At 60.0% G+C, this 115,343-nt stretch carries 100 protein-coding genes, 4 tRNA genes and 1 riboswitch (1 of these 105 only partly in view); of the genes, 39 read left to right on the top strand and 65 right to left on the bottom strand.

Going from position 1 to position 115,343, the window contains the following annotated elements; translation table 11 throughout:
* Nucleotides 1–252: 252 nt before the first annotated feature.
* From ACN0SO_RS17575 to ACN0SO_RS17560, 4 genes are all read right to left on the bottom strand, one after another.
* Entirely contained in the window at nt 253–888 is a 636-nt protein-coding gene (locus tag ACN0SO_RS17575; RefSeq protein WP_417680021.1) for an ATP-dependent Clp protease proteolytic subunit, read from the bottom strand.
* A gap of 200 nt (nt 889–1,088) precedes the next feature.
* On the bottom strand, nt 1,089–2,438 hold the full coding sequence (tig, locus tag ACN0SO_RS17570) for a trigger factor (RefSeq protein WP_417680020.1): 1,350 nt from the start codon (nt 2,436–2,438) through the stop codon (nt 1,089–1,091).
* A 123-nt stretch (nt 2,439–2,561) separates the two neighbouring features.
* Nucleotides 2,562–2,646, bottom strand: a tRNA-Leu gene (locus ACN0SO_RS17565).
* Nucleotides 2,647–2,704: 58 nt separating this feature from the next.
* Nucleotides 2,705–4,261: an NAD(P)H-hydrate dehydratase gene (locus ACN0SO_RS17560; protein WP_417680068.1), complete on the bottom strand. Its 1,557-nt coding sequence runs from the start codon at nt 4,259–4,261 to the stop codon at nt 2,705–2,707.
* Nucleotides 4,262–4,721: 460 nt separating this feature from the next.
* Here ACN0SO_RS17560 and ACN0SO_RS17555 point away from each other — a divergent pair, with 460 nt between their 5' ends.
* Together ACN0SO_RS17555 and glnA are read left to right on the top strand one after the other, a co-directional pair.
* The gene (locus tag ACN0SO_RS17555; protein WP_190293598.1) at nt 4,722–5,060 is read left to right on the top strand and encodes a P-II family nitrogen regulator; all 339 of its coding nucleotides are present in this window, start codon (nt 4,722–4,724) and stop codon (nt 5,058–5,060) included.
* Between the two features lie 123 nt (nt 5,061–5,183).
* Complete coding sequence (glnA, locus tag ACN0SO_RS17550; protein ID WP_417680019.1) at nt 5,184–6,593, top strand: type I glutamate--ammonia ligase; 1,410 nt, start codon at nt 5,184–5,186, stop codon at nt 6,591–6,593.
* Nucleotides 6,594–6,689: 96 nt separating this feature from the next.
* On the opposite strand, the gene ACN0SO_RS17545 is transcribed toward glnA, so the two are convergent.
* Nucleotides 6,690–7,901: a hypothetical protein gene (locus ACN0SO_RS17545; protein WP_417680018.1), complete on the bottom strand. Its 1,212-nt coding sequence runs from the start codon at nt 7,899–7,901 to the stop codon at nt 6,690–6,692.
* Between the two features lie 210 nt (nt 7,902–8,111).
* On the opposite strand from ACN0SO_RS17545, the gene tyrS reads away from it, so the two are divergent.
* Nucleotides 8,112–9,365, top strand: coding sequence for a tyrosine--tRNA ligase (tyrS, locus tag ACN0SO_RS17540; protein WP_417680017.1), 1,254 nt, complete (start codon nt 8,112–8,114; stop codon nt 9,363–9,365).
* 59 nt (nt 9,366–9,424) lie between these two features.
* Here tyrS and ACN0SO_RS17535 read toward each other — a convergent pair whose 3' ends face one another.
* The gene (locus ACN0SO_RS17535; RefSeq protein ID WP_417680016.1) at nt 9,425–12,622 is read right to left on the bottom strand and encodes an AsmA-like C-terminal domain-containing protein; all 3,198 of its coding nucleotides are present in this window, start codon (nt 12,620–12,622) and stop codon (nt 9,425–9,427) included.
* Nucleotides 12,623–12,932: 310 nt separating this feature from the next.
* Between ACN0SO_RS17535 and bcp the strand changes: the two genes are divergently transcribed.
* The 3 genes from bcp to ACN0SO_RS17520 all read left to right on the top strand — a co-directional run bounded on the left by bcp (nt 12,933) and on the right by ACN0SO_RS17520 (nt 15,688).
* Complete coding sequence (gene bcp / locus ACN0SO_RS17530; RefSeq protein WP_417680015.1) at nt 12,933–13,400, top strand: thioredoxin-dependent thiol peroxidase; 468 nt, start codon at nt 12,933–12,935, stop codon at nt 13,398–13,400.
* Between the two features lie 44 nt (nt 13,401–13,444).
* Nucleotides 13,445–14,281 carry a ferritin-like domain-containing protein gene (locus ACN0SO_RS17525; protein WP_417680014.1) on the top strand — a complete coding sequence of 279 codons (837 nt, stop codon included), beginning with the start codon at nt 13,445–13,447 and terminating at the stop codon, nt 14,279–14,281.
* A gap of 204 nt (nt 14,282–14,485) precedes the next feature.
* Nucleotides 14,486–15,688 (top strand): M23 family metallopeptidase, encoded by a 1,203-nt coding sequence (locus tag ACN0SO_RS17520; RefSeq protein ID WP_417680013.1) that lies wholly within the window; start codon nt 14,486–14,488, stop codon nt 15,686–15,688.
* A gap of 86 nt (nt 15,689–15,774) precedes the next feature.
* On the opposite strand, the gene prfB is transcribed toward ACN0SO_RS17520, so the two are convergent.
* The 3 genes from prfB to ACN0SO_RS17505 form a co-directional block, all read right to left on the bottom strand.
* Nucleotides 15,775–16,906 (bottom strand): peptide chain release factor 2 gene (prfB, locus tag ACN0SO_RS17515; RefSeq protein ID WP_417680012.1). Its coding sequence is split into 2 segments (ribosomal slippage): nt 15,775–16,836 and nt 16,838–16,906, totalling 1,131 coding nucleotides; the frame shifts between segments, so codons are not numbered across the junction.
* A 129-nt stretch (nt 16,907–17,035) separates the two neighbouring features.
* A complete protein-coding gene (locus tag ACN0SO_RS17510; RefSeq protein WP_417680011.1) occupies nt 17,036–19,489 on the bottom strand; it encodes a penicillin-binding protein 1A in 2,454 nt (817 codons plus the stop codon).
* Between the two features lie 225 nt (nt 19,490–19,714).
* Entirely contained in the window at nt 19,715–20,950 is a 1,236-nt protein-coding gene (locus ACN0SO_RS17505) for an N-acetylmuramoyl-L-alanine amidase (RefSeq protein ID WP_417680010.1), read from the bottom strand.
* 735 nt (nt 20,951–21,685) lie between these two features.
* On the opposite strand from ACN0SO_RS17505, the gene ACN0SO_RS17500 reads away from it, so the two are divergent.
* A complete protein-coding gene (locus tag ACN0SO_RS17500; protein WP_417680009.1) occupies nt 21,686–24,280 on the top strand; it encodes an Rne/Rng family ribonuclease in 2,595 nt (864 codons plus the stop codon).
* Between the two features lie 99 nt (nt 24,281–24,379).
* On the opposite strand, the gene ACN0SO_RS17495 is transcribed toward ACN0SO_RS17500, so the two are convergent.
* On the bottom strand, nt 24,380–25,486 hold the full coding sequence (locus ACN0SO_RS17495) for a pyridoxal phosphate-dependent aminotransferase (protein ID WP_417680067.1): 1,107 nt from the start codon (nt 25,484–25,486) through the stop codon (nt 24,380–24,382).
* A 337-nt stretch (nt 25,487–25,823) separates the two neighbouring features.
* Between ACN0SO_RS17495 and ACN0SO_RS17490 the strand changes: the two genes are divergently transcribed.
* The 7 genes from ACN0SO_RS17490 to ACN0SO_RS17460 all read left to right on the top strand — a co-directional run bounded on the left by ACN0SO_RS17490 (nt 25,824) and on the right by ACN0SO_RS17460 (nt 32,466).
* Nucleotides 25,824–27,167: a M48 family metalloprotease gene (locus ACN0SO_RS17490; protein WP_417680008.1), complete on the top strand. Its 1,344-nt coding sequence runs from the start codon at nt 25,824–25,826 to the stop codon at nt 27,165–27,167.
* A gap of 76 nt (nt 27,168–27,243) precedes the next feature.
* The gene (locus ACN0SO_RS17485; protein WP_417680007.1) at nt 27,244–28,044 is read left to right on the top strand and encodes a DsbA family protein; all 801 of its coding nucleotides are present in this window, start codon (nt 27,244–27,246) and stop codon (nt 28,042–28,044) included.
* A gap of 224 nt (nt 28,045–28,268) precedes the next feature.
* Entirely contained in the window at nt 28,269–28,736 is a 468-nt protein-coding gene (gene accB / locus ACN0SO_RS17480; RefSeq protein ID WP_417680006.1) for an acetyl-CoA carboxylase biotin carboxyl carrier protein, read from the top strand.
* Nucleotides 28,737–28,749: 13 nt separating this feature from the next.
* A complete protein-coding gene (gene accC, locus ACN0SO_RS17475; RefSeq protein WP_417680005.1) occupies nt 28,750–30,096 on the top strand; it encodes an acetyl-CoA carboxylase biotin carboxylase subunit in 1,347 nt (448 codons plus the stop codon).
* Nucleotides 30,097–30,132: 36 nt separating this feature from the next.
* Nucleotides 30,133–30,819 (top strand): leucyl/phenylalanyl-tRNA--protein transferase, encoded by a 687-nt coding sequence (aat, locus tag ACN0SO_RS17470; protein ID WP_417680004.1) that lies wholly within the window; start codon nt 30,133–30,135, stop codon nt 30,817–30,819.
* Between the two features lie 238 nt (nt 30,820–31,057).
* Nucleotides 31,058–31,597: a TetR/AcrR family transcriptional regulator gene (locus tag ACN0SO_RS17465; RefSeq protein ID WP_417680066.1), complete on the top strand. Its 540-nt coding sequence runs from the start codon at nt 31,058–31,060 to the stop codon at nt 31,595–31,597.
* Nucleotides 31,598–31,656: 59 nt separating this feature from the next.
* Complete coding sequence (locus tag ACN0SO_RS17460) at nt 31,657–32,466, top strand: DUF6920 family protein (protein ID WP_417680003.1); 810 nt, start codon at nt 31,657–31,659, stop codon at nt 32,464–32,466.
* Nucleotides 32,467–32,528: 62 nt separating this feature from the next.
* Here ACN0SO_RS17460 and ACN0SO_RS17455 read toward each other — a convergent pair whose 3' ends face one another.
* From ACN0SO_RS17455 to ACN0SO_RS17435, 5 genes are all read right to left on the bottom strand, one after another.
* Nucleotides 32,529–33,056, bottom strand: a complete 528-nt coding sequence (locus ACN0SO_RS17455; protein WP_417680065.1) for a DUF2155 domain-containing protein — start codon at nt 33,054–33,056, stop codon at nt 32,529–32,531.
* Between the two features lie 165 nt (nt 33,057–33,221).
* Complete coding sequence (locus ACN0SO_RS17450) at nt 33,222–36,077, bottom strand: valine--tRNA ligase (protein ID WP_417680002.1); 2,856 nt, start codon at nt 36,075–36,077, stop codon at nt 33,222–33,224.
* Nucleotides 36,078–36,254: 177 nt separating this feature from the next.
* A complete protein-coding gene (locus tag ACN0SO_RS17445) occupies nt 36,255–37,028 on the bottom strand; it encodes a PopZ family protein (RefSeq protein ID WP_417680001.1) in 774 nt (257 codons plus the stop codon).
* 274 nt (nt 37,029–37,302) lie between these two features.
* Entirely contained in the window at nt 37,303–38,613 is a 1,311-nt protein-coding gene (locus tag ACN0SO_RS17440; protein ID WP_417680000.1) for a TolC family outer membrane protein, read from the bottom strand.
* 593 nt (nt 38,614–39,206) lie between these two features.
* A complete protein-coding gene (locus tag ACN0SO_RS17435; RefSeq protein ID WP_417679999.1) occupies nt 39,207–39,869 on the bottom strand; it encodes a protein-L-isoaspartate O-methyltransferase family protein in 663 nt (220 codons plus the stop codon).
* Nucleotides 39,870–40,138: 269 nt separating this feature from the next.
* Here ACN0SO_RS17435 and ACN0SO_RS17430 point away from each other — a divergent pair.
* The 5 genes from ACN0SO_RS17430 (at nt 40,139) to ACN0SO_RS17410 (ending at nt 43,649) form a co-directional block, all read left to right on the top strand.
* Nucleotides 40,139–40,212, top strand: a tRNA-Cys gene (locus ACN0SO_RS17430).
* A gap of 223 nt (nt 40,213–40,435) precedes the next feature.
* Nucleotides 40,436–41,437, top strand: coding sequence for a threonine-phosphate decarboxylase CobD (cobD, locus tag ACN0SO_RS17425; protein ID WP_417679998.1), 1,002 nt, complete (start codon nt 40,436–40,438; stop codon nt 41,435–41,437).
* A 9-nt stretch (nt 41,438–41,446) separates the two neighbouring features.
* Nucleotides 41,447–42,445 carry an adenosylcobinamide-phosphate synthase CbiB gene (gene cbiB, locus ACN0SO_RS17420; RefSeq protein ID WP_417679997.1) on the top strand — a complete coding sequence of 333 codons (999 nt, stop codon included), beginning with the start codon at nt 41,447–41,449 and terminating at the stop codon, nt 42,443–42,445.
* A 13-nt stretch (nt 42,446–42,458) separates the two neighbouring features.
* Nucleotides 42,459–43,073, top strand: a complete 615-nt coding sequence (locus tag ACN0SO_RS17415; RefSeq protein ID WP_417679996.1) for a DUF938 domain-containing protein — start codon at nt 42,459–42,461, stop codon at nt 43,071–43,073.
* Nucleotides 43,074–43,121: 48 nt separating this feature from the next.
* A complete protein-coding gene (locus ACN0SO_RS17410; RefSeq protein ID WP_417679995.1) occupies nt 43,122–43,649 on the top strand; it encodes a hypothetical protein in 528 nt (175 codons plus the stop codon).
* On the opposite strand, the gene ACN0SO_RS17405 is transcribed toward ACN0SO_RS17410, so the two are convergent.
* The 12 genes from ACN0SO_RS17405 to ACN0SO_RS17350 all read right to left on the bottom strand — a co-directional run bounded on the left by ACN0SO_RS17405 (nt 43,580) and on the right by ACN0SO_RS17350 (nt 58,541).
* The gene (locus ACN0SO_RS17405) at nt 43,580–46,657 is read right to left on the bottom strand and encodes an autotransporter outer membrane beta-barrel domain-containing protein (RefSeq protein WP_417679994.1); all 3,078 of its coding nucleotides are present in this window, start codon (nt 46,655–46,657) and stop codon (nt 43,580–43,582) included. The two genes, ACN0SO_RS17410 and ACN0SO_RS17405, sit on opposite strands and share 70 nt — an antisense overlap.
* Before the next feature lie 360 nt (nt 46,658–47,017).
* On the bottom strand, nt 47,018–48,079 hold the full coding sequence (locus ACN0SO_RS17400) for a helix-turn-helix domain-containing protein (RefSeq protein ID WP_417679993.1): 1,062 nt from the start codon (nt 48,077–48,079) through the stop codon (nt 47,018–47,020).
* 153 nt (nt 48,080–48,232) lie between these two features.
* Nucleotides 48,233–48,670 carry a protein-tyrosine phosphatase family protein gene (locus tag ACN0SO_RS17395; RefSeq protein WP_417679992.1) on the bottom strand — a complete coding sequence of 146 codons (438 nt, stop codon included), beginning with the start codon at nt 48,668–48,670 and terminating at the stop codon, nt 48,233–48,235.
* A 168-nt stretch (nt 48,671–48,838) separates the two neighbouring features.
* On the bottom strand, nt 48,839–49,363 hold the full coding sequence (locus tag ACN0SO_RS17390) for a hypothetical protein (protein ID WP_417679991.1): 525 nt from the start codon (nt 49,361–49,363) through the stop codon (nt 48,839–48,841).
* A gap of 75 nt (nt 49,364–49,438) precedes the next feature.
* Nucleotides 49,439–50,890: a cobyric acid synthase gene (locus tag ACN0SO_RS17385; protein WP_417680064.1), complete on the bottom strand. Its 1,452-nt coding sequence runs from the start codon at nt 50,888–50,890 to the stop codon at nt 49,439–49,441.
* A 29-nt stretch (nt 50,891–50,919) separates the two neighbouring features.
* Nucleotides 50,920–51,222 (bottom strand): YrhK family protein, encoded by a 303-nt coding sequence (locus ACN0SO_RS17380; RefSeq protein WP_417679990.1) that lies wholly within the window; start codon nt 51,220–51,222, stop codon nt 50,920–50,922.
* A gap of 24 nt (nt 51,223–51,246) precedes the next feature.
* Nucleotides 51,247–51,939: a cob(I)yrinic acid a,c-diamide adenosyltransferase gene (gene cobO, locus ACN0SO_RS17375; protein ID WP_417679989.1), complete on the bottom strand. Its 693-nt coding sequence runs from the start codon at nt 51,937–51,939 to the stop codon at nt 51,247–51,249.
* Nucleotides 51,893–55,645, bottom strand: coding sequence for a cobaltochelatase subunit CobN (gene cobN / locus ACN0SO_RS17370; RefSeq protein WP_417679988.1), 3,753 nt, complete (start codon nt 55,643–55,645; stop codon nt 51,893–51,895). The genes cobO and cobN overlap by 47 nt, the downstream gene beginning before the upstream one ends.
* A 263-nt stretch (nt 55,646–55,908) precedes the next feature.
* A complete protein-coding gene (gene cobW, locus ACN0SO_RS17365; protein ID WP_417679987.1) occupies nt 55,909–57,012 on the bottom strand; it encodes a cobalamin biosynthesis protein CobW in 1,104 nt (367 codons plus the stop codon).
* Nucleotides 57,009–57,581 (bottom strand): bifunctional adenosylcobinamide kinase/adenosylcobinamide-phosphate guanylyltransferase, encoded by a 573-nt coding sequence (gene cobU, locus ACN0SO_RS17360; RefSeq protein ID WP_417679986.1) that lies wholly within the window; start codon nt 57,579–57,581, stop codon nt 57,009–57,011. Before cobU ends, cobW begins: the two co-directional genes overlap by 4 nt.
* The gene (locus ACN0SO_RS17355; RefSeq protein WP_417679985.1) at nt 57,559–58,311 is read right to left on the bottom strand and encodes a CbtA family protein; all 753 of its coding nucleotides are present in this window, start codon (nt 58,309–58,311) and stop codon (nt 57,559–57,561) included. Before ACN0SO_RS17355 ends, cobU begins: the two co-directional genes overlap by 23 nt.
* Nucleotides 58,312–58,337: 26 nt before the next feature.
* Complete coding sequence (locus ACN0SO_RS17350; protein ID WP_417679984.1) at nt 58,338–58,541, bottom strand: CbtB domain-containing protein; 204 nt, start codon at nt 58,539–58,541, stop codon at nt 58,338–58,340.
* Nucleotides 58,542–58,579: 38 nt separating this feature from the next.
* Nucleotides 58,580–58,810: riboswitch (cobalamin riboswitch) on the bottom strand.
* Between the two features lie 298 nt (nt 58,811–59,108).
* On the opposite strand from ACN0SO_RS17350, the gene ACN0SO_RS17345 reads away from it, so the two are divergent.
* Nucleotides 59,109–59,184: transfer RNA gene (locus ACN0SO_RS17345), tRNA-Asn, on the top strand.
* Nucleotides 59,185–59,389: 205 nt separating this feature from the next.
* Here the strand turns inward: ACN0SO_RS17345 and ACN0SO_RS17340 are convergent.
* The 12 genes from ACN0SO_RS17340 to ACN0SO_RS17285 are packed head-to-tail and all read right to left on the bottom strand — an operon-like array spanning nt 59,390 to nt 73,937.
* Nucleotides 59,390–60,943, bottom strand: a complete 1,554-nt coding sequence (locus tag ACN0SO_RS17340) for an SRPBCC family protein (RefSeq protein ID WP_417679983.1) — start codon at nt 60,941–60,943, stop codon at nt 59,390–59,392.
* 45 nt (nt 60,944–60,988) lie between these two features.
* Nucleotides 60,989–61,429: an SRPBCC family protein gene (locus ACN0SO_RS17335; RefSeq protein ID WP_417679982.1), complete on the bottom strand. Its 441-nt coding sequence runs from the start codon at nt 61,427–61,429 to the stop codon at nt 60,989–60,991.
* Between the two features lie 36 nt (nt 61,430–61,465).
* Nucleotides 61,466–63,679 (bottom strand): flotillin domain-containing protein, encoded by a 2,214-nt coding sequence (locus tag ACN0SO_RS17330; protein WP_417679981.1) that lies wholly within the window; start codon nt 63,677–63,679, stop codon nt 61,466–61,468.
* 40 nt (nt 63,680–63,719) lie between these two features.
* Entirely contained in the window at nt 63,720–64,550 is an 831-nt protein-coding gene (locus ACN0SO_RS17325; protein ID WP_417679980.1) for a phosphoenolpyruvate hydrolase family protein, read from the bottom strand.
* On the bottom strand, nt 64,550–66,778 hold the full coding sequence (locus tag ACN0SO_RS17320; RefSeq protein WP_417679979.1) for an ABC transporter permease: 2,229 nt from the start codon (nt 66,776–66,778) through the stop codon (nt 64,550–64,552). The genes ACN0SO_RS17325 and ACN0SO_RS17320 overlap by 1 nt, the downstream gene beginning before the upstream one ends.
* Nucleotides 66,771–67,556 carry an ABC transporter ATP-binding protein gene (locus ACN0SO_RS17315; RefSeq protein WP_346896347.1) on the bottom strand — a complete coding sequence of 262 codons (786 nt, stop codon included), beginning with the start codon at nt 67,554–67,556 and terminating at the stop codon, nt 66,771–66,773. The genes ACN0SO_RS17320 and ACN0SO_RS17315 overlap by 8 nt, the downstream gene beginning before the upstream one ends.
* Nucleotides 67,557–67,583: 27 nt before the next feature.
* Nucleotides 67,584–68,831, bottom strand: a complete 1,248-nt coding sequence (locus ACN0SO_RS17310) for an ABC transporter substrate-binding protein (protein ID WP_417679978.1) — start codon at nt 68,829–68,831, stop codon at nt 67,584–67,586.
* Nucleotides 68,828–69,901 (bottom strand): branched-chain amino acid ABC transporter permease, encoded by a 1,074-nt coding sequence (locus ACN0SO_RS17305; RefSeq protein WP_417679977.1) that lies wholly within the window; start codon nt 69,899–69,901, stop codon nt 68,828–68,830. The genes ACN0SO_RS17310 and ACN0SO_RS17305 overlap by 4 nt, the downstream gene beginning before the upstream one ends.
* Entirely contained in the window at nt 69,898–70,950 is a 1,053-nt protein-coding gene (locus ACN0SO_RS17300; protein WP_417679976.1) for a branched-chain amino acid ABC transporter permease, read from the bottom strand. Before ACN0SO_RS17300 ends, ACN0SO_RS17305 begins: the two co-directional genes overlap by 4 nt.
* Nucleotides 70,951–70,956: 6 nt before the next feature.
* Nucleotides 70,957–72,279, bottom strand: a complete 1,323-nt coding sequence (locus tag ACN0SO_RS17295; RefSeq protein WP_417679975.1) for an amidohydrolase family protein — start codon at nt 72,277–72,279, stop codon at nt 70,957–70,959.
* A 60-nt stretch (nt 72,280–72,339) separates the two neighbouring features.
* Nucleotides 72,340–73,113, bottom strand: coding sequence for an alpha/beta fold hydrolase (locus tag ACN0SO_RS17290; RefSeq protein WP_417679974.1), 774 nt, complete (start codon nt 73,111–73,113; stop codon nt 72,340–72,342).
* Nucleotides 73,110–73,937: a fumarylacetoacetate hydrolase family protein gene (locus ACN0SO_RS17285; protein ID WP_417679973.1), complete on the bottom strand. Its 828-nt coding sequence runs from the start codon at nt 73,935–73,937 to the stop codon at nt 73,110–73,112. Before ACN0SO_RS17285 ends, ACN0SO_RS17290 begins: the two co-directional genes overlap by 4 nt.
* Before the next feature lie 231 nt (nt 73,938–74,168).
* Here ACN0SO_RS17285 and ACN0SO_RS17280 point away from each other — a divergent pair, with 231 nt between their 5' ends.
* Together ACN0SO_RS17280 and ACN0SO_RS17275 are read left to right on the top strand one after the other, a co-directional pair.
* The gene (locus ACN0SO_RS17280; protein WP_417679972.1) at nt 74,169–74,840 is read left to right on the top strand and encodes a FadR/GntR family transcriptional regulator; all 672 of its coding nucleotides are present in this window, start codon (nt 74,169–74,171) and stop codon (nt 74,838–74,840) included.
* A 23-nt stretch (nt 74,841–74,863) separates the two neighbouring features.
* Nucleotides 74,864–75,367, top strand: coding sequence for a FadR/GntR family transcriptional regulator (locus ACN0SO_RS17275; protein WP_417679971.1), 504 nt, complete (start codon nt 74,864–74,866; stop codon nt 75,365–75,367).
* 291 nt (nt 75,368–75,658) lie between these two features.
* Here ACN0SO_RS17275 and ACN0SO_RS17270 read toward each other — a convergent pair whose 3' ends face one another.
* The 7 genes from ACN0SO_RS17270 to ACN0SO_RS17240 form a co-directional block, all read right to left on the bottom strand.
* Nucleotides 75,659–76,927, bottom strand: coding sequence for a DUF4041 domain-containing protein (locus tag ACN0SO_RS17270; RefSeq protein WP_417679970.1), 1,269 nt, complete (start codon nt 76,925–76,927; stop codon nt 75,659–75,661).
* 540 nt (nt 76,928–77,467) lie between these two features.
* Nucleotides 77,468–78,280: a phosphodiesterase gene (locus ACN0SO_RS17265; RefSeq protein ID WP_417679969.1), complete on the bottom strand. Its 813-nt coding sequence runs from the start codon at nt 78,278–78,280 to the stop codon at nt 77,468–77,470.
* A gap of 41 nt (nt 78,281–78,321) precedes the next feature.
* Nucleotides 78,322–79,209: a carbohydrate ABC transporter permease gene (locus ACN0SO_RS17260; protein WP_417679968.1), complete on the bottom strand. Its 888-nt coding sequence runs from the start codon at nt 79,207–79,209 to the stop codon at nt 78,322–78,324.
* The gene (locus ACN0SO_RS17255; protein ID WP_417679967.1) at nt 79,206–80,105 is read right to left on the bottom strand and encodes a carbohydrate ABC transporter permease; all 900 of its coding nucleotides are present in this window, start codon (nt 80,103–80,105) and stop codon (nt 79,206–79,208) included. The genes ACN0SO_RS17260 and ACN0SO_RS17255 overlap by 4 nt, the downstream gene beginning before the upstream one ends.
* Nucleotides 80,102–81,277 (bottom strand): ABC transporter ATP-binding protein, encoded by a 1,176-nt coding sequence (locus ACN0SO_RS17250; RefSeq protein WP_417679966.1) that lies wholly within the window; start codon nt 81,275–81,277, stop codon nt 80,102–80,104. Before ACN0SO_RS17250 ends, ACN0SO_RS17255 begins: the two co-directional genes overlap by 4 nt.
* Nucleotides 81,278–81,354: 77 nt before the next feature.
* Entirely contained in the window at nt 81,355–82,629 is a 1,275-nt protein-coding gene (locus ACN0SO_RS17245; protein WP_417679965.1) for an ABC transporter substrate-binding protein, read from the bottom strand.
* 191 nt (nt 82,630–82,820) lie between these two features.
* Nucleotides 82,821–83,513, bottom strand: coding sequence for a GntR family transcriptional regulator (locus ACN0SO_RS17240; RefSeq protein ID WP_417679963.1), 693 nt, complete (start codon nt 83,511–83,513; stop codon nt 82,821–82,823).
* A 1,323-nt stretch (nt 83,514–84,836) separates the two neighbouring features.
* On the opposite strand from ACN0SO_RS17240, the gene ACN0SO_RS17235 reads away from it, so the two are divergent.
* From ACN0SO_RS17235 to sseA, 7 genes are all read left to right on the top strand, one after another.
* The gene (locus tag ACN0SO_RS17235) at nt 84,837–85,430 is read left to right on the top strand and encodes a hypothetical protein (protein WP_417679961.1); all 594 of its coding nucleotides are present in this window, start codon (nt 84,837–84,839) and stop codon (nt 85,428–85,430) included.
* 302 nt (nt 85,431–85,732) lie between these two features.
* The gene (locus ACN0SO_RS17230) at nt 85,733–86,767 is read left to right on the top strand and encodes a cysteine synthase A (protein WP_417679959.1); all 1,035 of its coding nucleotides are present in this window, start codon (nt 85,733–85,735) and stop codon (nt 86,765–86,767) included.
* Nucleotides 86,768–86,790: 23 nt separating this feature from the next.
* Entirely contained in the window at nt 86,791–88,278 is a 1,488-nt protein-coding gene (gene cls, locus ACN0SO_RS17225) for a cardiolipin synthase (RefSeq protein WP_417679957.1), read from the top strand.
* Nucleotides 88,279–88,315: 37 nt separating this feature from the next.
* Complete coding sequence (locus ACN0SO_RS17220) at nt 88,316–88,963, top strand: LysE family translocator (protein WP_417679955.1); 648 nt, start codon at nt 88,316–88,318, stop codon at nt 88,961–88,963.
* A 114-nt stretch (nt 88,964–89,077) separates the two neighbouring features.
* Entirely contained in the window at nt 89,078–89,794 is a 717-nt protein-coding gene (locus tag ACN0SO_RS17215) for an alanyl-tRNA editing protein (protein WP_417679953.1), read from the top strand.
* A gap of 171 nt (nt 89,795–89,965) precedes the next feature.
* Nucleotides 89,966–90,088: a hypothetical protein gene (locus tag ACN0SO_RS17210; RefSeq protein ID WP_417679951.1), complete on the top strand. Its 123-nt coding sequence runs from the start codon at nt 89,966–89,968 to the stop codon at nt 90,086–90,088.
* A 15-nt stretch (nt 90,089–90,103) separates the two neighbouring features.
* Nucleotides 90,104–90,946, top strand: coding sequence for a 3-mercaptopyruvate sulfurtransferase (sseA, locus tag ACN0SO_RS17205; RefSeq protein WP_417679949.1), 843 nt, complete (start codon nt 90,104–90,106; stop codon nt 90,944–90,946).
* Nucleotides 90,947–90,977: 31 nt separating this feature from the next.
* Here the strand turns inward: sseA and ACN0SO_RS17200 are convergent, their stop codons facing one another.
* From ACN0SO_RS17200 to ACN0SO_RS17175, 6 genes are all read right to left on the bottom strand, one after another.
* Nucleotides 90,978–91,418 (bottom strand): META domain-containing protein, encoded by a 441-nt coding sequence (locus ACN0SO_RS17200; RefSeq protein WP_417679947.1) that lies wholly within the window; start codon nt 91,416–91,418, stop codon nt 90,978–90,980.
* A 117-nt stretch (nt 91,419–91,535) separates the two neighbouring features.
* Nucleotides 91,536–92,120, bottom strand: a complete 585-nt coding sequence (locus tag ACN0SO_RS17195; RefSeq protein WP_417679945.1) for a TIGR02117 family protein — start codon at nt 92,118–92,120, stop codon at nt 91,536–91,538.
* A gap of 144 nt (nt 92,121–92,264) precedes the next feature.
* Complete coding sequence (locus ACN0SO_RS17190) at nt 92,265–93,068, bottom strand: amino acid ABC transporter ATP-binding protein (RefSeq protein WP_417679943.1); 804 nt, start codon at nt 93,066–93,068, stop codon at nt 92,265–92,267.
* Nucleotides 93,069–93,138: 70 nt separating this feature from the next.
* The gene (locus tag ACN0SO_RS17185; RefSeq protein WP_417679941.1) at nt 93,139–94,293 is read right to left on the bottom strand and encodes an amino acid ABC transporter permease; all 1,155 of its coding nucleotides are present in this window, start codon (nt 94,291–94,293) and stop codon (nt 93,139–93,141) included.
* A 9-nt stretch (nt 94,294–94,302) separates the two neighbouring features.
* A complete protein-coding gene (locus ACN0SO_RS17180) occupies nt 94,303–95,520 on the bottom strand; it encodes an amino acid ABC transporter permease (RefSeq protein ID WP_417679939.1) in 1,218 nt (405 codons plus the stop codon).
* A 225-nt stretch (nt 95,521–95,745) separates the two neighbouring features.
* The gene (locus tag ACN0SO_RS17175) at nt 95,746–96,762 is read right to left on the bottom strand and encodes an amino acid ABC transporter substrate-binding protein (protein WP_417679937.1); all 1,017 of its coding nucleotides are present in this window, start codon (nt 96,760–96,762) and stop codon (nt 95,746–95,748) included.
* A 253-nt stretch (nt 96,763–97,015) separates the two neighbouring features.
* On the opposite strand from ACN0SO_RS17175, the gene metC reads away from it, so the two are divergent.
* On the top strand, nt 97,016–98,194 hold the full coding sequence (metC, locus tag ACN0SO_RS17170) for a cystathionine beta-lyase (protein WP_417679935.1): 1,179 nt from the start codon (nt 97,016–97,018) through the stop codon (nt 98,192–98,194).
* Nucleotides 98,195–98,214: 20 nt separating this feature from the next.
* On the opposite strand, the gene ACN0SO_RS17165 is transcribed toward metC, so the two are convergent.
* From ACN0SO_RS17165 to ACN0SO_RS17150, 4 genes are read right to left on the bottom strand one after another with little or no spacing between them, the layout of a single operon-like run.
* Nucleotides 98,215–98,529, bottom strand: a complete 315-nt coding sequence (locus tag ACN0SO_RS17165; RefSeq protein WP_417679933.1) for a lipid-A-disaccharide synthase N-terminal domain-containing protein — start codon at nt 98,527–98,529, stop codon at nt 98,215–98,217.
* Nucleotides 98,530–98,547: 18 nt separating this feature from the next.
* A complete protein-coding gene (locus tag ACN0SO_RS17160) occupies nt 98,548–99,324 on the bottom strand; it encodes a glycosyltransferase family 2 protein (protein WP_417679931.1) in 777 nt (258 codons plus the stop codon).
* Complete coding sequence (locus ACN0SO_RS17155) at nt 99,321–100,217, bottom strand: phosphatase PAP2 family protein (protein WP_417679929.1); 897 nt, start codon at nt 100,215–100,217, stop codon at nt 99,321–99,323. The genes ACN0SO_RS17160 and ACN0SO_RS17155 overlap by 4 nt, the downstream gene beginning before the upstream one ends.
* Before the next feature lie 30 nt (nt 100,218–100,247).
* Complete coding sequence (locus tag ACN0SO_RS17150; protein ID WP_417679927.1) at nt 100,248–102,005, bottom strand: ArnT family glycosyltransferase; 1,758 nt, start codon at nt 102,003–102,005, stop codon at nt 100,248–100,250.
* A gap of 195 nt (nt 102,006–102,200) precedes the next feature.
* On the opposite strand from ACN0SO_RS17150, the gene ACN0SO_RS17145 reads away from it, so the two are divergent.
* Nucleotides 102,201–103,040 carry a phosphodiesterase gene (locus tag ACN0SO_RS17145; RefSeq protein WP_417679925.1) on the top strand — a complete coding sequence of 280 codons (840 nt, stop codon included), beginning with the start codon at nt 102,201–102,203 and terminating at the stop codon, nt 103,038–103,040.
* A complete protein-coding gene (locus ACN0SO_RS17140; RefSeq protein WP_417679923.1) occupies nt 103,037–103,588 on the top strand; it encodes a CAP domain-containing protein in 552 nt (183 codons plus the stop codon). The genes ACN0SO_RS17145 and ACN0SO_RS17140 overlap by 4 nt, the downstream gene beginning before the upstream one ends.
* Before the next feature lie 193 nt (nt 103,589–103,781).
* Here ACN0SO_RS17140 and ACN0SO_RS17135 read toward each other — a convergent pair whose 3' ends face one another.
* Nucleotides 103,782–105,200: a YcaO-like family protein gene (locus ACN0SO_RS17135; RefSeq protein ID WP_417679921.1), complete on the bottom strand. Its 1,419-nt coding sequence runs from the start codon at nt 105,198–105,200 to the stop codon at nt 103,782–103,784.
* 263 nt (nt 105,201–105,463) lie between these two features.
* On the opposite strand from ACN0SO_RS17135, the gene ACN0SO_RS17130 reads away from it, so the two are divergent.
* Nucleotides 105,464–105,754 carry a hypothetical protein gene (locus tag ACN0SO_RS17130; RefSeq protein ID WP_417679919.1) on the top strand — a complete coding sequence of 97 codons (291 nt, stop codon included), beginning with the start codon at nt 105,464–105,466 and terminating at the stop codon, nt 105,752–105,754.
* Nucleotides 105,755–105,828: 74 nt separating this feature from the next.
* Nucleotides 105,829–106,125: a hypothetical protein gene (locus ACN0SO_RS17125; protein ID WP_417679917.1), complete on the top strand. Its 297-nt coding sequence runs from the start codon at nt 105,829–105,831 to the stop codon at nt 106,123–106,125.
* A 21-nt stretch (nt 106,126–106,146) separates the two neighbouring features.
* Here the strand turns inward: ACN0SO_RS17125 and ACN0SO_RS17120 are convergent, their stop codons facing one another.
* Entirely contained in the window at nt 106,147–108,126 is a 1,980-nt protein-coding gene (locus tag ACN0SO_RS17120) for a BTAD domain-containing putative transcriptional regulator (protein ID WP_417679915.1), read from the bottom strand.
* A gap of 212 nt (nt 108,127–108,338) precedes the next feature.
* On the opposite strand from ACN0SO_RS17120, the gene ACN0SO_RS17115 reads away from it, so the two are divergent.
* Complete coding sequence (locus ACN0SO_RS17115; RefSeq protein WP_417679913.1) at nt 108,339–108,587, top strand: hypothetical protein; 249 nt, start codon at nt 108,339–108,341, stop codon at nt 108,585–108,587.
* A gap of 520 nt (nt 108,588–109,107) precedes the next feature.
* On the opposite strand, the gene ACN0SO_RS17110 is transcribed toward ACN0SO_RS17115, so the two are convergent.
* The 5 genes from ACN0SO_RS17110 to ACN0SO_RS17090 form a co-directional block, all read right to left on the bottom strand.
* Nucleotides 109,108–109,602, bottom strand: coding sequence for a hypothetical protein (locus ACN0SO_RS17110; protein ID WP_417679911.1), 495 nt, complete (start codon nt 109,600–109,602; stop codon nt 109,108–109,110).
* Nucleotides 109,592–110,056, bottom strand: coding sequence for a hypothetical protein (locus ACN0SO_RS17105; RefSeq protein ID WP_417679909.1), 465 nt, complete (start codon nt 110,054–110,056; stop codon nt 109,592–109,594). The genes ACN0SO_RS17110 and ACN0SO_RS17105 overlap by 11 nt, the downstream gene beginning before the upstream one ends.
* 64 nt (nt 110,057–110,120) lie before the next feature.
* On the bottom strand, nt 110,121–110,420 hold the full coding sequence (locus tag ACN0SO_RS17100; RefSeq protein ID WP_417679907.1) for a hypothetical protein: 300 nt from the start codon (nt 110,418–110,420) through the stop codon (nt 110,121–110,123).
* 51 nt (nt 110,421–110,471) lie between these two features.
* Nucleotides 110,472–110,548 (bottom strand) — tRNA-Arg (locus ACN0SO_RS17095).
* 86 nt (nt 110,549–110,634) lie between these two features.
* Nucleotides 110,635–110,940, bottom strand: a complete 306-nt coding sequence (locus tag ACN0SO_RS17090) for an ETC complex I subunit (protein ID WP_417679905.1) — start codon at nt 110,938–110,940, stop codon at nt 110,635–110,637.
* Between the two features lie 288 nt (nt 110,941–111,228).
* Here ACN0SO_RS17090 and ACN0SO_RS17085 point away from each other — a divergent pair, with 288 nt between their 5' ends.
* Together ACN0SO_RS17085 and ACN0SO_RS17080 are read left to right on the top strand one after the other, a co-directional pair.
* Nucleotides 111,229–111,465 carry a hypothetical protein gene (locus ACN0SO_RS17085; protein WP_417679903.1) on the top strand — a complete coding sequence of 79 codons (237 nt, stop codon included), beginning with the start codon at nt 111,229–111,231 and terminating at the stop codon, nt 111,463–111,465.
* A 37-nt stretch (nt 111,466–111,502) separates the two neighbouring features.
* Entirely contained in the window at nt 111,503–111,997 is a 495-nt protein-coding gene (locus ACN0SO_RS17080) for a hypothetical protein (RefSeq protein ID WP_417679901.1), read from the top strand.
* Here ACN0SO_RS17080 and ACN0SO_RS17075 read toward each other — a convergent pair.
* Nucleotides 111,972–112,673 (bottom strand): hypothetical protein, encoded by a 702-nt coding sequence (locus tag ACN0SO_RS17075; RefSeq protein WP_417679899.1) that lies wholly within the window; start codon nt 112,671–112,673, stop codon nt 111,972–111,974. The two genes, ACN0SO_RS17080 and ACN0SO_RS17075, sit on opposite strands and share 26 nt — an antisense overlap.
* Nucleotides 112,674–113,610: 937 nt before the next feature.
* On the opposite strand from ACN0SO_RS17075, the gene ACN0SO_RS17070 reads away from it, so the two are divergent.
* Nucleotides 113,611–114,195 carry a transglutaminase-like cysteine peptidase gene (locus tag ACN0SO_RS17070; protein ID WP_417679897.1) on the top strand — a complete coding sequence of 195 codons (585 nt, stop codon included), beginning with the start codon at nt 113,611–113,613 and terminating at the stop codon, nt 114,193–114,195.
* Nucleotides 114,196–114,269: 74 nt separating this feature from the next.
* Here the strand turns inward: ACN0SO_RS17070 and ACN0SO_RS17065 are convergent, their stop codons facing one another.
* Nucleotides 114,270–114,599, bottom strand: a complete 330-nt coding sequence (locus ACN0SO_RS17065) for a hypothetical protein (RefSeq protein WP_417679895.1) — start codon at nt 114,597–114,599, stop codon at nt 114,270–114,272.
* A 383-nt stretch (nt 114,600–114,982) separates the two neighbouring features.
* Between ACN0SO_RS17065 and ACN0SO_RS17060 the strand changes: the two genes are divergently transcribed.
* Nucleotides 114,983–115,343, top strand: partial view of a hypothetical protein gene (locus tag ACN0SO_RS17060; RefSeq protein WP_417679893.1) — the 5' portion only. It continues 302 nt past the right edge of the window; the window shows 361 of its 663 coding nt (coding positions 1–361); its start codon is at nt 114,983–114,985; its stop codon lies off the right edge, out of view.

The following is a 115,343-nucleotide window of genomic DNA, read 5'->3' as shown; positions in this document are numbered from 1 at the left end:
TATTCAACCCCGCGTCTCATGGGAGGAACCTTCCTCCCCAAACTGCCCAGTTGGCGCCCAATTGTGGCGAAACTGGCTCGAAATTACCGCCCGGGAGCGTTTACGTCCGTTTTTCCAGACTCCGATGTCATCATGCTTCGCCTGCAAAAATCAATATAGGTTTAAGGCGAAGGTAAAAAACGGCCTGTTTTATCATCTTTAGGTTACCGGTCCGCCGCCCGGTTGACCGGGCGGCGGCACTGGAAAACCGGCCTATTTCTCGTCTTCGCCACCCAGGCTTGTGCGATCGGTGATCACACTATCCACAATGCCGAAGCTCTTTGCGGTTTCCGCCGTCATGAAGTTGTCGCGCTCCAGCGCCTCCTCGACAGCGTCCAGGCTCTGGCCCGTGTGCTTGACGTAGATGTCGTTCAGCCGCCGCTTCATCGCCAGAATTTCCTGGGCATGGAGCATAATGTCGGCAGCCTGCCCCCGGAATCCGCCGGAAGGCTGGTGCACCATCACCCGCGCGTTCGGCAGGATGAAGCGCATCTCCTTTTCGCCAGCCGCCAGCAGCAGCGAACCCATCGAGGCTGCCTGGCCGATACAAAGGGTCGACACCGGCGGACGGATGAACTGCATGGTGTCGTAGATCGCAAGACCGGACGTCACCAGACCGCCGGGCGAATTGATGTAGAGGGCGATTTCCTTGGTCGGGTTTTCCGCTTCCAGATAAAGAAGCTGTGCGCAGACCAAGGTCGCGACATGATCCTCGACCGGACCGGTCAGGAAGATAATCCGCTCTTTGAGAAGACGCGAATAGATATCGAAGGCCCGCTCGCCCCGGTTGGTTTGTTCAACCACCATGGGCACGAGAGTATTCATGTAGATGTCAACAGGATCCTTCATACCTTGTCCATATGCTGTGTGATGGTCCCGGAGACAAGGTCACCGGGCGGATACAGGCCACACCGTACTCAGGCCTGCCTCGAAAAAAGCGACATCCCATACATAGGGGATGCCGCCCACTTCGAAAAGCCATTGCAGATGCGGCATGAAAGCAAAGTTAAAACCCTGCCGCATCCACCGATTTTTGCCTGATAAGACGCTTATGCGTCTTCCTCGTCCTCGGCCACGAGCTTTTCAAGCTCTTCCTTGGTCACCTTCTTGTCGGACACCTTGGCGAGTTCGAGCATGAAGTCGACGACTTTTTCCTCGTAGATCGGTGCACGCAGGGATGCCAGAGCCTGCTGGTTGTTCTTGTAGAACTCGAACACCTGCTGCTCCTGACCCGGGAACTGGCGCACGCGATCGTAAAGCGCACGCTGCATTTCCTCGTCGGTCACCTGGATGTTGTTCTTTTCGCCGACCTCGGAAAGGACCAGCCCGAGACGGACACGTCGCTCGGCGATCTTGCGGTAATCCGCCTTCGCCGCTTCTTCCGTCGTGCCTTCGTCCTCGAAGGTCTTCTCGTTGCGCTTCATGTCCTCTTCGACCTGGTTCCAGACCACGTCGAATTCGGAATTGAGCAGGGCTTCGGGAAGATCGAAGGAATAATGCTCGTCCAGCTTGTCCAGAAGCTGGCGCTTGACGCGCTGGCGGGTCATGGAGCCGAACTGGCTCTCGATCTGTCCGCGAACGATTTCCTTCAACTTGTCGAGGGATTCGAGGCCAAGGCCCTTGGCAAACTCGTCATCGATCTTGGCTTCGCCCGGAGCGGCGACTTCCTTGACGGTGATGTCGAAGGTCGCGGCCTTACCAGCCAGATGAGCGGCCGGGTATTCTTCCGGGAAGGTCACTTCGATCACCTTCTCGTCACCGGCCTTCACACCGATGAGCTGATCCTCGAAGCCGGGGATGAACTGACCGGAACCCAGCACCAGCTGGCCGTTTTCATCGGCACCGCCTTCGAAGGGTTCGCCGTCGATCTTGCCCAAGTAGGACATGGTCACCCGGTCGCCTTCCTTGGCCTTGCCCTTCTTTTCCTCGAACGGAACGTTGTTCTTGGCAATCTCGGCGATCTGCGCGTCGACTTCCTCGTCGGAAACGTCGACGACCGGACGCTCGATCGAAATCTTGGAGAAGTCCATGATTTCGAAATCCGGCAGCAGATCGTAGCTCATGGTGAAGGAGAGATCCGCGTCACCGGCGAGAATCTTTTCGGCTTCCTCGTCCGGAAGGTCGATATTCGGGGTCAGCGCCGGGCGTTCGGAGCGGTCTTCGATGGCCTTCTGGCTGGTTTCCTGAATGGTGTTGCTCAGGATCTCGGCCATGGCCTGACGGCCGTACATCTTCTTCAGATGCGCTACCGGCACCTTGCCCGGACGAAAGCCTTTGATTTGCGCCTTGGACTTCAAATCTTCCATATAGGCGTCGAGCTTTTCAGCCAGATCGCCGGCCGGAATGTCGATTTTCAGCTCTCGCTTGAGGCCCTCGGCGAGGGTTTCGGTTACCTGCATTGGTTCGTGCTTCGTCCTTGGTATGGAACGACCAGTTCCATTGTCGTGTTTGAAATACCTGTCCGGCGCCTTCAGGAAATCCCGGTCAGGGGCAACTCATTAAAGCGCTCTCGCCCTTGGACATGGTGCGGGCGGAGGGACTTGAACCCCCACGGCTTGCGCCACCAGAACCTAAATCTGGCGTGTCTACCAGTTCCACCACGCCCGCAACGGCCGGTCCAGCCCGAAGCCAGGGCGCGGCCTCTATAACACCGGGAATTTCCGCATCAAAGGAAAAATGACGTTTTTGCGTCGTCTTCGGGCATGGTTTTTTCCACAAGACGGGCAATCACCGGCTTCAGCGAAGGGATCAGGTCCTCTGCGGTCAATCCCGCCCCGGCCTCGTTGCCTGCTTCCGAGTGCAGCCAGACCCCCATGGCCGCCGCCTCAAAAACGGGCACCGACTGGGCAAGACAGGCACAGACGATCCCGGACAAGACATCCCCCGATCCTGCGGTCGCCAGCCAGGGGGAGGCATTGGCATTGATCGCGGCTCGGCCGTCAGGCGCAGCAATCACGGTATCCGCCCCTTTCAGAACAACGACCGCCCGGCTTCTTGTCGCTGCGACGCGGGCCGCCGTCAGCTTGTCCAGCTCCCCCAGATCGGGAAACAGCCGCGCGAATTCGCCTGCGTGCGGTGTCATGACGACAGGCCGGTCCCTTTCTCCGATCAGAAGAAACAGGTCCTGCGGCTCCTTTTCGAAACTGGTCAGCGCATCCGCGTCGAGAACCACGGCGCATTCGTGTTTCAAAATCTCACCAACAGCCGCCCTCGTCCCGGCACCGACACCATATCCCGGCCCGATCAGAACCGCGTTCAGCCGTTTGTCCGACAGAAGCTCTTCGATTTCTTCGGTCTCGCCGACGGTCCGGGTCATGACCGCCGTGAAATGAGAGGCATAGATCACCAAGGCAGACGGAGGACAGGCGACCGAAACAAGCCCTGCCCCGGCCCGCAGCGCGGCACCCGCCGAAAGCCGTGCCGCCCCTGTTGAGCGAACCGGCCCGCCGAAAACGACCGCGTGGCCGCGGCTGTACTTGTGACTTTCCGCCTGTGGTGGCTGCCAATTCGAACGCCACTGGGAGGGACAGTTTAAGAAAGTATCCGGTTTCACCGTATCCAGAACATCCGACCTGATGCCGATATCGCCGCAGAGAAGGTCGCCGCAATAGCCCCGGCCCGGATAAAGAAGGTGACCGGGTTTCAGCCGGAAAAAGGTAACCGAGCGCGCAGCCCTGACCGCCGTGCCCATGACTTCGCCGGTTGCCCCGTTGATCCCGGTCGGCAGGTCGACACTCAGCACCCTGCATCCGCTGTCATTGATTTCATTGACGATGGATCCAAGAGGACCGGTTAGGTTCCGGTCCAGTCCCGCGCCCAACAGGGCATCGATGACGAGATCGGATGCGGCAAGCCGAGAGCGGAGATCCATCTCGCCGATCAGCATGGGCACAAGCCCGCCCTGCCCTGAAATCATGTCCAGAAATGCCAGCCGCGCATCTCCGCCAAGGCCTTCCGGATCCTTCAACAGTGCAACCTCGACGGCAAATCCGGCCTGTTTCAGTAAGCGCGCGGCAACGAAGCCGTCACCGCCATTGTTTCCCGGACCGCAAAGCACCAGCACGCGCCCGCCCTCGTCCGCCATTTCGGCAGCGGCCTTCGCCACATGCTTCCCGGCATTCTCCATAAGGTCGCGGCCCGGGACGCCGGATGCTATCGTCAGCCGGTCCGCTTGGCCCATTTGAACGGGTGTCAGCAGTTCCGTGATACGGGAAGGACTCACATGGGACAACGCAGCAAAGTCTCCGTTTTCGCTTCAACACCTGAGGCGACAAACCGCAAGTACCGGCACCTTAGACAATTGAAGGCGGCCGATGGCAACAAACAAACCCCGCGGGTTTCAAAACAGCAACATGATGGAGGCACCCGCTCCATTGCGCACCCGGTGAGCTGAACCAAAAAATGCAATTTGGATTATTATATAGGCATATTGATTATTTTTTATGCATATTCAGAATGCAGTAATGGACACAAGTCGAAGCGGGCATCAAAAAATGCTCTCTTTTTTGGCGATTTCCGGTCCGGGAAACTTTTGGCCGCATAAGGAAGAAAACTGGCACACATCATGCTTTATGCGCTATGCAACGGCCCATCGGCATTCGTCGGAGGCCTGAGCGTGACGGTCCACTACAAGGACTGCGCCAGATTTTCCGGCCAATAATTTTGGAGAGAGACAGAAGCTGATGAAAAAGATCGAGGCAATCATCAAGCCCTTCAAATTGGACGAGGTGAAGGAAGCTCTCCAGGAGGTCGGTCTCCAGGGCATTACTGTTACCGAAGCCAAGGGCTTCGGCCGTCAGAAAGGCCATACCGAACTCTACCGGGGTGCGGAATATGTCGTCGATTTTTTGCCCAAGGTGAAAGTCGAGATTGTGCTTCCCTCCGATATGGTGGAAAAGGCCGTCGAAGCCATTCGCTCTGCGGCCCAGACCGGGCGCATCGGCGACGGCAAAATCTTTGTGTCCAACATCGAGGAAGCGGTCCGGATCCGGACTGGCGAATCCGGCGTGGACGCCATCTAACCAACCCAGGCCCCAGGGCCTCCCTCTTTCGGTTCCGGCGCTTTTTGAAATATCGATCATGCAAAAAGCCCGGCACCGAGATCAAGCCAACCTGTTCACACGATAAATCAAGGGATGGACATAATGACCACTGCTTCCGAGGTCCTTAAGGAAATCAAAGAAAAGGACGTGAAGTTCGTCGACCTGCGCTTTACCGACCCGCGCGGCAAGATGCAGCACGTCACAATGGATGTGGCCCTCGTCGATGAAGACATGTTCGCTGAAGGCGTTGCCTTCGACGGTTCGTCCATCGCCGGCTGGAAGGCCATCAACGAGTCCGACATGATGCTGGTCCTCGATCCGGAATCGGCTCACATGGATCCGTTCTTCGCCCAGTCCACCATGGCGATCTTCTGCGACATCGTCGACCCGATCACCGGCGAAGCCTACAACCGCGACCCGCGCATGACCGCCAAGAAGGCGGAAGCCTACGTGAAGTCCGGCGGCTTCGGCGACACCATCTTTGTCGGCCCGGAAGCTGAATTCTTCCTCTTCGACGACGTCCGTTTCACTGCCGACCCTTATGATACCGGCTTCCTGCTCGACAGCGTCGAACTGCCGTCCAACATGGGTTCCGAATACGACACCGGCAACCTCGGTCACCGTCCGCGCACCAAGGGCGGATATTTCCCGGTCCCGCCGATCGACAGCGCCCAGGACATCCGCTCCGAAATGCTCTCCGTCATGGCCGACATGGGCGTTTCGACAGAAAAGCATCACCACGAAGTGGCCGCAGCCCAGCACGAACTCGGCATGAAGTTCAACAAGCTGACCTCCTGCGCCGACCACATGCAGATCTACAAGTACGTTGTGCATCAGGTCGCCCACGCCTACGGCAAGACCTCAACCTTCATGCCGAAGCCGGTCTTCGGCGACAACGGCACCGGCATGCACTGCCACCTGTCCATCTGGAACGAAGGCAAGCCGGTCTTCGCAGGCAATCAGTATGCGGACCTCTCCGAGACCTGCCTGTATTTCATTGGCGGCATCCTGAAGCACGCCAAGGCGCTGAACGCCTTCACCAACCCGTCGACCAACTCCTACAAGCGTCTGGTCCCCGGCTACGAAGCACCGGTTCTGCTGGCTTACTCCTCGCGTAACCGCTCGGCTTCCTGCCGTATTCCGTTCTCGTCTAACCCGAAGGCAAAGCGTGTCGAAGTCCGCTTCCCGGATCCGTCCGCGAACCCGTACCTCTGCTTCTCCGCCCTGCTGATGGCCGGTCTTGACGGCATCAAGAACAAGATCCATCCGGGCGACGCGATGGACAAGAACCTCTACGACCTGCCGGCAGAAGAACTGGCCGAGATCCCGACCGTTTGCCGCACGCTCCGCGAAGCCATGGAATCCCTCGACGCCGACCGCGAGTTCCTGAAGGCTGGTGGCGTGTTCGACGACGACCAGATCGATGCTTACATCGAACTGAAGATGGAAGAAGTCGAGCGTTACGAAATGACGCCGCATCCGGTCGAATTCGACATGTACTACTCCGTCTGATCCTTCCGACGGATGGAAACGGAAAGGCCGGGCTTCAGCCCGGCCTTTTTGTTTTGGTCCGACCTGGTCGGCTGCTGGCCTTATGGCCAGCCAGGTCTATCCCTTGTGATCGGCCCATACCTGAAGCTGTCTTACGGCCGGCTCGGGACCAAGCATGAGGCTGTAGAAGTCGAAAAGGTCGGGCCGGAGTGAGGCAAGGAAGTAGCAAAAGTGCAGCCGGAAGAAACGAAAGCGCAAATACCGCAGTTTCTTCGCAGGCATCCGGTCCGGAATACAGACACTGAACCGTCTGGGCTCCCTTGCCACAGAGACCTTGTCCGGCTTCGGTGCATATCTCGCCACAGGAGACGTTCGTCCGCCGCAAACGATATCCTGAGGTCCGTAAATATCTGTCCAGTCGACCCCGGCCTTGGCGACTGCGGCCATCGCCTTGCCGAACCCGCGCTCTGCCCCGAAACCGCCAAGGCATTCGAATGCCGGTCCAAGTGTGACAAATGCGAATCCGCCGGCGCGTTTTCCGATATCCGGATTCCGGCGCAAGACCGCGGCAAGTATATAGATGGCGACGAATGTCCCGCAGCTGTGCGAAACGACGACCAGCTCTTCTTCTTCATCAGCCTGTTCGCTGAGTGCAACGATCGTGTCGGCAAATTCCTCGATACGTGCCTGCATGTCCGGATGCGCATTTCGCGCAAGCCTAGCCATGAAATACCAGCTGTTCACGAGATACCAGAAATAGGTCCAGGGTTCGATCAGGCGGGTGAAGCGATAAACACCGGCAGCCCACAGCCCGCTTCCCGCAAGCAGGATGCCCCAGGAAAGCAACCCCGCTGTCCTCGCCGGAAGGAGCGCGCCGGCACCCTCAAGGATAACGGGAGCCAAAAGGACTGGCGGAACAAGACAGGCTGCGCAAAAGAGGGCAAAGCCGACCGCAGGATAAAAACAGAAGATGCTGTGCGCCCAATTGCTTTTGAGCACCGCGCCATATCCGCCGGCACGCGCATACTGATAGAAGGACCAGAGCGCGTCGATCATCAGACGAAACCAGCCCCTTTCGAAATCGGGCCTGATCACGTCCCGCCAGCCCAGTTGGACAAACCGCGCTTCAACCGTTCCTTCCGGCCAGTCCATCCGACCGGCCCACGTCGCATCGCCACGTTCGTTATGCGATCCGACGTCGACAGGCGAAATCGTCCCTTCGACTTGTCTTATTTTCAGATAGTTTTGAAATTCCGACTTTATGAGCGCAAAGCTCTGGCTCACCGGTCGCAAATCATATCCAGGACAATAGACAACGAGCCGTTTCAACAGATGTTCCGTAGTGATCCGATTTCTCCGGATGTGGACGCGTTTTGGTCATGCATACTTCTTTTGTGGCCGAATTTCGCGGCGCAGAAAACAGGAGACCAAAATTTTTTTCTTCTTTCGTGAAATTCAACGCCACTTCCGATATAGGGGGCCCGGGAAAAGAACGGACGGCGCAAGAAGCCTCAAGCAAGCACGACACGGAACCGGAAAATGAGCGAATTCAAGTCGGAGTTTCTAAAGACCCTGTCGGAACGCGGGTTCATCCATCAGATTTCCGATCCGAAAGGTCTGGACGAACTCTGCGCAAAGGAGACGGTCACCGCCTATATCGGCTTCGACTGTACGGCTCCGAGCCTCCATGCCGGCTCACTCGTGCCGATCATGATGCTTTACTGGTTCCAGCAGACCGGTCACCGGCCGATTGCCCTCATGGGCTCCGGCACCACCCGCGTGGGCGACCCTTCCGGCAAGGACGAAAGCCGCAAGCTTTTGACCGAAGACGACATCGAGGCGAACAAGGCCGGCATCCGCAAGGTGTTCGAGAAGCTTCTCACGTTCGGCGAAGGTCCGACCGATGCCCTGATGATGGACAACGCCGACTGGCTCTTGAAGCTCAACTACGTCGAGTTTCTACGCGACATCGGCCGGCATTTCTCGGTCAACCAGATGATCCAGCGCGACAGCGTACGCCTGCGCCTTGAGCGCGAGCAGCATCTGTCCTTCCTGGAATTCAATTACATGCTCCTGCAGGGTTACGACTATCTGGAGATCCACCGGCGCACCGGCTGCCGCCTGCAGATGGGCGGCTCCGATCAGTGGGGCAATATCCTCTCCGGTGTCGACATCACCCGCCGCCTGGAAAGTGTGGAGGTCTTCGCCCTCACCTCGCCGCTGCTGACCACGGCGTCCGGCGCCAAGATGGGCAAGACCGCCGCCGGCGCCGTCTGGCTCAATGACGAGCAGCTTTCCTCCTATGACTACTGGCAGTATTGGCGAAACACCGAAGATGCCGATGTGGAACGGTTCCTGAAGCTCTTCACAGTGCTTCCGATGGACGAAATCGCGCGGCTCGCGGCCCTTCAGGGATCGGAGATCAACGAGGCGAAGAAGATCCTGGCGACGGAAGCGACCGCCCTCATTCACGGACGGGAAAAGGCGGAGGCCGCCGCGGAGACCGCCCGCAAGGCTTTCGAGGAAGGCGAAATGGCCCAGGGTCTGCCGACCGTCGAAATCCCGAAGGCCGATCTCGAAGCGGGGTTGGGCATTCTCAATGCCTTTGTGACCGCCGGACTGTGCGCCTCCAACGGCGACGTCCGACGCAATATCAAGGGCGGCGCAGTGAGGATCAACGACAAGGCCGAACAGAACGACAAGCGCCAACTCGGTTTGACCGATGTGACCGCGGATGGCGTGATCAAGCTATCGCTCGGCAAGAAGAAACACGTCCTTCTACAGCCCGTATGAGCTGACGGAAAAACGGGCGCGGAAACAAGAGAGGGCCGGACAATGTCCGGCCGTTTTCATTACTGGAACATCTTGCGGAAAATACCGGGCGCGATCGCCGAAATCGGATTGACCGACAGCTTAGGATCGGAAAGTTCGCCGGTGATCCGATAGGTCACGCCGATAAGGCCTTCCCCCGATCCCCCGCCCAAGGCAAACCCGAGAATCGGGATCTTGGAAAAGATATTGTTGAGCGCAAATATCGGAACAAACGTCCCGGTCAGGTCGAGGGCCTGGGATGCCAGATTGACGGTTCCCGACACGGTCCCCCCGAAAACCGTTCCTTTCAGCCCGCCCTTGTGGATCGTCAGAATGTCGCCGGCGCGGGTAAACAGGATATCGAGGGTCTGGAATGACGATTCGCCATTCCGGGCGGAAGCCGGCAACCTGAAGCCTCCATCGTTCCTCAGCTGCGATCGAAACACGCTGGGATCGGAACTCAGGCGCTTCAGCGCCGGATCCTGGGTGATGGAAAGTTCCCGAACCCTGAAACTGCCGTCCCAGGTTTTGGTATCGTACATGTTGACGCGCAACTTCCCCTGGCCGCCGCGCATTCGTTCATAGAGGTCGAGGAATTTGAGCGTGGCGCCCGCGTCGCCGAAATCGCCATCCGCCACCTTGCCGGCTCCTGCCGGTTGAAGGGAAAACTTGAACGGCGATCGACCGTCCAGTGAGCCACTCACATCGGCCTTGGCAATCCCATTCGTGTCAGCCTCAATCAGCCCGACAAAATCGTTCAGGCGAACGCCATTGAAGCCCGTCACCCGGCTCAGGCTGGCCGTCACAGAAAGACCCTTGATCGGGCTTTTGCTCCCCTTGCCATCGGTTCCCGTCGATGGCTTTCGGATCTCACGGATCAGCCCCCTCGCATCAAAGGAATTGCCGATCATCGCGACCTTGTACCGGCCATTCTTTGTCCTTTGAACACTGACAGAGGCCTCGTCGCCCGCCCTCAACTGGAATGTCGCAAAGGAGGCCGTCTCCAGGTCGCCGGCCTTGGACAGCGTTATGGATCCATTGACATCGACACCATCCGAGTGAAGGGCAAAATCCTGCACGTGGTAGCCCTGATCGCCGGTCTTGACCAGGAATTCCGCCGTGGCGGGAACCCCGGCGGCCTTTGTCCAGCCGAGCGCATCCAGTCGGACGACCGTCTTCGTCAAGTCGACATTGAACGTCTGGCCGCCATTGGCATCGTCGACCACCAGTGTCATGGGCCCATCGAGCAAGGACGTCAGATCAACACCGTTCTTCTTGAGCTGTTTGGCGGTCACATTGAGCACCACCCCCTGACGGCCCTCCACACCGGAATCGCCCAGTGGGAACAAAAGGTCGATATCCGCCGGCAAACCATCCAGGACACCCTTACCGGTAATAGCGACCTGCCGCCGATCCGCACTCAGCTTGATCTCCGCATCCTTTATCGTGTGTCCACGGACAGGCTTGTTCAGGCTGAAGTTCGTAGACTCCGCTTTCGCGTTCCATTGGACCGCGGCCAGGTCAATGTCCTTGCGCACCGGGAATTCCGCATGGACCCAGGATTTTCCGTCGCCCGCAATCGCACCGGGTGTCAGTCCGGTTTTCGCCAGAACACGGAAAGGTTTGCTGTTTAAGATCCGGCCGATCTCGCGAACGCCGCCCTCCAGTTCCAGATCCAGAACGCCCAACTTGTTGGTCTTTTCCCGCATACGCTGGATCTGGAAGGTCATATCCGGGACGCCAACCTGAGCACCGCTGCCCGTGTAAATAAGGCCGCCTCCCGCATGGACGGTCATCACCTCATTTTCCACGTTCATGGTGCCTGAAAGGTTGTAAGCGTCCGGCACCTCCCCGACAGGCGAAATTCTCGCATTGCTGAATTTCAGGCTGACCTTGATGTCATCGCCGGACCAACCCGGCTCCGGATCGTTCGGATCGAAAGCCGCCGGACGAAGCGAAATATCCGCGCGAGCCTCGTCGATCATGCCCGATTTGATGTGTTCGATTACCCATTGGCGCGCAGGCGGTACGACCGTGATCGGCCAGAGATGCTTGGCAAGGCCGACGGGAACGTGTTCCCCGTCGATGGCCAGCGCCATATATGGGCCGTCGTTCCGGATTTCCACCGAACCGACCATATAAGCTCTGGCCTTGCCTGCCGCGATCTGGATTTTGTCCAGAAACACTGTCTTGCTTGCGGGCTGGAAGCGCGCCGACAGGCTCATGTCGTTGACGCTGAACGGCGGTAAAGGCACATCGGACGAACCGAACCGGGCCAGATCTGTCGAGAGCTCGATCGTCCAGTCGCCGGATGGCTCGACCGGCGGCACGATTTCCCCGGTGAAGAAAATCTGGGTCTCGCCATTGATCGCATGCGAGCGGGTCACCTTGATTTTCGGATCATCGCCCTGCCAGATCAACGATAATGCCGCGTCGTCGAAATGGATCGGCGTCGGCCCTATGTGAATCACGCCTTCCGCGACCCGGCCGACGAAATTGGCATAACGGAACACGCCGTCCCCGGACAGGCCTGTTTCGAACTTCATTTGCAAGGGGATTCCGAGATCCATTCCCGCTCTGGGCACCTTGACCGGGTTGACCAGGTCGGCAAGGGAAATGCCGTCGACGACCATGGCAATCGAGCGATCTTTTCCGTCCAGCGGCGCCTTGCGCAGAAATTCGATCTTCCAGGGCTCGACCCGTCCCGCCACGTTCGCCCTGGCACGGATGGTTCGCTCCTGATCCCAGGTAATCTCCGCATCGATGCCTGAAAAATTGCGCGCTATGGCTCCCTGTACGAGAACGCTGCCATTCTGTACCGACACGTGCTCAAGCTTGCGGCGGGAGAAGGCATCCTCCACGACATCACTGACCCTGTTGACCGCCTCCATCAACAGATTCATCTTGGGCAGATTTGGCTCACCGCCTTCCCGGACCCCGATCGTGACCAGCGGCCGGTCGATTGTCAGCGATGAAAACTGGATCTTTCCACTCACGAGAGCGCCGAATTCGACAGGCGCTTCCACCAAAGGCAGCGAAACCTCGACCGGAACCTCGCCGGCCACTGTCAGCAACGCTTCCCGCACGATCACCCGGATACCGTCTCCACCGGAAACATCAATCAGGGTATCTGCGATGGTCAGCCGTGCCGGACCATTACTGGCCCTGTCGGACATGAAACCCGCAAGCAGGGGAACGTGAACCGGCCCGCTGCTCAGAAGGTAGGCAAGCCACCCCATACCAATGAGTGCCATCCCGCCAAGCAGGAGCCCGATCCGTCGGAGGAAGTTTGAACGACGTTTCGGTACTTTGCGGGGCTTGGGCTTTTTTTCCATATATTCCGAAATCTCAGGGGGCGGACCGTTTCCACGGCCGTCAGATGTTACTTGTCTTCAAGCAACCTGTCATTGAATGCGGGCTTCATCGTTGATCCGAACGATAGCCTTTCTATGATACCTACCAAACGCTGGAAAATGCGAATTCCAACGAAACATGCGCGCATAGCCGCAAAATGGCTTAAACAGCCAAGTGTGACATAAGGAAGGCATGATGAGTGAACTGACGATCGGCGAATCGGCACCTGATTTTGAACTGGACGGTGATGGGGGAGCGAAGATAACCCTGTCCGCGCTGCGCGGATCGCCTGTAGTGATTTATTTTTACCCCAAGGACGACACACCCGGGTGCACCAAGGAAGCCATTGCTTTTTCCGCACTCGATCAGGAATTCGCCAAACTCGGGGCCAGGATCATAGGCATTTCGCCCGACACGGTTGCCAAGCACGACAAGTTCAAGGCCAAGCACAACCTGACGGTCAGCCTTGCCGCCGACCCCGAAAAGACCGCCTGCGAAGCCTATGGCGTCTGGGTGGAGAAATCCATGTACGGCAAAAAATACATGGGCGTGGAACGGTCTACTTTTCTCGTGGACGCCGAGGGCAAACTCGCCCAGATCTGGCGAAAAGTGAAGGTAGCCGGACATGCAGAAGCCGTACTGGACGCCGTAAAGGCTCTCTGAAAGCGGGCCGAAGCATCTAAAGAACCGTCGACGAGCCGAAATCCATGCAATCCGAAAATTGCTCCGGCCATGCCCGTTCTCTGGTTGCCGGTGCCCGCGCCATTGTCAGTACCGGAGACACCTCCGAGAAGGTCCGCCTTGCGCATGCGACGGCCCGGGCCTGGTTCCGGCGGGAATTGTCGCTCGGCAGTCCATTCCAGGACGGCGCAATGCCCGACCGGCCCGGCCGGCCCAACAAGCCTGTTTTGCTGGCCCCCCGTGACATGCCCAAGCGGGCGCTTGGCGGCGATGCCGGCCGTCTGGCGCTGATCCACTCGCTTGCACACATAGAATTGAATGCCGTTGACCTCACATGGGACCTGATCGGACGATTCGCGAACACCCGCCTGCCCCGGTCCTATTATGACGACTGGGTCAGGGTCGGCCTGGAAGAAGCAAAGCATTTCTCCATGCTTGAGGATCGGCTAGCAAAACTGGGCGCGCGCTACGGTGATCTACCCGCTCATGACGGTCTGTGGCAGGCCGCCCAGGAAACCGGTCATGACCTCGCGGCCCGGCTTGCGATCATACCGCTGGTTCTGGAGGCCCGCGGCCTCGATATTACACCGCCGATGATCGAAAAAGCCGAATCACTGGGCGACGAGGAGACTGCCAGGGCGCTGACCGTGATCTACCGGGACGAAAAAAACCATGTCGCCTTCGGCGCCAAGTGGTTTCGATTCTTGTGCGACAGAATCGGCATCCGCCCGGAACCGGCCTTTCATGCTTACGTCCGTCGCCATTTCAAGGGCGCGTTGAAGCCGCCCTTCAATGATCGCGCCCGCTCGGAAGCCGGACTAACTCCCGGTTTTTACAAGCCTCTTGCTCGGATTATCGGATGAATACCACATCCGAAAGACGATTTATTAACCTTACCAATTTCTAATCGTGGTCACTGATCAAGCGAGCTGTAACGAGTGATATCAGCGGCCATGCAAAAGCACCGGGAATTCCGCAGCCAAGGATTTGGCACCGCCTCCACCCCCCACATCACATTTACGCGTGGGACGAAGTCGACGACGCTGTTTGTCCGGCCGGCGATACTGATGGCCGTAGCCGCCGTTTGTACTGTTCTGTCCCTCGGCTATTTCGGCGCAACGGCATACTGGTTCATGCGGGACGACATGGCCGCGTCAGCACAAGCCGAACGCCGGCAGATGGAAACGCTCTACCAGGACCGCATTGACCGTCTGAAATCAGAGATCGAACGGCTGAGCAGTCGCCAGATGGTGGAGCGCGAAAGCGTGGAACAACAGGTAACCACCCTTCTCCGCCGGCAGCAGCTGTTGAGCAAACGCCATGAGGTCGTGACCGAGCTGATGGCGCGCGCGGAAGAAAGCGGCATCCGGATTGCGACACAGAACCCTGTACCAGCCGAGAAACCTGTGCGGACAGAAGGCACGCTTGCGAATATCGATGACGACACCTCCGCAATGGGCGGCGAGCCGCAGCCGGTCAAGGATCCGGTCAAGACCCTCGGACTGAGAGGCGAACCGGACACCGAAACCGGAAAGCTGAACCTGAAGCCCGGCATCGACCCGGAGGAACAGGCGGCACTCGAAGCCGTCGGAAATAACCTCGCCGTCATGGACCGGGAAAGTGACGCCGTACTGGATGCACTTGCTGTCGCGACCGAAAAGCAGATCGACAAGATTGTTGCAGCGACAAAGCCCTTGGGCGTCACTCTTATCAAGAGGAAAAGCGGCCAATCCCATAACGCTGTCGGCGGCCCTTTCGTCCCGATTACGGGCGGCACTTTTCTTGACCGTGTCACCCGCACCGAACGTGTTCTGAAGGCCCTGCACAACGTCAAGAACCGGGCCCGTCTTCTTCCGCTCCACCGCCCGACCCGCAGCGCATCCATTTCCAGTCAATTCGGCCCGAGGACGGATCCGTTTTTGAAGCGCCTCGCCATGCACACCGGTATGGATTTCAAGGCACCGTATGGTGCGCGGGTTTTCGCTGCGGCCTCCGGCACCGTCGAACATGCAGGCTGGAGCGGCGGTTACGGCAGAATGGTCGAGATCCGCCATGCCAACGGTTTCGTGACCCGTTACGGCCACCTGAGCAAGGTTCGGGTTTCCGAAGGCGACCACATCGTTGCAGGTGACCTCATCGGCAATGTCGGGTCGACCGGCCGTTCCACCGGTCCGCACCTGCATTATGAAGTGCGCCAGAGCGACGAGGCCATCGACCCGGCTCCTTTTGTCACCGCCGGCGACCGTCTTGCCGCCCTGCTGAAGCATTAGAACATCGGGCGATAACCCTCCCTACCGGTAAACAAAAAAGGCGCCGCAATTTGTGGCGCCTTTTCTCATTTGTCCGGACGAAGGCCTTACTCCACGTCCTCGACTTCGACCTCGTCTCCGCCAAAGACACGCTGGGCAAGGGCCGCTTCCATAAAGGGATCGAGTGCCCCGTCGAGCACATCCTGTGGCGACGTGCTTTCGACGCCGGTCCTTAGATCCTTCACCAGCTGATAGGGCTGCAGAACATAGGAACGGATCTGATGCCCCCAACCGATATCTGTCTTGTTGGCCTGCTCGGCATTGGCGGCCTCCTCGCGCTTCTTCAATTCCGCCTCGTAAAGGCGGGCTTTCAGCATCGACCAGGCAGTCGCGCGGTTCTTGTGCTGTGATCGCTCGCTCTGGCACTGCACCACGATGCCGGTCGGCTGGTGCGTAATACGCACCGCGGAATCGGTCGTGTTGACGTGCTGTCCGCCCGCGCCCGACGCCCGGTAGGTATCGATACGGCAATCGCTTTCGTTGACTTCGATTTCAATCGAATCGTCGATGACCGGATAGACCCAGGCACTTGAGAAGCTGGTGTGACGGCGCGCCTGGCTGTCATAGGGCGAAATCCGCACCAGGCGATGCACGCCCGATTCGGTTTTGAGCCAGCCATAGGCGTTTTCGCCCTTGATCAGCAGGGTCGCCGACTTGATACCGGCCTCTTCGCCGTCGTGATATTCCAGCACTTCGACCTTGTAGCCGCGCCGTTCCGCCCATCGGCGGTACATGCGCAGCATCATGGATGCCCAGTCCTGGCTCTCCGTGCCGCCGGCACCGGAGTTAATCTCCAGATAGGCGTCATTGGCATCAGCTTCGCCGGACAGGAGCGACTGCAGCTGCAGCTTGTTGACCTTGTCCTTGAGCCCTTTGAGCGCATCTTCGGCCTCGGAGATGACACTGCTGTCATCCTCCATCTCGCCGAGTTCGATCAGTTCGACGTTGTCGGCAAGATCCTGTTCGAGCTCCCTGACGCCGGTAATGCCGTCGTCGAGCTGCTGACGCTCGCGCATCATTTTCTGGGCGCGAGAAGGATCGTTCCAGAGCTCCGGATCTTCCGAAGCCGCATTCAGTTCATCCAGTCGGACCAGGGCCTGATCCCAGTCAAAGATGCCTCCTCAGCAGGCTTATGGCCTGCTTGATGTCATCAACGACGGCTTCCGTCTCGGCGCGCATCGAATACCTCTTGTTGCTTATGAGAAACCTGATTCCGAAACGGAACACAGGCAATGAATTGGGCCGGGACATTAGCCCTGGCCTCGTCCAGTGTAAACACCTCGAAAATCAGGTGGGAATAGTGGCCGTCTAATACAACCCGCCGGTGCCCGACAGGACCGCCTGCCCCGCTTCGGGGGACACGTCTCGCGGCACGCCCATCTCATCCTGGAACCCGATGACCGAATAGCTGTCAGGCGGCGCCATGCCCGGCTTGAAAGCCTCCAGGATCGTGCCCGGTGTGCCCGCCTGGGCACGCAGACCGGTCCGTCGGTTGATCGGAATGAGCTGCAAGCCCTTCGGTACCCGGAATTCCACCGGCGGCTTGTCGGCCAGCGCCTGCTTCATGAAGTCGGTGAAGATCGGGGCCGCCACATGGCCGCCGGTTGCTCCCCGCCCCATAGGCTTGGGCGAATCGTAGCCGACGAACACACCGACGACCAGATCCGGCGTGAAGCCCATGAACCAGGCGTCCTTCTCGTCGTTCGTGGTACCGGTCTTGCCGGCAACGGGACGTCCGACGGCCCGCACACCGGTCGCCGTGCCCCGCTGGACGACGCCCTCCATCATGGAGGTTATCTGGTAGGCAGTCATCGGATCGAGAACCTGCTCGCGATTGTCGATCAGTTCCGGCTCGCCCTGGCCTTCCCAGACTTCCTGGCTGCACCCGTCGCAGATGCGGCTGTCATGCTTGAAAATGGTCCGGCCGTAACGATCCTGGATCCGGTCGATGAGCGTGGGACGAACCTTCCTGCCGCCATTCGCGATCGTGGCATAGGCGGTCGCCATGCGCATGACCGTGGTCTCCCCGGCGCCAAGCGCCATGGAAAGAACCGGCAGCATGTTGTCGTAGATACCGAACCGCTTCGAGTATTCCGCGACGAGCGGCATACCCATGTCCTGCGCAAGACGTACCGTCATGACGTTCCGGGACAGTTCGATCCCCGTGCGCAGGGTCGACGGACCGTAAAACTTGCCGCCGTAGTTCTGCGGCCGCCAGGTACCGAGGCCCGGACCCTGGCTGATTTCAAGCGGCGCATCCATCACCACCGATGACGGGGTGTAACCATTGTCGAGCGCTGCCGCATAGATGAACGGCTTGAACGCCGATCCGGGCTGGCGGTAAGCCTGTGTCGCGCGGTTGAACTCGCTCTGGGCGAAGCTGAAGCCACCGACCAGAGCCAGAACACGTCCGGTATAGGGATCCATCGCGACGAGCGCGCCGGACACTTTGGGAACCTGGCGCAGCTCGTAGGATCCGGGTGCCACCGGGCTTTGTTCCACATAGACCACATCGCCCGGCGACAGCACATCCGACACTGCTTTCGGTGCCTGGCCGCGCACGCGGGCCCATTTCATGGTCTCCAGGAACAGCGGACCGGTCGTGCGTTCGTCAGAAAGCTGTCCGCTCGGCAGCTTGTTCGGCTGGATACCGACTTCCGCCTGGCTGTCTCCGGTTTTCAGCACCACGGCGAGAGACCATTCGGGAATGTCGTCCAGGCCGTTGATCTTGGAGAGTTCGCTTCCCCAGTCGCCATTGATCGAAATCTTGTCGACCGGGCCGCTCCAGCTGCCACGCTCGTGGTCGAACTTGATCAGTCCGTTCATGAGCGCCTTGCGCGCCATCGCCTGAAGTTTCGGGTCGAGGGACGAGCGAATGGACAATCCGCCTTCGTAAAGACGCTTCTCGCCGAAGATATCCGCCACTTCACGGCGCACTTCTTCGGTGAAATATTCGGCTGCGAACAGACGCGTTCCGGTTTCTCGCGGCGTGACCTTGAGGGGTTCGGCCTTGGCCTCTTCCGCCTGCTCGGAGGTGATGTAGCCGTTGTCGACCATCCGGTCGATCACCCAGTTCCGGCGCTCGATCGCGGCGGCCTTGTGGCGGAAGGGGTGGTAATTGTTCGGCCCCTTCGGCAGCGCCGCCAGATAGGCCATTTCCGCAATCGAAAGTTCATGCACGGACTTGTCGAAATAGACCAGCGATGCCGCCGCCACACCATAGGCTCCGAGGCCGAAGTAAATCTCGTTGAGATAAAGCTCCAGGATCTGGTCCTTGGTATAGGCCTGCTCGATCCGCAGTGACAGGATGGCTTCCTTGATCTTGCGGTCAACGGAGAACTCGTTCGTCAGCAGGAAGTTCTTCGCAACCTGCTGGGTAATGGTCGACGCCCCCTGAGGCCGGCGCCCCGTGCCGATATTTTTCAGGTAGAACACCACCGCTCGCGCGATCCCCTCCGGATCCACACCGATGTGGTGATAGAAATTCTTGTCTTCCGCCGAAATAAAGGCGTCCTTGACGAGGTCCGGTACGGCCTGAATCGGCAGGAACAACCGGCGCTGATGCGCATATTCGGCCATCAGCTGGCCGTCGGAAGCGTGCACACGCGTCATCACCGGCGGTTCGTAGTTCTTCAGCGCCGTGTAGTCCGGCAAGTCCGCGCTCAGAGTTTCCAGATACATCCACACGCCGGCAGCCACCAGCAGGCCGAGGGCCGCACCGATGCCGAACAGATAGCCAAAAAACTTCACCAGAAACTTCATGCCAGGAGGCTCGTCTTTCTTTCCCGACCGGTGTGAGGCCTTATTCATCCAGGTGAATAAGGACCCGCCCCGAAAATACTACCGCCCGTCCCTTAACACAGGACTAGCGCATGCAACATGATGCCATTGACAGGCGTACGTTTGATTGCACTTCCTTTACCACCAATATGGCGATGCTGAGGCAGCACACGACCTGTTCCGTTCGCCGCCCGATCACGTTTCATATTACTGCGACACCTTTTCGTCCTCCCGGCTGCGATCCTGAGCCAGCCGGGGACGGAAAAAAGTATCGACAGCCTCAACCATGGCATCGGCCATGCGTTCGCGCCATTCATCGGAAACCAGGAGCTTTTCATCGTGGCTGTTCGACAGATAGCCGAGTTCCACCAGGACGGACGGCACGTCATTCGCCTTCAACACCCGAAAACCCGCCGAACGGTGCGGATTGTGGATCAGCCGGACCGCGCTCTTGAGTTCACTCACGAGAGAACGGGCGAAGAAGACGGAAAAGTTCCGGGTTTCCCGCCGGGCAAGATCGATCAGGATATCCGCCACATCGGCAGGCTCGTCGTCGAGCTGCACGCCGGCGATGACGTCGGACATGTTTTCGCTTTCGGCGATTTCCTGTGCCAATTGGTCCGATGCCCGGTCCGACAATGTATAGACCGTCGCGCCGCGTGCGAGGGTGCGTCCTCGTACGACGGAATCGGCATGGACGGAGATGAACAGATCCGCCTGCTGCTTGTGACCTATTTCCACTCGGTTTCCCAAGGGAATGAACGTGTCATCGTCACGCGTCATTTGAACCGTGTACCGGCCGGTTTCCTCCAGCTTGCGCCTCAGGATCCTTGAGAACTCGAGCACGACGGCCTTTTCCAGCGTGCCGGCAACACCTATTGCACCGGTATCGATGCCGCCGTGTCCGGGATCGAGCATAATCAGAGGCTTGTCCCGACGATCCGTCTTCGCCAGCCTGTCACCTTTCCCGTTCTCTTCCGGTTTCGCCTTGACGGCGGGCTTCTCGCTGGAGGACTGAGCGAACTTCAGGAAGCCATCGCGCGACGTTCTGACGATGTCGATCACCATTCGGGCGGGTTGATCATCCACCGCCGGCAGAACGAAGGTCTTGTCGATCGCGACCGGCTCGGACACATCCAGCACGATGCGGGATTTTCCTTTCGCAAACAGGCCATAGCGCCAGGCCTTGATCAGACCGCGCCCGTCCCTGCCGGTATCCGCCGGAAGATCAAACGTAACTTCCGGCAAATCGATGATAAGCCGGTAGGGATCGGCCAACCCCGATATGACCGGCGACAACTGCTGATCGAGATCCAGAACGAATCGGGTGCGATCATCGTCACCGGCAATCCTGGCGCCGGTGACATGAACCAGCTTTTCCTGTTCTGGCTCGGCTAGAACCGTTGACGGCATCAGGGAGACGGCCAGCATAATTGCGGACACAACCGCCCAAAAGCGCCGATGGACAGGCCGCCCGCCTTGCTCCGAACCGCGAATTTTCCAATATTCTCCGACGGAATTCATACGGATTCTTGCCATTTCCTGCGTCGAACCTGTTGCGCGGACTATTCGCCCGGCACGCCCCAAAGCACCCAAGCATACCGGGAAAAATGGTCATGCGCTTTACATTGCTTGCAAAGGCGCGTTGCGGATCGTAAAAGTACCTTACGGATTTCGGTCTGCCACCGATACCATCCTCGATGACGGATCATCTGGTCTATCCACATGTCATCGTGATTTCGGAGCGCAATTGGGTCACTTTTGAGGCCATAGGCCCAATTAGCACCAGCTCCCGGTCACACAGGAGGAGGCACGGACAGCAGACCCGGCATCGTCTCACCTTCCCAAGGCAAAATGTCAAGCCACCGGGAATGTGAACGGCCAATCCGCATGGCGGGATGCGGTTTCAGCGAACATGTTCCTGTGATTCGCGCCCCAGAGAATGACAAACGACTTTAACAACGGGCATGCGTTGCCCCGAAGGATCACGCGCGATGAACATGACGATCAACATGCCAGCAGGCCACGCTTCGGCGGCCGCTTGTATTGATCGCCCGACCGCGCCAAACGCATTGTCCGTATCTCAGCACATCATAAACAATACGGCAGTCCACCACGCTTCGGGCGTTGCGCCCTGTTACGGCGAACGACGCAGGGCTGCCGTGGAGACAAACATCAATGGCAAACAAGATGCTGATCGACGCGGCGCACCCGGAAGAGACCCGGGTCGTCGTCGTACGCGGCAATCGGGTTGAAGAATTCGACTTCGAAGCAGCTAACAGAAAACAATTACGCGGGAACATTTATCTAGCAAAAGTCACGAGAGTAGAGCCTTCCCTCCAGGCGGCATTCGTCGAATACGGTGGGAATAGGCACGGCTTCCTCGCTTTCAGCGAAATTCATCCCGACTACTATCAGATCCCGGTCGCCGACCGTCAGGCTCTTCTCGATGCCGAAAACCCGGCTGACGACAAGGACGACCTGGGTGACGAGGACGAAGCTCCCGCCCGCAAGCCCAGACGCGGCAGACGCTCGAAAGCCGCGGCCAGCCGGAAGGACGACACCGTCGCTTCTGAAGCTGTCGACACGGACGATTCCGAAGACACAGCAGAGGCAACAGCGAAAGATCCGAACGCAGAAGCCGACGCCGATGCGAACCCCGTCGAAGCCTCCCAAGGCATAACGGATGAGGCCTCGGACGAAGACGAAGCAGAGGCAAAGGCATCCGACAACGACGAGGACGACGAAGGCGAAAGCGACGAACATGTCGAATCCGTCGGTGCCGAAGATGCCCTCGAAGAACTGCCCGTGCGCCGCCCGCCGCCGCGCCGCCAGTACAAGATCCAGGAAGTCATCAAACGTCGCCAGGTCATTCTGGTGCAGGTGGTCAAGGAAGAGCGCGGCAACAAGGGCGCTGCTCTGACGACCTATCTGTCTCTCGCCGGCCGTTACTCGGTGCTGATGCCGAACACCGGTCGCGGCGGCGGCATTTCCCGCAAGATCACCCAGCCGGCCGACCGCAAGCGTCTGAAGAAGATCGCATCCGAACTGGATGTGCCGGAAGGCATGGGCGTTATCCTGCGCACAGCAGGCGCCAGCCGCACCAAGGCCGAAATCAAACGCGATTTCGAGTACCTGATGCGTCTATGGGAAAACGTGCGTGAGCTGACGCTGAAATCCAGTGCGCCAAGCCTCGTTTACGAGGAAGGCAGCCTGATCAAGCGTTCGATCCGGGATCTCTACAACAAGGACATCAATGAAGTTCTTGTCGCCGGGGACGAAGGCTACCGTGAGGCCAAGGACTTCATGCGCATGCTCATGCCGAGCCATGCCAAGAACGTCCAGCCTTACCGCGATCCGTCGCCGATCTTCATCCGCAACGGTGTTGAACCGCAACTCGACGCGATGTTCTCGCCCCAGGTGACGCTGAAATCCGGCGGCTACATCGTTATCAACCAGACGGAAGCCCTCGTCTCCATCGATGTGAACTCGGGCAAATCGACCCGCGAGCACAATATCGAGGACACGGCCCTGCAGACCAACCTGGAGGCGGCCGAAGAGGTCACCCGCCAGTTGCGCCTGCGCGATCTTGCCGGCCTCGTCGTGATCGACTTCATCGACATGGAAGAGAACAAGAACAACCGGACCGTCGAACGGCGTTTGAAGGATTGCCTGAAAAACGATCGGGCGCGCATCCAGGTCGGGCGCATTTCCCATTTCGGCCTTCTGGAGATGTCGCGCCAGCGTATCCGGACAGGCGTCCTGGAAAGTTCCACAACCCCCTGCCCGCACTGCTCGGGAACGGGGATGATCCGATCGGTGGAATCGGTCGCCCTGCATGTCCTGCGTTCGCTGGAAGACAACCTCCTGAAGGGTGCGACCCATAATCTGGTCATCCGGACCACGACACCGGTCGCCCTCTACATCCTCAATCAGAAACGGGCGAACCTGTCCGATCTCGAAGCCCGTTTCGGCGTCTGGATCGAAGTTCAGGCCGACGACATGGTCAACGGCCAGCACTATGTGCTCGATCGTGCCGACCCGATCGACCGGGATCGCCAGCCGCAGGTCGTTCCGATTGTCCAACCGGATACGATCATTCCGGAAGAGGAAGAAGAAGAAGACCTGAACGAAACGCCGGAACGCTCCGAGGACGACGGCGATCGGGATCGCCGCCGCAAGCGCCGGCGCAAACGCCGCAGGGGTGGTGCTGACAATTCTTCCGACGGTGCAGACGCCCGTGCCCCCCGCGGGGACGATGGCGAAGACGGCGAAAACGGTGATGAGGAAACCGACCGGGCCGACGGCCAGGAAGGCGAGGACGGCACGTCCGATGACGAACCGCGCCGCAAGCGCCGCCGTGGACGTCGAGGTGGACGCCGGGGACGACGTAACGGCGAAAACGGGGACGAATCCCAGGAAGCCGAAGCGGCGACCGAGGACGGAACCGAAGCCCCCGAAAACGGCGAAGCCCAGGAACAGGCGAAACCGGATGACGAACGCTCTGAAGCAGAGTCCGAACCGGTAGAAGCTGTGGCCGATGTTGAAGCAGTTGCCGACGCGGACGCCAAGGATGAGGTTTCCGAAGCAGTCGAAGAGCCGGCGGCCGCACCGGCCGAAGAGGACAACGGTGAAACGCCGGTCCAAGCTCCGGCTCCGGCAGCTGAACAGGCCGAACCTGTGGTGACCAGCGAAACGGCAACCGCCGGAGACGACGATGCTGAAAAGAAGCCGAAACGCGGCGGATGGTGGCAGCGGCGGTCTTTCTTCTGACCGTCCCTGAAATCAGGAAAATATACGACAAACAAGAAAAGCGGCCGTGTGGCCGCTTTTTTTGTCCGCGCTAAAAAGCGTTCGCGATCGCAGCTTTCGTCAGCCCAGCCAGTCCTTCAGGTGAACCAAGGCCAGTTCCATTTCCTCATACGCACCGGCGAAGGAAAAGCGCGTAAATTCGCCGCCGTGAACCGGATCGAAATCCAGCCCGGGCGTCGCCGCCACCCCCGCTTCATGAAGCATGGTCTTCGTGAACTCGAGCGAATTCGGCGAAAAGGCGCTTGTGTCGGCATAGATGTAGAAGGCGCCGTCAACCGGAAGCAGCTTGTTAAAGCCTATCTCCGGCAGGCCTTTCAAAAGCAATTTGCGGTTTCTGGCATAGCCGGCCTTCACGGCCTCCAGCTCCTCGCGGCATTCAAGAGCCGCCGTGGCGGCAATCTGGGAAAGCTCGGGTGGCGAGATATAGAGACTTTGCGCCAGCCTTTCGACGGGGCGCAGCAGGATTTCGGGAAGGATCATCCAGCCGATCCGCCAACCCGTCATGCAGAAGTACTTTGAAAAGCTGTTGATGATGATGACCTGGTCGGAATAGGCCAGAGCGGTTTCCTGCCGCCCTTCGTAGACGAGACCGTGGTAGATCTCGTCCGAGATGAACCAGATCCCCTCTTCCCCGCAGTATCTGACCAGTTCCTCCAGCTTCTCCGGAGTCATCATGGTCCCGGTCGGGTTGGCAGGGCTTGCCACAAGGACGCCTTTGACGGGACCATCGGCCTGTGCTTTCGCGATCAGCTCGGGCGTCAGGCTCCAGCGGGTTTCCGGACCGACCTCAATTTCCACCGGAACCAGCCCGAGGGCACGGATGATCCCCCTGTAGGCCGGGTACCCCGGTGCAGTCAGGACGATCCGGTCCCCCGGATCGAAAGCGGCAAGAAAGGCGAGATTGAAACCGGCCGATGAGCCGGTGGTCACCAGGAACCGATCCTTGTCGACCTCCAGTCCATAGGTCTCAAGATAATGCCGGGAGAGATTTTCGCGCAGCGGAATCACCCCCGCTGTCTCGGTATAGCCGATCAATTTCTCGTCGAGTGCCCGCTTGGCAGCGTTACGGGCTTTTTCGGGCGCGGGATCCCCGGGTTGCCCGACTTCCATGTGGACGATCTTTCTGCCTTGATCTTCCAACCGGGCTGCTTCGATCAACACTTCCATCGCCAAAAAAGGGGCAATATTACTTCGCTTCGATACCTGGCCAGGCAGAAAGGCCATTCACACCTCCATTGCATTGCACAAAAAACACATAGGTCTTTTAGCATCTGTCTTGCCGAAATGTATACGCGCGCTCCGACTTGACCTTGTATAATGGCCTCCCATACTCACATACGGATCCAGAAACCCGAATCCGCGAAGAAGGGAGAGCCTTTTGAAAGGCCGACCGGAAATGCTTGTGCCATCAGCAGAACGCAGCGGGGAACCGATTTGCGTTTATGAAAACAGACGCTTCCACCGACGCGGACAAACGGTCGGTAGCAGGGTCATCAAGGCGACCATGGCCCTTGCGGTGGCGTTTCCTTTCCTCTCGGCCCCTGCCCAGGCACAAGGCAGAAAACTTCCGCTGGTGCGCGATGCGGAGACGGAAGAGCTCCTGCGGGACTACGCATTGCCGATCTTCAAGGTCGCCGGCATCGCAGGCTCGAAGCCGGACATCATTCTTGTGAATGACAAAAGCTATAACGCTTTCGTTCCCGATTCCGGACGCATGTTCATCAATGTCGGCGTCGTGATGGAATCGGAAACGCCGAATGAGGTCATCGGCGTCATCGCCCACGAATCCGGCCATATAGCCGGTCGCCATCTGGTACAGCTGCGCAGTGCGGCCGCGAATGCCGCCATCATGTCCGTGATCGGGATGCTCCTGGGCGCAGGCGCAATCGCAGCCGGCGCGAGTTCCGGACAAGGGGGGATTTCGCAGGGCGGCATGGCCGCCGCCGCCGGCGGTGCCGCGGTCGGGCAACGCTCTTTTCTCTCCTACCGGCGCGGTCAGGAAGCCGCAGCCGACAAGGCAGCCTTGCGATACCTCAATGCCACCGGACAAAGCGCGAAGGGAATGTTGACGACCTTCAGGCGCTTCGCCGACGAACAGATGTTCTCCGCCAAATTTGTCGATCCGTACGCAGTCAGCCACCCTATGGCCAGGGATCGCTTTCGTTCGATGGAGACGGCGGCCGAGCAGAGCCCCTATTTCAACAAGAAGGATCCGGCGTCCCTTCAGTTCCGGCATGATATGGTCAAAGCGAAACTGTTCGCCTTCACCAGCCACCCAAATGCGGTCGCACGCGCTTATCCCCGCTCCGACACCAGCCTCCCCGCCCAATACGCCAGGGCCATCGCCGCCATGAAAACCCGGCGTCGGGATGCCGTCAGGGATGTCGATTCTCTGATCCGGCAACTTCCCAACAATCCGTATCTTTATGAGTTCAAGGGACAGATTCTGCTGGAGGGCGGCGATCCCCGGGCGGCCGTTGCACCGTTCCGCAAGGCCGTTTCGCTCCGACCGAACGAAGGGCTGCTCCTGATCTGGCTCGGCTATGCCCTCGTCGGTTCCAACGACCCTTCGGCGCTCCCGGAGGCTGAACGCATTCTGCGCAAAGGGATCCAGCAAGACCCGAATTCGCGGATCGGCTTCAGCCAGCTCGCCATTGCTCAGGCCCGGCAGGGCAAACAGGCGGACGCCGACCTTTCAACCGCGAAAGGGCTGATGGTCGCCGGCGATTTCGAGGCCGCGAAACGATATGCCGCCCGTGCTCAAAAGAATTTGAAGCGCGGAACGCCTGCATGGCTTCAAGCTGATGATATTGTGTCCTACAAACCGCCGAACCTCGGGAAACGCTGATCCACTTCTGAACGGCCCGATGCAGAGCACCAAACGTCTAGACAGCCGTGGAGACAAACGGCTTTAGGAGAACAAGATGCCCATTCAATCACGCGCAGTCAGCGCCCCATCTGCCGCCATTCGGCTGACCGTGCTGGCCCTGAGTGCGCTGCTGGCACTGTCCGCTGTCCTGTTCGGCGTCCGCAATGCGGCAGCCGAAGACATGGACCGCGGCGAGATCGAAAAGATCGTCCGCGAATACCTGGTCCAGAACCCGGAAGTGATTGCCGAAGCCCTGACGGAACTCGACCGTCGTCAAAAGGCGGCCGAGGAAGCGGCAAGAAAAAGCGCCTTGAACGACTCCGCCGATATCCTGTTCAATTCCGCGCGACAGGTCGTCCTCGGAAATCCGAAGGGATCTGTCACCCTGGTCGAATTCTTCGACTACAATTGCGGGTACTGCAAGCGCGCCCACGCGGATATGGTACAGCTCCTGGACGAGGAGCCTGAACTGCGCATGGTGCTGAAGGAATTTCCCGTTCTTGGAGAAGGCTCGGTTGAAGCCGCCAAGGTCGCCGTCGCGGTCAACACGCTCGCTCCGGAAAAATACGCGGACTTCCATCAGGCATTGCTCATGACCCGGGGTCGGGCGAACAAGGACAGCGCCCTCAAGGCGGCAGCAGATATCGGACTGTCTGCGGAGGAGATCGCCAATGTCATGTCCACAGACGAAACCGACCGGACGATTGAGGAATCCTACACTCTTGCCAACCGCCTGGGACTGACCGGAACGCCATCCTATGTAATTGGAAATGAAGTCATTCCCGGCGCCGTCGGCTATGCTCAACTGAAAGCGAAAGTCGATGCCTTGAAGAGCTGTGGCGAAACGACCTGCTGATTGTTGTTTCTCGATAAGGTCAGGCCCAATCAGGGCTTTTCCTTATCCTGTTGACTCCTTATAAGGTGCATGGAATTGGTCCGGCTGAAATGATGCCGGACCATCTAGTTTTTGCGCTGATGTTCCAGACACGATGGCGCACTCAATGAAGGCAGCATCGGTTTGCGGAACGAGACACCGAAACGATGCGCCCCAAACGACCCGAACCAGGAAAGTCCTGAGAAATGTCACAAGACAAGAAGAAATCTGAAACGGACCTGATCCGCGACCTTGCACTCCTTCTCGATGAGACCAACCTGTCCGAGATCGAACTGGAAAAGGCCGATTTCCGTATTCGGGTCGCCCGCCAGTTGCACATCGATGCACCGGTGACAATGGCCGCGCCCGCGGTTGCTCCGGCTCCCGCCGCCGCGCCCGCAGCCGCATCGGTTGCACCCGCCGCCGATGCCGGACCGCATCCGGGTACGATAACCTCTCCAATGGTCGGCACCGCCTATCTGGCGCCGGAACCGGGTGCCAAGAATTACGTCGAAGTCGGCGACAAGGTGTCCGAAGGCCAGACGATCTTGATCATCGAGGCCATGAAAACCATGAACCACATTCCGGCAACCAAGTCCGGGACCGTCAAGCAGGTCCTCGTGGAAGACGCCCAGCCGGTCGAATTCGGCGAACCTCTCATCATCGTCGAATAGGGGCGCATCCGCGATGTTCTCCAAGATCCTCATTGCCAATCGCGGCGAAATTGCCCTGCGTATCCTGCGTGCCTGCAAGGAACTCGGCATCTCTACCGTGGCCGTCCACTCCACAGCGGATGCGAACGCCATGCATGTGCGTCTTGCTGACGAAAGCGTGTGCATCGGCCCTCCGGCTGCCCGCGACAGCTATCTCAACATTCCGCAGCTTCTGGCCGCCTGTGAAATCACGGGCGCCGATGCGGTGCATCCGGGCTACGGCTTTCTGTCCGAGAACGCCCGCTTCGCGGAGATTCTCGAAGCGCACAACATCGTCTTCATCGGCCCGACCTCCGAACACATCCGTATCATGGGCGACAAGATCCAGGCCAAGCAAACCGCCAGGGATCTGGGTATCCCGGTGGTGCCCGGGTCGGACGGAGCGGTCACGCCTGCCGACGATGCCCATGCGATCGCACGCGAGATCGGTTATCCGGTTCTTGTGAAGGCTGCGGCCGGCGGCGGCGGCCGCGGCATGAAGGTCGCCGCCACCGAGGCCGATCTGGATTCGGCGCTGTCCACGGCAAGGGCGGAAGCCAAGGCCGCCTTCGGCGACGATGCGCTATATATGGAAAAATACCTCGGCCAGCCGCGCCACATCGAAATCCAGGTGCTGGGTGACGGCCAGGGCAATGCCATCCATCTGGGCGAACGCGACTGCTCCTTGCAGCGCCGGCACCAGAAGGTTCTGGAAGAAGCGCCCTCCCCCTGCCTCAACACCGAACAGCGCAACAAGATCGGCGAAATCGTCGCCAATGCCATGCGCAAACTGAAGTACCGGGGCGTCGGCACGGTCGAGTTCCTCTATGAAAACGGCGAGTTCTACTTCATCGAAATGAACACCCGTTTGCAGGTGGAACATCCGGTCACGGAAATGATCACCGGCATCGATCTGGTCAACGAACAGATCCGAATTGCCGCGGGTGGCAGCCTCGACATGACCCAGGACGACATCAAGTTCGTGGGCCATGCCATCGAATGTCGTATCAACGCCGAAGACCCGCGCACCTTCGCGCCCTCTCCCGGCATGATCACCTATTACCATCCGCCGGGCGGCCTCGGCGTGCGCGTCGATTCCGGCGTCTATCAGGGTTACAAGATCCCGCCCTATTACGACAGCCTGATCGGCAAACTGATCGTCCATGGCCGCAACCGGGTGGAATGCATGATGCGCCTACGCCGCTGCCTCGACGAATTCGTGGTTGACGAGGTGAAGTCCACCCTTCCGCTGTTCCGCGATTTGGTGGACAATCAGGACATCGCGAACGGTCAGTACGACATTCACTGGCTGGAAAAATATCTGGCCGGGAAAACCGACTGACCCTCCGGGACTTTGTCCTTGAAGGAAGTGCCTTGAATGGCGGGTCACAGCGACGACATCGTTATGGAAATCACGCCGCAGGTGCTGTTGAAAGCCTATGCCTGCGGCCTCTTTCCCATGGCCGAATCGGCGGAGGATGCCGGCCTGTTCTGGCTCGAGCCGGAACGCCGCGGCGTTCTTCCGCTCGACAGTTTTCACCTGCCGCGCAGGCTCCGGCGCACGATCCGCTCCGACATCTTCGAGATCCGCATCAGCACCGATTTCCAGGCAGTGATCGACGCCTGCGCAGCCCCGATGCCGGGCCGGCGAAAAACCTGGATAAACCGGGAGATCCGCCGTCTCTACGGCGAACTCTTCGACATGGGGTACTGCCATACGGTGGAGGCCTGGCAGGACGGAAAGCTGGTCGGAGGCCTCTATGGGGTCGCGCTCAACGGAGCCTTCTTCGGCGAAAGCATGTTCACCCGGTCGACCGATGCCTCCAAAGTGTGCCTGGCCCATCTGGTCGCACGGATGGTCGTCGGCGGTTACAGCCTGCTCGACACCCAGTTCGTGACCGATCACCTGAGCAAGTTCGGCGCGATCGAAGTCCCTCAGGCGGAATATAACCGCCTCTTGAACGAAGCCCTTCAGCTGGAGGGTGATTTCCTGACCTTCCCGACCAATGCAACCGGCGCGGACGTGCTGGATGTCCTGGAAAAGTGGCATCGGGAAGATCGCTAACCCGCCCCGCAAGTTTACGATCCGAAAAATCTGACAAGGCGAGCATCCTGTTCAAAGGATGCACGCCTTGACATTTTAATTAATGACGTTAATTTAACATTATTAATTTTAACCTGCTTGCCAGGTAAACAGCCACAAGCAACCGCTCACTGCTTTCCCTAGCTCGAGAGGCAATCAATTGGCCCGCCCACGCAAGCAAGATGCAATTGACATTCCCGCCAAAGCCATTCGTACGGCAGTGGAACTCATGCGCCGAAAAGGCGGAACGAACTTCTCCCTCGCCGAGCTTGCCAAGGAAATCGGCTGCAGCGCGCCTGCGCTCTACAACCATTTCACCAGCAAGGACGACCTTCTGCTTCAGGTGCGCGAGACGGCCTATCGGGAGAGCCTTGCCCAAAAGAAGCAGCGTTATGGCAGGTCCGATGGCGACCCGCTGGCGCGCCTTCGAGACGGCGGGATCGCCTATCTCGACTTTGCCCGCGACAATCCCGCTCTTTACCGGCTCCTCTACTGCCCGCCCGCCGACTTGGTGCCGCCTGGAACGGAGGATGTCATCCCGGTGGACGCCCTGAGCGCACTCACGAACGGCGTCAGCGCATGCCAGGCAAAAGGCTATGCCAAAGGGCTCGATGCGGAAGCTCTCGCTTTCACCTTGTGGTCGGCGGCTCATGGTTCGGCCTTGCTCGCCCTGGATCAAGCCGTACGAAACCAAAAGGACCCTTGGGAAAACGCCAGGCGGTCCATTCAGGTTCTCATCGATTTCATTCGAAATGTCTGAAAGGAAAGACCATGTCCTTCTTGAAAACGAGCGCTCTTGTCCTGGCTGCGGGCGGTGTATTGGCAGCCGGCTATTTGGGCTACCTGAATTATGAGACCCGTTCGAAAATACGCGCCTTCGAACAGCAGGTCATCGCGTCCGCCAGCGAGTCGAAACCTGGCAAGACCAATGAACAGACCCCTCTTCTGACCGGTTTACCCGAACCTGTCCGCGCCTATTTTCACTATGTGCTGCCGAACGGGATTCCGGAAGGCTTCAAGTGGGTGGAAGTGGAGCAGGAAGGCGACTTTCGCCGACCCCATACTGGGGATTTCAACCCGACCACGGCTCGGCAAGTTTTGGCGACCACTCTTCCAAATATCGCCTTTTCGGCAGACACTCCGGTCTTCGGAGCAGCATGGGCGACGGTCAACGACACCTACATCAACGGTCATATGGATATGCAGGCCAAGCTGCTTACGGCCATTCCGATCATGCGTGAGACCGGAAACGACACCCTAAACAGGATCTCCCTGCGCCGCTGGCTTTTGGAATCCTCACTCAATCCGGTGGCCCTTCTTCCCGGCGGGATCGTCGCCTGGGAGCCGATTGACGACTATCACGCCCGTGCATGGGCCAGGGCTGAAGGATACGAAACAAGCCTCGTCGCAACCTTCGATGACAGCGGCGCCCTGGTCAGTTTTCATGCGGAAGAAGACGGTGACCTCACCACGCCTTACCACGGCTCGGGCGAGCACGTAACAAGGGGCGACTACAGTCTGATCGACGGTGTCCGGGTTCCGATGACCTTTGAAATATCACGCATGGCACAAGGCAAGCGCTATCCCTTTTGGCGTGGCCGAATTACAAGCATCGCGTTCGGGAAATAGGTCGAACCCTCCCGCGGCCGTTCCACGAAACCTGTCTACCATTTGGGAACATCCTGAAAAAGTCATTCCTGGAACGGCTTTTTCCTTGGCACTCCGGGACCGGCGTCGACACCGTCGTCGGGACCGGCGAGCGGATCCTGGCCCTCTTCCGCACCCGCCTGGATCGGCGGACCGGAATAATCGGCCGGCGGCGGTACGGTGGAGGCAAGCTTGCACCCCGTCAGCCAGACGTCATAGACGGGATGTTCCACCGCATTGAGCCCCGGGCTGTCGGCAAACATCCAGCCGGAAAAGATCCGCCGAACCTCGTTGTTCAGCGTGATTTCGTCCACCTGGACGAAGGCCGTCGTCAGCGGGCTTTCTGTCGCCGGCCTTGTGTGGCAAACCCTGGGCGTCACCTGCAAGGCGCCGAACTGCACCGTCTCACCGATATAGACGTCGAAGGAAATGATGCGCCCGGTGATCTTGTCGAGGCCTGAAAAGACGGCAACCGGATTTTCGATCTTCTCTGCAAGGGCAGCCGAGCCTGTCGAGGCGGCCATCGCCAGGGAAAGTCCCACGAGGGCCAGATATCCGGAGAACTTCTTCATCTTCGTCCCTGATTGCCGCCTGATCCCAAATTGCCACGTCATGTCGCCGTCCGATTCCCATCGTAAGCGTTAAAACGACGAGGGCTCTAACATCGGAATAAGGCCCGGAAAAGACAAGCGTCCTTACCGGGCCTTTCCAAAGCAAATCGCGGAAGGTTGCCTGGATCAGCCGATTTCGGCCAGTCGCGTCAGAGCGACTTGAACCTTTTCCAATCGCTCCGCGAACTCCGCCATTTTCTCCCGTTCGCCGTCAACGACCTCTTCCGGCGCCTTTTCTACGAATTTCGGATTGCCGAGCTTCTTTTCGATCCGCGAAATCTCTCCACGGAGCTTGTCGGCTTCCTTGCCAAGGCGGCCACGCTCCGCGTCCAGATCGATAACACCGGCCAGCGGCAGGCAAACGGTCGCTTCCCCGACGATGATCTGCGCGGCCCCGGCGGGCGCCGTATCGGCAAGCGCAACGCTTTCCGCACGCGCAAGGCGCAGGATCGCGGCTTCGTGGGAGGCGATCCGGGCTTTCGTTTCCTCGCCCGCGCCGACGATCACCACAGGCACCTTTGCGCCTGCCGGAACGTTCATTTCCGCACGCACGGACCGGATCTCGGAGATCAGCCCGACCAGCCAGTTGATTTCACCGGCGGCCGCCTCGTCTTCCAGGGTAGCGCTCGGCCAGTTTGCCTGCATCAGCAGGCCCTCGGCCTTCACACCGGTCTCACCAAGGCGTTCCCACAGCTCCTCCGTCAGGAACGGCATGAACGGATGCAGCACCTTCAGGACCTCGTCCAGAGCCCAGGCCGCGGTTGCCCGCGTTTCCGCCTTGGCGGCCTCGTCCTCTCCATTGAACACCGGCTTGGCCAGTTCCAGGAACCAGTCGCAATAGGTGTTCCAGACGAAACGGTAGACGGCGCCGGCCGCCTCGTTGAAGCGATAGCCCACCAGAGCGTCGGTCACTTCGGAGATGCAGCGGCCGACTTCGGTCGCGATCCAGCGGTTGAGCGTCAGCCTGGCCGATGCCGGATCGAACCCCTCGATACGGGCACACCCGTTCATTTCGGCAAAGCGTGCGGCGTTCCAGAGCTTGGTCGCGAAGTTGCGGTAACCGGCGACACGGCTGGTCGCCAGCTTGATATCCCGCCCCTGGGCTGCCATCGCCGCAAGCGTGAAGCGCAGCGCATCGGCGCCGTATTCCTCGATCAGCGCCAGCGGATCGATGACGTTGCCTTTGGACTTCGACATCTTCTGCCCTTTCTCGTCACGGACGAGGGCATGGATGTAGACGTCCTTGAAGGGCTCTTCCTTCATGAAATGCAGCGAGAACATCATCATCCGGGCAACCCAGAAGAAGATGATGTCGAAACCGGTGATCAGGACCGAGGTCGGGAAATACTTTTGAAGTTCCGGCGTCTGATCCGGCCAGCCGAGGGTGGAAAACGGCCAAAGCGCGGACGAGAACCAGGTGTCGAGAACGTCCTCGTCCCGGGTCAGTGTCACCGCCTTGCCGTAATGCGCCTCGGCCAGTTCCGCGGCTTCAGCCTCGTCATGGGCAACGAAAACCTCCCCGTCCGGGCCATACCAGGCCGGGATCTGATGGCCCCACCAGAGCTGGCGCGAAATACACCAGGGCTCGATGTTCTCCATCCAGTCGAAATAGGTCTTCTCCCAGTTCTTGGGCACGAACCGGGTGCGATCCTCGCGAACGCTGGCGATCGCGGGCTCGGCCAAGGTCTTGGCGTCCGCGAACCACTGGTCGGTCAGCATCGGCTCGATGACCACATGGCTGCGATCACCGAAGGGCTGCATGATCTTCTTGTTCTCGACGAACGGAACGTCGTTGCCGTCCTCGTCCTTGACGGTCACTGCCAGTCCGTCGGCGTTGATCGCCGCGACGATCCGCTCGCGCGCCACGTAGCGGTCGAGACCGCGGTATTCGTCCGGCACCAGGTTGATGGCGTCGACTTCGGCCGCATCCGGCAACGTGCCGCTCTCGACGATGGCCTTGGCCTGGTTCGCACATTCTGCATAGGCCGGACCATCGGCGCGCATAGAGGCGGTCGTGTCCATCAGGCGATAGAGCGGAATGTTGTTGCGGCGGGCCACCTGATAGTCGTTGAAGTCGTGCGCGCCCGTGATTTTCACCGCGCCGGAGCCGAAATCCGGATCCGGATAGTCGTCGACAATGATCGGGATCTTCCGCCGGTGTTCCTTAGGCCCGACCGGGATCTCGCACAGCTTGCCGACGATCGGCTTGTAGCGCTCATCGGACGGGTGAACGGCAACCGCGCCGTCGCCAAGCATCGTTTCCGGCCGGGTCGTGGCGATGGAAATGTAGTCGCGCATTTCGCGCAGGGTCACGTTCCCGTCTTCGTCCTTCTCGACGTATTCATAGGTCTCGCCGTCGGCCAACGGATACTTGAAATGCCACATATGGCCGTCGACTTCCTTGTTCTCCACTTCGAGATCGGAAATCGCGGTTTCGAATTTCGGGTCCCAGTTGACCAGCCGCTTGCCGCGGTAAATCAGGCCGTCCCGGTAAAGCTGGACAAAAACCTTCAGAACCGCCTCCGACAGGCCCTCGTCCATGGTGAACCGTTCCCGGCTCCAGTCACAGGACGCACCGAGGCGCTTCAGTTGGTTGAAGATCATGCCGCCGGATTCTTCCTTCCAGGACCAGACCCGTTCGATGAACGCTTCCCGGCCCATTTCGCGGCGGCCGGGCTCCTGGCGCTCCATGAGCTGGCGCTCGACCACCATCTGGGTGGCTATACCGGCATGATCCATGCCCGGCTGCCAGAGAACGTCCTTGCCGCGCATGCGCTCGAACCGGACCAGAATGTCTTGCAGCGTGTTGTTCAGTGCATGGCCCATATGCAGCGAGCCGGTCACATTGGGCGGCGGAATTACGATCGTGTAGGACGGGGCTCCATCCTTGGCTCCCGCACCGGCCTTGAAGGCTCCGGCCTTTTCCCAGGTTTCGTAGATCCGCGGCTCAACGCTTGCCGCATCATAGGTCTTGTCAAGCATATGGGGTACTCATATGGATCATTCGGGACTTTTTTTGGAACGGACCGTGTAAATCGGAACAGACCGGGCAAGTCAACAGGCCAAATCGGCCAAACGGCGGAATTAGAGCGGGAAGCGTAAATCCAACGAAAAACGCCGCCCTCCAAGGCGGCGCTTGCTTCGTCATCCGATCGCGCGTCAGCGCCGCCTGGTTACCCGCTGGATTTCCTTCTGCACCATTTCCTGCACCATTCCAGGCAGGTTCTGGTCGAGCCAGGCCTTCAGCATCGGGCGCAGCATTTCGCGCACCAGCTCCTCGATCGTCTGCGCATTTCCGCCAACGAACATGTGGGACAGGTTGTCGAATGCGGCATGAACCGCTTCGCCGGTCTGGTCGGAGGTCAGCGGACCGTCCTTTTCCACGTCCGGCAGATCGAAGTCGGGAATGGAAGCCGTCTTCATTTCGGCTTTTGAGGACTGAAGCGCGGCGGCGATACCTTCGATGTCCGGTTCGTCGTCATCGTCGTCATCGCCGTCGGGTTGCTCGACGAAAGCAATGTCATTGTCGACGAGCGAATCTGCCATCGGATCGACGACGGCAATATCGCTCTCGTCCACGGCAAGTTCTTCTGTCAGTTCCAGGACGTCGTCTTCTTCCGATTCTTCGACATCGGCTTCCGCTTCGGCCATTGCCGCAGCCATATCGTCCAAATCGTCTTCGGCGGTTATATCGGTCGCCTCGTCCCCGCCATCGTCCATGTCGAAAAGCTTGTCCAGGTCGTCCTGGGACATTTCAGACCCGTCGCCCATATCGTCAGCCGCCTCGATTTCTACGGGGTTGTCTTCCAGGTTCGATGCCTGCGGCGCGTCGTTGGAGTCGTTGCCGGGCTCTTCTTCATCCGAGATGATGCGGCGGATCGATGCGAGGATTTCCTCCATCGACGGCTCTGCAGCCTGACTCGCCTTTGCCATGAATACCCCCAGATACAAATCGGCAACCACCCGAATCGCCCAGAGAATATCTGAACGATTCATTAACCGAAATTATAGAAGGCTAATAGGCTCAGCGAAAAGGAACAGTCCGTAAACTGACCGCCTTATCCCCTTTTTTGGTTCATTCCATGCGCAATTCTGCCACGTACGGCGGCTGAATTGGAGCCTTTCCACCGGCGTTGGTTAGGAAATGCTTGCAGGCAATGCCTAAAATCGGCCGCCCGGTCAGGAACCGGCGCGGCCTTGTTCTGGCTTAGCGGCCGTCCGGCGTCCGCAGACCGAACCATTTGTCGCGAACAGCCTTGTAGTGCTCCTGCGGCCGATACTGGGCGACATTCAGTCCCAGAGTGACAGCGTCGAGCTTTCCGACCGCCGAAACCAGCTGATAGCCGCCGACAATCCGGTTTCGCTGCGCGGTCACCAGTCCCACACGCTGGTTGACCAGCTCCCGCTGGGCATCCAGAACGTCCAGGGTCGTCCTCTGTCCGACGCGCTGCTCCTCGATCACACCCTCCAGCGCAAGTTGCTGGGCTTCGACCGCCGCCTTGGCGGCCTTGATCGATGCACTGGCCGCCTGATAGTTGCCCCAGGCTGAAATCACATTAGCCCGGATCTGGTCGCGCACGACGTCCAGCTGCAAGCGGGCCTGTCCCAGTTCTTCCTTCGCCTGGCGGACCCGCGAAGAAACGCCGCCCCCCTGATAGAGCGGGATACTCACCGATCCAAAGATCGCGGCCGAATTGGACTGAGACACCGTAGCCGATGGCCGCCAGTTCCTCGCGACACTGCCGTTCAGGGATACCGTCGGCAGGAGTTCGCCCTCGATCGCCTTGGTGTTGAAAATGGCTGCATCGACCAGATGCTGCGACTGCCGGATCAGTGGCTGGGACGTTTCGCTGGCCTGCAGCGCGGCCTCGATCGAACCGGGGACCAGAGCATTGATGGTGGTGTTGGCCGAAAGATTCTTGGCTTCGATCCCGACAACCTGCCGGTAGACCGCCCGGCTTGTGTTCAAGTTCGCCATGGCCGTGTTCAGGTTCGCCTGGGCTTCCGCCTGGCGCGCCACGGCCTGGGACACATCGGTCCGGGTTCCTTCCCCGACGTCGAAGCGGTCCTTCGCGGCGCGAACCTGCTCGTTCAGAAACTGCAGGTCACTGCGCTGCAGCGATACCAGCGCCGTGTCGCGGATGACATCGACATAAGCCTGTGCGGCAGAAAGCAGAACGTCCTGTTCCGTCGAACTCAGGCTTTCGCGTTGCGCCCTGACGATCGCTTCCGCCTGACGGGTGGAATTGACGGTCCGGAATCCCCGGAACAGAGCCTGGCTAACGGAAAGCGAAATGCTCGCGTTGTTGCGATAAGATTCGACACCAACCGCACTTGCGCGGGTCCATCCGGCGTCAGCCGACAGGGTTGCAGTCGGCCGCCAGCCGGATAGTGCCTGAGGCACGTTCTCATCAACACCGCGCAATTGAGCGCGCGCTGCATTAAGGGTCGGATTGTTGGAATAGGCAAAGGCCAGAGCCTCTTCGATCGTTTCGGCCATCGCGGCCGAAACCCCCATGCCAGACAACATTGTCCCCGAGACCAATGCCACCGCGAGACCAAACGCTGCGGACTTTTTGATTGAACGCAATACCACCTGTTGCTCCCTGCGCGGATACGACACCCTGTTCAGGCTGAGGACTCATATTCGGAGCGACTTCCGGCAAGCGGATCATCCGATGGTGTGCACTACCGCGTTAGAACCGTGAAACGGCAATCCCGACGCATTTCGACACGCGATCGACCTGATCGATCCATCATGCCGCACACCGAACGCACAAAATGCCTCGCGTATCCCAATCTCCAGACAACGGCTTGCGTTATCGGAACTCGGACGACGCCAGGAATTTGCCTACCGGCACCGGACGGCCTCAGAATATGAGTCCTCAGCCTGTTCTTTTGGTAAACTGCCCGGTGCAAGTTCGCAACTGCGTGAACAGGCCAAAGGCTTCTCAAAGGCGGCTGGCAGGCGATTAAAATCACCACTGAGGCCAATGGGCAACAGATGCGGGACTTACAATCCACCCTTCCCGCAAGCACTTAGCCACGGCTCCTCGGGCCGGACCGGACGCATTCCCGGCCGAAGCGCTCCAAAGAGACGTTGCGACAACCTCAGAAGACGAATTCAGGAGTCTTTTCGAAGCCGGGCAGGACGGCGGCCGACGCATTGAAGGCGAACCGACTGCTGATTGCATCGCCGGAGGAACGATAGAGCCGTGCGGCCGCAGCCCCGCCCCTGCCTTCGATCACGACCAGGCGACCGCCGGTTTTCAATTGATTCAGCAGGCCTTCGGGCAGCTGATCGACGGCCCCGTCCACCACGATCACGTCGTAAGGCCCTTCGGAGGCGTAGCCCGCGGCAAGAACGCCTTCCACGACAGCCGCGTTTTCGATACCGAGTTCCACGAGGGTTTCGCCCGCGGCACTTGCCAGATCGCTATCTTCCTCGACGGCCACCACCGATGCCGCCAGTTTGGACAGGACGGCCGCGCTGTAGCCGGACCCGGTTCCGATCACCAGAACCACATCATCGGGCCGGACTTCGGCCAGCTGGACCAGCTTGCCGAACACATGCGGTTTCATCAGGTAACGGCCGAATCCTTCCGAAACCATCGGCAGGTCTTCGTCGATATAGGCAATCGCACGCTTGGAAGCCGGCAGGAAGCGTTCCCGAGGCACTTCCTCCATTGCATCCAGAATGCGATGATCCGTGACATCGTTGGTACGCAGCTGGTTGTCGACCATACGCCTGCGGGACTGTTCAAAGTCAGTCATATCGACCCTCATCTAGATTGCCGGCCTCTCTCCTTTGGTTCATTAACGATCCGGAACCGGGCTGACAAGCATCTGTTGGCATCAATGCACGGCAAGAGGCGCGCCACATGCTCCCGTGCGGTGACTAAAATCCGGACTGTGCGGCCCGACAGCCCGCATGCCTCCGTTCAGGAACGACAATGCAACTGTGCCGACCCTTCAGCATTTTGGATAAACCCCGAACACCGGCTTGACACGAGGCGCCAAGTGATTGATACAGCGCGTCTCACGGCCTCTTGGCGGAGTGGTGACGCAGCGGATTGCAAATCCGTGTACGCCGGTTCGATTCCGGCAGAGGCCTCCAATTCCCTTTTTCGAAAAATTCGTTTTCAGAATCTCCGGTTACACCGCCTCATAGCCTGTTGCTTCCGGCTACTTTTCCCCGAATCTGAAACGGCCGACACCCGGCGTTCGGAGAAGATTGCTCCGCATCCAGACAAATCCATGCCGCCGGTGCACCTGTACTTCGTCCCGACAAATCGTCTAGATAGCGCAACGCCTTAACACGGACCTGAAGAGACGGACAGATGCAACACGGCGGCGATCTGGCGCTTGCAATCGACCGCTACGGCGGAACCGAAGACGACTGGCTCGACCTTTCGACCGGTATCAATCCCCATGCCTATCCGGTAGCGGAGACCATTGCCGCCGACGTCTGGCAACGGCTACCGGGGCAAAATGCGCTCGACCGGCTGCTCGGCGCTGCCCGCAAGGCCTATGCCTGCCCGGAGCATATCGGACTGGTCGCGGCACCTGGCACCCAGGCACTGATTGCCCTGATGCCGGACCTTTTTCCCGAAGGCGATGCCGCCATTGTCGCCCCGACCTATTCCAGCCATGCGGCCGCCTGGGCCCGCTCCGGACGAAAGCCGCTCGAGGTCGGCTATGTGGAAGCGATCTCGGACACCACGCGCTATGCCGTCGTCGTCAATCCGAACAATCCGGACGGCCGGCTGACCTCAAGGGCGAGCCTACAGGCTGCCGCAGGCACCCTTGCCGCACGCGACGGATTTCTTATCATCGACGAGGCCTTCGCCGACGTTGTTCCCGGCGCCAGCATTCTGCCGTCGATCGGGGACGAGAACATCCTGGTCCTGCGATCCTTCGGAAAATTCTTCGGACTGGCAGGTCTGCGACTCGGCTTTCTTGCCGGTCCGCGACGGATAACGCAGAAGCTGTCGGAAAGGCTCGACAGCTGGGCCGTCAGTGGCCCGGCCCTGGAAATCGGGCGCAAAGCTCTCTGCGACGCCGGCTGGCAGGAGGCCATGCGCCGCCGCCTTGCCGATGAAATGGCCGACTTGACCCTGCTGTTGTCCGAACAGGGGCTCAGCGTCTTCGGCGGCACACCGCTTTTCGCGCTCGCCGGTACGAGAAACGCGGCCGCCCTTCACGAAGCCCTGGCCCGCCGCCGGATCTGGACGCGGGTCTTCGACTACGCGCCGACCTGGATGCGTATCGGGTTGCCCGGATCGCAGGAGAACCTTCAACGCCTCCGACAGGCGCTTGCCGACGCGGCCAAAGACCTCTAATCGGGAAAAATGCTGCTATTTCCCGATGCGCTTTTTCTCCTGTTCGCCGCACTCCTCGTCGATGCCCTGATCGGCGATCCGGATTTCCTGTGGCGCCGCTGGCCCCACCCTGTCGTTCTGATCGGCAGGCTGATCGGTTTTCTGGATGCGTCTCTCAACAGGGAGAGTTTCTCGCCCGAGCGGAGAAAGCTCTTTGGCGTGATCTGCCTCCTTATCCTGATCGCAGCGGGTTTCGCCGCCGGATACGCCATCGACTACGGCGCACGGCTGTTGCCCTTTGGCCAAGTTCTGACAGTTTTGGTGTCCGCCGTCTTCCTCGCCCAGAAAAGCCTCTACCAGCACATCGCCGCCGTCCGCGACGGATTGCTGAAAGACGGCCTTGCCGGCGGACGCAAGGCGGTGGCGATGATCGTCGGCCGCAATCCGCAGACCCTCAATGAGGCAGGCGTCTCACGGGCGACCATCGAATCCTGCGCGGAAAATTTTTCCGACGGCATCGTCGCCCCGGCCTTCTGGTTCGCCGTTCTGGGCCTGCCCGGCCTGATCGCCTACAAGGCGGTGAACACGGCAGACAGCATGATCGGACACAAGACGAAACGGCATGGCGCCTTCGGCTGGGCCTCTGCGCGCTTCGACGACCTAGTCAATCTGCCGGCCTCCCGCCTTTCGGGACTGCTGATCGCCCTCGCAGCCCCGCTCGCCGGCGGATCGCCGAAGACCGCGCTGAGAACGATCCGTATGGACGCCCGCAAGCACCGCTCCCCCAACGCCGGCTGGCCGGAAGCGGCCATGGCAGGCGCCCTGAATATTGCCCTGGCCGGGCCCAGATCCTACCCAGGCTATACGGTCGAAGACCCCTTCCTGAACGCCGATGGACGCAAGTCCGCGACCGTTCTGGATATATCCCGTGCACTAAACTTGCTGAAAGGGTCTTGCTTATTGCTTGCATTATTTGTTCTGGTATTGGCGGCCGCCATCGCAGCACTGAATGGTACGGCTGTGTTTTGACCTGAGAAAAATGATGCTTCCCTTTTCCGCAGCAGCTGAAAACAACAAACGCCCGATCCTCGAAAAACTCCGCGACGCCTTCAAGGACGCAACCCGCGTCCTTGAAATCGCCAGCGGCACCGGCCAGCACGCCGTCTTTTTCGCCGAACACCTGCCCCATCTGGACTGGCGGCCGAGTGACGTGGCCGAACATCTCCCCGCCATCGATCAGCGCATCGTCGAGGCCGATATGAACCTCGACAATCTGCTGGCACCGATCGAGCTGGATATCTCCGACCTGCCCTGGCCGGTCTCCGCTTTCGACTATGAAGATGCCTATGACGGCATTTTCTCCGCCAACTCGCTGCACATCGTTTCCTGGCCCCTGGTGGAGGACTTCTTCGAAGGTGTCGGCGAGACCCTGGCCATGGGTGGCGTGCTGTGCATCTACGGTCCGTTCAAATACGGCGGCAAGTTCACCACGCCGAGCAACGAAGCCTTCGACAAAACGCTGAAGGCCCGCGATCCCGAAAGCGGCATCCGCGATTTCGAAGCGGTCAACGACCTGGCGCAAAAGTTCGGCCTGACATTGCAGGCCGACCACGCCATGCCGGCAAACAACCAGCTTCTGGTGTGGAAGCGGGGCTAGCATCTGAACGTTTCAGATAAAGACGAAAATGTCGGCGTCGGCAGCAAGATGTGCCAAGGTCGGGAATGGCATGGAAAACTGAAGCCCGGCGGCCGGGTCCCGGCGGTCGTCCCGGATCTGGACGGAAGCCAGGACCGGCGCGCCCGGCCCTGCACCTGCCAAAGCCTGCTCGAAGAATACGACGAAGGTATCTCGACTCCGCCACACAGGCACTTAGAAGCCTACGATCAGCTACGCCGCAATGACTTTGATGTCGGTAAGCTGGTGGCGAAGAATTTTTCCATCCACCTGCATTATTACAATCCCGGCAGCATGAAACACATTCTGGGAAAGGTCGTCGAGCAATTTGGTTTCTCGAAATGTGAAATTATAAGCGCCGGCAATCACAAGGATTTCCATTTCATCCTGGAGAAACAGCAGCGGTCCCCTCCCTCTGCGCCGGGAGGCTCCTCGTTTAATGTCACCTCGGCGATGGGGCGTGTCTGGAGCGACACGCCCCATCTTGGTCAGAAACGTGCCGAGAACCTGGCATTGAAGCCGTGGTCCCGGGAGGTGGCACCAATTTCGCCCTGGTAGGCGAGAGAGACATTGGTGCCTTCGACGAGACCGAGCCTGAACCCGGCCTCGATGAGCGCGCTGTCGCGGTCGAGCGGAGTGCCGGAGACCGCGAACGCATCGCCGGTGGCAAAGCGCATGGTGGAGGCCGCGTCGAGATCGCCAAAGGCGTGGCGCCAGGCAAGCGAGCCGGTGACCGACGCATTGAACGGGCCGACCTCGGCGAGAGGCCGCTCGGCGCGCAGACCCAGTGAGGTGACACCGAGAGTTCGGGAGGCGGATGAGACGGTGAGTGCCGCCGCGCCGCCGGTCTCGGAAAAGCCGTCGCTGTGCTGGTGGATGAGCGCTGCGCCCGCGAAGGGCTCCAGGCGGGCGAGCCGGGTCTCGAGCGTATAGCCGGCTTCGCCGAAGGCCTGGGCCGTGGAGGCCGTGTAGTCGGCACGCAGGCTGTTGCTGAGCGTGCCTGCGCTCACATTGCGCGTGGTGGTCACATCGTACCAGGCGTAGGTCGTGCCGAACCGAAGTCCGAGCGGGCCGAACTGGCGCCCCGCATAGGCGCCAAGGGTATAGCTGTCCGCATGGCCCGAAGAGGCGCGGGCATCGACATCGAAGCGGCTGTTTCCGTATCCGGCCATGAGACCCGCGCGCCAACCGCCGAAGGTCTGCGTATCGGCCCCGACGAAAAAGCCGCCGCTGGTGTGGTCCATGGTGGCTGCGTTGCGGTTGCCATCGATCTGGCCCCAACTGCCATAGGCTTGGCCCCAGGCTACAGGCCCGCCCGGACTGCCCGGTGCTTCGCCGGCGCCGTGAAAGGCAATCATCGGCATTTCGGCTGCGGCAATCCCGTCGAAGGCGCTGCGGATACGGGCGCCGATGGCATTGCGGCCGAAGCGGCTTTCCTGGATCAGAAGCGTATCGGTGGAGGCATGGATTTCTCCGGACAGGTTGTCGAAGGCAGCTCGGGCTCCGGCCTCGCTGAGCACGACGACCGCGCCGAGGACGGAATTGCCGGCCTCGAGGCTGCTGACGCCGTGTGCGGCCGCGCGCTGGTTTGCGGTCTCGGCCGGGGTGGCCAGGCCGGTGGCGTTGCGCGTCAGCGTCAGGGTGACGTTGTTGGCGTCATAGCCAAGCGCTGCGTCCAGGTAGGCGAAGTTTTCGCTGACGGAGCCGAAGGCGCCGGTAACGCCGCCGTCGGCCGTCAGGATCGTGTAGGTGGTGGAAGCCGCATAGGTGGAGCCGGTGTCCGTGCCGTTCTCCGCCGACACGGTGACGGTTGCACCGCTGTCGATAGTCGCGGTCCCGGCGGCGGCGAGCTTGTCGGACTTGCCGGCGCTGTCGACTTCGACTTCATAAGTCGATCCGGAACTGAAGATGACATTTCCCGAGACGTTCAACGTGCCGATGGAATTGCCCGGCGCAACGCTGGCACCGGAGTTGGCCGTCACGGAGCCGACCGTGCCCGAGCCGCCAAGCGTGCCGCCGTTCAACACTATATTCCCGGTGCTGCCGTTCACCGTCAGCAATCCTCCGGCGACCGTCGTGCCACCGGTGAAGGTGTTGGTCCCGGTCAGGGTGAGTGTGCCGGAGCCGAACTTGGTCATGCTTCCCGTGCCGGAGATGACACCGTTGAAGGTCATTGCATCGGAACGGTTGAAGGTGAGAGCAGCGTTGTTGACGATATCTCCCGCCAGGCTGCCGCTTGTGCCGCCGTCGCCGATCTGAAGTGTCCCTGCCGAAATCGTCGTGCCACCGGTGTGGCTGTTGGCCCCGGTCAGGATCAGGGTCCCTGTACCGGATTTGGTTACGCTTCCCGTGCCGGAGATGACACCGTTGAAGGTCATCGCATCGGAGCGGTTGAAGGCGAGGGCTGCGTTGTTGACGATATCGCCGGTCAGGCTGCCCGTGGTGCCGCCGTCGCCGATCTGAAGTGTCCCTGCCGAAATCGTCATGCCGCCGGTGTGGCTGTTGGTCCCGGTCAGGATCAGGGTCCCTGTACCGGACTTGGTTACGCTTCCCGTGCCGGAGATGACACCGTTGAAGGTCATCGTATCGGAGCGGTTGAAGGCGAGAGCTGCGTTGTTGACGATATCTCCGGTCAGGCTGCCCGTGGTGCCGCCGTCGCCGATCTGCAGCGTCCCTGACGAGATCGTCGTGCCACCTGAATAGGTGTTGGTGCCGGTGAACGTCAGCGTGCTGGCACCGGCCTTGGTGAGGTTGCCTGCTCCGGAGATCACGCCGGAAAGGGCTGCGTCGGCGCTGTTTGTGATCGTGGCGCTGGAGGCGAGCGCCACGGCATTGTCAATGGTGGTGACACCGGTGATCGTCAGATTGCCGCCATTGAATGTGAGCGTGCCGGCTGAAAGGTTGCCGTCGGCCGCGATCGACAGGGTGCCCGCGTCGATCCTCATCGTTCCGGAAGCTGTGTTCGTCCCACTCAGCGTCAGCGTGCCGCTGCCGGTCTTCACCAGGGTGTTCGTGCCATCATCCGTTACCGCGCCGCTGATGGCGACATTGTAGGCACCGGTGTCGATCGTGGCTGTGTCTTCAATTTCAAGATTGGATGAGTAAGTGCCAGCCGTAGCGAACCTGAGTGTACCACCGGAATTGATGTCAAACCTGGCGGTGGCCGTGGTCGTTCCAATGACCGCCGTGCCATTGGAAGTAACCTGAAGGGTCCCGACATCGGAAATATCGCCGTTGAAGGTGACTGTTCCCCCTTGCACGAGGGCGATGTCCGCGCCGCTCGTAAAGTTCAGGGCGGAGTTGAGTGTCAGGTCGTAGGAACTGTTGTTGAGCTGGAAATAAAGGTGGCTGGCCGCAGAGATGGTGTCGCCGCCAATGGTCAGCGATGTGGTGGTTCCGCCAAACTGAAGACTAACCGCAGATGCGTGCGTGAAGGTGAGCGGACCGCCAAGGTTGATCGTCGCTGCAGATCCCAGATTTTGAAAGACGAAGATCTGATAATCAGAGAGGTCCTGTGCAGCACCTCTGAGAGACCCGGCACTCGTATCGCCTGCTGTCGTGGTCACGTTGGTGCTGCCGGCGGCCAGAGCCCGGGTCGTTAGGGTTGGAGCCAGGACGAAACTGCCTGTGAGCGCCGTCGCCACAAACAACGCGGCGCGGCGGGTCTTCCGCACGCAAGGGTAAGGAATGATTGCGGGAAAGAGAAAACCTTGCGGGCGTAATACCTGTGACCGATGCATTTTATGCCTTAAGCGCTCAAGTTAATCGGCCTTGATTCCCGGCTTCGATGTCGAACGCTGCCGAGCCGGCATCCAAGCAACTGAAGCCTTGGGGTGCAGCTTAAGAATGAGAGGAGAGGTTCGCTATCCGATTTCGGCAAAACGACGAGAATTCAGACGTATTCCGCGATCATTCAATAAAAAATGTCAGGCGTCGAGCGTCACCGACGGCATTTCGCCGAACATCCGCTTGTAGTCGCCCGCAAACCGGCCGAGATGGAGAAACCCGAAGCGCATCGCAACCTGCGTGATCGTGGTTTCCCGAGGATCGGACACCGCGAGGACGGCGCGCACACGGTTCAGCCGGCATGCGCGCAGATAGGCAACTGGAGACAGTCCTACATATTCCCGGAAGGCATAGCGCAGCGTCCGCTCCGAGACACCGAGCGCTGTGCAGATATCGACGATGGTGGGCAGTACGTCCGCATTCAGGTGGTCGTCGACGAAGCTTCTCGCCCTGCGCCCGATCTGCAGCGCCCGCACACGTTCGTTGAACGACGGTGCGATGTCTTCATCCGAAACCGCGGCGACCTGCAGGACGGTCTGCATCAGATGACTGCGCAGGACGGCTGGATCCAGGGGCTCTTCGCGCATGGACGCTTCCCGCGCCGTCTTAAGCCAGAGATCAACGGCCTCCTGGAAATCGTTCCGCCGCCGGGTGGTCAGCGGTATGATGCCCGTCGGAGGGCGCTCCCAGAAGACCGGATTGAGGGCCCGGGCCCCGCGCAGGAATTCCTCCTGGCTGAAGCCGACGTAGGCGGTCTCGACACCGGCGGGGATGTGGATGTCGAACTCGGCATTGCCGGGCAGGAAAAACACCGCGTCGGCCTGTCCGCCGCAGTGTTCGGAAACACGGGTCGCCGGCTCCTGCGTACAGATTGAAACGGTGCAGAAGTCGGCGGGTGTGCTGCCGAGTTTCTGGACCGATGTCCGCTGGCCTTCGCGGACGATCTGCATGCTGCCGAGGTCCAGACTGTCGAGCTTTGCAACATTTCGGCCGCCGCTGAGCTGAATGCACTCCATCTCGACCCAGGGCTGTAGCGACGCCTGGCTGGAAGAAGTCTCAACCAGTTCCGCTTGCAGGGCATATCCCTTGCCGGAATCCGGCGCACTTCCGGTCGTTTCTTTCGGAAAGAATGGCGGCACGATGTGCTTTCGGGCAAAGGTTTCCAGTTGGGGGCGCAACTCCCGGATGTCTTGCGATCCCATGGCTCGCAATTGGCATAAAGATTGTCGAAAATCCAGAGATCCGTCAAATCAGCGTGTGGAGGGGTGTTCATACTTGGAGCCGTCTGGTGAAAGTTTGGTCGAAAACACGTTCAGGCTTTCAACCAGGATGAATCCCCTGCTCAAGACCCGCAGCTAACGCCCGGAATGGACTGCGAATTTTCGAATCAGCTCCGCCTGCTCCGCGGTATCCGGGATCGGCACGCCGCGGGCCGAGCTGACCCTGTCAATCGCGTGTTCCGCGGACAGGCCGAACCGGGTCAGGACACAGGCGGCCAGCAATCCGGACCGGCCGATACCCGCGCGACAATGAACGGCGACGGATTTTCCGTCCGTCAGATCCTGAACGATCCCCTCCACCACCGGCACCAGTTCGGCCAAATCCGGGACGCCCCGATCTTCAATCGTGAACCTGAAAAACGTTACACCAAGGCGGAGGCAGGTTTCTTGTTCCCCGGTCAATCCAAGTTCTTCCTGCTCATCGCCGGTCAGCATGGACACGATGTGATCGATCCCTTCCCCGCGCAGTGCGCCGATATCGTCCTCGAGCCATTCGCCAGATGGTTTCGGCATGATGAAAAGACCTCCGGAAGCGTTTACGGGGACGGGATAAAGAGACGGCTTCATGGCACTCTTCTTCTCGATAATTCTTGATTCCGGCACACTTCTGCGATCCCCGTCGCATCGCGTATCCGGGGATGTTTCCGCTCGTGAAGTTGGTTCAGAAACCCGACCGCCCGCTCACTCGCCGGACGTTTCTCCGCTTGGTCGCATACCGATGGTTCGGAGCCGGGCAATCATTTTCGACAAACCGTTCGATCCGATCACAGCCAGAATCCCCAACAGGAACTGGAACAGATTGCTCATGAAGTCCGCCTTGGTCTGGGACGACAAGGACTCGATACCCATGCCCAGGCCGCGCATTTGGTCGAGGGTCACCACGACAGAAACCAAATTTGCCAGGCTTTGAAGCACGAAATAGAGGCCGATCAACGCAATTCCCGCCGATTGAAAATCGGACACCCGAGGGACTTCCCTACCCGGCTCGGTTCTGACATTGAGCCCCAGCAGCACGACCCGCGGGAAACAGAACAGCCCTATCGAAATCAACAGATTGAGGCCAAGCACCAAAACGCTCACCCGCTGAAATCCGTCATACTGTTGGGAAAACACCGAATAAAGCGCTACGGAGAAAAAGTTCAATCCGTTCATGATGAAATAAAAGGCTGCCAGGCGAACGACCACCATGAAAAAGAGAGTGCTCATCTTTGTCGCCCCAGCCGCTTCAATCGATGATTGAATATCAAACCGATCCCAATCGGTCCAGTTTGCGATACACCCTTACCGTGCCCGTGCCATCTCCAGGATCCGCTCCACATCCATCGACGCTTCCAGGTGCATGGCAAGATCGTCCAAAACGGCATCGATGGTTTGCTCATAAGCAAGTTCCGAAGCAACCCCGAAGCCTTTCAGATAGGCCTTGCGGAAGGCATCGGAAGTGAACAGGCCATGGAGATAGGTGCCGGCAACCCGGCCATCCGCCGATTGGGCACCGTCCAGCTTCGGTGTGCCGTCCGCCTCGCGGATATGAAGCAGCGGCCGGGCGCAATCGGGGCCTTCGGTTCGACCGATGTGGATCTCGTAGCCAGCAACCTCCGCGCCGGTGGCGAGGTGCTTGCCTTTTGCCTCCACCAGGGACTTGTCCGCGGTCAGCGCCGTGTCGACGTTCAGGAATCCCAGCCCCTCAAACGTGCCGGGCCGCCCTTCGATGCCTTCGGGATCGGAAATCGTCCTGCCCAGCATCTGATAGCCGCCGCAGATCCCGATGATATGGCCGCCGCGGCGGTGATGGGCCTTGAGATCCACGTCCCAGCCCTGCCTGCGGAAGAAGTCCAGATCGCCGACCGTCGATTTGGAACCCGGCAACAGGACGAGATCCGCATCGCCCGGCAGGGGCTCACCGGGCTGGACAAGCACCAGGGTAACGCCTTCTTCCATGCGAAGCGGATCGAGGTCATCGAAATTGGCGATCCGGGAGATCACCGGTACGGCGATCTTGACCGGGCCGTGTCCTGCGCCATCGCTTAACCCGAGTGCGTCTTCCGCCGGCAGTTTCGAGGCTTGCGAAAACCACGGCACGACCCCGAGCGGCGCCCAGCCTGTCCGGCGCGCGATTTCACTCATGCCGTCGTCGAACAGGCTCGGGTCTCCCCGGAACCGGTTGATGAAGAAGCCTTTGATTCGCGCCCGCTCGGATTCGTCCAGCACTGCATGGGTGCCGACCAGCGAGGCGATCACCCCGCCCCGGTCGATATCGCCGCACAGCACGACCGGAAGATCTGCGGTCTCCGCAAAGCCCATATTGGCGATGTCACCGGCCCTGAGATTGATCTCCGCCGGGCTGCCGGCGCCTTCCACCAGCACCAGATCCGCGCCGGACTCAATTTCTGAAAAACTTTCCAGAACCTTCGGAAGCAATTGCGCTTTCTGCCGTCCGTATTCGCGGGCGCGCAGCGTACCGAAACGTTTGCCTTGAACGATCACCTGGGCCCCGGTATCGGTCTCCGGCTTGAGCAGGATCGGATTCATATGCACCGACAGCGGCACGCGCGCGGCCTGCGCCTGCAGCGCCTGGGCCCGGCCGATCTCGCCACCGTCGGCGGTGACAGCCGCATTGTTCGACATGTTCTGCGGCTTGAACGGCTTGACCTTCAGCCCCCGGTTTGCGAACAGCCGGCACAAGCCGGCAACGATCAGGCTTTTGCCGACATTGGAGCCGGTCCCCTGGATCATGAGCGCAGGGGTTCGGCCGGGGCGGCTACTCACTGCCCGTCTCCGTCTTCGGCGTCCACGCCATAGGGGCGGAATTCCTTCGGTACCGGCAGGCGCGCCAGATGAAGCTCCAGCAACAGCCGGATGGAGGGCCGAACGGCAAAAAGAACGGAGCCGATCACGAAAAACCACGTTCCGGCGTAAATCAGGCTTTCATAAAAGAAGAAGACGCTGCCGATAATGAAAGTAACGGCAGCCAGAAACTCGACCACCGTCCGGCCGATTTCATAGCGTCGAACGATTTCCTCATGGGACCGGGAAGCTTCCCGGAGACCCTGGTTGAAAAGTTTCATATAGCCGTCCCGTTTTTCAGGCTGTTAAAACTCGATGCCTTCCTGGGGTTTCACCCCGGAGCGGAAGGGATGCTTCACCTGGGTCATGTCCGTCACCAGATCGGCGACTTCGATCAGCTCGTCCTTGGCATTGCGCCCGGTGATGACGACATGGACGTCGTCCGGCTTCTCGTTCTTCAGGAAATCGACCACCTCCTCGATCGGCAGGTAGTCGTAACGCAGGACGATATTAAGTTCGTCGCAGAGCACCAGCCGGTACTCGCCGGAGGTGATCATCTCCTTGGCCGCTTCCCAGGCCTGACGGGCCGCATCGATGTCCCGCTGCCGATCCTGGGTTTCCCAGGTAAAGCCTTCGCCCATGCGCTTGACGGTCACCAGATCGGAGAACCGCTCCAGCGCCTTGCGTTCGCCGGTCTCGATCCGCCCCTTGACGAACTGGACGACGCCGACCCTGTGACCGTGACCGAGGGACCGGAACAGCATGCCGAAGCCGGCGGTCGACTTGCCCTTACCCTTGCCGGTATGGACGATGGTCAGCCCCTTCTCGATGGTCTTGGTGGCCATGATCTTGTCGCGCGCCGCCTTTTTCTTGCGCATCTTCTCCGCATGGCGGGCGTTCAGTTCTTCCTCGCTCAGGTCCGGATGCTTGTCGCTCACAGGTTGTTCTCCCTCACCCGATCTGTCGGGTTCTTGATTGAATTTCGGAAAGTCTAGCATGGGTGCTGTTGCGGCGCGGCGTCCACATCCCCCGGTCGATCGCTTCCTGGAACCGGGCGATCATCTCGCTTAAGCCTGCCGGATTGGCGTCTGCAAGAAAGTCCCGCACCTTGTCGTCTTCCAGATAGGTTTCGAACAACTGGTCGAAATGATGATCGCCGACCGCATGGGTGGTCGCGGCAAAGGCGAACAGATAATCCAGCGTGGCAACCATCTCGAAGGCGCCCTTGTAGCCGTGGCGCATGACGCCTGCGATCCATTTCGGATTGGCCGCCCGGCCGCGCACCACCCGGCCGATTTCTTCCGACAGGCTGCGCACCACCGGCCGCTCGGGGCGGGAATGGTCGTTGTGATAGACCTTCGGCGCTTCACCCTTCAGCGTTTCGACCGTCGCCGCCAGCCCGCCTTCGAACTGGTAATAGTCGTCACTGTCGAGCAGGTCGTGTTCCCGGTTATCCTGATTGTGCAGCACCGCGTCGACGGTTGAAAGGCGGCTTTCCAGCTCGCCCCGCGCCGCCGTCCCGGCGGCCCCGCCGCCATAGGCATAGCCGCCCCAGTCGAGAAAGGCGTCCGCGAAATCGCCGCGCTCAGCCCAGATGCCCTCGTCGATCAGCGCCTGCAGACCGGCGCCATAAGCGCCCGGCTTGGAGCCGAACACCCGGAAGCCGGACCGACGACGTGACTCATCGGCATCAAGGCCTTCGCTCTCGAACCTGATTCGATCTCTCAACACCCGAGCCGCAATCGGATTGGCCTCTTCCGGCTCTTCCAGGGCGGCAACAGCGCGCACCGCGCTGTCGAACAGATCGATCTGATGCGGGAAGGCATCGCGGAAGAACCCGGAGACCCGGAGCGTCACATCGATCCGCGGCCGACCGAGGTCTGCAAGCGACTGAATCTCGAAGCCGGAGACCCGGCCGGAGCCTGCCTCCCAGACCGGCCGTGCGCCGATCAACGCCAGTGCCTGGGCGATATCGTCGCCGCCGGTGCGCATATTGGCGGTGCCCCAGCAGGTCAGCACCAGCGCCGTCGGCCACTCGCCCTCTTCCTGGAAGTAACGTTCGGCGACGAGCAACGCGGACTGTTGCCCAAGCCGCCACGCGGTCTCGGTCGGCACCGCACGCACATCCACGGAATAGAAATTCCGGCCTGTCGGCAACACATCGGGACGGCCTCTGGTCGGCGCACCGGACGGCCCGGGCGCGACGAACCCGCCGGCAAACGCCGTTAGCACGGCTTGTGTTTCCGCATGACCCGAGCCGGTGACGGCCGGTTTCAATGACGTTTCGATTTCCTGCAGAACCGCTTTCGTCGCGGCCCAGTCATCGTTGGGAACTGGTTCTCCGCCAACCAGTTTCTGCGCCAGAAGCTCGATCCGTTCCACCGTATCTCCGTTGGACCGCCATGGATCGGCGGAAAGATCTTCCAGAACCGCAGGTCTTGCGCCCGCCCAGGCCGTGGAAAAATCGCAATCGAGAGGGTCGAACCCGTCGAAGCCCAAATCCCTTGCGATCGCACGTTGCAGGCTGTCCTGATGCGGCTCCTTTCCGCGTGGCACACGGGCAAGAGCAACCAGCAGGTCGGTGAGCAACCCGCCGTCCGGGCTCTCGCCCAGAATATGCAGCCCGTCGCGGATCTGAAGTTCCTTCAGGTCGCACAGATGGGCATCGAGCCGGGCAAGGCGTGTCGCCTCGTCCATGTCGGCGGTCAGGCCGATGTCCTTGTCAAGGCCGTGCCGGGCGGCGACGTCCAGAATATCGCGGGTCAGCGCCTTCAACCGGCGCGGATCGACGCCGGAGGCGAGGTAATATTCGTCGAGCAGGGTTTCCAGCTCGCCCGAGACGCCATGGCTTTCGGCGCGGGTCAGCGGCGGCGTCAGGTGATCGACGATGACCGCCGACGTCCGGCGCTTGGCCTGCGCGCCCTCGCCCGGATCGTTGACGATGAAGGGATAGATGTTCGGCACCGGTCCGAGCACGGCCTCCGGATAACAGCCTTCCGACAAGGCCAGCGCCTTGCCCGGCAGCCATTCCAGATTGCCGTGCTTGCCGAGATGAACCACCGCATCGGCGCCGAACACCTCGCGCAGCCAGATGTAAAACGCGAAATAGTGGTGCGGCGGCACCAGGTCCGGGTCGTGATAGGTTTCCTTCGGATCGATATTGTAGCCGCGCGCCGGCTGGATCCCGACCACCTGATTGCCGAACACGTGCAGTGCGAGGCGGAAAGCCCCATCGACCGCATGCGGGTCGTCTGAAGGAGCGCCCCAGCGTTCTCTCACCTGCTCACGCAGACGTGCGGGCAAACGCGAAAACGCGGCTTCGTAGTCAGCCAGACTCAGGCTCTGAAAAACGGTTCGTTCTTCGCGGCCGTTCAGGGCGTTGGTCACGCCGGAGGTCAGCACATCCATCAGTGCCTTCGATGTCGACGGAGCCTCACCGACGTCGTAGCCCGCCTGCCCCATCGCCCGCAGAAGACCGGCACAGGACGCCGGCGTATCGAGACCGACGCCGTTGGCAAGCCGTCCGTCCTTGTTCGGATAATTGGCCAGGATCAGCGCGGCCTTCTTGGTCCCCGCCGGGATATGGGACAGTTTCGCCCAGTTGGCGGCCAGTCCTGCCACGAAGTCGATCCGGTCGGGCACGGGGGTAAAACGCACCGGGGTCGACTGGGTCGCCGCGTCGTGGGTTCCCTCCTCCTTGAAGGAAACGGCACGGCTCAGGATACGGCCATCCACCTCCGGCAGGACCACATGCATGGCGAGATCGCGGATCGACAGGCCCTGGTCGCTCTCCTCCCAGCCTTCCTTCGAGGACGAGGAAAACACCACCTGCAGCACCGGCTTGCCTGGGGCGTCCAGCGGCGTCGTTTCATGAGGCACGCCTGCCTTCGAAACGGCGAAGGCCGTGGCGTTGATCACCACGTCGGGCTTGGCTTCGTCGAACAGGCTGTCCAGCACGGCCGCGGATTCAGCTTCCTTCAGGCTGGAAACGAAGACGGGCAAGGCATTGATCCCGGCCCTGTCGAGCGCAGCCACCAGCGCATCCACCGGCGCGGTCTGCGCGCCCTGCACCAGCGCCCGGTAGAAGGTGATCGCCGCCACCGGCCGGGCCGGATCGGTCCAGGTGCCTTTCAGGGTGTCCAAGTCAGGTGCCGTACGGCCCGGCAGGTAGATCCCCGCCCGCGGCAGGGGCACAGGCGGCAGCGGGTCTTCCGCTTGGCCAGCGAGAAACCCGAGGAACTGAAGCGCGTTTGCGTAATTGCCGCTGCCACCCTCGACGCAATAGCGCCAGAACCGGCGGGCATCTTCCAGCGGCACGGTCGAGCGCGACGCCAGCGCCTCGTCCCACTTGTCGTCGCCCGGAACCAGGACCAGCTTTACGCCCGAGGCGCGCGCCTCCTCTTCCAGCCGCTCGACCCCGTAACGCCAGTACTCGATGCCACCGAGCAGGCGCACCGCCGCCAGCTTCGAGCCGGCAACAGTCTGCTCGGCATAGAGATCGACCGAATAGGGATGACTGAGCGCCATGATGCTTGCCAGCCGCAGGCTCGCCCTGTTTTCATCTAGCCCATGATGAGCAGCGGCAAAGGATCCTAGCTCCGTATCGGCCGCCGACAGGAACAGGATATCGGCCGGCGACTGGCCGAGATCGACCGCATCGCCCCCGTCATCGATCCTGCGGGTCTGGCTGGCGAGAATATGCATTTAATGGTCCTGTCCGGAAAGTTCGGATGCCGGAATAAAAGTCCTGGAATCCATCCACGCAACCTCCCCCCTGGTCGAAGTGGGAGCGGAGATCCGAGGCCTACTCACAGCGCCCCAAACTCTACCATCGTCATCCCGGACGAAGCGGAAGCGGAGATCCGGGACCGGCGAGCCCATGAACCATCGATGGCAATGCGGCTCTCCGGTCCCGGCTCGCGCTACGCTTGGCCCGGATGACGATTGAGAAGTATGGGGAACCTGCCTCATGCGGCTTCTGCGATACCTCCAAGCAGCCCCCTGACCGCTTCCAGATCCAGCCCCTTCAACCCGATCACCACCAGCTTGCCGGCGCTCTCGGCGCCTGCGGCAAACCAGGTCTCCACCCGCGGGCCGACCGCCTGCACCATGGCGGGCGCGGCCTTGCCGTCGATGGCAACGGCGCCCTTGATGCGCAGTACCCCCTTCAGCGCCATTGCCTCCAGCACCCGGGCTTCGACATCCTTCAGGCTGGCAAAACCGGCAACCGGCAGCACATGGCTTTCGAAATCGTCGTGATGATGATGGTCATGATGGTGGTGATCATGATGGTGTTGATCATGATCGTCGTGGTCATCATGGTCATCGTGATCGTTGTGATGATGATGGTGCTCGTGCCGGTTATGAATATCGTCCTCCGCCGCCGAGCCCCGGCCCAGAAGCACCTCGATCGGCAGCGTGCCCTTTTCCGACGCCACAACGTGCACGTTGGGACGCACATCCGCGCCAATCTTTTTCTGAATGTCTGCAAGCGCCTCTTCGGAAATCAGGTCCGCCTTGTTGAGCACGACCAGATCGGCACAGGCGAGCTGGTCGTGGAACAGCTCCTCAACCGGACTGTCGTGATCGAGCGCCTCATCGGCGGCCCGCTGGGCCGCAAGCGCCTCCTCGTCGAGCGCGATTCGCCCCTCGGCAAGCGCAGCGGCATCGAGTACGGTGACCACGCCGTCGACCGTCACCTTCGGCTTGACGCTCGGCCAGGAAAAAGCCCTGACCAGCGGCTGCGGCAGGGCCAGTCCGGATGTCTCGATGACGATATGCTCCGGCGGCTCGGCGCGGGCGAGAAGCATTTCCATGGTCGGCAGGAAATCGTCGGCCACCGTGCAGCAGATACAGCCGTTGGTCAGTTCGACCACTTCCTCGGCCGCGCAATCGGGATCGGCGCAGCCGTTGACCAGCGAGCCGTCGAAGCCCATGTCGCCGAACTCGTTGACGATCAGGGCGATCTTCTTGCCCGCCGCGTTCTGCAACAGGTTGCGGATCAGGGTCGTCTTGCCGGCGCCGAGAAAGCCGGTCACGATGGTCGCAGGAATTTTCTGTCCGGGTTTCATAGGGTTATATCCGGTTGTTGATTCGGTTTGAGAAGGAGTGGCTGACCGGCGGCGACGAAAATCACCTTGCCGCAAACCGCCGCCATATCCTGATTGAGGCGCCCCTGGGCGTCGCGGAACTCCCGCGACAGGCGGTTTTCGGGAACAATGCCCATGCCAACCTCGTTGGAGACGAAAACACAGGGGCCTGCAAGAGTGGAGACCGCGTTACACAAGCGCGCGCTTTCGCTGGCCAGATCCTTGTCCGCCATCATCAGATTGTTGAGCCACAGCGTCAGGCAGTCAACGAGCAACACCGTGTCGGCTTTGCCTTCCCGCGCGAGAACCCCGGCGAGATCCGTCTGTTCCTCCACCGTGCGCCAGCCCGCGCCGCGCCGGTCCCGATGCGCCGCGATACGCTTTTCCATTTCACCGTCGAAGGCGGTGCCGGTCGCCACATAGACCCGAGAGAGATCCGAGCGGATTGCCAGATCCTCAGCGAACCGGCTCTTGCCCGACCGGGCACCGCCAAGAACGAGGGTGCCGTATGTATGCTTCCCGGACACTCTACGCCCCGACCGAACTGCCATCGGGTTCTCCCCGCGTCCACAGGAGCGCGGCAACGGAGCCAAGCACGGCCCAGAAGACAAGAGAGGCGCCAAGCGAAACGGATGCGAATTCCGCAGCCAGTTCCGCCGGCGCGTCCGACACGTATCCGCCCGCTTCCGGCGCACCGATGATATGGGGGATCGCGATCAGGACAACAGACGCGGCGACCCAGAGCCGGTTGCGGGCAAAGACGAGCCCTGCAATTCCGACCGCCGTCGCGATTGCCGTTCCCGCCCACCAGACCTGCCGGGACAGAAGATCCGCCGCCGCACTTCCGGGAAGTTCCGGCGGCAAGCCCATGGCTGGAGCGAGTACGAACGAGACGAAGCCCGCCAGTCCCCAGGCAAGCCCTGCCCGTGGCGAAATCGCGTCGCCCTTCAAGGCCATCGCGGAGACAAGCAGCAGACCGTAGCCGACACCGAGCAAGACCGCGGTCAGCGCCGTATAGGCCATGCGTTCCAAACCGTCCTCCGGCGCCCAGGCCTGCATGGTTTCCGCGTCACCGTGCACCAGCCAAAGCTGCGCATCGCCCACAGCATCGCTTTTCAGGACGGAAGGGACGACCTGCGCATACTGCGGCCCGCCGAGGGACGCTTCATAGTGCTCCGCATGAAGAATGAGAGGTGTCGTCAGGAAGACCTGCAACACGGCAAAGACCACGCCCGCGGCACATCCCGCACCGAGGGCTGGCCACATAATCCGGCCGAACATCCGAGTTATTCAGAGAGGTTCCCTGCTCAGTGGCAGGGAAAGCCTGTCGCATGACGCGTGTCATGAGCCGCATTGTGCAGGGTGTCGGAATGGGCGAACCCCACACCAAAAATCACGAATGCACCCAGAAGCGCCGTGGTCAGGATCACCGGCAGGGCCGCGGCCCGGTCAGCCACATTGGCGGCCTGTACGGATGCAGCAGTCGCAGCCGGCTTGGAAAAAGTCTTCATGTTCGTTCTCCCTGCCGTCCACCCGACGGCTTTTCGAGTATCATCAGTCCGTGTCCGGCCGGTTTCCTGGCTTGCGGGTCCTCGTTCTCGCCGCGCCTTCCCGGAAGACTGACGTCTGACCAGTGGCACAAAGGCGACGGAACTCACCGCTTACAGTTGCGGGGGCAGCTAGGGATTTGAGACCTCTGCTTGAGTCGTCCCGCACCCTATTCCCGTTTGATCCCCATAGGCTTTGCCCATCTCGGGGAACCGTGACGTTTTGACCTTAACCTTTTATTCCCCGGCAAACAAGGAGCAGACGCGCGCCTCGCGCCGGAAAGAAACCGCCATGCCTCGCCCCGCAGGGAGTGCCCCTGGACCACCGATCAAAAGTGCCGGTTACAGACGGCCTGCGAACAGCCGGCTTAATAGTTAGCCCCTTGTAAAGACGAAAGTTTTCCACACCGGGCGGGGTTGCCCCCTGTTTTCGGCAAAAATATCTTCACAGAGGGCTTGGCAAATGCCCAAAGGCTTTGATATACGCATCCCCACTGACGCGGCGGACGCAAGTTCGCTGCCCGGTGGTGATCCCCAGTAGCTCAGTTGGTAGAGCAAGCGACTGTTAATCGCTGGGTCGCTGGTTCGAGTCCGGCCTGGGGAGCCACCCGCCCTTCCTGAAAATCGCAGAATTTCAGCTGCTCGCCCTCAGTGTGAGTGGCGGGATTGAGGATCTTGTCCGGACGGCAATATGTTCCGGATTTGGGTGGGACACTCCGGTTCAGAAACCCGATATCGGGCGCGGCGCGCAATTGCACGGCGATGCGGACGATCAGTCCCGCCAGACTCATTCTTCGAGAATTTCAGGGCTTTCAAACCTCGAGTACGATCGCTCCTGTCGTGCGTCCCGCTTCGAGTTCGCGGTGGACCTCGGCGACATTTTCAAGCGGTGCGATCTGCGGCTCAGGAATTGTCAGGAAGCCCCGGCCGAGCGCTTCGAAAAGCCGCTCCGCCTGCAGGGTCATCATCGCCCGGTCGGCAATGTAGTGGCTGTAATTGGGACGCGACAGGGTCAGGGACTTGCTCGCCATCGGTCCGATTTCGCGGGAGCCGATGTCGCCGGAGGCCTGGCCGAAAGAAACGAGATGACCACGGATGGCAAGGGCCGCGACCGAGGCATCGAAACTGTCGCGGCCGATGGCATCGTAAATGACATCCGCGCCACGCCCATCCGTCAACTGCCGGACCCGGTCGATGAACTCCTGTCCACGGCCGATGATCACCTCTTCCGCGCCATTGGATTGGGCGACCCTCGCTTTCTCATGATCCGACACCGTACCGATCACCCGCGCGCCCAGGGCGGCCGCCCATTGGGTGATCAGGGTTCCGACGCCGCCTGCCGCGGCGTGGACGACGACCCACTCTCCGCGCGCGACGGCATGAACATCGTGCAGCAGGAAGCCGGCGGTCACGCCCTTGAGCAGGCCGGCGGCCGCATGGGCGGTATCGAGCCAGTCCGGAATGCGCACCACAAGATCGGCGTCCATCGTCCGGACGGAGGCATAGGCCCCGGTCGGCGGGCAGGCATAGGCTACGCGATCACCCACAGCGAGATGGGAAACGCTCGGACCGACGCTTTCGACGACACCGGCGGCTTCCATGCCCGGAACGCCCGGCAGCGGCACCAGGTCGAAATAGCCGGTGCGGCAGTAGATATCGATGAAATTGACCCCGATGTGAGCCTGCCGGATGCGAACCTCACCGGAACCTGGTTGAGGCACATCGATCTCGCGCAGGGAAAGGACCTCCGGACCGCCATATTGCTTCATCACCACCGCACGCGCCCGCAGACTTCCGGTGCTGCGGACATTCGGCTCTGCCGTGGTCTGCACGCTCCGCGTTTCGGCGCGATCATGAGCGGGCGTATAGGGGCGCTGGTTTTCCGGAGCCCGGGCGACGCGCAGGACCCCTTCTCCACCGCCTTCCGGTCCCTCCCGCAATCGCCGTTCAAGCGCGCGCATGCCGGCACGGTAGATGTCGTTCGCGACCAGGGCGGTCAGTTCCCGCGCGCGCCCCGCCGGCGGGTTGAACTCGCTTTCCCACTGCCAGAACGTGGCGCCGGTATCGGTCACCGGCTTGAGGCGGATGGTCGCCACATAGTCGTAGAGCGGCAACGGGGATTCGATCAGGCAGTAGCTGAGTTCGTGGGCATCGTCATCGAGGCTCAGAAGCTGTTCGCGCAGAAAACCGCCATCCGTCAGCGTGAAGGCGCGCACGGCTCCGACACTGTCCGCGGGCAGGCCGTTTTCGATCTCGCTTTCGGCAATCGCCGGATGCCAGTCCCAATGGCTGTTGAAATCCCTCAACCAGCGCCAGACCTCCTCGATCGGGACGTCGACGATCGCACTCTCACAGACGCGTGCCACGACCATCCCCTGCAAGATGACGGACTGACACCGGCCCAGCCATTTTCATCGTCCGCCGAAGGATTGCTTGAGCGCGTTGAAGGCGGTCTGGAACACGCCCTTGCCGATCTGCTCGATCAGCGCCTGTTCCCGCTCCGGCGGACATTCGAAATCCGCCTGCCACTGGGCGAAGGTGACATTGCCGTCGGTCACCGGTGTGAGCGACATTTTGGCGATGTAGTCTTCGACGCCCATAGGGCTTTCGAGGATCGCGTAGGTGCAGCTCATGTCGTAGTCCGACAGGGCCAGCAACTGCTCGCGGATCTTTCCGCCATCCGTCAGGGTGAAGTTGCGGATGCAGCCCACCTTGTCCGACGGAAGACCCTGCTCGATCCGGCTTTCAGTCACAAAGGGTGTCCACTCCGGCAGGCCGTTGAAATCCCGCACGCGGCGCCAGACGCTTGCCGCCGGCGCAGGGATGACACTGGAGACGTAGACGCGGGTCATGTCAGACTCCGCGCGCCGCACTCAACCGTGGTAGCCCTAGCGGTCGCGGTCACGGTCGTCGTCATCGTTTGATGCGTCCTTTCCCTTGCCCGACTTGCCTGACGCCTTGCCTTCGGCCTTGTCCACCAGCGACGCCATGTCCTTGGCGTCTCGGAGAACATCGGTCATGCGTCCCATGGATCCGCCCTCGATGCCGATTTCCTTCATCAGATTGTCGATCATCGGAGCCTGAACCCGGTAGCGAAGGGCGGAATCGATCACTTCGTCGGTGACGTTCTTGCGGTTGCCGTCGTGTCCGCCCATTCCGTCGACATGGAGGATCTTGATGCCCTCGATCTTCTCCATGGGACGGACGCTTTCGCGAACGATGCCTTCGAGCCGCTCCAGCAGTTTCTCGCGGATACGAGCCTGGCGGGCATCTTCGGACAGGGCGTTCTCGCTTTCGTTGAGCGCACGCTGGCCGTCGGCGTCGACCCTGTAGCGCTCGCTGGCGGCAAGGGCTGCGATCTTCTCCGCTTCCGCCTTGGCAAGGGCCGCGATCTTCTGTGCTTCGGCCAGGCTCTTGGCCGCCTTCATTTCGGCGTCGGCACGACCGGTCACCTTCATCGTCTCCCGTGCGACCTCGCGCTCGGTGGCGATCCGTTCTGTCAGGCTGCGCCGTTCGGCAACTTCCTTCTCGCGCACGGTGAGCGCCTGTTCCTCGGCCTGCACGGCCTTGGCCCGGACCGCCGCCGCGGCGGCAAGAGCGGACGACCGCTCCTGGGATTTCTGGGCCAGTTCGACCGCCTTCTCGATCTCGGCGATCTCGATGGCGCGGTCGCGATTGACCCGTGCGGTGGAGATTTCGCGCTCGTTGACGATGCGGGCTTCGGCCACGGCCCGCTCAGTGGCAAGGCGTGCGCGTTCCACCTCCTCGGACATGGCGAGTTCGGCTTCCTCGAAGGCCTGACGCTTGGCGATCTGCAGACCGTCGAGACGGCGCTCCCGCTCGATCCGGACCTCGTCGAGGGCCCGCTCCTGAGCGACGCGTTCGGCTTCGGTCATCTGGTTCTGGACGATCTCGTTGCGCTGCTTCTCGGCTTCGGCCTTGGCAACCTCGACCGCCTTTTCCGCAATGGCGATCTGGCGTTCGAGCGCATGGATCTCGATCGATTTTTCGCTTGCGATCTCCCGTTCCCGGCGCTCCAGGTCGCGTGCGATCCGGACCTTTTCGAGTTCCAGTTCCAGGTTGATCTGCTCGCGTTCGGTCTGCTCGCGGCTCTTGATTTCAGCCTCGTCGATTGCCCTGCGGCGCGCGATTTCCCTGCGCTGGGTCTCTTCCTCCGACTTGATGCGCTCGTCGGTGATCGACCGCTCCTGGGCCAGGCGCGCCTTTTCGACCGCCTCGCGTGAGGCCAGCTGCGCCTGCTCGCTTTCCTGTTCCTTCAGGGCGCGTTCGCGCACCAGTTCGGCCCGCTGCGCGGCGCGGCGGATTTCAAGTTCGCGCTCCTGTTCGAGACGGGCGTATTCCTGGTCCCGGTCGATGTCGTAGACCTGCTTCTGGGCGGCCAGGTTCTGGGTGCGGATCTCAACAAGTGTCCGCTGCTCGATCTCGTTGCGCATCTTGCGGCGGGTTTCGATCGACTCGGTGATCTGGGTCAGACCTTCGGCGTCGAATGCATTCGACGGATCGAAAAATTCAAGGCCGGTCTGGTCCAGGTCGGCGATGGCGACTGCGTCCAGCTCGAGGCCGTTGCGGGACAGCGCCTGGGAAGCCACTTCCCGCACCGCCTCCGCATATTCCCCGCGCTGTTCGTGCATTTCCTCCAGGGTCATGCGGGCGGCAACCGTGCGCATGGCGGCGGCGAACTTGCCCTCAAGCAGCGTGATGAGCCCGTCTTCCTGCATGGTCCGGCTGCCGAGCGTCTGCGCCGCGGCCGCGACCGCCGCCTTCGACGAACCGACCTGAACGAAGAATTCCGCGACGATGTCGACGCGCATACGGTTTCGGGTGATCAGCGCCTGTTCGTCACGGCGCGGCACCTCGATGCGCATGACGTTCATGTTCACCGGCGTGATTTCGTGCAGCACCGGAATGACGAAGGCGCCGCCGTTGACGACTACTTTCTCGCCCAGGAAGCCGGTACGAACGAACGCCACTTCCTTGGTCGAGCGCCTGTAGAGCCATCTGAGTATGTAGACGGCCACCACGATTGCGATAACGACCACCACCAGCCAGATCAGCATCTGACCAATCATTTCGCCTGACATGTGTTTCCTCCCTTCATGCGATGGTTCGGGCCGTCCGGTCTCAGAACGTCACCGCCTTGAATTTCTTTGTCTGTTCGGTCAGTGCGATTTCCGTCGGCAGCCGCTCCATCGAGGAGGCGCCATAGAAACCGTGACAGTTCGTGGTCCGGTTGAGCACATAGGCCGCGTCCTCGGGCGAGGATACCGGTCCGCCGTGCACGAGGATGATTGCATCCCTGTTGACCTTCAGGGCTGCTTCCGACCATGCGTCGACCAGCGCCGGGCATTGCTCCAGCTTGAGGGACGTCTCCGCCCCGATCGATCCGCCGGTCGTCAGCCCGAGATGGCAGACGATGATGTCGGCCCCCGCCTTTGCCATTTCCGCCGCGTCGTCCGGCGAGAAGACGTAAGGCGTCGTCAGCAGGTCCAGCTCGCGGGCCATGCGGATGACATCCACTTCCTGGGCGTAGGACATGCCCGTCTCTTCCAGATTGGCCCGGAAGGTCCCGTCGATCAGGCCGACGGTCGGGAAGTTCTGGATACCGGCAAAGCCCATGTCCTTGAGCTGTCTCAGGAAGGGCTCGAACATGCAGAACGGATCGGTGCCGTTCACACCCGCCAGCACCGGCGTCTTTGTGACGACGGGCAGGATTTCACGGGCCATTTCGACCACGATGTCATTGGCATTGCCGTAGGCGAGCAGGCCGGAGAGCGACCCGCGGCCCGCCATGCGGTAGCGGCCGGAATTGTAGATGACGATCAGGTCGATGCCGCCGGCCTCTTCGCACTTGGCGGACAGGCCGGTGCCCGCGCCGCCGCCGACGATCGGCACCCGGTCGCGCTTCATCTGCTGGAATTTCTCGACCAGTTGCTTGCGTTCAAATCTCGGCACTAGGCGGACCTCCTCGTCGGACCGGCGACCGCCGCAAACGCGCTGACAAGCGCGTCTGAGAATGCCGGATCGTTGATGTTGGCGTTTACGCGAATGATTTGTCGCCGCGCGGTTTGGCGCACGGTTGCCTCGATGGCATCGAACAGCGCCTTGTCGGCGACCGGGTCGAAGAAGGCCCCGCCCGGCTTGTCCAGGATCGATACCCCGCCCTCGGGAATGAGGAAGCGGACCGGCCCTTCCATCTGGTTGATCCGCTCGCCGATCCACTCGCCGAAGGCGCGGTTTTCTTCCGGCGTCGTCCGCATCAGGGTGACGGACGGATTGTGAATGACGAACTTCCGGCTGTTGAACTTTTCGGGCACCGTGTCACGCGGCCCGAAATTGACCATGTCGAGCGCGCCGCAGGATCCGACCCACGGCAGGCCGGTGGCGATCGCCGCTCCGAAGCGTTCGCGGTCGCAGGGGAACACCCCGCCGACGATCATGTCGGCGACCTCGGTGGTGGTGATGTCGAGAAAGCCTGTCAGCAAGCCGGAATGGCCGAGTGTCTCCATCGCCTTGCCGCCGGTGCCGGTCGCGTGGAAGACGAGACAGTCGTAATCCCGTTCCAGGGTTTTCTGCACCGCCTGGACGCAGGTGGTGGTGACGCCGAACATGGTGATGCCGACAGTCGGGCGCGCCCTGGCCCGGGACGCCGCCATATCCTCGCCGCTTGGCAGGCGCGCGACCATGCCGGCCAGCGCATGGGCCGCATTGGCAAGCACCCGCTCGGAGATCAGGTTGAGCCCCTGAACATCGGTCACCGAATGGAACATGTTGATGTCGGACGCTCCGACATAGGCGCGCGTGTCGCCGGAAGCGACCGTAGAGACCATGACCTTCGGAATGCCGATGGGGAGCGCCCGCATGCCGGCGGTCGCAATCGACGTGCCGCCGGATCCGCCGGCCGATATCAGTCCGCCGACGCCACGCTGGGCGGCCATGTAGCGGGCAAAGGCCTCCGCCATGGCGGCCACCGACGCGCCCCGGTCGTCGCTGAACACCGCCGAGGTTCCGCGCGGATGATATCCTGCAACCTGGAGCGGCGTGACATCGGCGCGCGAGGGCTTCTGTGACGTCGACAGGTCGATGGTACGAACCGGGATTCCGAGCTTCTTGATGCAGTCGCGCAGGTAGCCCAGTTCCTGGCCCTTCGTGTCGAATGTACCGGCGATAAAGGCGGTCTTGCCGATCCGCTCCGAATAGGGGATCTGGAAGACTTTCCTGCCTTCCTCGTCCGCCGTCGGATTACGCCTGTCGACCATTTCGTCGCGCAGGCTCGCGGCCGGCAGGTTCCAGCGGTTCGGCATCCGGGAAACGGTCTGGATGGCGCCGGAGGAAGACGGGGCACCGTTCCCCTCTCCGCGCGCAACCACATAGACGTCGGCCAACCGTTCCCTTGCGCTTTCGCCGGCAGGCCTCGTGTCTTCGGCAGGCTCGATATCATCCTCGGCATGGCGTCCGACGCCCAGAAGGCGTTGCTGGAGATCCCGGTCGGCGGCGAGCACGCTCGCCTCCAGCGTCCGGTTGATCTGGCCGTTGACCATGATCGCGACCGTGTCGGACACCGAAGTCGCGACGCCGATGTTCTGCTCGATGACGAGGATCGCCATGTCGCCTTCGTGGCCGAGCTGCAGCATCATCTCGGCGACCTGGTCGACGATCACCGGGGCGAGCCCCTCGGTCGGCTCGTCCATGACCAGCAACTTCGGATTGGCAAGCAGAGCGCGCGAAATCGCCAGCATCTGCTGTTCACCGCCCGACAGTTGCGACCCGCCGTTGCCGCGGCGCTCGTAAAGCCGCGGGAAGGTCTGGTAGACGCGGTCGAGCGTCCAGGCGGCCTCGTCGCCGCCGGTCGCGGCAAGGCGCAGATGTTCGTCGACGCTCAGGCTTGGCCACACCCGGCGGCCCTGAGGCACATAGGCGACACCGGCGTTGTGGATCTGGTGCGGCTCGAGGCGCGAGATTTCCCGGCCGTGGAGCCGGATCGAGCCGGAGCGGGCATCCTTCAGCCCGGTGATCGTGTTGCAAAGCGTGGTCTTGCCCATGCCATTGCGGCCGACGACGCTCATGACCCCCGTCTGGAGCGAGAGCGACACGCCCTGCACCACATGGGCCTCGCCGTAATAGACGTGGAGATCGTCTATCTGGAGCGCTGCGCGCGGCTTGTTTTCGGAGGTTCTAGCCATGCCCGCCTCCCAGATAGATTTCCTGGACCGTCGGATCGTTCTCGATCTCCTCCGGCGTGCCTTCCGTGAAGAGCCGGCCGTTGTGCATCATGGAGACGTATTCGGAGACGCGCAGCGCCACGTCGAGGTCGTGTTCGATGATGATGTAGCCGATATGCTTCGGCAGGGCGTTGAGGATCTCGATCAGATCCCGGCGTTCGGTCGGCGACAGGCCGGCCGCGGGCTCGTCGAAAAGAATGAAGCGTGGCGCACCCGCAAGGGCGAGTGCGATTTCGAGCTGCCGCTGCTGGCCGTGGGACAGCATGCCCACCGTGGCGTTTCGGTCGTCATCGAGATGGACGGCGTGCACGATCGATTCCGCCTGCGCCATTGCCCCGTCGGAGGGGCTTGGCCGGAGCAGCGAGAACCGGCGGCGCGAGACGCCGCGGCAGGCGAGATAGACCGACTCCAGCACGGTGAGATTGGTGAAGAGCTGCGAAATCTGGTAGGTGCGGCGCAATCCGCGCCGGATCCGCTCGTGGGCGGCAAGCGTGGTGATGTCCTCGCCAAAGAAGCGGATGGTGCCGCTCGTCGGGTTGAAGTCACCCGTGATCGTGTTGAACAGCGTGGTCTTGCCCGCGCCGTTCGATCCGAGGACCGCGCGCCGTTCCCCGGCCGCGATCCTCATCGATATGCCGGAGAGAGCCGTCAGGGCGCCGAACTGCCGGCCGACGTCATCCAGTTCCAGCGCATTGGCGCCGGTTCCCTGCAGACGTGATGCGGCGACATTCGTTGCCATGGTCAGACCCTCTCCGGTTGGTTTCGCTTACGGGCAGCTCGGGTTTTCGCGGCTGACCGCGCCGAGTGCCAGGAACTCATCCTTCGGAATGCCGAGGGTCTGGTTGACCTGCGGTGTTACCTTGATGAGCTTGTTGACGAGCGTTCCGTCATCGGCTTCCGACACTTCCGTGAGGAACATGTCGGCAATCGCGTTGCGGTTCTCGTCCAGCGACACCTTGCCCGTCGGAGTTTCGAACTCGAGCTTGGAAAGAGCCTCGCGGAACTTCTTGCCACCGTCGGAGAGATCGCCGTTGACTTCCTGAAGAGCCAGGAGCGCCGCCTTCATGTTGATGTAATAGGCATGGGCGAAGAGCGACGGAGACGGGAACGCGCCATCCTGCTTCTTGTAAGCCGCCGAGAAGTCCTTCCAGGCCTGAGCGTCGTTGGTGTCGGCGGTCGGGCCGGCAGCCGGCGTGCCGATCAGCACGTCGCGCATCCGTCCCTTGGCCGTCAGCACGGTCTGGTCGACGGTGATCGACCCGCCGATGAGCGGAGCCTGACCGCCGGCATCGTTGTACTGGGACAGGAAGTTGACGGCATCTGCGCCGCCGAGGGCGACATAGATCGCATCGACGTCATCCGGAATGGCGGCAATGACCGAGGAATAGTCCTTGTTGCCGATCGGCACCCAGGACTTCGACGGCACCGTGCCGCCGGCCTTGCAGAACTCCGCCATGAAGCCGAAGACCTGCGTGTAGGGGAAGGAATAGTCTTCCGCCACGGTCGCGACTTTCTGATAGCCTTTCTCATTGAAGGCATAGTTGCCGAGGCCCGCCATCCATTGCGCACCGTCCGTCGAGAAGCGGAAGAAGTTTTCCGCCGGATCGCGAAGCGTCGTGTCCTGTGCGGCGGAGCTGCCATTGAGGAAGGTCACGTCGGGCTGGGTCTTTGCGTAGTCCTTGACGGCGATGCCCTCGTCGCCCGAAAGCGGACCGATGAGAACCTTCACACCGTCCTGCTCGACGAGCTTGCGGGCAGCACGCACGGCGCTGTCCGGGGAAGCGTCCGACGACCCCTTGATGATCTCGATGTCCTTTCCGGCGACCTTGCCGCCGAATTCGTCGACGGCGGTCAGGGCCCCGCGCTCGCTGTCCTCACCGAGAACGGTGAAGGCACCTTCGAACGTGGCGAGCACCCCGATCTTGATGCTGTCTGCCTGAGCCACGGAAAGCGTCGGCGCAGTCAGACCTGTCGCCAGCGCGAGGGCCAGCATTGTGCGTCTGTTGATATTCATGCATTCCTCCCTTTCTTTTCAGCTTTGTTTGCGGCCTTTTTGAACGACCGCCAATCGTCCCGGCCCGCTTGCGGCTTGAACCGCTCCCACAGGCCGAGAATTCCATCCGGCGAAATGAAGACAATCAGAAGAAACACGAGACCGATGAGCGTGTTGAACCGCTCCGCGCCGATGATATCGATAGCAAACGTCTGCATCAGGGTGACGACGACGGCGCCGATGAACGGCCCGACCGGGTGGCGCAGCCCGCCGATGATGGCAATGACCAGGATGTTGATCGACGGCCCAACCGCAATCGTTCCCGGCGAGATCCGTCCGTTGAACCAGACGAGCAGGATGCCAGCGGCACCGGCGATCAGGCCTGCCAACCACCAGGCGAAGACCTTGTGGGCGGTCACGTTGAAGCCGATGGCGCGCATGCGGCGCGGGTTGTCGCGGATCGCCTGCAGCGTCAGCCCGAAGGTCGAGCGCGCGCCGTAAAGGACGGCGACATAGGCCACGACGGCATTTGCCAGACACAGATAGTAGAACGGCACCGCATCGCGCCAGTAGACGCCGAAGACCTCCGGTGCCCTCAATCCGTTGTAGCCGGGAAAGCCGTTGAACAGCGCGTAGTTCTGCTGGGCGAAATAGAAACACGCGGTCGCCACGGCCAGCGTGATCATGATGGTGTAGATGCCCTCCGTGCGGACCGCGATCCAGCCGATCAGCGCCGACAGCAGCGATGCGATCATGATGGCGAGCGGCCCGTAGATCCACCAGGGCCAGCCGAAACCATAGATGCCGGAATTGTTCTCGCCAAAGATCGCGACCACGTAGCCGGCAGCCCCCGCGACCGTGATCTGGGCGAGCGACACCATGCCCCCGTATCCGGCCAGCAGCATCAGCGACAGGGCGATCATCCCTAAGACCAGCGAATAGCCGCCGATCTGGGTCAGGAAGAAGTCGCTCGCCATCACCGGATAGATCAGAAGGAAGAAGGCCAGCAGGACGTGGCCGATGCCGATCTTCTCGATCCAGCTTCGGGACGCGGTGCGGCTGACCGCCGGATTGAGAGAGAGATCCGTCATAGCGACCTCCCCATGAGGCCCTGCGGCCGGATCGCCAGCGTGATCACCATGATGACGAAGGTCAGCACCACGCCATAGGTCGGGAAATAGACGAGCCCGATCTGCTCGGCGAGACCGATGATCAGGGCGCCGATGGCCGCCCCCACGATCGATCCCATGCCGCCGACGATAACCACGACGAGGGAGGCCAGCAGGTAGCGGATGTCTTCTCCCGGAGCCACGGAAAGCGCCGATCCTCCGACGACGCCGGCAAGACCCGCAAGCCCGGCCCCGAGCGCGAACACGATGGCAAAGACGAAATGCACGTTGACGCCGGAGGCCGCCAGCATGTCCCGGTCATCGACCCCGGCGCGGATCATCGATCCGATCCGCGTGCGGTTGATCAAAAGCCACAGGCCGATGCCGATCACGATGGCCGAAAGCAGGACGATCAGCCGGTAGAACGGATAGACAAGGAAGACTTCGGTACCGTTGGACCGCACCGCCGTGACCACCGGCAGCTTGATCGCGCCGCTCAGCCAGTGCGGTGTCAGAATCTGGTAGGTGGTACCGCCCCAGTAAGCGAGCATCAGGTCGGCCGCGACCACCGAAATGCCGATGGTAACCAGAGTCTGGCGCAGGTCTTGCCCTTCGAGGCGCCGGAAAACGAGGATCTGCATGACCAGCCCGACGACGGCCAGGACCAGAAAACCCGCAGCGACGCCAATGAGCCAGTAGCCGGTCCATTCGGCAAATTCGTAGCCGATATAGGCGCCGAGCAGATACAGCGATCCATGCGCGAGGTTGACGTTGCGCATCAGCCCGAACACCAGCGTGAATCCGCTGGCGACCAGAAAATAGAGACCGGCGAGTGTCAACCCGTTCAGGATTGCCGACAGGAACGCTTTTTTGGAAATCAGGATGGCGTTCAGCCAGTCGGGCCACTGGGCGAAGACCATCCAGATGAAGACAGCCCCTGCCACAAGCACGACCAGGCCCCAGGCCTGACGGCGGGTCATACCCTGGCCCTGGGCGAGTGGATTGGAGCGGCTGTCGGGCGTATCAACCATGGCGGATCAGGCAGTCAGCCGGCGGCGCGCTTCACTTGCGCGCGGCGCCTTGTGAAACTTGCCGTCTTTCATGATGGCCAGCAGGCGATCCTGGTTCTGCAGGATGCGCACGTCGGACAGCGGATCGCCGTCGACCAGAAGCAGGTCTGCCAGATAGCCCTCTTTGATCATGCCCAGCTCGTTTTCCATGTTCATGATCTCGCCGCCGTATTTCGTTGCGGCCAGGATCGCTTCCATCGGCGAGAAACCGAGCATGTCGACGAAGATCTGCAGGTCCTTGGCGTTGGTGCCCTGCGGGGTCCAGGCAAAGCCGTAGTCGCCGCCAATGCAGATGCGAATGCCGCGACGGTGCATCTTCTTCATGGTGTCGATGCACATCTCCAGCTCCCGCTCATAGAGCATGGAAACCTCGGAACCGGGCTTGATGCCCCACTGCTCGGCATGGCGTGCCGTGTTGATCAGCCAGGCCATCCCCGGCGCAACGATGTGCCGGTCGCGCGCAGCTTCCAGCGCATCGAGCGCTTCCTCGTTGGCGAAGGAGGCGTGATAGATGTTCTGAATGCCGTGGCGAATGCACTGCATCACCGATCCGGACGAACGGGCGTGGGCGGACAGCACCCGGTTGCGGCAGCGCGCCTCGGAGGCCGCCATCGCCACTTCCTCTTCGGCCATGGGCGTTTCTTCCGCACCCATGCCGGTGATCTCCTCGCCGGAGAGATTGAGCTTGATGGAATCCACACCGTATTTGATCAGCGTGCGAACCACGCGCCGAACCTCCTCCGGTCCCGAAACGACGATCCCGAGGTTGAGCCCTTCATGGGGAATATGCGACGGCGCGGCATCTCCGAGACCACCCACTGTTGTGATCTCCGGACCGGCGGCAAGATAGCGCGGTCCCGGAAAACGGCCTTCATTGATGAAGCGTTTGGCGACCACGTCGAGACGGGGCTTGGCGGCCGCAGCCCCGCGGCCGGCGGTAAACCCGGCATCGAGGACCAGCTTCGCCATCTCCATCGTGACGAGCATATGCTCCTCGAGTTCCATCATCTGGATGGGATCGATACCGGGCGCATTGTTCCAGGACAGGTGCAGATGGGCATCGATCATGCCCGGCATGAGCGTGGCGCCCATGCCGTCGATCACCGTCGCGCCGGAGGATGTCATCGGCTGCGAGAAACGGGACGATCCCCGGGTGATCTGCTTGATCCGGTTGCCCTGAACGAGAACCTCGCCCGAATAGGGCTGTTCGCCGGTGGCATCCAGTATGCGCACATTGGTGAACAGGACGGATCCGCCGTCGCCGTTCAAGCTACTCGTGTAACCAGCCATGTGTTCCTCCCTTGCGCCGTCGGCCCTCCCAAGCTTCCGGCAAACTTCAATTCGCGTCGGTCATGCACTCCCGACGAATTCGGATAACAGCCGCCGGCAGTCTGCCGGCTTCTCGATCGGTGTCCAGTGTCCGCAGCCCGGCAGGATGACCGCCCTGCCGCGTCCGACCTCGTCCGCCAGTTGATGGGCGACGGAAGGCGGACCGACCGCATCTTCTTCACCCGTCACGACCAGCACCGGCATTTTCAGCGCCTTGGCATCGGCACGATTCGCACCGGCCAGGGCCTCGCAGGACTTGGCGAACCCTTCCGCGTCCTGACGCATGTGGCTTTCGCGCACGAAGGCGACCGCGGCCGCGTTTGCTTCGTCGGACCCGGATGCCAGACCGGCCGAGGCCACCTGATCGGCGACCACGGCCATGCCTTCGTCGCGGGCAAGCTGCGCCCGACCCTTCAGACGTTCGCGCGCGGCGTCCGCCGGCTCGATGATCGGACCGAACAAGGTCAGCGTGCGGGCCAGCGCCGGTCGCGCCTGGGCGACGTGCTGGGCGATCAGGGAACCGAAAGAATGTCCGACCAGATCCGCTTCCGCGATGCCAAGATCGGTCGCGGCCCTGAGAACCGCATCGACAAGCAAGCGCACGTCGATCGGACCGCGCGGCGTGGCCGACCGGCCGGCACCGGGCAGGTCCGGGCGCACGACACGTCGCCCCCGGAGCGCGGGCATCAGCGGTTGGAAGGAATTCGACGTTGCGCCGAGGCCGTGGAGCAGGATGATTGCAGGGCCCTCGCCCTCCTGCTCGATGGTCATGCCGGCGGTCATCGTCGTGGTCATGGGCGCCGCTCCGTGAACCGGTTTTCCAGCGTGCCTATGCCGGAAATGTCGATGCGGACCACGTCGCCGTCGCGCAGGTATTTCGGCGGTTTGAAGCCGATCCCCACCCCTTCCGGCGTTCCGGTGGCGATGATGTCGCCGGGCTTGAGCGTAACACCTGCGGAAATGGTCGCGATAATGGTCGGCACGTCGAAGATCAGATCGCGCGTATTGGCGTTCTGACGCTCCTCGCCGTTGACCCAGGTGGACACCCTGGTATCGGAAATATCGATCTCGTCGGCCGTCACCGCGAACGGCCCCATTGGGCAGAACGTGTCCTGGGACTTGCCGATCAGCCACTGGCTGTATCGGCCCTGCAGATCGCGGGCGGTCACGTCGTTGACGATCGTGTAGCCCCAGACATAATCCATGGCGTCCTCGGCGCGAATACCACGTCCTTCCTTGCCGATGATGACGGCGAGTTCGGCCTCGTAGTCGATTGCTTCGGAAATCGCCGGGTCGATGATCACCGGCGCGCCGGAGGCGACGACTGTCTCTGGAACCTTGGAAAAGATGATCGGGTGCGCGGGCACCTCGCCCTGAGCCGCGGAGGAATCGAAACCGCTGCGCGAGAATTCGCGGGCATGGGCGTGATAGTTCTTTCCGACGCAGAAGATGTTGCGAGAAGGCCGCGGGAACGGCGCTTCCAGTTCGACTTCGGAAAGCGGCAGCGGAGAAAGGGTTTCAAGCGCGGCCAGGTCCTTGCCGACCAGCGCAGCGACACCATGTTCGGCCTCTTCAACCGAAAGCGCGATCGGGGCTATGGTTTGCCCGTCCTCGCTCACGATACCGACACGCCTCTCCCCGGCATGCCTAATCGAGGCTACCCGCATAATCCACTCCTCCCATATGCGCCAATTTAATATTGGCCTATATTTGACATCAGCCTAAGAGGACTATTCTGCCCTTGCAAGAGTATTTTTCTTGTATTTTCTGTACCAATATGCAGAAAATTATCTGAATTGGTTCTCGTTATGTGAACCTTTCGAAAATTGGATCACGTAAAAAGAGACAATATGCCTGTCAAAAAAGCCTCGGCTCTGGGATCTGATCTGCAGCAACGGCTGGAAAGCGGCGAGTGGCAGCCGGGCGAGCTGATGCCGAACGAAAGAGCGCTGGCAGCCGAGTACGGCGTGGCGCGCAATACGGTGCGCAAGGTCCTCACACAGATGGCGGAGGAAGGGCTGATCGAGCGTCAGGTCGGCCGCGGAACCGTCGTGCTGGACCGGCCGGATCATCAGTTCACCGATATTCTGGACCGCTTCCTCGATGCCAGTCCCCTGGACATCCTGAACCTGCGGATCTTTATCGAGCCCCACAGCGCAGAGGCCGCTGCCCGCAACGCCTCGTCATCCGAGCTCGAGGCGATCATCGAGGCGAACGCGAAATGCGCAGAAGCCATCGATCTCGACCGGCATGAATACTGGGACAGCCAGTTTCACAAGCGAATCCACCAGGCGGCGAACAACGCCTTCCTCACGGACCTGTTCGACCTCCTGTCGATCATTCGCTGCCAGGCGCCGATGATGGAGCTGCGTCGCCGGACCTTTACCGAAGAACGCCGGCTTGCCAACGGACGTGAACACGACGAAATCCTCGCCGCGTTGAAAAACTGGGACGGCAAGGCGGCGGCCCGCGCCATGCGCGATCATCTCATGTCCCGGCGCCGCAACTATTTCGGCCAGTAGGCCGGTTTCAGGAAGTCAGTCCCATGATCCCCCAGGCAAAACTCCGCAAGATCGTCTCGACCGCAGGCACGACACGCGACTTCATCGACATCCTGAAACGGCTGAGCGGCGCAAGCCCGGCCGACATTCTTGCCGTGCGCCTGATCATCGAGCCGCAGGCCGCGGCGGCCGTCGTCTCGAGCGCGACCGGTGCCGACATCAAGCTGATCCGCGAAGCCCACGAACACGCCGTCAATGCGGACGACCTCGCCAGTTTCGAGCGCTGGGACGCCGAATTGCACAGCCGCATCTATACCGCCACGCGCAACGAACTCCTGATCAGCCTGAACAACCTGCTCGGCGACATCCGCAACCGTGCGCCCTGGATCCGATTGAAGAAGAAGGTGATCACCGAGGCCAAACGCCGCGAATACTGCGGCCATCACGAGGAAATCGTCGAGGCGATCGCCCGGCGCGATTCCGAAGGCGCCTCGGAGGCCATGAACCGCCACCTCACCGTCATCATCGAGGACTTATTTCCGCGTTGAGGGTTCCGCTTCCATACATCTAAATCCGGGCGCGCAAACGTGGATGGACGCGCTTGGCGAGGCCGACCCGGTTAGGCATATAATGCACCTTCCACCACGTCGGATGCATTTCGCTGAACGCCAAGAACTCGTTCGGAGCCTATATTAGAAGGCAATTTGTGAGGATAGTCGTCAGCAACGGGAAAGTTATTCGGTCAATATAGGATGGCCCGGCTTGTCACACCATAGAGAACAAGGGCATCAAGTAGTAGAAGTTCCCAGAGTTGGAGGCGCTCCAATTGATGGTCGGCGTTAGATGGTCTCCGGAAATGCATCCGAAGATTCCGAGATAGTGATGTCCGCAAGAAGTTGTTTCCGACGAGCTAACGTCTCATGCCACTCCTGCGCCTCCCGGTCTTTGAAGAAGGATGCTGCGGGAGCCAAACGTTGAACCGCATCCTCCACTTCGTCCAAGTTGACCCGAAAGAATTCCTTTCTCATGTTCGACATGTTGATCCGCCGCTCGGCGAATTCGCGGTGAAGTGCGGCTTCAAGCGCCGGAGCTTCATCAGAGTAGATCATTGCATGTGTGTCGAAGGAAAACGGCACACTGGCATCCCCGAGTTGGCGAACGCGGTCATTGGGATCAAGGCGCCGTGTTAGGCCGATCTTGACAACGTCCTCGCCGAAGGATCCAACATTTGAAATGATGTAGACGTATCCGGACTTGGTCATCTCTGCCATTGCGCGCGCACGCTCGCTGGTCGCATGCGCGTCTGCTAAGGATTTCTCAAGTTCCGCAATCTTTACTCGAAGTTGTTCATTTCCAATGTCTTCTTCAGCCTCTTTCCGCGCTTTCGCGAGCATGGCCTGATACTTCTGCTCTTCCCTTTCTGCTCTTTCAGCTTCGGCAAGAAGTTTCTTTTCCTCACGCTCTGCTCGAGCGAGCTCGGCCCGCTCCTCTCTCTCCTGCTTCAGTTGCTCCCGGTACTCATGCGTTAAGTGAAGCTCGTCAATTTTGAGTGCCACATAACCATCATTGATGACGAGATTCATGGACGAATTTGAAGCATCGATTGCTTTGGCGGCCTTCAGCACTCGGTTTTCCATGGCGATAACATTGTTCCAACGGGTGTTGGCGATCGCAGCCTCGCATTCGTTGTTGAACGCGCGCATAGTCAGACGCATCTGGCGATTAATCATCGTCTGTCCCTTGGAAAGGCTTCCATCAACCGTCCAATTGGTGGGGCAAATGCACGCTTCCTTGGCGGACACCACCCTTTTCTGGCGTTCGCGAATTTCCTTTATCCGATCCTTATAGGCTTCACTATCATTGAAATCGAAATGGGGTTCGTAAACACCAAGTTCGGCGAATGCCAAGCGTTCATCATAGAGGGCCAACTCATGCCGCAAGCGATCAAACGTCGCCTTCTTCTCGGCATAGGAAGCTCGCAATTCTTCGATTCTTGTCTGTTCTACCGCGACATCATTCCGTAGACGCTCAAGTTCGGCTTCTTCGGAAATCAGTGCACCGTATTTAACTTCGAGCGCATGCGACTTGTCTTCGAGACCATCAATCAAGGAGACCGATTGCTTCCGCACTTTCCGTAATCTTATCCAGGTCCATACCCAGGCTACGAACAGTACGGGGACTGAGAACAACCAGACTAGAAGAAAAACAACACCGGGCTCCATGGGAAAGCTCAACCATATGAAGAAATACAATCAGCAACCTCAACCCTAAGGCATTGACCTATGCAAATTCAATCGCACAATCAGCGTCTCAAACTGGATAGGGTACTGGTTGATTTAGCGGTAAGACCATCGTTAGCAGTCCATTAGCCCATAAAGGTATCCGTCGATGGTTGCGCCTTACCAGCTTGTTGCCTGTGCTGCGTTAGATACCGAAGTCCCGACACATCGCAGACTTCTGCCCACTGCCAAGCAACTGGGCGATGAGTTTAAACGGCACTTCTATCAGACTATACTCCCATAACTGCAGACCGCGTTCGCCCCACGAAGGACCAAAGAGACCTGTTGCGTACGTCTCTGTGAGACTAAAATAGCCAGCCTGCGAGACATCGCAGGAAGCAGTGGCGGGCTTCTTCGCTTACCTCACTCTCAGAAAAGCTCCGGCGAAAGCACCAGGTGGCGGTCGATGTAGTTTTCCATATGAACGACCGTTGCCGTGTCGTCGCTGAGGACGACGGCGAGCTGGCCCGGGCCCTCCCGGCGCGGAACGAACCCGGCCGAGCGCTCCTGTGTCGGCGCGCCCAATGTCGGCTCAATGTTGTAGTGGCTGCCGGCGATCGTGCAGAACGGCACGCCCCGGAAGTTTCCGGACACGCTCATGTGCACATGCCCTGAGAGAACATAGCGGATGTTGCGGTTTCCGCTGACCAACTCGGCGAAGGCCTCGCCGTTCTCCAGGATGATGCCGTCGGTCGGAACGCCGAACGGCGCGATATTGTGATGCATCACGATGATCACCGGCTTGTCGGCGGCGTCCTCCAACTGCTGTTCCAGCCATGCAAGCTGCACCTTGTCGAGGCGACCGCCTGCAAATCCGGGAACGGAGGTGTCCAGCACGATGACCCGGTGGCCGTTCCGGTCGATGGCATGATCGACCTTGCCGGTCTGCGCGTTCACGCGGTCCTGGCCGAAGTGCTCGACGAAAACCTCGACATTGTCGTGGTTTCCAAGGGTCAGGACCGGTGCCTGGGCAAACTTTGCAAGCGATGCCTGCAGCCGTTCATAGGCCGCCTTCTCTCCCCGGTCGGCGAGGTCGCCGGCAACAACGATCAGATCCGCATCGGCGTGGCGCCGGTTCACGAAGTCTATGCCGGTTTCCAGCCGTTCGGTCGTATCGAGACCGTGCGACAGGTCTCCCTCGGGAACGATGTGAAGGTCGGAAAGCACGATGAGCTTGAGCATTCTGGTATTGCTTCTTTCTGGAGGACGAACGGTTTGCGGGATTACCCTTTGATCCCGCTCATGGTGATGCTTCGGATGAACAGGCGGCGCGCGAACAGGAAAATGACAACCATCGGCAGGGTGACCACGGTCGCGGACGCAAAGGTGCGGCCGTAATCGTTGTCGAATTCCGACTGGTACTGCAGCATGGAAAGCGCGGCCGTCATCTTGTCCTGGCTCTGGACGACGATCAGCGGCCAGTAGAGGTCGTTCCAGTGGGCGACCACGGAGAACACCGAGAAGGCCGCGACGGCGGGAATGGCCGCCGGCAGGATCAGGCGCAGGATGATCTCGATTTCGCTGAATCCGTCCACGCGGGCCGCATCGATGATGCTGTCCGGATAGTCCTTGAAGAACTGCCGGAACAGGAAGATCGCGAAGACCGATACGAAAAACGGGAACATCAGCGAAAAGTAGGTGTCCAGCAGTCCGAATTTGACGAGCCCGAGATAGATCGGGATGGACGTCACGTTGATCGGAATGGTCAGCGACGCGACGACGAAGCCGAACAGGATCGTCGATCCGCGGAACTTCAGCTTCGCAAGCGCATAGGCCGCCGGCACCGCCGTGACGAGCTGGACGATCAGGATGCCGATGCACACGATGAAGCTGTTGGCCAGGAAGGTCAGATAGGGCTGGTCGAAGAGAACGCCGTAATAGTTGGCGCCCCCCACGAACGTCTCGGGCCAGAAGTGGAAGTTTGAATCGTAGACCTCGTCCGCCGGCTTCATGCTCGACGACAACATCCAGACGAACGGAAAGATGACGAGCCAGGCGCCGAGGAACAGTAGACAGGTTCCGACCGCATCCGCGAGCGACTTCGGTTTGAACGAGGCGAGGAAGCGCAGCCGGGGAGCTTGCGGCCGCTGGATCGAAGTGGTCACGGTCATGCGTGGGTTCTCCTGCGGTCGGCAAGCCGCGTCTGCAGCCAGGCGACAAGGAACAGGACGGCCAGGAAGACGAGAGACAGGGCACAGGCGTAGGCCATGTTGAAATTCTCGAAGCCTTCCAGGTAGGCGAGATAGAGATAGACCTCGCTGGCCCGGTCCGGCCCGCCGTGGGTCAGCACCGCGACCGTGTCGAACAGCTTGAACGCCGTGACCAGGGTGTTCACAGACACGAACAGGGAGGTCGGCGCCAAAAGCGGCCAGGTCACTTGGAAGAAGCGGTCCAGCGGATGATCGGCGCCGTCGATGCTCGCCGCTTCGTAGAGGTTCTGGGGAATGGCAGTGAGCCCTGCGAGAAACAGCACCATGTTGAACCCGATGATGCCCCAGATGGAGACCATCGCGATGGAGATCAGGACGATATCGCCGTCGCCGAGCCAGTTGACCTTGTCCAGGCCGAGGCCGACCAGCATGTTGTTGATCGCCCCCTGATTGCCGTCGAGCAACGCGCGCCAGACCAGCGTCATGGCGGTCAGGGTCGACGTGACAGGCATGAAATAAAGCACTTCCAGAATGGAGCGGAACCGTCTGCGACGCTGGATCGCGATGGCGAGCAAAAGCGGAAGGAAAAACGCGCCGGGAATGAAGATCGCCGCATAGATCAGCGTGTTCTCGAGCGCTTCGGCGAAATGCGCGTCGGTGAGCATCTGCCTGTAATTGTCGAGCCCGACAAAATTGAAGCCGTCGTAAACGAGCGAATAGTCGGTGAAGCTGATCACGAACACCGCGACGATGGGCAGAACGTAGATGACCAGGATCAACAGGGAAGCGGGCGCGGAAAGCAGATAGGCAAGCCGCCGCCGTCCCCCTTCCTGCCTCGGGAGAGCTGTCGGGCTCATTGAGCCGCCTCCCGGGCTTCTGCGACGATCGCCGCATCCCTGAGCCGCTCGCCATCGGCGTTGAAAAAGAGCAGGCTGCTCGCGTCGAAACCGACGTGCAGCGTCGGATCGAGGCTGACTCGGGAAAGCAGGTCCGAGGTTTTGGGAAGCCGCATGCGGAACCTGGTCTCCGGCAGGTCATCGAGGGCGCCGTGCACCAGCACCTCGTGCCCCAGGTCTTCGGTCAGATGACGGGTAAAGCCCAGCTTGAAATCGGTCGACATGTCATGAGGGTGGACCAGACGGGCCGCTTCCGGGCGAACCGCGAACAGGGTCGAGCTGTCCATGTTCACCGCACGCCCGGGAACCGTCGTCGCGCCAAGCCGCGCAATGCCCGATGTCACTTCCGCCGGCAGGATGTTGATTTCCGGAGAGCCGATGAACCGGGCAACCGCAACCGAATGCGGATCGGCATAAAGCGCGTTCGGCGTTCCGAGCTGGAGCAACTGTCCCTTGTCCAGCAAGGCAACCCGATGCGACATGGTCATGGCTTCGGTCTGATCGTGGGTGACATAGACAAAGGTCAGGCCGGTGCTTTGATGCAGCTCGGTGATTTCCTTGCGCACTTCGACGCGCAACTTGGCATCGAGATTGGAAAGCGGCTCGTCCATGAGAAACAGTTTGGGATGACGCACCAGCGCCCGGCCGAGCGCGACGCGCTGGCGCTGACCGCCCGAAAGTTCCGCCGGACGCCGGTTCAAGAGGTGCTCGATGCGCAGCTGTTTCGCGACCGCCTCGACTTCGGTGGCGACCACCGGCCGGAGTGCGCGGGCCTTCGGGCTGATCCTGTTGACGAGCGGCAGGCGTGCGTGCAGCGGCAGGCGCGCCATGATCAGGGGCATGGAAATATTCTGGGCCACGCTCATGTGCGGATAAAGGGCATAGTCCTGGAAGACCATGGAGATGTTACGGTCCTTCGGCGAGGCCGCGTTCATCGCTTGCCCGCCGATCAGAACCTCACCGCTGTCCGGCGTTTCCAGTCCGGAAATGATCCGCAAGAGGGTCGATTTTCCGCATCCGGACTCCCCGACGAGCGACAGGAATTCTCCGTCGGCGATCTCGAAGGACAGCCCCTTCAAGACCTGCGTATTGCCGAACGATTTTCGGATGTCTCTGAGTTCCAGACCTGCCACCGCACGCCCCTGTCATCTTGAATGAAGGAAAGGCAGGCGGGCATCAGCCCGCCTGCCGGAGTATTTTCGGGTAACGCCTATTTCTGCGACAGCGTGACCGCGATGTCCTTGAGCTCGGCAGCGCCGTCTTCCGGAGAGGTCTCACCTTCCATGACGGACTTGATGACAGACCGCTGCTCGCTCCAGATCTTCTGGTTCTGCGTGCCCGGGTAGCCGTACCAGGGTCCGGCGCGGTCATACTGCTTGATCGGCGTCGCGTAGTACGGGTTTTCCGCGTAGAACTTGCCGAGATACTCGTCGTCGAGCGTGCGGCGGTTGGTCGGCAGGTAACCGGTGATCTGGGCGGCGACCTGCTGGCCGCGCGGACCGGTCACGAACTTCAGGTATTCCCAGACGGCAGCGATCTTGTCCGGGTCCTGGGTGGTGATGATCGCGGCGTTGCCGCCTGTCGGCAGCGTGCCCTTCTCTTCGTTCCAGACAGTGAACGGTGTGGAGCGTAGCTCGAAGGCATCGCCGACGCGTTCCTGCATGTCACGGGCACCGGCCGGGGAAAGGCCCCAGATGCCCATCTTGCCTTCGGTGAAGGCGGTGAACTGGGTCGACCGGTCCTGATCGGTACGCGCGCCGCCGTCGGTCACGAGACGACGTGCCATCTGCATGGCTTTAACGGCGTAGTCGTTTTCGTCGAAGACCACCTTCTGACCGTCTTCGGAAACCATGGCGCCGCCCTGCATTTCAATGAGCGTCTGGAAGCCCCAGTCGTCGCCGTTGATCATCCACATGAACATCGGCGTGATGTCGTCGCCGAGAGCCGCGATCTTCTGCGTGGCGGCGAACAGGCCGTCCCAGTCTTTCGGGAAGTTGTCCGGGTCGAGTCCTGCCTTACGGAACAGGTCCGCGTTGTAGTACCACTGGATGACGGAGGCGTTGAACGGCATGCCGTACTGCACGCCGTCAACGCGGCCCAGGTTCAGCATGTTGTCGGTGTAGTTGAGTTCCTTCCAGCCTTCGCCTTCGGCCGCGATCAGCGGTGCGAGGTCGACGATCTGGCCGCGCTTCGCCATGGCACGGGCCAGAGCCGGCAGCTGGTTATAGGCTTCGAATGCGCAGTCCGGCAGGGTGTTGGTGGCAGACGCACGCATCATCTTCAGGTGGGAATCCGCGTAGTCCTTGGCAGGCGCGGCGTATTTCACCTCGATCTCGTCCTGCATCTCGTTGAATTCTTTCATCAGCGGTTCGTGCTGGCGGGTCAGGTGACCGGAATTCGTCAGGCAGGTGATGACGGTTTTGGCTTCGGCAGCAACGACACTGACGCTGACCATAAGCATTGCAAGGGAGAGTTTTTTCAACATGTCTTCAAGACCTCGTTTCGATACTCGATTGACGGCGCGAAGGAGGACCCGCGCTCTGTCACGTCAGAGGCGCCGCGTTGCCGCAAGCACGAAGAGGCTAAAACCAAGTTTGAATGACACTCGGGTGACAACGCCGGGACGAACGATCCGGTGTCACGAAACCTTTGCACCAAGTGCGGGATTTGGTGAGATCAGATATCCAGCCTGATCCGATCGCCGCGCACGATGGCCTCGGTCACCTCGAGCGGATTCCGGTCGACGCTGACATTCAGCCCGAGCAGAACGAACAGAGGCTGCTGACGCGGGATCTCCAGTAGGTCTGTTTCCCGTTCGCTCGGCATGCGGACCCGCACCATGGTCCGGGTCCTGAAATAGTCCTCGATCCCGATTGCGACATAGGCGTCGGCAATCTCGCCGATTTCCTCAACCCGTTTCAGAATATCGACGGAAACAGACGGATGGATGAAGTGATGGCCGAGCGCGATCGGAAGGCCGTCGGCAATCAGCAGGAACTCGATGAACGGTAGCTTGTCCCGCAAGGAAACGCCCAGCAACTGCGCCACGTCCGGCGAAGGACGCTTTTTCTCCAGGGTCTTGAGAACCTTGATGCGCATCTTCGCGCCCGATTCCCGCAGGCTGAGATGGATGCGCGTCCGGCTGGTGATCGGATAGGCCCATTCCCGCCCCCGTACGATCGATCCGCTGCCCTGCCAGCTGGTAATCAGGTGCCTTTCCTCCAGAAGGCCCAGCGCCTTCCTGACGACATGACGCGAGACTCCATATGCCTTCATCAGTTCGGACTGGGAGGGGAGCTGCGCACCCGCGGAAAAGTCACCGTCTTCGATCGTCTGCGTCAAGACACGGGCGAGCTGTCTCGCGTCCATTCCAAAATCCATTTCCCGCCAGGTCGCTTCATCAGGCAATTGTCCAGGAGGATTATTAGCCGGCGGACATGTCAGAACCATGTCTGATGTGCGCAGCATCCCGCCAACGCTCGGCGGAGACGCCCCTGCTCTGCTCCCATCATCCCTGCCCGCCCTGCAGACATACCGCCAGTCCGTGACCGGTGACGAACTCCGTTTCCGATGATCCGAAAGGGTATTCGGGACCGGAGCCAATCATGCGGACCGTGGCAATGGCACGGAAACAAACTGACAAGGGATGGAATGACAGAGATCACCCGCGATGTGGCAGAACTGCGTGGAATAAAAGACCTTTCGGCAAACCATTTGTTGCCAAACATAGCCAATATGCACGGGCCTTTCACCTCGGTTGCCCGGCCGATGCCTACAGCAACTTGCCGGTTTCTCGCAGGCAGTGCACACCTCACAACCGGAATGAATTACATTTACGGATTCACCAAAGGTCGATTCAGGTAAAAATAACCAGGCTGGAAGATTGACCCACAAAGATATTAGGACGGCTATGAATCATATTCGAAAAATATATCACTCGAAATTCCATAAGCTTAGCCAGAAAACCCAGACCTTCGTGTAAATAAGCTTTGAGCCAATACGATATTTTTGACAATATTGATGGAATCATGAAGTTCTAATTTTATTTTCAAAAGTGCTGCCACTCTTGGAAGGGAAGTTTCAGAGAACTGACAATCCCCTTACTGCCCAAAAACCATGAAAACCATACGGCAGTCGAACAAAACCAGTTTTGACGTCTCTTATGAGAGGAATTGGCACTATTGAAAGTTATGGGTCTGAACGGCCCGACAACCTGGCGGGACCGCAACAGCACTAATCATCGTGACCGTCCGAGTTGTCCTCACTTGAAGCGCGTACCCCATCGACCGCCCTTCAAATCACTGGACGCCCCCGTCCCCCGGCAGCCGTAGGGCTGTTTTTTTTGCTTGCGATTGCAGCGATTGGCGCCCCTTGTTCTCACAGCACAGAAAATCCTCTGCACGCAAATGCATATTTCTTGCACCAAACTATAATTGGTAGAAATAACGATATTAGATCGTCAAAGCAGGAAGCTACCCCAGAGAAAACTCTCGAAAATACACACCAGTTAACAAAACGTGATCAAAATCTCAGGGTTTTGTGATTCATATTACACCTTTTGTCCTGTTTGTGGTGCAATAATGGCCAAATAGTGACGACGAACTATGGAACCCGGAAGCCGCCTGGCGGTTATATAAACAGAACCGGGACACAGGAACGTCGAAACGGTCATAGCTGCCTTGGGAGGCGCAAATGTACCAGTTGATTAAAAGCGTTGGACTCACTGTGTGTCTCGCTGCCGGCTTTGCCGTCGGTGCGGGCGCATCCCCCTTTCCGCAGGAAACCTACAACCTGCCGGATGACAATCTGGCCGTGACGGTCGCGTCCGCCACGCCGGAAGAAGCAGATCCGCTTGAGAGCGAACTCACCATCTGGGTCGGTGAGATCGAAATCCAGGGCCGGAAGACCGTCTGGGTCGAATTGATCGATTCCTACGGAGAAGTCATCTACGACTCGGAAGTCGGCACGAATGAAACCCACCTGCTTCCGGACGGTCGGGCGATTGTGGTCAGTTCCACCGATCCCGCAACGACAGTCGCCAAGACGGATGAGTCCCGTGTCGAGACCGACGGACAGTTGGTCTTCACCCGACGTGTCGTTCACGAGGGCAATCAGGCAACTTCCATCGAGTTCATCGAGGCAAAGCCCGCAGACGAACAGACATCGACGGAAACGATGGCCAGCCTCGGAGAAACGGTCTGGGAAAAGATCACGGCCTTCTTCCATGCAGCCGCCACCCGCGTTCAGGTCGCCTGGAACTGGCTTTTCGGTACGGCTCAGGCCTGACGATACAACGACCTCCATTCCCCCCCGCGAAATGCGGCCTGACCTACGGGTCGGGCCGTTTTTTTTGTTTTTTGGGTGCGCCCGAAAATAGGGACAGTTTTTCGTCCCTCGCGCGATCGCTAGTTCGGGATTACCGTCTTTTGCGATTTTTTACCGCACCCGAACAGGCAATCGGGCCGTAAAGTAGAATGGCGGCGGGCCTTATAAATTACAATTTGGCCTTTTAAGTCGCGCGGTAAACTTGAACAAACACAGATGGCAGATTAGTTCATGAAACGAAGAACAAGATTTGGGAACGCCTCATGACTGTGTGTCCTTCCGTTGTCGATGCCATCGGCAACACGCCTCTGATCCGGCTGAATCGCCTGTCAGATGAAACCGGCTGCGAAATCCTCGGCAAGGCGGAGTTCATGAACCCCGGCCAATCCGTCAAGGACAGGCCGGCCCGGCAGATGATCCTTGAGGCCGAAGCCCGCGGCGATCTGAAGCCCGGTGGCCTGATTGTAGAAGGAACCGCCGGCAACACCGGGATCGGTCTCGCACTTGTGGCCAGCGCCCGCGGCTACCGGACGGTCATCGTCATTCCCGAAACCCAGACCCAGGAAAAAAAGGACATGCTGCGCCTGTGCGGCGCCGAACTCCTGGAAGTCCCGGCCAAACCCTACTCCGATCCGAACAACTACCAGCATGTGGCCCGCAGGCTGGCCGAAGAACTGGCGAAGACCGAGCCCAACGGCGTTCTCTTTGCCGACCAGTGGAACAATCTGGACAACCGCAAGGCCCACTACCTGACGACCGGTCCGGAAATCCTGGAGCAGACCGACGGAAAGGTCGACGGTTTCATCTGCGCGGTCGGTTCCGGCGGCACGCTTGCCGGCGTCTCGACTTATTTGCGCGAGCAGAAGCCGACCATCGCCATCGGTTGCGCGGATCCGCTGGGCGCCGGCATGTATCACCTGTTCAAGGACGGCGAGGCCAAGGCAACCGACGGCGGCTCCATCGCGGAAGGAATCGGGCTCGGCCGCTCCACGCCGATCGTCGGCGATATCACGGTCGACTATCCCTATGCGATCCCGGACGAGGAAGCCTTGCCCCTGGTGTTCGACCTGGCGGAGAAGGAAGGCCTGTTGCTTGGCGGCTCGACGGCCATCAACCTGGCCGGAGCCCGGCGTCTGGCGAAGGATCTGGGCCGCGGGCACACCATCGTCACCATCCTGTGCGATCACGGCACGCGCAGCCAGTCGAAACTCTACAATCCGGAGTTCCTGCGCTCCAAGAACCTGCCCGTCCCCGGATGGCTGGAACGACCGGGCACGTTGACGGCGCCATTCGTCTGAGAATGGCCGGCAAGGATGAATAAATGGACCCGACACGGGATGCCAGACTGATAACCGACGCGGTTCATGATGCGACAGTCGTGGATACGGTTGCCAACAATCTCGGCATCGTTGCGGCCATCGCCTTCTGTTTTTATGTCGCTGCCCTTGTCTGCGCTGTCCGCGAAATCATGAACAGCCGGACGGCTCAGGGGTCGATCGCCTGGCTGCTGTCGCTCTTCTTCCTGCCATTCCTGACCGTTCCCCTCTATCTCGTTTTCGGCTGGAAATCCTTCGGCGATTACCTCCGGATCCAATCCGACCTGGGCCGGCTCGGACGGCGCAGACGCGCCGAACGGCTCGAGCTTACCGATCGCGAGGAAACGCGCCAGTGGCCCGTGCTTTCCAAAATCGCGGGGCTGCCGTTTCTTGCCGGAAACAGCTGCGATCTGCTGATTGACGGAGAGGCAACGTTCAATTCGATCCTGGAAGGGATCGCCGAGGCCGAACACACGATCCTGGTTCAGTTTTTCATCTTCCGGGACGACCAGCTCGGCCGCCAGTTCGCCGACGCCCTGATCGCGCGGGCGAAGGCCGGCCTGACCATCTACCTGCTTTACGACGAAGTCGGCTGTAACGGCTTGCCCAAGGCCTACCTGAACCGGCTGCGCGAGGCAGGCATCATCGTCAGCGGCTTCAACGAGCAGCACCGCTACCTGCGCTTTCTCGGCCCCATGCGCCTGAACTACCGCAACCACCGCAAGATCGTCGTGACCGATTTCGCCAGCGCCTGGGTCGGCGGTCACAACGTTGCGGACGAATATATGGGACGGCTGGAAAAATTCGGCCGCTGGCGCGATACCCACGTAAAGGTGACGGGGCCATCCGCCCTCGCCTGCGCCTTGTCGTTTCTGGAAGACTGGAAATGGGCCAACGGCGAGGAAATCTCGCTGGGCAAGATGGGTGATATCGATCAGCCCGGCGACGAACCGGTCCTGGTCATGCCGACCGGGCCGGCCGACGATATGGAAGACTGCTCCATCGCCTTTGCGGAAACCGCAGGGCGGGCCCGCAAACGGCTTTGGATCACCTCGCCATACTTCGTACCTTCCATGGACATCCAGACGGCGCTTTATGCAGCGGCCATGCGTGGCGTTGACGTGCGCATCCTGCTGCCGGAGAAGGCCGACCATACCACGGTCTGGCTTGCCAGCCACGCCCATGCGGATGCCATGGTTGGCAGGGGCATCAAGGTTTACCGCTATACCGAAGGCTTCCTGCACCAGAAGGTGACCCTGGTCGACGATGACCTGGCGTCCGTCGGCACGGTCAACTTCGACAACCGGTCCTTCCGCATCAATTTCGAAATCACCCTGTGGTTCGCCCACAAACGCATGATAGAAAAGATAAGCCGAATGCTGGAGGAGGACTTTGCCTGCTCCCGGCAGACCGGACCCGATGATCTGGAAAAGCGCAGCTACGCCTTCCGCGTGATCGCCAAGGGCGCCCAGCTTCTGTCTCCAGTGCTTTAGGTCGTGACCTCATATGTAAGGCTGGAAGGATATTACGATGACTTTCGTCCCGGACCTGTCCGTCCTTCTTGCCTTTACGGCGGCGGCCGCAGTGCTGATCCTCACCCCCGGTCCGGACATGATGTTCTACATGAGCCGGACACTGAGCCGGGGACGCAAGGCGGGCACGGTTGCCGTCCTTGGTGCTTCGACAGGGATCACCGTCCATGCGATCCTGGCCCAGTTCGGCGTTGCCGCGCTGCTGGCGGCATCGGAAACGGCCTATACGATCCTGAAGGTGATCGGTGCCGGGTATCTTTTCTGGCTCGCCGTCCAGTCGATCCGCAGAGGCTCTTCCTTTTCCATGGAGGCTTCCGCTCCGTCCGCCCAGCCGTTGCGGCGCGTCTGGCTGCAAGGCCTTGGCATCAACCTGCTGAACCCGAAGATCGCTCTGTTCTTCATGACCTTCCTGCCGCAGTTCGTCAGCGCCTCCGACCCGGCAGCGACCGGAAAGCTCCTGTTTCTGGCGCTTTATTTCATCGTTCTCGGCTTCAGCGGCTGCATGGTGATCATGCTCGGCGCAAGCGCGGTCTCCCGGTTCCTGAAGAGGTCGCCACGCGCCATGCGGATTTTCGACTGGACCCTCGCGAGCCTGATGGGCACCTTCGCCGTCCGGCTTCTCGCCTCCCGCGCGGCGGCCGGTTAGACTGCAGCCGCTGTACCGGATCGAGGCGCCACTTTCATGGTGAATGGTGCTTGCAACGACGCGCGTTCATTGCTCAATTGACCTCCCGATCAATTTCACTTCCAGGAGAGAGCAATGACCGAGCCCCTGTTCCGCGACGACGCCTATTTGCGGACCTGCGAAGCGGACGTGGTGAGTGTCAACGACCGCGGCGGAATTCTGCTCGACCGCACGATCTTCTATGCGACCGGCGGCGGCCAGCCCGGCGACACCGGTCATCTGGAACTGGACGACGGCCGCCGGATCGAAATCGCGACCACCGTCTATGACGAGGACCGGTCCGGGATCGTCCATGTTCCGGCCGAAGGCCAGGACCTGCCCGCACCAGGCATAAAAGTCGTCGCGCATCTGGACTGGTCTCGACGCTACAAGCTGATGCGCATGCACACGGCGCTTCATCTTCTGTCCGTCGCCCTGCCCTACCCCGTGACCGGTGGCCAGATCGGCGATCCGGAAGGACGGCTCGATTTCGATATCGGGGATGGACAGATCGACAAGGATGCGCTGGTCGAAACTCTTAACACCCTTGCCTCCGGCGATCATGAAGTCACGTCCGAATGGATCACCGACGAACAGCTGGATGCGAATCCGGGGTTGGTAAAGACCATGTCGGTCAAGCCGCCGCGTGGCTCCGGCAAGGTTCGCCTGGTGCGCATCGGCGGCGATGTCGATCTTCAGCCTTGCGGAGGCACCCATGTGCAGCGCACGTCGGAAATCGGCCGCCTCGAACTCGGCAAGATCGAGAACAAGGGCAAGCAGAACCGCCGGGTACGTATTCGTCTGGCGGACTGAACATTCGACCGGCAGAACCGGAATGGACCGGATCCATGAAACGCGAAGTGAGCTGTCGGAACCGCAGGCGTTCGCTCTGGCTGCGGGATCCCCGCGGGCCGGTTCTGCCCCATCCCCCTTACCAGCGCAATTGATACACCTTCGCCGCAACTGCCGGAGACAGCGCATATCATGCTGGAGTACAAACCTTCATGGGTGGAGGTTCCCGAAGGTCCGGGGCATATTCATTTCCAGCGCTATCACGAACTTTCCATCGAGGACTGGCACAAGTCCCATGAGCACTACGACACTTGAAAAACAGGAAACGCCATGACCGAAAATCCGCTTGTCAGCACCGAATGGCTCGCAGAACACCTGAACGCGCCGGACCTGGTCGTGCTGGACGCCTCGATGTATCTGCCCAACGCCGGGCGAGACGCCAATGCGGAGTATCTGGCCGAACATATTCCGGGAGCTGTCCGCTTCGACATCGACGACATCAGCGACCCGAACTCGGACCTGCCGCACACCCTGCCCGCTCCCCATGTTTTTTCCTCAAAGATGCGCAAGCTCGGCGTAGGCGACGGCCAGACGGTGGTGGTCTACGATTCCGCCGGGTTCTATGCCGCACCGCGCGCCTGGTGGATGTTCAAGGTCATGGGCGCAGAGCAGGTCTTCATTCTGAACGGCGGACTGCCGAAGTGGAAAGCAGAGGGGCGCCCGGTCGAGGACGGCATCGTGACCCGTCCGGAACGCCATTTTACGGCACGCCTCAATCACGGCGCCGTTGCCGACCTCTCTGACGTCAAGCAGATGGTCCAGGACAAGAGCCGGCAGATCCTGGACGCCCGGCCCGCCGCCCGTTTCAAAGCGGAAATTCCCGAACCGCGCGCGGGCCTGCGCGGCGGCCATATGCCGGGCGCTTTAAACACGCCCTCGACTGGCTTCACCGCCGAGGACGGCACCTTCCTGGACCCGGAGGAACTGAAAAAGATCTTCGTCGATGCCGGTGTCGATCTGGACAAACCCGTAACGACCAGTTGCGGCTCGGGTGTGACCGCGGCCGTCATAACCCTCGCCCTCACGCTCGTGGGTCACAAGGACCACACGCTTTACGATGGGTCCTGGACAGAATGGGGTGGTCGGGACGACACCGAGGTGGTGACAGGCTGAGCATCAGAGCGACGCGTTTTGAGCGGTTCGGTTATTTGTCCGCGGACAACTGGACGACGACATCGCCCGAACCATTCAGCAGCATGAGCTGCTGGTTATCCGCTTCAAGACGGAAATCACGGACGGCGGAAATTGCCTTGATGAGGGCCTGCTCCTGGCTGAGGACAGTCGGCGGGCAGGCCTTCCGTGTTACCGCCAGCGGTCCTATCCTGAACCCGTCTTCATTGCTGTAAGGACCGAACAGAGAATTGCATCCGCCGGAGCCGTCAACGGTGCCTGCCCCTTCGAATTCCATGCTGGCCATGACGCCAGGATCCACAGGTGCGCCGGAAATCGCCTCAACCTTCCAGCTTGCGATGAGTTCCGCCGGAACCTCCTGCGCCGACGCCGAGCTCAACAATACCTGTGCCAGAAGGACGCAAAGCCCGATCCGGGCACAATCGGCCGTTAATCGTTCCCGGATAATCCGCATGAATGTCTCCTGAGGCTGTGATCGCAGCCCCAGCAATACCGCCGCAAAAATAACGTAACGTAAACATCGATGGATGCCGGTCTGCGACGAGAGACAACGCCCGCAGGAACGATCATCTCAATTGTGCAATTCGATCGACCAGAGCAACCCCTGTGGAAGCGGCGTCCACCATCCGGTCGTCAGACCTGCTTGCCGCAACATCCGCCCGGTCCAGGTATTGCAGCCGTTCAGGGCATTGAACGATCCCTTTGCTGGAAAGAATGCGTCATGGGCCGTGTAGCTCACGCCCTCGATGGCCCTGCGGGAACCATCTGCCCCTAATGCGAAGTCCTGCCGGATCGCCTCCGTCATTTTCCTGAAACCGTCGGCGGAAAGGGTCAGCGGACGAACATCGGCAGTGTCGGGGTCGATATACCCAGCGCGGCCGACGTGCATCACGGAACTGTCGAGCGTCAGGGCTGCGAGAACCGGCCCGGGCTTGAGATCCGACCAGTTCGGAGTCTCCACGTAAAAACGGCGTGATCCCCAACCGAAAATGACCCACTGAACGCCGGGGTAGTCGAGTTCCAAACCACCGCTGCTGACGAAGCCGAAGGTCTTGAGCACATACGGTGTCGCCGGCAAGGCGATATCGGTATGGATCGGGTTGGACAGCAGCAGAATCGTGCGGGAGGAGCCCTGGTCAGCGGTTTCCGCCGGCATCCCGCCCGACGGCCCGCGGGGAACGACAATCCCCAGCACAGCCAGGAAGACGAGGCCTGAAAAGAAAATTGCGAGGCCTGCGAGGCCTCGCAATATCCATGAAACGATACCGGTAACAATGCCGTTTTGGGGCAATTCCCGTCCTCAGTGATGCAGGATCTGGCTGAGGAAGAGCTGGGTCCGTTCGTGCTTGGGATTGGTGAAGAACTCTTCCGGCTCGTTCTCTTCGACGATCTGCCCGGCGTCCATAAAGATCACCCGGTTGGCGACCTTGCGGGCGAAGCCCATTTCGTGGGTCACGCAGAGCATGGTCATGCCTTCCTCGGCAAGCCCCACCATCACATCGAGCACTTCCTTGATCATTTCCGGATCGAGGGCCGACGTCGGCTCGTCGAAGAGCATAATCTTAGGGCTCATGCACAGCGACCGCGCAATCGCGACGCGCTGCTGCTGGCCACCGGACAACTGGCCCGGATACTTCGCAGCCTGCTCCGGGATTTTCACCCGCTCCAGGTAGTGCATGGCGACCTCTTCAGCTTCCTTTTTCGGCATCTTGCGCACCCAGATCGGAGCCAGCGTGCAGTTTTCAAGGATGGTCAGATGCGGAAACAGGTTGAAGTGCTGGAAGCACATGCCAACCTCGCGGCGGATCTCGTCGATCTTTTTCAGATCATCCGTGAGTTCAGTGCCCTCGACGATGATTTGACCGCTCTGGTGTTCCTCCAGCCGGTTGATGCAGCGGATCATGGTGGATTTACCGGACCCGGACGGTCCGCAGATGACGATCCGCTCTCCGCGCATCACCTTCAGGTTGATGTCGCGCAGCACGTGGAAATCGCCATACCACTTGTTCATGTTGAGGATTTCGACGGCGACGTCCGTTTCCGAAATCTGCAATTTAAGGCGTCCTGCCGCCAGATCTTCATTTTTTACAGCGTTTTCACTCATGAGTTCCAACTCCATGAAATTCGTTTTCGACGGAACGCGGTCCCCGCGTTCCGTGAGCTGCCGTGCGCAGCTAGCGTTTGTGTCCGGTGTGCAGCTTCTTCTCCATGAAGATGGAATAGCGCGACATGCCGAAACAGAAGCACCAAAACACCATGGCCGCGAACAGATAACCGGAATGGCTCTGTGTCGGTGACGACCAGGTCGGGTCCGAGAAGGATGACTGGATCTGGCCGAGCAGGTCAAACATGCCGATGATCAGAACCAGTGTGGTGTCCTTGAACAGGCCGATGAAGGTGTTGACGATGCCCGGAATGACGAGCTTCAGCGCCTGGGGCAGAATGATGAGGCCCATCATCTGCCAGAACCTGAGGCCCAGAGCCATCGCTCCCTCGTATTGTCCCTTCGGGATTGCCTGCAGGCCGCCGCGCACGACTTCCGCCATATAGGCGGCAGAGAACAGTGTCACCCCGATCAGGACGCGCAGCAGCTTGTCGAAGACCACGCCTTCGGGAAGGAACAGCGGCAGCATGACCGAGGACATGAACAGCACCGTAATCAGCGGCACGCCCCGCCAGAACTCGATGAAGATCACCGAAACCAGCCTTACGATCGGCATCTTGGAGCGCCGCCCAAGGGCAAGCAGAACGCCGAGCGGTAGCGAGGCCACGATCCCTGTCACCGCGATGACCAGCGTGACCAGCAAACCGCCCCACACCGGGGTTTCCACGATCGGCAGGATCACCATGTCCCCGATGACCAGCCCCGTCAGCAGGAAATAGGCCACGATCGGAAACACGACGAGGAACAGCAGAGCGTTGACTGTCTTGAACGGCGCACTCGGCATGGCCAGCGGAACAAGCAGAACCACGAACAGGGCATAGACGATGTTGACCCGGTAGACTTCCTCCACCGGATACCGACCGTAGATGAACTGCGGGAAATAGGCCTTCACGTAAGCCCAGCAGGCGCCCGCATGCCCGCCCGCTTCGGCGGAAAGGCAGGCGGCCCGGTCCGTACCCGTCCAAACCGCATCGACAAATGCGAACATGACGAACGGCTCGATAATCCAATAGGCGATCAGAATACCGATGACGGTCAGGATGGTGTTGGGGATGGACGAGAACAGGTTCTGCCGCATCCAGCCGATGACACCGGTGGTCGAAATCGGCGCCGGCAGGACCGGCGCCTCCTCCTTGCGAATGTGAAACAAATCAGCATTTGACATGGTGCGCTCCTATCGTTCCACGAGCGCCATGCGCTGGTTGTACCAGTTCATGAAGGCAGAGGTGATCAGGCTGAGTGACAGATACACGGCCATCCAGATCGCGATGATCTCGATCGCCTGCCCCGTCTGGTTGAGCACCGTGCCGCCGACGGACACCAGGTCCGGAAAGGCGATCGCCACAGCCAGGGACGAGTTTTTCGTCAGGTTCAGATACTGACTGGTGAGCGGCGGAATGATCACCCGCATGGCCTGCGGAATAACCACGAGCCGCAAGGTCAGCCCGGAACGAAGGCCAAGCGCGTGCGCTGCCTCCGTCTGGCCATGGCTGACCGCCTGGATCCCTGCCCGGACGATTTCAGCGATGAAGGACGCCGTGTAAAGCGCCAATGCCGCCGTAAGCGCCAGGAACTCCGGGATCACATTGAAGCCGGTTCCGAGCTGGAAACCACGCTGCAGTTTCGGACCGGTCTCGACGAACACCGGGTAATCAAGCGAAACCGGCATTCCGGAGAAGAAATAGGCCAGCATCGGCAAACCGATGATGAGACCAAAACCTGTCCAGAATGTCGGAAACTGCTGTCCCGTTGCATCCTGACGCTTGCGCGCCCAACGCGCCACGATGATCGTCGTAATGATCCCAATGATAAGCGCATAGCCGATGAACTCCGCTCCCGGCGCGAAAACCGGCTTCGGTCCACGCAGGCCGGTAATGTTCAAGTTGAACAAACCGAAGAGAATCGACCACTTTTCCTGCTTGCCCGGGACGGCTCTCAAAACGGCGAAATACCAGAAGAAGATCTGCAGAAGCAGCGGAATGTTGCGCAGGAGCTCAATGTAGCAATACGCGAGCCGCGAGATCACCCAGTTGTTTGATAGCCGCGCCACGCCGACAATAAAGCCGATTATGGTCGCGAAAAAAATGCCGATTACGGCGACCAGCAGTGTGTTGAGAAATCCGATAAAAAGCGCCTGGCCGTAGCTCGACGTCTCCGAATAGGGAGCGAGAGCCTGAATAATGCTAAAGCCTGCCGTGGTACTCAGAAAATCCCAACCGGACGCAATATTCTGGCGTTCCAGGTTGTCAAGCGTGTTCGTGACAATGAAATAACCCAAGGCGACAAGCGCCGAAACCAGTAGGATCTGGTAAAACAGGCCGCGTGCCTTTGGATCATTTATCAACGAAGCACGCGCCGGCGGCCCCGCCGTGTGCTGCTCCTGAACTGACATAAAACCTCACCGAGTCAGCTGCTACGGTCCCCATTCAAGGTCGCCGTTCGCATTTGCCTGTTCCGTAATCCAATCCCGATGTCGTTGCATCGGATCCCCGTCGACCGGAACGGGCACACCCTCTGAAAAAGCCAAACGCATTGATTGCGCATTGTTATGGCTGGTTATGGGAGGTCCGGCAGCTATGGCGGCCGGACCTCTGAGGCTTAAGAACGCTACCGTGCCTTAGCGGACCGGCGGAGCGTAGAGAACGCCGCCCTTCGACCACAGGGCATTGACGCCGCGGGCAATACCGAGCGGCGTGTCCGGACCGACGTTGGCATCAAAGGACTCGCCGTAGTTGCCGACGCTCTTGATGATGTTGTAGGCCCAGTCGTTGGACAGACCGATGGCTTCGCCGAAGGCGCCTTCAGCACCCAGAAGGCGCTTGACGGACGGATTGTCGGAACCCTTCATTTCATCAACGTTTTCAGAGGTCACGCCGAGTTCTTCGGCATTGATCATGGCATTCAGGGTCCACTTTGCGATGTTGAACCACTGGTCGTCGCCCTGACGAACCACCGGGCCGAGCGGCTCCTTGGAAATGATTTCCGGCAGAACCATGTGGTCACCCGGGTTGGCAAGCTTCAGACGCTGGGCATAGAGACCGGAAGCATCCGTGGTGTAGACGTCACAACGGCCGGCATCGTAAGCGGCAACAACTTCGTCAGCCTTTTCAAAAGCGACGATTTCATACGGCATGTTGTTGGCACGGAAGTAGTCGGCAACGTTCAGTTCGGTCGTGGTACCGGTGTTGGTGCAGACAGAGGCGCCGGACAGTTCCAGAGCAGAAGTCACGCCCAGATCCCTGCGGACCATGAAGCCCTGACCGTCATAGTAGTTCACACCGGCGAAGTTCAGGCCCAGAGCCGTGTCGCGGGACATGGTCCAGGTGGTGTTGCGCGACAGGATGTCGACTTCACCGGACTGAAGGGCCGTGAAACGTTCCTTGGCGGACAGCGGGGTGAACTTGACGGCGGAAGCATCGCCGAAGACGGCAGCCGCAACGGCTCGGCAGAGATCGACGTCCAGACCGGTCCAGTTACCCTGAGCGTCCGGGTTGGAGAAACCGGGCAGGCCCTGGCTCACGCCGCACTGAACAAAGCCCTTGGCCTTGACATCTTCGAGCGTACCAGCGTGCGCAGCCGACGCAGCAACGCCCATAGCAGCGCCCAACATCAGCGGAAGGATTTTTTTAGACATGGAAATGCAGCCTTTGTTTTTTACCCATACTTTAAGTCATCGGTCCCTACGGCAGTTGCCCTCGACGCCCGCAAAGCGGTATTGCGTCAAACCGGATTTCCCGGTTCATTCCTCCAGGCGGACCACCGTGGCTCCGACAGGCCCATTCGATGGCATTTGACGGGACCGGTCAAGGGGTTAAGGTCCGCCGAATCCGACATTTCCGGTTTCGCACTGCAGAAATGATTAGCCGTACAATGCACAGAAGGTGAACATGACTAAAAAGACGTCGACTGCTGCCCACAACATCGACACCGTTGTGGCGCACGCTGGACGTTCCCCTGCGGAATTCCATGGCTTTGTGAATCCCCCTGTAGTTCACGCATCCACCGTTTTGTTTCCCGATGTGGAGACGATGGCTTCGGGCGGACAGAAATATACCTACGGACGCCGGGGTAACCCCACGACAGAAGCCCTCGAAGACGCCATCACTCAGATGGAGGGCGCCGCCGGGACAAAGCTCGCCAATTCCGGGCTGAACGCGATTTCTCTTGCCTGCCTCTCCTGCCTCAATGCCGGCGACCATCTGCTGATCCCCGATACGGCATATGCTCCCACCCGCATGCTAGCGGATACGGTCTTGCCGAAATTCAATATTGAAGTCAGCTACTATGACCCGGGTCTGGGAGACGGGATTCGCAGCCTGTTCAAGGACAACACCAAGGCCGTCTTTACCGAGACGCCCGGATCGCTGACCTTCGAAATGCAGGATGTTCCGGCCATTGCAAAAGCCGCCCATGAGATCGGCGCGACCGTCCTCATGGACAATACCTGGGCCAGCCCGCTCTACTGCCAGCCGATCTCCCTTGGTGTCGATCTGTCGATCCAGGCCGGCACGAAATATATCGTCGGCCATTCGGACGCGATGCTGGGCACGATCGCCGCCAGCGAAAAGGCCTGGCCGGCCCTGAACGACTTTCACGGCTTCATGGGCGTTCATGTCGCCCCCGATGATGTCTATCTTGGTCTTCGGGGACTGCGGACGCTCTCCGTCCGCCTCGAACGCCATATGAAAAACACGCTGAAGGTCATTTCCTGGCTGCAAACCCGGCCCGAGGTCGGCGCAATCCACTATCCCGCACTGGAGACCGATCCGGGCCACGCCATCTGGAAACGGGACTTTTCCGGTGCCAGCGGCCTGTTTGCCTTCGATTTCAGGCCCGACACCACGGACGCCCAACGCTCCGCTTTCCTCGATGCCCTGACCCTGTTCGGCCTTGGCTATTCCTGGGGAGGTTTCGAGAGCCTGGCGATCCCGGTCAAGCTGAAAGGAATCCGCACGGCCACCGAACCCAAACCGGATACGCTTTCCATCCGCCTGCACATCGGCCTCGAAGACCCGGCCGATCTGATCACGGATCTTGCTCAGGCCTTCGACAAGGCGTTCGGATGACAGGATAAAAAACGGCGCGGTCAGATCGTGGGATCGCGCCGCTTTTCCTTGAAGATCAGCCAGAGGTTCCGGAAGTAGATGATCAGGCCCAGGCCCTGGCCGGCGATGAACACCGGATCCTGGCGTTGGATCGCATAGACCAGCAACAGGGAACCGCCCCCGATCGAGAAGAACCAGAAGGCGACCGGAACGATCGAGCGCCCGACCCGTTCGGATGCGATCCACTGGATCACGAAACGCATCATGAACAGGGCCTGGGCGATAAAGCCAAGCACGATCCAGAAATTGAACTGCTCGATAAAGACGGTGTTGAGCCAGTCGAATAGCGCGGTCATGGGAACATCCGTTTCAGATCAGGCGTCGGGCGCGCCAGTCAAGGCACGTGCGCTTGGTATGGTTTTGCGCCGGCGGCGCAGCCACCAGACGCCGAAAAGGTCGAGGATCCCGATCAGGGCCCGGTCGAAAATTCCGTATTTCGATGTGCCGTGCCGGCGCTGCCGGTCCTGCACGTCGATATGCACGACCCCATACCCCTCACGAATGACAAGCGCCGGCAGGAATCGGTGCCAGCTGTCGAAATACGGCAACTGCAGAAACACCTCGCGCCTGAGCGCCTTCAGGCCACAACCGCTGTCGCGGGTGTTGTCCTTCAGGATCGCGCCCCGGAGCCGGTTGGCGAATTTCGATGCCAGACGCTTTGCGAGGCTCGCCTTCCGGCCAAGCCTTTGACCGGCGGCAAGGGCCACGGCCGGACCTCCCGCATTCAGCGCATCCAGAAGCGCCGGAATGTAGTCGGGATTGTTTTCCCCGTCGCCGTCGATCGTGGCAACCACATCACCTCGGGCATTGAGCACACCGGTCCGTACCGCACAGCTCTGACCACAGGAGGTCTCATGCCGGAAAGGCCGCAGCCAGGGGTTTTCCTTGGCATAATCCCGTAGGGCCTTGTCAGTGCCATCGGAGGAGCCATCGTCCACGACGATGACCTCGAACCTGCGCCCGGTCAGCGCCGTCCCGATCTCGTCAAGGAGAATGGGCAAGTTCTCCGCCTCATCCTTGGCCGGGACGACCACGGTCACCTCAAGGTCGCCGGTGCTTCCGGTCACGGTTTCCCGAAAACTCAGGGTCATTTCATTGTTCCGTGCGCTTCGCCTGCCGCCACGGCCATGCGCTCCTCGGCCCGCCACGGACTGCGACGTCCGCGCAGGACCTGTCGGAAGGCGCGCAGGCAACTGGCCGCCGATCTCCGGCTCATGATGGGTTCGATCCGCCCCGCCTTCGAAAGATGAAAGCCGATGCGGCGGCGCGCGAGGGCGCGGGCGGTAAAGAATGTAAATGTCATGCCGAGAAGGGTCCCCGCAATGACATCGCTGGGATAATGGGCGCCGACCATGATCCGGCTGAAGGCGACCCAGAACCCGACAACCACGATCAGCCAGCGCCAGGTCGGAAAGATGAGCGCCAATGCCGTGGCGAGCGCGGCAACCGTCGTGGAATGGCCGGAGGGAAAGCTCGTATAGCCGTGTCCCTGGAACGACAGGAAGTCGAAGGCAACGGGACCGACTTCTTCATAGAGTTTCGGACGCGCACGGCCCAGAGCCCATTTCAGGAAAAGGGCAAGGACCCCGGTGACCGCGACCGTATAAAACGTGAAGGCCGCATAGGTGAAAACCGCCCCTACCCCCATGCGAAGCCGGAACGTCAGCTTCGAAGCGTCCAGTCCCAGCAAGGCGAGACAGACAAGCCCGGTCGACCACAGGATCCAGTGCGCCTTGCCGAAATCGGTGAAGGCGGAGAAAGCACGCCGGTACTCGTCCGGCAGGGACCTGATCCAAGGATAGGTTGGCACGTCGAAGGCCACCACCGCAATGCCGACGGTCAGCATCAATACCGCCAGGATGTCCTGCGGCCTTTGACCGGGACGCAGCGGATCATGAAAGCGAGCGGCGCGCACCTTCCGCCGGGCCAGAATCTGGCGCATGGCCCGGTAATTGCGCCGCACGCGCGATGCAATCTGTCTCAAGCCCTCAATCGATCCTGTCCGCGTCATTCGTTACTTGCGCTCATTGTCGTCATGGGCCGGCAGGTAGAGGCCGATATCAAGCCTCTTGCCGCCATTGATGTTCAGGCCGTCTACCCTGCTTACCAATTGCGGCACAAGCCCGTTTGCCGCCGATGCTTTCAAAAATGCCTCTTTCTGACGGCTTTCGACAACCGCGATCCGGCAGCCGGTATCCGTGCCTTCGTCCGAGCCGGCGAGGAAATCCGCCGCCTGCCCGGCCGAGACGATCCGTGTAGCGGTTCCTTCCAGGAAAATGAAGCTCGGTTCATTGAAGCCGCTGGTAACGACATGGGCCGGTTTGCACCCCGGAACGTCGGAAATGGCCTGTACGAGGCGCGGGCTGACCCAGATCGCCGTCAGGGCGGGCCCGACAAATCCCCAGACCCCGATCGCAACGCAAAAGGCTGCTCCTAACGCCGGAAGAATGGCTTTCATCGGAACATCCATGATCAGCCAGCGCGCCGCCATGATCGCCAGGATCGCCCCGAACACGCAGATGACCGCTCCCGGCGGCGACGGCCAGTCGCCAAGGACTGCAGGGCCGGCAAACGCACCGATTGCGATTCCGAGCGCCGGAAACGCCAGAAGGAACGCGCCGATCCATCTCAGCACCCCACCGGTCCGGACGCGCTCCGGATCCGCCAGCGCAGCCGCAACGGGCAACGCGAGAGCGGGCAGCAGCGGCATCGTGTAGTGCGGCAGCTTGGTGGCCACAAGCTCAAAAACGATCCAGGACGGCACGAACCAGGACACACAGAATATGACCAGACGGCTCGCCCGCTCCCGCCAGATCGTCGCCAGCGTCAGAAAGATGAAGCCCGGCAACGGCCAGAAAACCCCGAGCATGGTGGCCAGATGCGTCAGGGGCGGTGCTCCATGGCCTTCCTGGCCCTGCCCCACCTTGCCGAGAAGATCCTTGCCGATGGCCTCCTGGAAAAAGGCCCCGTCCGTCGCCAGCCAGATGGTGATGAACCAGGGCGAGACGAGCAGGATGAACCAAAGGACACCGAACAGGGGAACCGCGCCCTTGAACCAGGCGACCTGCCGCTTCAGCGCCATCAAGCCGATCACGGTGAAACCGACCACCATTGGTGCCACCGGTCCCTTGATCAGTACGCCGGCCGCCAGCGCGGTCCAGAAGAGGAACCCCAGACCCCAACGGCGCCTGACCGTCTCCTTCAGCCATATCCGCGCGAGAGCCCCTTGCGCCAGGAGGATCGTGGCGAACAGGACCGCGTCCGTCTTGGCAAGCCGCGCCTCGACACCGAGGATGATCGCCATGGCCACGAACAGGGCTGCGACAAGCGCTCCGGCGGGGCCCATGAAGGCCCGGGCAACCCAGAAGGTTAAGAGGACACATAATGTCGCGCCGATGGCCGACGGCAATCTGTAGACCCAAAGCGGCGCCTCAGCCCCGAGTCCGGAGGCATTTGCCGCAGCTGCCTGCAGCCAGTAGATCCCGACCGGCTTCTTGTACCTCGCCTGGTCCTGAAAGCGGATATCGATATAGTTCCCGGTCTCCAGCATTTGCTTGGTTGCCTGGGTGAAACGCGGTTCGTCCCGGTCGAGCGGCGGAACCGTCCATTGGCCGGGAACGAACAGGAAAAGCGATACCAGAAGCAGGAACAAAGGAGCAGACAGATCGTGTCCGAACAGCCGGAGCCAGAGCGGGCGCATCGGGGCCGGGGCCACAGGTCCTGATTGTTCTGCGGAATTGTCCCCCGAAGTGTCTGATGTCTCAGTCGTCATTTCTCAGATCCGATCGCTCCGGTCAGGTCAGGCGAGCACCGACGGGTCAATTTTAGCTGCCTCCTCCTACATGAGGTTTCAAGGCCTGTCATCAGTTACGGATACCATCCAAATGCGTAAACAGGTCCTTGCTTGCCCCACAGGTTTGACTATCGTCGACCTCGATTTGAAGCTCTACCGATTCCGGAATCACCCATGACCCTGATTGCCCATATCACCGACTTGCACCTGCGTCCGCGCGGCCTGACCTGCTACCGGGTCAGCGACACCAATATGCTGGCGGAACGAGCGATCAAGGCCCTGCTGTCCCTTGAAACGCGCCCGGACGCCGTCGTCCTGACCGGCGATCTCACCGACAAGGACGATCCGCGCGAATACGCGCTGGCCCGGCATTTGCTCGGCAAGCTGCCGATGCCCGTCTACCTGATCCCCGGCAACCACGACACCGCAGCCGGCATGCGCGCCGCCATGTCCGATTATCCCGGCATCAATGAAACGGAAGGCCCGGACCTGTGCTACGCAGCGGAAGTCGGCAGCATCCGTCTGGTGGCGCTCGATTCCAGCGTCCCGGGAAAACCGCATGGACACCTGGGTGACGCGCAACTCGCCTGGCTGGACAAGACCCTGTCGGAAAACGACCGGCCGTCGCTCGTGGCGGTGCATCATCCCCCCGCCCAGACCGGCATCGCCCACATGGACCGGATCGGCCTCGCCGATACGGATGCGCTGGCTGAAGTCCTCAGCGGTCACAGCCATGTTGAACGGCTTCTGTGTGGCCATGTGCACCGGCCGATCATCGCAGGGTTCGCCGGAACGGTCATGACCCTGGCCCCGAGTGTCGCCCATCAGGTGGTCCTCGACTTCGCGGACGAGGCACCGTCTATGTTCAATTTCGAACCGCCTGCCTATTTCCTGCACCGCTACACGCCAACCGCGGGCCTCGTCACACATATGGCCTATGTCGAAAGCCATCCGGGGCCCTTCCCCTTCTGGTCTGACGAAGGCGTCAGTTGGCCCGGGGATGAGCCGGAATGACCATTGTGAAGACAATCGTCAGAACCGGGATGGTCGGAGGTCTTCTGGCCGCCCTGCTTCTCCCCCTTGTGGGATGCGGCGCCGTGCATAACAGCAAGGAGCTTGAGGATCAGCCGGTCTTCACCCAGGTTCCGGTCGATACTCGGGCAATGTTGGACATGCTCAACGCCTACCGTGCTCAAAATGGCCAACCGCCACTGCGCCACGATGCAAGGCTTGACGCCGTCTCGGCCGACATGGCCCGCCATATTGCCGGGCGCGACAGCATGGACACCTGGGCGCACAGCGCCTTCGGACTGTCTCAGAGACTGGAGAAGGCGCGCTACCCGAATTACGCCGGCGCGGAGAACCTTGGAGCAGGCTATGCCTCGCTGCAGGCTGCCTTCGCCGGCTGGCAGGAATCCAAAGACCACAACAAGAACCTGCTCAATCCTTATGTAACGCGTGTCGGCATTGCCAGCGTCGACCGATCCAACGGCAAGTGGCGCCATTTCTGGGTCATGACCCTGTCGCGCCCGACGGAGGACGGCCGACCGAGCCTGCAGTAGGGCTTTTCAGACCCCGTTTCGATGCGCAGAAAAGAAAGGCGGGCCACTGCCCGCCTTGAGTTTCCAGAGAGCCCTGAGAAGGCATCCGGCTATCGCCAGAGAGGGCTCAACAATAAAGTTGAATATTACCCTCATGTTTTTTTGTATCGCTGTCCCGCCCGACTGTCAACGCTCTTCGGCCCACATCCCTCTTTCAGTAGGGAAACGGGCGATTTTCGAATTCCAGTTCCAATTTTTCCATTTCAGCGACGCTCAGACTTTCTCCGCGGGCGAAGATCCGTTTCTTGCCGAACCTTGGTTGCCAGGAACACAGCTGCGGCGACAGGATTTTCACGCAGGGAATGCCGAGATCCCCTCTTGTCGCATCAAACCGCCAGAGGTCGATGTTCCGGGCCAGGCAACTTCGTTCCAACGCATCCGCATCGTAGATATATGCAAGCGCCTTCGGGTCCGTCCGCGGCATGTCCTCCAACCCCAGCTCTTCGGACAATCTCAGCGTTCCGGCCAAAGCAAGGCCTGGAGGCATCTGCACCTCACCGCGCCTGCGATCCGCTTCATAGGCGCGGGCGGAGAGTTCCAGAGAAATCTCCGCCTGCAACATTTCCGATACGGCGGAATACGCGGCATCCGCCGCGGAGGGCGCAGCAGCAACTCCCAAACACCCCCCTAAACCGTTCTCCTGACAGGATACAGCCGCGAGAACATGCACGTCAAAATCACAGAAAACCTGAAGAACACAACCGATGCGCGAGCGCGCAATCAGATAATGTGCTAAGTTTTCAGGCAGAATCGTGCCCCAATCCTCCGGGCACACCCGAGTTATCCCCAAGCGGTTGTACCAGGCGCGTCCGAAAGCATCCCGCTCGGCAAGCTCATGAAGCGCCCGCCGCGCAGCCTCTTCCCGGTCCGACCAGACCGCGGCGCCCGAGCTGGATGCGACCCGGTGAACGGATCCCGCGATGCCTTCCGGCTCGCCCATCAGAGCGGCAAAAGCCGGAATTTGCGCATGGCGTCCGTCGCGCAAATTGGTGATCTCGACCCGCGCGTCCGACAAAGCGTTCCAATCGATCCGATCGTTTCGCCAAGCCTCCTGCATCGCCTGTGAGCGCTCGGCCAGCCTCCGCTCCTGCCGAGCGCTGAACCCCAGAACAGGTCCGAGAGGCACGTCCTCGATCTGAGCATTCCTGGAGCAACTGCGCGGGTCTTCCTCCCCTTCGAAAAAAAGACTTATCCGTTCAGCCATTTCCCCAAGGCAGGATATGGCGGCGGTTGCCGGATCGGGGCCCTGACCACCCGCTGGAATGGTAATCCGCGCTTCGTTGGGAGCCTGGTTCGAGGGATTCGGCAAGCGGACCAGCCCAGTGCAAAAATGGATCGGACAATCCTTCAAGGCCACCGGTTTCAGGACCGGTCCATATAAGTCGATCAACCCCGCAAACAGAGCGACAACTTCCGCGCTCACCTTGGGTGACAGACGGATGCCCGGACCGCCCCCCTCTGCAAGTCCCCAAGCCAAAAGCCGGTCTCTGGCCGATCTCACACCGGCAGAATCCGGTCTCCACGATCCGGAACTGACATTCCCTTCCTGAAGCCGTTCCAGCAACTGCGCCATTGCCCCATGTCGGTGATCTCGTCTTATCCACATGTAAAATCTACCCAGAATTGCAACGAATAGTAATTCAAACATTTATATTGATCAATTTACCGAAATCAAAAAGTATTAATGCGTCGCAATGAAGTGTTTTTGCCATATGAACGCAAATACGCAATTCAAAACAGCGACATTACGGAATATTGTTCTGAGTTTTCTCTGATTTCTCAGAATACAGAAAGCTTATCAGCCAGATCTGGCTACAAGTGCAGGGTTATTGGAACATGGAAAATAACATTTATAGCCGCGAAATTCTCGAAACCGGCCTTAAGCTCGGTCAGATTCTTTCCGACCGCATCTCCCGCGAAGCATTCGCCACGGATCCCGCGGCGTCGCTTCCCGAAGCGGGTCTTTCCTCCGACATGACCGTCTATGCGGATACGGCTGATACGGTCCACCTCGTGGTGCCGGCAAGCATTGACGCAACCCGACTCTCCAAGGGCGACGATGCCTACCTTGAAGAACTCGGCCGCCAGGCATTGGGCGCCTGCTTCTACGACGATCTGCCGAAGTAAGCCGCGAATTCTGCACGAATACGGATGCGGGTGATCAGGCCCGCATCCGCAGGCCTGGATCGGAGGGGAGGCATATGGCCCGATTTCCCTATTACAAAGAAAACATTCGCGAACTTGGCCGCCTGCTGGCGGAGGCATCGGTGGACCCGGAGCTATGCAAACGCCTAGAATCCGACCCCAAGTCCGAATTGCAACGTATCGGACTGCCTGAAGAAACGATCGCGCTGTTCAACTTCAAGGTCTTAAGCGAACGGGTCGGACGGCCGGTTGCGGTCCTGCCGATCCGCCTCAATCAGCAGCGGCTGGATCGTCAGGACCCCGACTATCTCGCCAGGGTCGCCGAAACAGTGCTGACACCCACTCTGAACTAGGAACGATCTTCGACAGATCCGTCAGATCCCACCGAAGAAAAATCTCTGAACCAGATCGGCGCCCCGACGGTAGTTCGCACGGGTACTCGGGTCCTGAAAGAAATTGATCCTCTGGTGCCAGGGAAACCGGTCATGCGGCCCCAGCAGATCGCGATCGATACTGTTGCCGAACCTGCTGCTGAAGGTCTCAAGCACGTTGAGCGCATCGTTTTCCCTGCCCGTGCAGACCAGGGCCGCGATACGCGTCGTCAAGCCGAAAATACTGCCCGTCGGAGCCCGCTCGATGGCTTCGGCAGCCGACGAATAATCTTCTGCCGCGAAATGGATGTTCGCCAGATATTCGAAAAAGATCCGAGGAACAGCTGGAAACAGCCCGAATGCCCGCTCCGCGATCTTGCGCGCTTTCTCGACGTCTCCAACGAAGGCGAGGCCTTCTGCCACCGACATGAGGTTGTTCGGATCCACGAGATTGAGTTGTTCGGCATGTCTGAAGGCACGCCTGGCATCTTCGGCAAGACCCGATTGGACGAGCGCCCAGCCATAAACCCGCTGATTGACCGATTGCCAGGGATCCAGCAGAACGCCTCGCTCCGCCACCGAAAGGATATCCTCGATCCTCTGATTGGAGTCGGCCATCTCCTTCGGATAATAGAGGAGGCGTTTCATATTGATCGAGGCCTTGCCCGCATAGGTCATCGAAAACGTAGTATGCGACCTCTCGAGCTCATCGAGGATCAACAGTGCCTTTTCATCCGCCGTCGGAGTGAACTCCCAGATCAGCGATTCAGCCTGGCACCAGCGGGCGAAGGGCATCGACATCCCCCCTTTGCGCAAACGTCCGACCACATAGGCATGAATGCGGTTGACAGTGTGAAAGGCGGCCACATGGGCGGAACTCCTGTCGCCAAGTACTTCGAAATCGATGATCTCGTTGAAAAGAATCCGGCCGGTATCGCGGCTTTCGAACTGGATGTAGACACGGCTCGCTGCCGGGTCGTGCCGAAAACGCAGGAGATAGCTCCCCAGTTCACCGCTCTCGACACGTGTGACGCTGGCTCCCCCCTCCTCTTCCCTGTATTCTGCCTGGACCAGCTCGAACGACCGGTAGGAGGACAGCCCGGCCACGATTTCATCCCGCAGCATCCTGGCATTCATGTGCCCGCCGCTATCAAGCGACAGAGACAGTATGGAAATTTCCGGCAGGCGGATTTCCCCGTTGTCCGTCGGACCGAGCATGCCAGTCAGGTTGAAGACGCCCCGCTTCGTCCCCGACCCCATCTGAACCGGATCCGCATTCTCCTCGAAAAGCCGATAGGTTGTCGGGTCCGGTTTGGCATCAAGGCCGATCGCGAGTTCGCGTTCACATGTCTTGAGCTGCTGACGAGCCCGTTCCGTATGTCCAAGTGTCAGATAGTGCCGTATCAAGGTCTGATGGGCATGCTCCAGTGTGCCATCCACATGGAGCAGAAACTTCGCCGCCGCCTCGATGTCGTCGTTGTCATCGCCGGTCGTCATGCCGTCGATCTTCTTGAAACAGTCAGCCAGAAGGTCGGTGCGGATTCGCTCCCTCTCAATCAGAAGCCAGCTGTTGAACTCCGGATCAAGGGCTTCGTAGCCATTGAGGAATTCACCTCTCCACAGGGTTGCAGCCTCTTTGAAATCTTCGGCTCTTCCGCGCCCGATCAATGTTTCAAGGCGGACAAGATCCCAGTCAAGTCCGCCAGGATCCAGCGAAACATGCATATTCCCCGTTTTCAGGAAACCGATCCCGACCGTCTCTTCTATGCTCCGCAATTGCCGCAAGGCCTGGCGCAGAGACTGGGTCGCCTTTTCCCGTGACGTGTTGCTCCAGAAAAAATCGGCCAGAGCCTCGCGCGGAATTGTGTTGCCGGGCGTTCTCAGCAAAAAAACCAGGATAGCCAAGGCCTTGCGTGTCTTCACCGCAACCGGAGCAAGCGTGTCGTCAGCAAGTGCCGGAACACCAAGGCTTTGAATTTTCAAAGTTCTTCCCATCACCCACGGATCAACGGTTAGAGTACCACCGGAACCGATTATGCAGCAGTTACCAAGTTTTGCGAATACGCTGCAAAACTGTTTCCAGTTGTGTAGGATATGTTTATCACGGTAATTTCACGCGGCGAAACGATCCTGCTCCGCTAAGGAGAGTGCCATAAGGCAGCGAAACGAGATTCCAAATTATGGTGGGTATCAAAATGTCCAAAGCGGTTGACATCGACCTGACCCAGGCCCCGGGCGACGAACTCGCTCAGGAGACCTTGAAGCGCATGATCTATTTCACGAAGCGTGAAGCCGAGAAAGACGGCCGCACCTTTTGCGCTTATTTCCTCGACATGGCGCTGAACGCGCTGGATGAGGATTCCGAAGAAATGAACATGCTCCTCAAGGCGAAGATCACGCCCTTGACGGTTTCGGAAGGCAACGGAGCTAAGGAGAGCGCCTGATTTAAGGCGAACGCCTCATCAAAAGGCGGACACCGGACCTCGTTTCGAGGTCCGGTGTCCGCTATTAAGCTATCGGACCCCCAGTGATTGCAGGCAAACCCACTTGCATCAACTTCTCAGGCACTTATGGATTGGCTCGAATTCACCCAGCACGAACGGATACTGAATGTCATCCGGCACGCCTGCGCCAGGCCACAGCCTTCCGGCTCCGCTAACGAACCAAACTTCCAAAGAGTGGCACCCCGGCAGGAATATAAAGCGCATCGAAAAACAGTTTTTGGGACTACACCTACGTGAAATTAATTTTCACTTAGCGTTGAATTTCCAGAGCCAATCAGCTTTCAAACATCACCCTATTTCCGATCTCAAAAACCGAGTTCGACCACCGGCATCCCTTCTAGGGACATCAAACTTGGCAAAGACCCGCAGCGCAGTTCTGACGACAGTGCGTTCATCAGCATTCAGGGGCTTTAGGTGACCAATGATCAATAAGGTCATTCCATAATTTATTTATGCGTTGTCATCCTCCACATACTCGCTGCCCCCAAGTAACTAGCCCGCCTTCGCAATAGTTCAAAATTTCCGGTACGAAAATCTGCTCTGGCCCAGCGGCAAACATGTAACCAAGCAGAATGGTCGGATCGGCGCCCATTGCATGAATGTAGCTTGCGATTAGATCGTAGAGAGGATCATCTAGCGCTATGGCTTTCCCAGAACGTTCGGAAACCTGATGGAACCCAAGTTTTGGATACGGCGACCAAACGATCCGCTTAACTCCGCCAAGGAACACCAGAGGACAAGCGGAAAAGCAATCGCCAAAGAGTACAGTATCCAGTTTGCGCTTCCTAATCTCCAGACCGGCATTCAAAGCGTCTTGAACAGATCCACCATCGCTGCCCAAGGCCACCTCTCGAACACTTGGGTAGGCATTTAGCGCAGCGACCATCCGATCGTCATAACCGGGGGTCACGTCGCCGAGAATTGTCAGTGTCCGTCCGTCATCGCTAAAATGCATCTTTGTGGGCTTCCTCGATCCTTGCGTCTGCCGGGATGCCAAATCTGCCCACGCATTCTCTGTTCCATAATTTGATCTTGAATTCAGTCGGTTTGGCTTTGAGGTAATCAGCCTTGAATGCCCAGTTATGTAAACTTGTGGCTTCAAGGATATAATCGTCACCAGTAACGAGTTCAGGCTTTGTCGGCACATCCAATTGCGTAATGACGTGCTTCTTGTCCAACATGTACCCCAAGATTACGCATTGATGTTCATCCATTCGGAATGTGCCATATGCACTTCCAAGTGGCAGGCCGCCCAACGCTCTGCCACGATCTCCATATTCGGCGGCCTTCTTCTTCACCTCCCGGATGGTTTCATTCCAGGAGGAAGCCGATACAGGCACAGATATGAGTTGTGCCATGGCGAAAATTGCGCCCAACACAACAAAACGGATAGCGGATAGCACGTTCAACGATCGCCTCTTCCAATGTGAATCGTTGCATTGTGCTTCACTGCTATCGTTTTGCAAATCAGCGTCACCACAACATTTCCTCATGCTCAGCCGAGGCCGTAAACGACTCCGACAACAGTTGTAGATAGCCGGCAATTGGCATCCTTTGCTTGGGCGGCTTTCCATCGCTGCCAGACACCCGCCTGGCCACCCGGCGAAAGTATGTGAGATCCAATGCGTCCATGAGGTCAGAGAACTCTCCAAGCTGTTCGCCCAAACTTGGGAAGTGACAGAACAGATCGCGGATGGCACCGGTCGTTCTCACACTGGAGCGGCGCATAAGCCAAGACACGATTTGTAAGGAATTTTTGCCGGTAGAACCCATGTCTCCGGTACAAACTGTTACCTATGTGTCCGGTTCGGACAACATGGAGAGTGGCGACCCCGGCAGGATTCGAACCTGCGACCATTCGCTTAGAAGGCGAGTGCTCTATCCGGCTGAGCTACGGGGCCTGACTGGAACCTGTGGCATGGGACTCTTCGCCTTGCCCGATTCTAGCATGTATCCTGGCGGGAGGGACCTGCGCCCTTGTACCAGCCTAGTGGGTCCAGGGCGCGATACGGTTAAACTTGAAATTATCGGAATAGGAAGCGCCTCTGACCTTCCGCACGTGTGGCTCCTCGACACGATAGGCGATGCCGTTGCGCCGGGCATAGGCGACGGCCTCTTCCTGTGTTTCGAAATACATGCGAATTTGTTGCCGCATGTCCGAAGACGAGGTGTATCCCATCAGCGGCTCCACCGAACGAGCCGTTTCCGGTTCATAGTCCAGAACCCAACGATGGGTCTTGGCTTTACCGGACTGCATGGCGGTTTTGGCCGGCCGATAGATACGTGCGAGCATTTGATCGATCCCGAACTGAGCCTGTCCACTTCCCCGAACCGGCTTCCACAGCCAAGGTTTTTCCTCTCTTTTGGCCCCGTGTCAACACCCGATCGAGATGACAGAACCAACACCTCATGCCAGTCTTCACTTAATTCCGGTTTAACCGTAAATGGGGATCAGTTTCATTCGCCTCTATACAACTCAGGGTAATTTGTGTCATGAGTGTTACTGCTTTAGATCGGCAGGATTTCTAACCGGCTCCCAAAGAATCCGGGACACGCACCTTTCGGAGAGTGCTCGAAAAAAATGCAAACACCACCCTTCATACCGCAATCTGCCTATTATCACGAACATGCCCAACCCGGCGACAGGCGGCTCAAAAAGCTGAAGGCCGAGGTCGACCGCCATAATCTTACCGAAATGTGGGACATGATTCTGACACTCGACTATCAAGTTTCAAGCGCTCATGAACTACCTCATGAGACGAAGGAAGAATTTTACGGTATTATTGAACTCCTTCTTAAGGCATTCGTGAAAGAGTAGAAATTACAACTAATCGAAGTCAGGGAACGGTGCGATTTTGCTGACCACGAAACGGCCAGTCTTTACCGAGCTGGGCACCGAGGCGATCGACAAAGGCCTCGCCGACCCTCAGCTTTCTGCCTTTTATGAAAGCATGATGTCTTCCTCGGGCCTCGTGACAGAGAATCTGCGCGAACACATGCCCTATCTGAGCCTGTGCTCCGACAAGCTTGAAGGCATCGGCCCGCCTCCCATTTTTTACGTTGGGCGCAGGTCCAGCCAGCGCAGCCTGTTCGGCGACGAATGGGCCATGCAGCAGGGGCAGGAACTGAGAACCCCCGATCCGGACCTGGAGCACGCGTCTGCCGAAGGCTACCGCGCCGCCTTGTCCGGCCGGCCCTATTACGGTTACGCCCGCACGGCACTGCACCTTGAAGGCGGCACGATCGAAATCGCCTTTGAACGTCTTATCATGACCCTGCGCCCGTCTGCGCAGTCGGACCGCCGTTTTTGCGCCTATTTCGGCGTTATTCAAGACCTTCAGCAACAATAGTCCTGGCAAGGCCGATAAGGTCGCTCCTGGTCGAGTAGACCAGCCAGTCGTCCGGACGGATGTGCGCCGGCGGAACCACCCAATGCGTTCCCCTGGGCACGTATCGCCGGTACCCTACCCGGATCCCGAATCCCTTCATGGCGTTTCTCGCAGCCATCAGGCCATAGAGATAATCCGGCGACCATTTCAGCAGCGAAACCAGAAAACCAAGTTGCGTCAATGCCTCGGCGAGCCCTTTGCCGCGGGCGTCCCTGCGGAGCCAGAGGTTGCCGTGATAGACAATCTTACCGCGCATGTAGAACGCGTCATGCGCATGCTCTTCACCGAGCTCCGCATTCGGCGCCGGATCGACGAACATCCGTCGCTGCTGTTGCCGCCAGAATTCACCCAGGCTGCGATCTTTCAGATCTTCAACCTTGGCCGCCTGTACCGAGACCGGTTCGCCGTTCTCGTCCCAGGCCCCGATCCAGAAAGCCATCGCGCCATGCAGGTCGAAGAACCTGCTGGAGAAATCCTCCATAAGGTACCGGTCTTCGGTCGCTCGAATCGTATCCTCGAACAATGTGAAATCCGAACTTTCCTTCAGACGAAGCCCCGCTCCCTTTATCTTCGCCTGAAGGATCGAGATTGCGCTGGAAATTTCCAGTGTCCCCTCACCCGTTTGATCCACAATCATCTTGATTTACCCGCCTCGGCCGAGGCCGTCCCGTTTCCATGTCATCCGACGTCTTGAGGCCTGCCCGCCATTCCAAGACCCGATCACCTTGCTCCCTAAGGCGCAGCAGCCGCCGAACTGGACGGTGAACACCCGCCAATCCCACGTTTCCCCATCCACATTTGCTTTCATTCTATGTCAGGCGGATATCGGACTGCCGTCCGGCTACTGTTTCCCCGTCTAAATTCTCCTCCGCCAGGATTTGCCCCAACGCCCCCGGATGATGACTATATCTGCCATTATCGGACCCCATCATAGTTAACAACTCATTTCAGCAACGTGTGATAGTATATAATCAAATACAGACGATTGAATCGAATGCTCGTAATTAATCAAAAAATAAGGTTAAAATCCAAAAATACAATCTGACTATGCATACATTGCGCAGATTCTACTTTAAATAATGCAACCATTACTTGTTTTTCAGATTGTATTTTCGGGTTACCTCCGATTCCGGTCAAAAACCTAATCGAACCGGACAGGAGAAGCACTTTTTGCCGCTGCAGGATCCTGATGGAGATCCCATGGAGGTTCCGCAACGCCCGGACCTCTTGCCCGCGTCCTTCCTGGAATGGAGAAGGCGGACTGAGCGCGCAAACCGAAATTCCACACACCGACACCGTATCCGCCACCATAACGACGGCGAGTGCCCAGGCAGAAAACGGGTCGGAATCAAACCACCGAGCACCAACTTTCCCGACATACAAACCGTTTGTTTTCCCCCGCAATGACGTTTGAAAACGAAAAAACGCCATTTCCGTAAAATTGTATCTATCGGCTTAAACGGGCTGAAGTGCCTGTCCCCGTATAACCGCCTCAAGGACGAACGGAAGGTTTCTCAATCGGAACGGCCGGAAAGGATGGCCGAATCTTCCGCTTCATTTGGGGAGACGTAGACATGAAGAAGTCTTTGCTTGTAATGATGGCAGCGGCCTTTTCACTAGGCGCTGTCTATTCCGGAAGTGCAAACGCATTTTCGCTCGGTAGCGGAACACGTACGCTGGGCACATCGCCCGCACTTAAAAAAGAACATAATTTGCGGATGACCCAGGCGCCTTTCGGGTATCAGGTCTTCTGCCTGAGGAACATGCGTGAATGCCGCAACAGCGGTGCCAGCTCTATTGCCTATTCTCATAATCTGATTAGCAAGCTCAGCCGGGTCAATGCGAGAGTGAACCGCTCCATTCGCTGGACACGCGACCGGCGCGACGAATGGAACCTGGCCAGCAACCGCGGCGATTGCGAAGACTACGCGCTGACCAAGCGGAGCCAGCTCATCCGCATGGGCATTCCGGCAGCTGCACTGCGCATGGCGGTGGTCAGAACCCGCAAGGGCGAACCCCATGCCGTCCTCGTGGTGAGAACGAGCCGGGGCGATCTGGTTCTTGACAACAAAACCGGCAGTATCCGGCCCCGGTCCAAAACCGGTTACCACTGGGTCGCGATGGCTTCGCGCGACCCTTATCGATGGCAGTATCTGTAACCACGTTCAAACACGAAAAAGCCGGAGCTCCGAACGAGTTCCGGCTTTTTCATATCTCGAAGGAACGCGGACCCTTAGCTGGCTGCTGGCCCGGCGTTAATTCCACCGGCACCACCACCGGCGTAGCCCGCGGCAGTCGCAACGCCCTCAGCATAGCTCTCAGCAGCGGCCGGGTTGTTTTGAGCCGCAGTTGTCAGAGCTTCAGCAACCTGCGCAGCGACAGCCGCCTGCTGAGCTGCCGGAACATTCGCCATGTAGGCAGCCACCGCTGCCGCGCAATCGCCTTCACATGCGGCAACCAGGGCCTCAATTCCAGCATCCTGGGCGCTTGACGGCATTACAAAACCAGCCGACAGAATTCCTACGGAAAAGGCGGCAGCTGTTACGCTTCGCAAAAAGGTCATGAGAGACTCCAAATCCTCTAATAAAATCGCTGGCTCATCCCTCGCCATGAGGAATTCTAATTGCCTACTTTACAGATCACACTACCATGTTGCACTGCATTTGTCACCTGATTTTAAAGACATCGTTAACCGTAACAAACCCTTGCAATGACAATAGTTTTCGCCACGAGTTTGACGGGCGGCTATGGAACGGGCGGAGGTTGGGTCGTTTTCAGGTTTGAACAAACTCCAGTTCAGTTCAACCCGCACATAAAAGCGCCGACCCCGGGCTTTTTTACGTTAATGCACGGCTTGTTTTGACCGGCCCGGACCGTAGATATATACAGGATCGAATCATTCATTCACATTTTGTAAAATATAAATAGAGCACTTTAGATCCTGTTATGCCTCGCTTCATCACAGTCCTCTTATCCGTTTTTCTTCTGGTTGCCGGAGGCTGGACTGCATTTCTCGAGGCTCGCCTTTTTTTCGAGAGCGGCACCACGGACCAGGCTCGGTTTGATCGGCTTGAACAGATTGGCCCTATTGCCGGCCTATCCGCGGGCAGCAAGAAGATCGCACTGATCGATTGCAACCGATCGCTCGCTTCATTCTACGGAACGTTCCAGCCACCCGTTCGCAGACAGGCCGTCTTCAGCAACTGCCGCGAGTTTGCGCGCAAAGTGGCCGAGCGCAATCCCTCGGACGGTCTGGCGTGGCACATACTGGCCGAGACGAGTGCCGGTCTCGACGACTTCCAGGGCT

Source organism: Roseibium sp., assembly GCF_048260565.1.
In the GTDB taxonomy this organism is placed as follows: domain Bacteria; phylum Pseudomonadota; class Alphaproteobacteria; order Rhizobiales; family Stappiaceae; genus Roseibium.
This window is presented reverse-complemented; position numbering and strand designations above follow the sequence as displayed.

Excerpts from the sequence above, each read along its gene's own strand:
- ACN0SO_RS17575 (WP_417680021.1), bottom strand. The coding sequence starts at position 888 with ATGAAGGATCCTGTTGACATCTACATGAATACTCTCGTGCCCATGGTG.
- tig (WP_417680020.1), bottom strand. The coding sequence starts at position 2,438 with ATGCAGGTAACCGAAACCCTCGCCGAGGGCCTCAAGCGAGAGCTGAAA.
- ACN0SO_RS17555 (WP_190293598.1), top strand. The coding sequence starts at position 4,722 with ATGAAAAAGATCGAGGCAATCATCAAGCCCTTCAAATTGGACGAGGTG.
- glnA (WP_417680019.1), top strand. The coding sequence starts at position 5,184 with ATGACCACTGCTTCCGAGGTCCTTAAGGAAATCAAAGAAAAGGACGTG.
- tyrS (WP_417680017.1), top strand. The coding sequence starts at position 8,112 with ATGAGCGAATTCAAGTCGGAGTTTCTAAAGACCCTGTCGGAACGCGGG.
- ACN0SO_RS17535 (WP_417680016.1), bottom strand. The coding sequence starts at position 12,622 with ATGGGGTGGCTTGCCTACCTTCTGAGCAGCGGGCCGGTTCACGTTCCC.
- bcp (WP_417680015.1), top strand. The coding sequence starts at position 12,933 with ATGAGTGAACTGACGATCGGCGAATCGGCACCTGATTTTGAACTGGAC.
- ACN0SO_RS17525 (WP_417680014.1), top strand. The coding sequence starts at position 13,445 with ATGCAATCCGAAAATTGCTCCGGCCATGCCCGTTCTCTGGTTGCCGGT.
- ACN0SO_RS17520 (WP_417680013.1), top strand. The coding sequence starts at position 14,486 with ATGGCCGTAGCCGCCGTTTGTACTGTTCTGTCCCTCGGCTATTTCGGC.
- ACN0SO_RS17510 (WP_417680011.1), bottom strand. The coding sequence starts at position 19,489 with ATGAAGTTTCTGGTGAAGTTTTTTGGCTATCTGTTCGGCATCGGTGCG.
- ACN0SO_RS17500 (WP_417680009.1), top strand. The coding sequence starts at position 21,686 with ATGGCAAACAAGATGCTGATCGACGCGGCGCACCCGGAAGAGACCCGG.
- ACN0SO_RS17495 (WP_417680067.1), bottom strand. The coding sequence starts at position 25,486 with ATGGAAGTGTTGATCGAAGCAGCCCGGTTGGAAGATCAAGGCAGAAAG.
- ACN0SO_RS17490 (WP_417680008.1), top strand. The coding sequence starts at position 25,824 with ATGGCCCTTGCGGTGGCGTTTCCTTTCCTCTCGGCCCCTGCCCAGGCA.
- ACN0SO_RS17485 (WP_417680007.1), top strand. The coding sequence starts at position 27,244 with ATGCCCATTCAATCACGCGCAGTCAGCGCCCCATCTGCCGCCATTCGG.
- accB (WP_417680006.1), top strand. The coding sequence starts at position 28,269 with ATGTCACAAGACAAGAAGAAATCTGAAACGGACCTGATCCGCGACCTT.
- accC (WP_417680005.1), top strand. The coding sequence starts at position 28,750 with ATGTTCTCCAAGATCCTCATTGCCAATCGCGGCGAAATTGCCCTGCGT.
- aat (WP_417680004.1), top strand. The coding sequence starts at position 30,133 with ATGGCGGGTCACAGCGACGACATCGTTATGGAAATCACGCCGCAGGTG.
- ACN0SO_RS17455 (WP_417680065.1), bottom strand. The coding sequence starts at position 33,056 with ATGAAGAAGTTCTCCGGATATCTGGCCCTCGTGGGACTTTCCCTGGCG.
- ACN0SO_RS17450 (WP_417680002.1), bottom strand. The coding sequence starts at position 36,077 with ATGCTTGACAAGACCTATGATGCGGCAAGCGTTGAGCCGCGGATCTAC.
- ACN0SO_RS17445 (WP_417680001.1), bottom strand. The coding sequence starts at position 37,028 with ATGGCAAAGGCGAGTCAGGCTGCAGAGCCGTCGATGGAGGAAATCCTC.
- ACN0SO_RS17440 (WP_417680000.1), bottom strand. The coding sequence starts at position 38,613 with ATGGGGGTTTCGGCCGCGATGGCCGAAACGATCGAAGAGGCTCTGGCC.
- ACN0SO_RS17435 (WP_417679999.1), bottom strand. The coding sequence starts at position 39,869 with ATGACTGACTTTGAACAGTCCCGCAGGCGTATGGTCGACAACCAGCTG.
- cobD (WP_417679998.1), top strand. The coding sequence starts at position 40,436 with ATGCAACACGGCGGCGATCTGGCGCTTGCAATCGACCGCTACGGCGGA.
- cbiB (WP_417679997.1), top strand. The coding sequence starts at position 41,447 with ATGCTGCTATTTCCCGATGCGCTTTTTCTCCTGTTCGCCGCACTCCTC.
- ACN0SO_RS17415 (WP_417679996.1), top strand. The coding sequence starts at position 42,459 with ATGCTTCCCTTTTCCGCAGCAGCTGAAAACAACAAACGCCCGATCCTC.
- ACN0SO_RS17410 (WP_417679995.1), top strand. The coding sequence starts at position 43,122 with ATGTGCCAAGGTCGGGAATGGCATGGAAAACTGAAGCCCGGCGGCCGG.
- ACN0SO_RS17400 (WP_417679993.1), bottom strand. The coding sequence starts at position 48,079 with ATGGGATCGCAAGACATCCGGGAGTTGCGCCCCCAACTGGAAACCTTT.
- ACN0SO_RS17395 (WP_417679992.1), bottom strand. The coding sequence starts at position 48,670 with ATGCCGAAACCATCTGGCGAATGGCTCGAGGACGATATCGGCGCACTG.
- ACN0SO_RS17390 (WP_417679991.1), bottom strand. The coding sequence starts at position 49,363 with ATGAGCACTCTCTTTTTCATGGTGGTCGTTCGCCTGGCAGCCTTTTAT.
- ACN0SO_RS17385 (WP_417680064.1), bottom strand. The coding sequence starts at position 50,890 with ATGATCCAGGGGACCGGCTCCAATGTCGGCAAAAGCCTGATCGTTGCC.
- ACN0SO_RS17380 (WP_417679990.1), bottom strand. The coding sequence starts at position 51,222 with ATGAAACTTTTCAACCAGGGTCTCCGGGAAGCTTCCCGGTCCCATGAG.
- cobO (WP_417679989.1), bottom strand. The coding sequence starts at position 51,939 with ATGCTAGACTTTCCGAAATTCAATCAAGAACCCGACAGATCGGGTGAG.
- cobN (WP_417679988.1), bottom strand. The coding sequence starts at position 55,645 with ATGCATATTCTCGCCAGCCAGACCCGCAGGATCGATGACGGGGGCGAT.
- cobW (WP_417679987.1), bottom strand. The coding sequence starts at position 57,012 with ATGAAACCCGGACAGAAAATTCCTGCGACCATCGTGACCGGCTTTCTC.
- cobU (WP_417679986.1), bottom strand. The coding sequence starts at position 57,581 with ATGGCAGTTCGGTCGGGGCGTAGAGTGTCCGGGAAGCATACATACGGC.
- ACN0SO_RS17355 (WP_417679985.1), bottom strand. The coding sequence starts at position 58,311 with ATGTTCGGCCGGATTATGTGGCCAGCCCTCGGTGCGGGATGTGCCGCG.
- ACN0SO_RS17350 (WP_417679984.1), bottom strand. The coding sequence starts at position 58,541 with ATGAAGACTTTTTCCAAGCCGGCTGCGACTGCTGCATCCGTACAGGCC.
- ACN0SO_RS17335 (WP_417679982.1), bottom strand. The coding sequence starts at position 61,429 with ATGACCCGCGTCTACGTCTCCAGTGTCATCCCTGCGCCGGCGGCAAGC.
- ACN0SO_RS17330 (WP_417679981.1), bottom strand. The coding sequence starts at position 63,679 with ATGTCAGGCGAAATGATTGGTCAGATGCTGATCTGGCTGGTGGTGGTC.
- ACN0SO_RS17320 (WP_417679979.1), bottom strand. The coding sequence starts at position 66,778 with ATGGCTAGAACCTCCGAAAACAAGCCGCGCGCAGCGCTCCAGATAGAC.
- ACN0SO_RS17315 (WP_346896347.1), bottom strand. The coding sequence starts at position 67,556 with ATGGCAACGAATGTCGCCGCATCACGTCTGCAGGGAACCGGCGCCAAT.
- ACN0SO_RS17310 (WP_417679978.1), bottom strand. The coding sequence starts at position 68,831 with ATGAATATCAACAGACGCACAATGCTGGCCCTCGCGCTGGCGACAGGT.
- ACN0SO_RS17305 (WP_417679977.1), bottom strand. The coding sequence starts at position 69,901 with ATGACGGATCTCTCTCTCAATCCGGCGGTCAGCCGCACCGCGTCCCGA.
- ACN0SO_RS17300 (WP_417679976.1), bottom strand. The coding sequence starts at position 70,950 with ATGGTTGATACGCCCGACAGCCGCTCCAATCCACTCGCCCAGGGCCAG.
- ACN0SO_RS17295 (WP_417679975.1), bottom strand. The coding sequence starts at position 72,279 with ATGGCTGGTTACACGAGTAGCTTGAACGGCGACGGCGGATCCGTCCTG.
- ACN0SO_RS17290 (WP_417679974.1), bottom strand. The coding sequence starts at position 73,113 with ATGACCACGACGATGACCGCCGGCATGACCATCGAGCAGGAGGGCGAG.
- ACN0SO_RS17280 (WP_417679972.1), top strand. The coding sequence starts at position 74,169 with ATGCCTGTCAAAAAAGCCTCGGCTCTGGGATCTGATCTGCAGCAACGG.
- ACN0SO_RS17275 (WP_417679971.1), top strand. The coding sequence starts at position 74,864 with ATGATCCCCCAGGCAAAACTCCGCAAGATCGTCTCGACCGCAGGCACG.
- ACN0SO_RS17265 (WP_417679969.1), bottom strand. The coding sequence starts at position 78,280 with ATGCTCAAGCTCATCGTGCTTTCCGACCTTCACATCGTTCCCGAGGGA.
- ACN0SO_RS17260 (WP_417679968.1), bottom strand. The coding sequence starts at position 79,209 with ATGACCGTGACCACTTCGATCCAGCGGCCGCAAGCTCCCCGGCTGCGC.
- ACN0SO_RS17255 (WP_417679967.1), bottom strand. The coding sequence starts at position 80,105 with ATGAGCCCGACAGCTCTCCCGAGGCAGGAAGGGGGACGGCGGCGGCTT.
- ACN0SO_RS17245 (WP_417679965.1), bottom strand. The coding sequence starts at position 82,629 with ATGTTGAAAAAACTCTCCCTTGCAATGCTTATGGTCAGCGTCAGTGTC.
- ACN0SO_RS17240 (WP_417679963.1), bottom strand. The coding sequence starts at position 83,513 with ATGGACGCGAGACAGCTCGCCCGTGTCTTGACGCAGACGATCGAAGAC.
- ACN0SO_RS17235 (WP_417679961.1), top strand. The coding sequence starts at position 84,837 with ATGTACCAGTTGATTAAAAGCGTTGGACTCACTGTGTGTCTCGCTGCC.
- ACN0SO_RS17230 (WP_417679959.1), top strand. The coding sequence starts at position 85,733 with ATGACTGTGTGTCCTTCCGTTGTCGATGCCATCGGCAACACGCCTCTG.
- cls (WP_417679957.1), top strand. The coding sequence starts at position 86,791 with ATGGACCCGACACGGGATGCCAGACTGATAACCGACGCGGTTCATGAT.
- ACN0SO_RS17220 (WP_417679955.1), top strand. The coding sequence starts at position 88,316 with ATGACTTTCGTCCCGGACCTGTCCGTCCTTCTTGCCTTTACGGCGGCG.
- ACN0SO_RS17215 (WP_417679953.1), top strand. The coding sequence starts at position 89,078 with ATGACCGAGCCCCTGTTCCGCGACGACGCCTATTTGCGGACCTGCGAA.
- ACN0SO_RS17210 (WP_417679951.1), top strand. The coding sequence starts at position 89,966 with ATGCTGGAGTACAAACCTTCATGGGTGGAGGTTCCCGAAGGTCCGGGG.
- sseA (WP_417679949.1), top strand. The coding sequence starts at position 90,104 with ATGACCGAAAATCCGCTTGTCAGCACCGAATGGCTCGCAGAACACCTG.
- ACN0SO_RS17200 (WP_417679947.1), bottom strand. The coding sequence starts at position 91,418 with ATGCGGATTATCCGGGAACGATTAACGGCCGATTGTGCCCGGATCGGG.
- ACN0SO_RS17195 (WP_417679945.1), bottom strand. The coding sequence starts at position 92,120 with ATGCCGGCGGAAACCGCTGACCAGGGCTCCTCCCGCACGATTCTGCTG.
- ACN0SO_RS17190 (WP_417679943.1), bottom strand. The coding sequence starts at position 93,068 with ATGAGTGAAAACGCTGTAAAAAATGAAGATCTGGCGGCAGGACGCCTT.
- ACN0SO_RS17185 (WP_417679941.1), bottom strand. The coding sequence starts at position 94,293 with ATGTCAAATGCTGATTTGTTTCACATTCGCAAGGAGGAGGCGCCGGTC.
- ACN0SO_RS17180 (WP_417679939.1), bottom strand. The coding sequence starts at position 95,520 with ATGTCAGTTCAGGAGCAGCACACGGCGGGGCCGCCGGCGCGTGCTTCG.
- ACN0SO_RS17175 (WP_417679937.1), bottom strand. The coding sequence starts at position 96,762 with ATGTCTAAAAAAATCCTTCCGCTGATGTTGGGCGCTGCTATGGGCGTT.
- metC (WP_417679935.1), top strand. The coding sequence starts at position 97,016 with ATGACTAAAAAGACGTCGACTGCTGCCCACAACATCGACACCGTTGTG.
- ACN0SO_RS17165 (WP_417679933.1), bottom strand. The coding sequence starts at position 98,529 with ATGACCGCGCTATTCGACTGGCTCAACACCGTCTTTATCGAGCAGTTC.
- ACN0SO_RS17160 (WP_417679931.1), bottom strand. The coding sequence starts at position 99,324 with ATGACCCTGAGTTTTCGGGAAACCGTGACCGGAAGCACCGGCGACCTT.
- ACN0SO_RS17150 (WP_417679927.1), bottom strand. The coding sequence starts at position 102,005 with ATGACGACTGAGACATCAGACACTTCGGGGGACAATTCCGCAGAACAA.
- ACN0SO_RS17145 (WP_417679925.1), top strand. The coding sequence starts at position 102,201 with ATGACCCTGATTGCCCATATCACCGACTTGCACCTGCGTCCGCGCGGC.
- ACN0SO_RS17140 (WP_417679923.1), top strand. The coding sequence starts at position 103,037 with ATGACCATTGTGAAGACAATCGTCAGAACCGGGATGGTCGGAGGTCTT.
- ACN0SO_RS17135 (WP_417679921.1), bottom strand. The coding sequence starts at position 105,200 with ATGGCGCAGTTGCTGGAACGGCTTCAGGAAGGGAATGTCAGTTCCGGA.
- ACN0SO_RS17130 (WP_417679919.1), top strand. The coding sequence starts at position 105,464 with ATGGAAAATAACATTTATAGCCGCGAAATTCTCGAAACCGGCCTTAAG.
- ACN0SO_RS17125 (WP_417679917.1), top strand. The coding sequence starts at position 105,829 with ATGGCCCGATTTCCCTATTACAAAGAAAACATTCGCGAACTTGGCCGC.
- ACN0SO_RS17115 (WP_417679913.1), top strand. The coding sequence starts at position 108,339 with ATGTCCAAAGCGGTTGACATCGACCTGACCCAGGCCCCGGGCGACGAA.
- ACN0SO_RS17110 (WP_417679911.1), bottom strand. The coding sequence starts at position 109,602 with ATGCATTTTAGCGATGACGGACGGACACTGACAATTCTCGGCGACGTG.
- ACN0SO_RS17100 (WP_417679907.1), bottom strand. The coding sequence starts at position 110,420 with ATGGGTTCTACCGGCAAAAATTCCTTACAAATCGTGTCTTGGCTTATG.
- ACN0SO_RS17090 (WP_417679905.1), bottom strand. The coding sequence starts at position 110,940 with ATGCTCGCACGTATCTATCGGCCGGCCAAAACCGCCATGCAGTCCGGT.
- ACN0SO_RS17085 (WP_417679903.1), top strand. The coding sequence starts at position 111,229 with ATGCAAACACCACCCTTCATACCGCAATCTGCCTATTATCACGAACAT.
- ACN0SO_RS17075 (WP_417679899.1), bottom strand. The coding sequence starts at position 112,673 with ATGATTGTGGATCAAACGGGTGAGGGGACACTGGAAATTTCCAGCGCA.
- ACN0SO_RS17070 (WP_417679897.1), top strand. The coding sequence starts at position 113,611 with ATGAAGAAGTCTTTGCTTGTAATGATGGCAGCGGCCTTTTCACTAGGC.
- ACN0SO_RS17065 (WP_417679895.1), bottom strand. The coding sequence starts at position 114,599 with ATGACCTTTTTGCGAAGCGTAACAGCTGCCGCCTTTTCCGTAGGAATT.